This is a genomic window from Bradyrhizobium sp. Bra78 (assembly GCF_024519855.1).
Classification (GTDB): Bacteria; Pseudomonadota; Alphaproteobacteria; order Rhizobiales; family Xanthobacteraceae; genus Bradyrhizobium; species Bradyrhizobium japonicum_G.
Window position 1 is genome coordinate 111124 of the sequence record NZ_JALJRE010000012.1, and the last position, 109696, is coordinate 220819.

The following is a 109696-nucleotide window of genomic DNA, read 5'->3' on the forward strand; positions in this document are numbered from 1 at the left end:
GGCAGGCCTGCAAGCGTCACCGTGGCGATCGAGCCGTGGCTGCCATGTGCGCCGACCTTCACCTTGCAATCGATGCCGCGCTCGATGATGGGCGTCAGTACCTTTGTGAACACGCGTTGCGCGGCGTCCCATCGCAGCTGCGGCTTGAACACCTTGCCGACCCCGGTCACCGGCATCGGATCGATCGGGATGACCTGCACCGGAACGGCGGCGCGCTCCGGTGTGCGCTCGCGCACCCAGGCTTCCAGCTCGCCCGGCTCGACCGTCGCGCCCGGCTTCAGCTGCACGTATCCCACCGGCAGTTCGCCGGCATAGGCATCGGGCTGGCCGACCACCGCGGCAAAGCCGACCGCGGGATGGCGGAACATGATCTCCTCGATCGGCGCCGGATCGATGTTGTGGCCGCCGCGGATGACGAGGTCCTTGGCGCGGCCGGTGATCCAGAGATAGCCGTCGGCATCGAGCCGGCCGAGATCGCCGGAATTGACCCAGACCTCGTCGACGAAGGCCCCCTTGTTGTGCTCGTCGTTGAGATAGCCGCCGAACACGCCGGGCCCGGCCATGATGACGACGCCGATCTCGTCCGGCGCGCAGTCGCGGATCAGCCTGCCATCGGCATCGAGCTGCACGATCCGCACACGCGCATAGGGCATGGGAAGGCCGACCGAGCCGAGCCGGATCGGCCGCGACGGATAGGCCAGCGTGTGCACGCTCGAGGTCTCGGTCATGCCGTAGACCTCGACCACCGGCAGCTTGAGCTTGTCCTGGATCGCCGAACCCACGGCGACGGGAATCGCCGAGCCGCCGCCGGCGGCATATTTCAGGCTGGAGATGTCGGCATTGCCTGTTGGCACCGCGAGCGTTGCGGCAAGCACCGTCGGCACACTCGACAGCGCCTCGGGCTTGAAGCGCTCGACCAGCCCCCAGATGTTCTTGACCGAGTTGGGATTGCGCCAGCCGCTCGGAGACAGCACCACCAGCGAGCCGCCGGCCGACAGCGTCAGCAGCACCTGCGTCAGCGAGCCGCCGACGTGAAACAGCGGCATGCCGAACAGCATGTTGGCGCCCGGCCTTGACTTCAGCAGCAGGTTGAGCGCCCAGGCCTGATAGACCTGGTTGGCATGGGTGTGCCGCACCAGCTTCGGCGTGCCGGTCGTGCCGCCGGTGTGGAAATAGGCGGCGATGTCGCTGCCGGAAATCTTGCGTCCGCTGACAAGCCGGTCCGCCGGCTGCTGCTTGATCAGGTCGCTGAAGGCATAGATTCCCTTCGCCGGATCGCCGCCGCCGAACACCTGCACGATCGCCTTGAGTTGTTTCAACTGCGGCCTGATCTGCTCGACTTTCTGCCAGATGTCGGTGCCGGGCATCGGCCCGAGCGCCACCAGGATCCTTGTGTTCGCGGCCTCCAAAATCTCCGCGATCTGGTGCGGCTCCAAGAGCGGATTGACGGGATTGGCGATGCCGGCGGCCTCCGCGCCGAACAACGTCACGAAGGCATCGGGTACCAGCGGCAGCATGAAGCTGATGACGTCGCCCTTTTCGACACCGAGCGCGTGAAACATGTTGGCCGCTTGCGTGACGCGCGCGACGAAATCGCGGTACGTCACCACGACCGGCGTGTCGGCGGGATCGGCATTTTGAAGGAACTGGATCGCCGCCGCGTCGGGATTGCGCGCCGCACCCAGCCTGATCGCGTCATAGGTGCTCTCGGCCGCGACGCGCTCGGCGTAGGGGACCTGTTCGAAGGCACGAACCTCCGCGTCCGTCGCCAGATCCGGATAGTCGTCGCCAATGAAGCGATCGAGCGCGTAGATGCCCGCCATGGAATTCCGTCCTCCCTCAGATGCATTTCCCCGCCCCCTGTCTTTTGACATTTTGGTTCGGCAAGGCCTCGACCGACGGCCGGTCGAGCGCGGACAGAATGATGCATGATTTGGCGTTCGTCCATGACCTAACGGTCACGGTGGCAGCACCCGGCCTGGAGGCCTTTGAACCTCCGCGCCCGATCCGGGGACCAAGAACTGGCATCGGACTCGCTTGGCAGCGTCCTGCCGCAAGACCTGAGGTGATCATGAACACGCCCCTGCGGGATCGCGTCTCACGGCTGATTGTCGCGCTCGCCATGACATCGGGGGTCATGACGTCGATCATCGTGGCTTCGACGATTTCGCTTCCCCGCGCTGCGATCGCCGAGGACAGCCAGTTCGACAGGATGCGCGCCAAGATCGCGGCTTTCGTCGCCGACAAGATGGAGAAGCTGGGCGGCTCGCGCATCGTCTACAAGGTGGACACCGACGGCTTGCGCGAGAGCGTCGTCACGGATCTGCGCGACGACGTCTACAAGGCCCTGCGCGAGGGCAAGATCGCCTTCTCCGGTCTTGCGATCCGCGACGGTGGGGTCGAGTTGAAGATCGCCGACGCCAAGGGCCGCGAGCAACTCGCGCGCAAGTTGGCGTCAGCCGCGGAGGGACTGCCGTCGCATGCGCTGACCGTGACCGACGGCGGCAACGGACCGGTCAGGCTCGCGCCGACCGATGGCGCAGCCGCGGCGCGGCTGCACGAATTCGTCGAAGATTCCATCGCCATGATCGAGCAGCGCCTGAAGGACGCCGGCATCCAGCTCGCCAGCGTCCTGCCGGACGGGCAGGACCGAATCCGCATCTTCCTGCCTGGTATGATGGAGCCCGAGCGCGTGACCGCGGTCTTCGCCAGAAGGGTCAAGGTCAGCTTCCGTCTGATCGACCTGTCGATGCCAGCGGAGCAGGCGCAATCCGGCACGCCGCCGGCAGGCACGGAAGTCCTGTCCGGCTTCAAGGACAAGAGCCTTTATCTGGTCGCCAGGGACAGCGCGCTCGACGGCGACGACATCAGCTATGCCGCCCCGGGGTTTGCGAGCGGCACGAAGGACCCAATCGCCTCGTTCCGCTTCAACGGCCGCGGCACACGGCGCTTCGCCCACGTCACCGAAGAGAACATCGGAAGGCCCTTCGCCATCGTGCTCGACGGCAAGGTGATCTCCGCCCCCGTGATCCGCGAGCCCATCACCGGCGGTTCGGGCCAGATCTCCGGCAATTTCACCCTGGAGGAAGCCAATAGCGTCGCCATGTTGCTGCGCGCCGGTTCGCTGCCGGGACACCTCGGCCTGGTCGACCAGCAGGTCGTGCAACCCGCCGCCAAGCCCTAAAGCCGGAGATCGTCACGCCCCCGCCCCGTCGGCAGCGCCGAGGTCCATCCACGACGCCGGGACTCGCATCCGGGGCGCCGAATCGCGGCATGTTACGGCATGCAAGCAGCCAAACGGGCAATTGCCGAAATCACCGATCAGGCTAAAATTTGCCTCTTGCGGCATGACGGCCGGAGGCTTCATTCAAGCGGTCGTCATTCGATTTCGGCTATAGGTGTCGAGAAGACCGACCAGGACTGAAGGCCTTACGCGGGGATAGTACCATGCCGTCCGGCAGCGCAGACATTTCGGCGATCCTCGACCGCATTCTCGATGCGGCGACGGACAATCTCAGGATCGCGAAGATCCTGGTCCAGATGGGCCTCGATCCGAACAACGTCACCTACGACTCGATCTTCAATCGGATGCTGGAGATCTTTGTCCAGAACATCACGCTGGCCAATCTGTTCGCCGCGGTCGGCGCCGGCTTCTTCGTCGCCACCCTCTTGATGCGGACGATGGTGCCGCTGCGCGTCGCCAACATGATCGGCTGCGGGTTCTTCGCCGTTTTCGGCGCGCTCTCCGCCAACGTCTCGACGTTCCTGCTGTATCTGCTCTTGCTTCCGATCAACGCCCTGCGCCTGCGGCAGATGCTCAAGCTGGTCAAGAAGGCGCGTCATGCCGCCGAAGGCGACATGTCGATCGAATGGCTCAAGCCGTTCATGACCGAACGCAAATATCGCCGCGGGGACACACTGTTCAAACTGGGCGATCCTGCCAAAGAGATGCTCCTCACGGTCACAGGAAAATTCCTGGTCAAGGAGATCAAAGTCGAGATCGGCCCCGGAGCTCTCATGGGGGAGCTTGGTTTCCTCACGCCTGACAACCGGCGGACCGGAACGATCGAATGCATCGAAGACGGACAGGTGCTGACGATCACCTATGACCGGCTGCTCGAGATCTACTTCCAGGATCCGCAGTTCGGCTATTACTTCCTGGTGCTCACCAGCCAGCGCCTGCTGCAAAACATCGACCGCCTGCAGAAGCAGCTGGCGAGCGAGCGGGCGGCCACGACGAACCGAATCGCATGATCGCCGACGCCACTCAGCTCAGCAGCAGAGCCATGCCCGGATCGCCCTTCTCCATCGCCCGCTGGTAGGCCGGACGCGCGCCGATGCGGCCGAGATATTCGACCACGTTCGGGCAGCGCGACAGATCGTAGGGCTGGAAGTAGCGCATCGTGGTGAGCGAGAAGCCCATCATGATATCCGCGGTGGTGAAGGTGCTGCCGGCCAGATATTCGGCGTTGCGAACGCGCGCATCGACCAGATCGAAGGCGCGGTCGACGCGCCCCCTGGTCGCGACCAGCATCGGGTTGTCCTCGGCGAGCTTCAGGCGGTTCAGGATCATCAGTCGGCCCATGCCGGCCTGCAGCGTGCCGTTGGCGAAGTGAAACCAGTACAGGAACTGCGCGAAGTCAGGATCATCAGGGCCGAGCACGAGGCGCCCCTTACCGTATTTGGCCATGATCTAATCGACGATGGCGCCGGATTCGGCGAGCACAAGGTCACCGTCGGTGATGACCGGCGCCGCCCCGATCGAGTGCAGCGCCTTGTAGTCGGACGGCGCCAGCATGGTCACGGAGTCGCGGGTATAGCGCTTCAGCTCGTAAGGAAGTTCGAGCTCTTCGCAGAGCCACACGATGCGCTCGGATTGCGACTTGCCGAGATGATGGACGGTGAGCATGAGGCCTCCTGCGACGTAACGTAGGCTCGATCAGTGGTGACGCCGCATCATATCCCGTCATTGCGATGTAGAAGCAATGTCATTCCTCTCCGTCACCCTGAAGTGGCCGCTTCTTCAGCGGTCTTCGAAGGATGACGGATCGAACTGAAACGCGAGCCGCCCTACGCCGCCTCGTCTGTCACCATCCGTGCCACGACGCGGTCGCGGCGGATGAAGTGATGCCAGAGGGCCGCGATCACGTGAACCGCGATCAAGGCGAGCAGCACATAGGCAAAGAGGATGTGGCGGTCCTCATAGGCGCCCGCCGCCGCACGGTCGGGAGAGGTGAATTGCGGTACGTGAAACAGGCCGAAGAAGTCCGAGTAGTCCGGCGCGTGCGCGCCGGAATGCGCCCAGCCGAGCAGGGTCACGACGATGACGGCGAGATAGAGCGCGCCATGGCTGATATGGGCCGCAACCTTCTGCCAGCGCGAGGTATCGGCCGGCATGGCGGGCGTCGGGTTGATGAGGCGCCAGACCAGGCGCAGCATGGTCAGCAGCAGGATCACATAGCCGATATCGGCGTGGATCGAGCGGTAAAAGAAGCGGTCGGGCCGCGCCGGGATGTGGTTCATCCACCAGCCGAAGCCGATCATGCCGATGATGGTCAGCGTCAGGATCCAGTGCATCCACCGGGAAACGCTACCCCAGCCAGCATTGGTGTTTCTGATCATGTCGGCTCTCCGGAGTTTTGCGGGCCTGTCCCTGTGCGCACCGCAATACGGCTGCTGATAACGGGAACAGGCGGCAATCGTGAAATTGAATCGTTCCAAATCGGGTCCCGCCGCAAAACCGCCCAAAAACCGAATGGTAACCATGGCTCCCTTAAGGTAGCGACGTGACCAATTCCCCGACGATCCTGGTGTTCGATTCCGGCCTTGGCGGGCTCACGGTCCTGCGTGAGGTCGTGGCCGCGCGTCCGGACGCGCACTACGTCTACGTCGCGGACGACGCCTTCTTCCCCTACGGCCACCACGGCGAGGACGAGATCATCGCCCGCGTGGTCCCCCTGATGGGGGAACTGATCGGCGCGCATGATCCTGACCTCGTCGTCATCGCCTGCAACACTGCGTCCACCCTGGTCCTATCGCATCTGCGCGCCGCTTATTCCCTGCCCTTCGTCGGCACGGTACCGGCGATCAAGCCGGCCTGCGCGCAGTCGAGGAGCCGGCGGGTATCGGTGCTCGGCACCAAGGGCACCGTGAAGCGCGAATACACCAAGGCGCTGATCCGCGATTTCGCACTGGGCTGCGAGGTGACGCTGGTCGGCTCGCCCGAGCTGGCCGCGCTGGCTGAAGCCGAGCTCAGCGGCTCTTCCGTCAGCGACGACGCCATCCTCGCCGAGATCGCCCCGTGCTTCGTCGGCGATGCCGAAGAAGCAGGCGCCCGTACCGACACCGTGGTGCTGGCCTGCACGCATTATCCGCTGCTGCTCGACCGGCTGAAAAAACTCGCGCCCTGGCCGGTCGACTGGATCGATCCGGCGCCCGCGATCGCCCGCCGCGTCTCGGATCTGCTCGGCGTGCGCATCGGCGGCATCGCGCAGTCAGGCGCCGAGATGATCTTCACATCCAACCGTGCGCATGGCCTCAGCGCCACCCTGAGGCCGTTCTTCGGCGGCCGCATACCGGCCTGACTTTTCGGAGTCACGGCGGGCTGCTAGGCTTCGCCGTCGTCATTGTCCCCGCAGGCTCTTTCATGTCCGTCCCGACCACGCCGCTCAACCGCCTCCGCCAGCTCTGGCGCGAGGGCCGTCCCGCCTTCGGCGCGATCGCGACGATCCCGAGCGTGCAGACCGTGCAGATCATGGCGCGTTCGCTCGACTGGATCATCGTCGATCTCGAGCATGGTCCGATCGGGCTGACCGAGGCGCATGCGATGATCGCGGCGACGACAGGCACACCCTGCACGCCGCTGGTGCGGATCGCGGCGAACGAGCCGTGGCTTGCGAAGGCGCCAATGGACATCGGCGCCTTCGGCATCAACTTTCCGATGATCACCAATCGCAACGAGGCCGAGAAGGCGGTGCGAAGCGTGCGCTATCCGCCGCGCGGCGATCGGCTCTGGGGTCCCTTCCACGCGCCGTTCCGCTGGGGCCAGTCGATGCCGGACTACATGGCCAGCGCCGATGACGAGATGATCTGCATGATCACCATCGAGCATGTCGACGCGGTCAACCGCATCGACGAGATCATGGCGACGCCCGGCATCGACGTTGCCGTGATCGGCCCCGGCGATCTCGCCACCTCCATCAACAAGCGCGGCCAGATGGACGATCCGGAATTGCTGGAGCTGGTCGCCCGGGCCGAGGCCGGCATCCTCAGAAGCGGCGTGCCGATCGGTGGCGTCGCCCGCACGGCGGACCAGGCCAACGCCTTGGTCGACCGCGGCTACCGTGCGATCGCCCTCGGCTTCGACTGGTCGCTGTTCCAGCGCGGCATCATGGCGGCGTTCGAGGGCATCAAGCGCTGAAGCAAGCCGATTGCCACCTTGCCGGGAACGACCGCGCTGCTAGGGTCGGCGAACCGACTGGGCCCAACCGGGTTAGTTCGTGCTAGAGCAGGCGGCGAGCAGGAGGCCTGCTCGCTGCACATATTTTAATCCGCGGGAACCGGAACAACGATGCGCGGGAAACCCAAGCACATTTCACTGCCGCGCCGCCTGATTTGCGACCTCATGCGGGCTTCGATGGACGTGCCGTTCGTGTCGCTGTCCCGATCGCTGCATATCCGCCCCCTGCTGGAGGCCCGCGCGGGCACGATGACACCCGCCGGCTGGGCCGCGATGTTCGTCAAAGCCTTTGCCCTGGTCGCCAGGGACGAGCCGATCCTGCGCACCGTCTACGCCAAATGGCCCTGGCCGCAGCTCTACGAGCTGCCGAGGAGCGTGGCGCTGGTGGCCATCGCCCGGGTCGAGGACGGCGAGGAATGCGTGATGCCGCAGCGAATCGCGGCCCCTGAAACCATGGCGCTAGCCGCGGTCGACGCCGAGATCCGGCGCGCCAAGACGGCCCCGATCGACGACGTCCCCATGTTCCGCAAGATCATGCGGGCGACCCGCCTGCCGCTGCCGCTGCGGCGGCTGTCCTGGGCGATCGGACTGAATTTCGGCCGCCAGCGCGGCAACTGGTTCGGCAGCTTCGCGGTGAGCTCGGTGGCCGCCTACGGCGGCGGCGAGCTCCACCCCATCACGCCGGGCCCCTTCATCGTCAGTTACGGGGTGGTCGAGCCCGACCAGACCATCCATGTCGTGATCCGCTGGGATCACCGGGTCACCGACGCTGCCCCGATCGCGCGGGTCCTGACCCGGCTGGAACAGGTCCTGAACGCTGAAATTGCTGCCGAATTGCGCTCCGCCGGTCCGAAACCGATCCGGGCCGTCGGAACGTGATTCCGGGGCCATTCGCATTGACAGCGAACCCCAAACTCCCCTAAAAGCCGCCTGCTCGCGGGCCGATTTCGGCCCGCGAAGCGTTTCGCGACCCGTGGTCCTGCCCCCTATGCTTTGGGGATCGGACCTGTCGGTGCCGGGCCTCGCCCGTCACACAGGAGGGCGCGTTTCCTCAAACCATGGACCTGAAGAGGACGCGATGACTAAGCGCAGTGAAGCCAAGTACAAGCTCGACCGCCGTATGGGCCAGAACATCTGGGGCCGCCCGAAGAGCCCCGTCAACCGCCGCGAATACGGCCCCGGCCAGCACGGCCAGCGCCGCAAGGGCAAGCTCTCCGATTTCGGCGTGCAGCTGCGCGCCAAGCAGAAGCTGAAGGGCTACTACGCCAACATCTCCGAGCGCCAGTTCCACAGCATCTATGTCGAGGCCAGCCGCCTCAAGGGTGACACCGGCGAGAACCTGATCGGCCTGCTCGAGCGCCGTCTCGACGCGGTCGTGTACCGCGCCAAGTTCGTCTCGACGATCTTCGCCGCGCGCCAGTTCATCAACCACGGCCACGTCAAGGTGAACGGCCGCAAGGTCAACATCTCGAGCTATCAGGTCAAGATCGGCGACGTGGTCGAGGTCAAGGAAGCCTCCAAGCAGCTCGCCCACGTCCTCGAAGCCAGCCAGCTCCCCGAGCGTGACACCCCCGACTATCTCGAAGTCGACCACGGCAAGATGACCGCGAAATACGTGCGCATCCCCCACCTCTCCGACGTGCCGTTCCCGGTGCAGATGGAGCCGCATCTGGTCGTCGAATTCTATTCGCGCTGATAATCGGCAAGATCAATCGCTCAAAGGCCCCGGTTTCCGGGGCCTTTTTGTTTGAACCGGCCATTCCCATGTCTCGATCCACTTGTGCTATGATCGCACGTGGTGGAGCTTCATCATGACGCGTCTTCTGGAAGAGGCCTTTAGCAAGGTTTCCGCCCTGCCTGATTCAGAGCAGGACGAGTTGGCGCGGACCCTGCTTGAACTTGCCGGGGTCGATCAGCCTCCGATCAAGCTGACGGCGGCGGAAGAGGCAGACCTCGCCGAGGCCGAATCTGAAATCGCCCGCGGCGAATTGGCCAGCGCCGACGAAGTTCGCGCGATGTGGGCCAAGCACGGGCGGTGAATGTCCGCTACACAAAGCGGGCGCTCGCCCAGATCGACGAAATTCTGACCTATCTCCAAGCGCGCTCTCCTCAGGGAGCGGGCCACGTGCGCGATCGCATTGCCGCTCTCATCGCGCTGCTCCAGGATCATCCCTATGCAGGGCGGCAGACCACTCGCGCATACGTCCGTCGCTTGCCGGTCAATCCATATCCCTATCTGATAGACTATCGTGTGGCCGAGACGGAAATCGTTATTATGCGGTTTCGTCACGCCGCCCGGCGTCCACCCAGAACTCGCTGACCGCGAGTGAGTGCCATTCCCTTAGGGAGCAAGCTGATGCTCTACACCCCTCCCCCGATCGATCCCAAGGCGCCGCCGGTGCGCATCAATCTGCTCTCGGACACGCAGACCAGGCCGACGCCGGCGATGCGCGAGGCGATGGCGCGGGCGGAGGTAGGCGACGAGCAGGTCGGCGACGATCCGACCGTGAACGCGCTGTGCGAGCGCGTTGCCGAGCTGCTGGGCAAGGAAGCCGCCGTCTACATGCCGTCAGGCACCATGTGCAACGTCACCGCGACGCTGGTGCATTGCCGCCCCGGCGACGAGATCCTCGCCCATGAGAGCGCGCACATCATCGCACGCGAAGGCGGCGCGCATGCCGCGATTGGCGGCTTCCAGGTCACGCAGCTGAAGGGACCCGACGGCCAGTTCACGCCGGAGACCTTGCGCAAGGCGCTGCATCCGCGCACCCGCTACCAGCCGCCGCAGACCGTAGTCAGCGTCGAGCAGACCGCCAATATCGGCGGTGGCACGATCTGGAAGAAGGCCGCCCTCGACGAGATCGTCGCGATCGCCAGGCAGCACGGGCTCGTGACCCACATGGACGGCGCGCGCCTGCTCAACGCCACCGTGGCGAGCGGCATCTCTCCGCGCGACATGACGGCGGGCTGGGATTCGGCGTGGATCGACTTCTCCAAAGGCCTCGGCGCGCCGATCGGCGGCGTGCTCGCAGGCTCGCGCGCCTTCATCGAAGCGGTCTGGCAGTGGAAGCAGCGTCTCGGCGGCTCGATGCGGCAGGCCGGCATCTGCGCCGCCGCCTGCATCTACGCGCTCGATCATCACGTCGAGCGGCTCGCCGACGACCACGCCAATGCGCGCGCGCTCGCCCGCGGACTGTCGCAGATCGCAGGCATCGAGGTGCAGGAGCCGGAGACCAACCTCGTGTTCTTCAAGCCTGATGGCGCCGGCGTGCCCGGCGACAAGATGGTCGCCGCGCTGCGCCAGCGCGGCGTGACGCTCGCAATGATGGACGGCCGCATCCGCGCCTGCACCCATCTCGACGTCAATGCGAGCCAGATCGAGGAGACGATCGGATACGTGCGCGAGATCGTGCGCGGGGCGTAAGTCCGCAGCCCGATATCACCGCCCCATCGCCTGATAGATCAGCGTCTTCAGCGCCAGTTGAATCCGGCCGCGCTGAGACGGGGTCTGCACCATGAAGATTCCGAGCAGATCGTCCTCGGGATCGATGAAGAAGAACGTGCCGCCGACGCCGTCCCAGCGATATTCACCAAGGGGCCAGTCCGTTCCCGGCGGCACCGAGGTGCGCACGGCGAAGCCGAGACCGAACCCGGAAGACCCGCCCGGATAATAGTTCTGGTCGCGCGCGACCTTCGTCTCCGGTCCGATATGATCCGACGCCATCAGCGCAATGGTCTCGGGCTCGAGATAGCGCCGGCCTTCGTAGGTCCCGCCATTGAGCAGCATCTGCGCGAAGCGGGCGTAGTCGCCGACCGTACCGACCATGCCGGCGCCGCCCGACTCCCATTTCGCGGGCCGCCTGATATCGCGAACCTGCGTTGTCGCATTGATGTGACGATCGTCCGGCATCGGCTCGGCAATGCGCGGAAATTTTGCCGGATCGGCGATGTAGAACGCCGTCTCGGTCATGCCGAGCGGATCGAGCACCCGCTCCCTCCCGAACTGGAGCAACGTCTTTCCAGAGACCACCTCGACGACGCGGCCGAGCACGTCGGTGGAAAAGCCGTAGTCCCACACCGTGCCCGGCTGTTCGGCGAGCGGCAGCGTGATGAGCTTCGCGATGAAGTCGGCGTTGGAAAGATCGCTGTTGAAAAGGTTGGCCGCAGCATAGAGCTCGCGCACCGGTCCACCGCCGGAGAAGCCGTAAGGCAGCCCCGAGGTGTGGCGCAGCAGGTCCTTGATCGTGACCGGACGATCGAGCGGCTCCAGCGCCAGCGCCACCTTGCCGCCCTCGGCCTTCTTCTCGACGCCGACCTTCATGCCGGCAAAGGCCGGAATGTATTTCGAGACGGGATCGTCGAGCGCGAGCTTGCCCTCCTCGACCAGCATCATCGCCATCACGGAGGTGATCGGCTTCGACATCGAATAGAGGCGGAAGATCGTGTCCGCACTCATCGAGATCTCGGTCGCGACGTCGCGGACGCCGAAATTCTCGTAATAGACCGGCTTGCCGTGCTGCTGGAGCAGCAGGATGGCGCCGGGGATCTTGCCGGTGGCGACCTCGTTGCGGATGTAGTCGGAAACCTTCGCCAGCCCCTCGGGCGAGAGAGTGTGGACCCTGCCTCCCTCGGAACCCGCCTTCGCACCGAAGCCACCGACCAGAACGACGAGCGCCGCGATCAGCGCGCGGCGCCCGAACATGTCACTTCTCCATGGCTTCATAGACCAACTGCTTCAGTGTCCGCTGCACCCGCTGCCGCTCGGACGGGGTCTGCTCCAGCAGCACGAAGAACATGTCCTGCTTGGGGTCGATCACGAAATAGCAGCCGGAGGCGCCGTCCCACTTCAACTCGCCGAGATCGCCGGGCGGCGGCGGCTTGGCGTTGCCGGGGTCGGTACGGACCGCAAGGCCGAGGCCGAAGCCGAAGCCGTCGCCGGGGAAGTAGAAATAGTCGCGATCGACGCCGGAGCCGGGGCCGATCTGATCGGTCGCCATCAGCTTGAACGACTCGGGCTTGAGGATGGTCTTGCCATCGAGGCTACCGCCATTGAGCAGCATCTGTGTAAAGCGCGCGTAGTCCGCCATGGTCGTGACCATGCCGCCGCTGGCGAACTGGATCTTCTTGACGACGGTCGGATCGTTGATCCGGCCGACGCGGAAATCGGCGTCGTTCGGCACCGGCTGCGCCAGGAGCTTCTGCTTCTCGGGGTCGGTGACGAAGAATCCGGTGTCGACCATGCCGAGCGGATCGAGCAGCTTCTCCCGCTCGATCTCGATGAGCGGCTTGCCCGCCGCGATCTCCATGACACGCGCGAGGATGTCGGTGGAATGGCCGTATTGCCAGAGCGCGCCCGGCTGGTTGTGCAGCGGCAGCTTGGCGATGCGCTCTGCGAACTCGGCGAGGTCGAAATCGCCGGCATAGATGTTGGCGTCGCGATAGGCCTTGCGGACCAGGCTGTCGCCGTAGAAGCCATAGGTGACGCCGGAGGTATGGCGCATCAGATCGAGCACCGTCATTGGCCGCACGGGCGGCACCAGCTCGAGCGACTTGGTGCCGTCGTCGGCCTTCTTCTCGACGCCGACCTTCACATTGGCGAAGGACGGGATGTATTTCGAGACCGGATCGTCGAGCTTGATCTTGCCGTCCTCGATCAGCTGCACCGCGACGACGGACGTGATCGCCTTGCTCATCGAGAACAGGCGGAAAATCGTCTTGTCGGTGATCGGCGCCTTGCTGACCACGTCCTGCACGCCGAAGGCTTCGTGATAGACCGGCTTGCCGTGCTGCTTGATCAACACGGTCGCGCCGGCGATCTTGCCGGTGGCGACCTCGTTCTTGAAGAACTCGCTGACCTTGGCGAGCTTGTCCTGATTGAAATGCGCGCCGGCGGGAATCTCGTAAGTCCCCTCAGCGCACGCGAACGACGTCGCGCCAACCGATAGAAGCGCGCTGCAAACCAGCGCACGCAGTCCAAAACGCAAAATCATATCCCCTCCCCGGAACATGGCCGGGCGGAGTGTACTGACCGTAGCATCAGGCACAAGGGCTGCCGTACCGCGCCAAAACGTCCGTGTGGAAAGCGGCGCTCGTCTCCGAAAAGCAACAAAATATGACGTGGCCGACCAGCGGCGCAGCCGGCAGGGCTTGAATGGTCGCATGAACTGCGATCTCCGCGGCCTGGTCGGCCGGAAAGCGATACACCCCGGTCGAGATCGCGGAGAACGCCAGCGAGTTCAGCTGATTGATTTGGCAGAGCTCGAGCGCGCGACGGTAACAGGAGCGCAGCGCCTCGGCCTCACCGCGGCCACCGCCGTGCCAGACGGGGCCGACCGCGTGGATCACATGGCGCGCGGGCAGAAGGTAGCCCTTCGTGATCTTGGCATCACCGGTCGGGCATCCTCCGAGCGTCTGGCACTCGGCAAGAAGCTCGGGACCGGCAGCGTCGTGGATCGCCCCATCGACGCCACCCCCTCCAAGGAGAGACGAATTTGCGGCGTTGACGATGGCGTCAACGCTCAGCATGGTGATGTCAGCAACGATGACCTCGAGCTCCGCGCCGCCGATCCGGCGCGTCAGCTGGGTCACGTATCAGGCCGCGACCGCGACGCCCTTCTCGGAGAAGAGCTGCTGCAGCTCGCCGGCCTGGAACATCTCGCGGACGATGTCGCAGCCGCCGACGAACTCGCCCTTCACATAGAGCTGCGGGATGGTCGGCCAGTTGGAATAATCCTTGATGCCGTTGCGCAGTTCTGCGGATTCGAGAACGTTGAGGCCCTTATAGCCAACGCCGATATGGTCGAGGATCTGGACGACCTGGCCGGAGAAACCGCACTGCGGAAATTGCGGCGTGCCCTTCATGAACAGTACCACGTCGTTCGACTTCACTTCGTTGGCGATGAATTCCTCGATGCTCATATCCATGTCCTTCTGGGGCCGAGCCCACTCCAATTGCTTCGGGCCGGCTCAGCCGATCTAACCCGATACCTGCCTATATATGTAGCCCAAACCGTTGTGCATCCAAAGTAAAATGGCAGCGAACAGCCGCCGGGCGGCGGTCCGGGGGAGCTCCCTCCCCATTGCATGATGACACGAATATCATCGCCGGGGAGGACTTTCATACCGTAACGGAGCCCCTATCTAGGACGAACCCAGGTTTTGGAACCGGGCAACGCCAACAACGTTCTCTTGTCCTGTCTGGAGAAAAACGTGACGAAACAAGCCTCCGCTTCGGCCCCTGCCCCGCTTTCGTCACCGTCGGCCGATCTGGGCGGCCTCGCCCAGGGGCTGGAAGACGCGTTTCTCACCGTCCGCAACGAGACCGAGCGCCGGGCCGCGCCGCTGTCAGCGGAGGACCAGCAGATCCAGTCGATGCCGGACGCGAGCCCCACGAAATGGCACCGGGCTCATACCACCTGGTTCTGGGAGCAGTTTTTGCTCGGCGAGCACTCCCCGGGCTACCGGCCATTCCATCCCGACTTCGCCTTCCTGTTCAATTCCTATTACGTCAGCGCAGGCCCGCGCCACGCGAGAGGCCATCGCGGCGACATCACCCGGCCGAGCGCGAGCGAGGTCGGCGCGTATCGCCGATATGTCGATGCGGCGGTCGTAAAATTCTTCCGCGAGACCCGCGAGGACGAGCTTCGCGCCGTCGCGCCGCTGGTCGAGGTGGGGCTCAACCACGAGCAGCAGCATCAGGAATTGATGTTCACCGACATCCTGCATGCCTTCGCGCAGAACCCGGTCTATCCGACCTACGATCCGGACTGGCGCTTCCCTGCCTCGACACGAACGGCTGAGGATTGGCTGACGCTGAACGAGGGCATCCACACCGTCGGCCATGTCGACGACAGCTTCCATTTCGACAACGAGAAGCCCGCGCATCGCGCCCTCGTCGGCCCCGTCAAGGTCGCGCGCAATCTCGTCACCAATGGTGAATGGCTCGCCTTCATGCGCGATGGCGGGTACCGGACCGCGACGCTCTGGCTGATGGACGGCTTTGCGGAGGTCAGCAAGGAAGACTGGCAGGCCCCGGGCCATTGGCGCGAGATCGACGGCCAATGGCATGTGATGACGCTGGCCGGCCTCAAGCCGGTCGATCCGGACGCACCGGTCTGCCACGTCAGCTATTACGAGGCCGACGCCTTCGCGCGCTGGGCAGGAAAACATCTGCCGACCGAAACGGAATGGGAGGTCGCGGCCCGCGCCGGCCAGCTCAACGACGCCTTCGGCATCGTCTGGCAGTGGACGCGATCTTCGTACTCACCCTATCCCGGCTATCGCGCGATCGAAGGCGCGCTCGGCGAGTACAACGGCAAGTTCATGGTCAACCAGTTGGTGCTGCGCGGCTCCTCGCTTGCAACCCCGGAGGGGCACAGCCGTATCACCTATCGCAACTTCTTCTATCCGCACCACCGCTGGCAATTCACGGGATTGCGGCTCGCCGACTACGAATAGAAGTCTTATCCGACGACAAATGCGCGCCGGACAGCGCGTTCAGGAGAGTATCATGAATGTGCACGCCAGCGCTTTGGCCGAAGCCCATCTTCCCGACGAGCAGACCACCGCTTTTGCCCGCGAGGCCATCGTGGACCTTTCGCAGCAGCCGAAAAAGCTGTCGCCGAAATATTTCTATGATGCGGCCGGATCGGAATTGTTCGAGGCGATCACGCGCCTGCCGGAATATTATCCGACGCGCACCGAGCTTGCGATCCTGAAGGAGCGCGGCAGCGAGATCGCGAAGATCATTCCGGAGCATGCGGCACTGGTCGAGTTCGGCGCCGGCGCGACCACGAAGGTGCGCCTGCTGCTCAACCACTGCAAGTTCGCGGCCTATGTCCCCGTCGATATCTCCGGCGACTTCCTGAAGGCGCAGGCGAACGGCCTGAAGCGGGATTTCCCTTCGCTCGGCATCTACCCGGTCGCCGCGGACTTCACCACGCCGTTCGAGCTGCCCAAGGCGGTCGCGTCGATGCCCAAGGTCGGCTTTTTCCCGGGCTCGACCATCGGTAATTTCGAGCCGCACGAAGCGCAGGCCTTCCTGAAAAGCGCGCGCGCCATCCTGGGCCGGGGCGCGCAGATGATCATCGGCGCCGACCTGGAGAAAGAGGAGCGCGTGCTCCACGATGCCTATAACGATGCCGCCGGCGTCACCGCGCGCTTCAACCTCAATGTGCTGGTGCGCATCAACCGCGAGCTCGGCGGCAATTTCGACCTCTCCGCCTTCACCCATCGCGCGATCTACAACCGTGAGCGGCACCGCATCGAGATGCACCTGATCAGCAAGAAGAGCCAGACCGTGCGTCTGCTCGGCACCAGCTTCTCGTTCCGCCCCGGCGAGAGCATCCACACCGAAAACAGCTATAAATACAGCATCGAGCGTTTTGCGACCCTGGCGCAAGGCGCAGGCTGGCGGGTGCGCGAGAGCTGGACGGATGAGGCGAGGATGTTTTCGGTGCATGCGCTGGAGGTTGCGGAGTAAACGCGCCACCGCATCTGAGAGCGCTTTGCCTGCGGCGCATCCTTCGAGACGCCCGCTTTAGGCGGGCTCCTCAGGATGAGGAAGGAGTGCGCGGCAGCAAGTTCAACGGGCAGCGACGCGGATTAGCCTCATCCTGAGAGCCTGACCGAAAAAGGAGACCGCGCAGCGGTCGCCTCGAAGGACGAGGCGTGCAATCAGGCCGCTCCCGCGGCTCAATGCTCCTCGGCCTCTTTCGGCGTCGCCCCCAGCGACACCGACTCCCACACCGCGACCAAGATCATGATCAGGCTCGTCGCGACCGACAGCCAGAGCGGCGAGAGGTCGGCGGCGAACCACCACAGCGCCAGCAGCAGGATGATGCCGATGCCGTGCGAGAGCTGGAGGAAGCCGCGGATCGCGTGCTTGAACAAAATGGTGCCGACCAGGAACACCAAGGGACCACCGATCGTGCTCACGATGGTCCTGAGATCGGAATGGCCGGTTGGATGCTTCAGCACCAGCTCGTCCGACACCGCGGTCAGGATGATGCCGGCGATGATCGGCATGTGCAGATAGGTGTAGGCAAGCCGGGCCAGCCGGCCGGATTCGGCGGACTTCGAGATACGCTCGGAGCCCGCCTCGGCGCCCTTGTGGAAATAGACCCACCACATCGCGATGCTGCCGACCAGCGCCGAGACGAAGGCCAGGATGTTGTCCGCGGTCCACTCCAGCTCGGCGAAAGTGGCGCCGTTGACGACGACGGCCTCGCCGAGCGCGATGATGACGAAGAGAGAGCAGCGTTCGGCCATGTGGCCGCCTTCGACGGCCCAGGCCTCGACCGACGAGAAGCCCAGCCTGGGGACCCAGAAGCGGACCGCCGGCGAGACATATTCCCAGGTGACCGCCGCGATCCAGAGCCACAGCCGAGTCTCCCCCTCGGACAAGCCGCCCGCGATCCACAATACCGCGGAGATCGAGAGCCAGGTCAGGATGCGAATGGCATTGTGACGCACCGGAATCCGGTGGGACGGGGTTGCGAACAGCCAGAAGGCGGTGCGTCCGACCTGCATGGTCGCGTAGGACATCGCAAACCACAGGCCCCGGCCCTCGAAGGCGGTCGGGATCGTCGTCGACAGCACGAGGCCGCCCAGCATCATCAGGAAAAGCAGGATCCGGACCGGCGTCAGGTCGGGATTGAGCCAGTTGGTGACCCAGGCGGTGTACACCCACACCCACCACACCGCGAGAAACAGCACCGTGACGTGCACCGCACCGAGCGGCGTGAAGTGGTGCAGCAGCGTGTGCGAGACCTGCGTGATTGCGAAGACGAAGACGAGATCGAAGAACAGCTCGGCATTGGTGACGCGGCTGTGCTGGTTCGGCGCGATGACGCGAAACATGGCGCCGCGAGGATTGTCCGCAGCCATCGTCAGCCCCCCGTCACGCGATCAGTGAGGTGTCCGCCGGATCAGGTGCCCGGTACACCTGTCTGCAGCGCCAGCGCATGCAGCACGCCGCCCATCTGGCCGCGCAGGGACTGATAGACGATCTGGTGTTGCTGGACGCGGGATTTGCCGCGGAAGGATTCCGAGATCACGGTCGCGGCATAGTGGTCGCCGTCGCCGGCGAGGTCACGGATGGTCACCTCGGCATCGGGGATCGCCGCCTTGATCATCGCCTCGATATCGTGGGCGTCCATGGGCATTCGGGTCTTGCTCCTTGTCTCGGCTGCAGACCAGCCTCGTCGTCGAATCGCGGCCGGGGTCCGGATCTGCAAAGCCAAACTTGCCGGCAGGGCCAAACTTAGCGTGAACGGTCTTCTACGTCACGCTTTCCGGCACTATATCCCTGATCCGATCAGGATAAAGGCACGACAAAGTGCCGCGCGCGGCAGATTGATCGAAAAGGCGTGAATCATGAAGCTTCCAGGACCCGACCACCCCATCACCATCACCCCGAATCCCCGGCGCGTCCGCGTCACGGCGGGTGATGTCGTGATTGCCGAGAGCGCCAAGGCGCTGACGCTGAAGGAGGCCAGATACCCGGCGGTGCAATATCTGCCGCGCGAGGACGCCAACATGGCGCTGCTGGAGCGCACCGGCCGCGTCACCCACTGCCCCTACAAGGGGGACGCGAGCTATTACAGCGTCAAGGCCGACGGCAAGACGCTCGACAATGCGATCTGGACCTACGAGACGCCGTTCCTCGCGATGACCGAGATTTCCGGCCACCTCGCCTTCTATCCGGACAAGGTGAAGATCGAGGAAGTGGGGTAAGTCGCTGAGAGTTCGTCATGCCCGGCATGGCCGCCGCTACGCCCTGAATATCGTGAGCCCGAGTATCAGCAGCACCAGGAAGATCACGACGAAGACGTAGAACAGGAAGCGGGCGATGTCGGCGGAGGCGGCCGAGACGCCGGTGAAGCCGAGCACGCCGGCCACGATCGAGATCAGCAGGAAGATCAGCGCCCATTTCAGGATCGTCATTGCCAGCTCCAAATTGGTACGCTTTTCGCGGTCCTCAAGCCCTTTTGGCGAACGCTAACTTCCCTGCGGGGAACTGGTTCCTAGCGGTTGCCGGCCCCGCGGGACGTCCCAAACGACACTTGCTGAATCCAGTTCCTGGCGGCACAGTCCGGCCGGGATGGAAGCGCAAGCCGGGGCAACCATGATCACGATGTCACATTCCGCGACGATCGGCGCAGAGGCGCACGCCGCGCCGAAGATCAGGGCGCGCAACGTCTCGCTCGACCGCGCCCGCACCTTCCTCACGCTGGTCGTGCTGCTGCATCACGCCGTCATTCCCTATACTTATTTCGGCCACACCGATCCGGCGTCCTGGATCGGCTTCGACATCGTCGTGCTCGCCACCGACAGCTTCTTCATGGCGATGTTCTTCTTCCTGTCGGGCCTGTTCACCTGGCCCGGCATCGCGCGCAAGGAGCCATCGGTCTTCCTGCGCGACCGCCTGTTGCGGCTCGGACTGCCGTTCGCGATCGCCGCCCTCACCGTCATCCCGCTCGCCTATTACGCGATCGCACTGCGGCAGGACCCCGAGCTGAGCTTCGCGGCGTTCTGGTGGAAGACGATCAGCGTTGGCCCGTGGCCCAGCGGCCCGATCTGGTTCGTGTGGGTGCTGCTGGCGTTCGACCTCACCGCGAGCCTGCTCTACCGGGTCTCGGCGCATCTGGTCGATCCGGTCAACCGAATCTCGCTGCGCGGATTTGACCAGCCGGCCGTGTTCTGGCTGCTGCTCGCCGTCGTGAGCGTCATCGTCTACTTGCCGGCACTGCTCTATCTCGGCGCCAACAGATGGTTCGAGTTCGGGCCGTTCTCGGTGCAGGAGAGCCGCATCCTGCTCTACTTCGCCTATTTCTTCATCGGCGTCAGCGTCGGTGCGGCGAACTTCGATCGCGGCATCCTCAGCGCCGACGGCCAGTTGCCGAAACAGCGTTGGCTGTGGGCGATCGTGACGCTGATCCCGTACTGCCTGATGTGGGGCATGATCTACGTCAAGCGCGAAATCCTGGGGAATCCGGACCCGCAACCGCACTGGTACCAGGCGATCTACGGCACGTTCTTCGTGCTTTTCTCGGCTTCGATCCTGCTCGCGATCCTCGCCTTCTTCCTGCACGAGAAGTCGCCGGGGCCGAACCTGCTCGACCGCATGCAGGCGGATGCCTATGGCATGTTCCTGGTGCACTACCCGATCGCGCTGTGGATCCAGTACGCGCTGTTCGACTATGGATTACCGGCGATCGTGAAGGCCGCGATCGGATTCGTGCTCACGGTGGTCCTGAGCTGGGGCCTGACCGCGGCGTTGCGGAAGATTCCGGGGGCGTCACACGTGTTGTGAGGCTCGCTCTCTCAACACTGTCGAAGCAGCTTACGCCGCCTTCCCGCCCATATAGTCCGGCAGCCAGCGCTCGAACGAGGTCCGCAGCGTATCGATCGCGACCGGCGCCTCGCCGGCGATGGCGATCGCGTCGCCGCCGGTGGTGCCGATCCGCACGCAGGGCACCTCGCAGCCGCGCATCTTGGCGAGCACCAGGCCGGCTTCGGTTTCCGGCACGGTGACGAGATAGCGCGCCTGGTCCTCGCCGAACCAATAGGCCTGCGGCACCAGCGCGGTCGGCGCCGCCAGCAGTTTGGCGCCGATGCCGCTCGCCATCGCCATCTCGGCGAGCGCGATCAGTAGGCCGCCATCCGACAGGTCGTGCACGGCAGTTGCGGTGCCCGCATGGATCATGCCGCGCACGCAGTCGCCGTTGCGCTTCTCGGCGGCGAGATCGACCGGCGGCGGAGCGCCCTCCTCGCGGCCGCAGATGTCGCGCAAATAGACCGACTGGCCGAGCCAGCCATGGGTCTCGCCGACCAGAAGGATCGCCTCGCCCTCGGCCTTGAAGGCGAGCGAAGCCGATTTGGTGAAGTCGTCGAGCAGGCCAACGCCGCCGATCGAGGGCGTCGGCAGGATCGCGCGGCCGTTGGTCTCGTTGTAGAGCGAGACGTTGCCGGACACGACCGGGAAGTCGAGCGTGCGGCAGGCTTCCGAGATGCCCTTCAGGCAGCCCACGAACTGGCCCATGATCTCGGGCCGCTCCGGATTGCCGAAATTGAGATTGTCGGTGATCGCGAGCGGCTTGCCGCCGACCGCGGTGATGTTGCGCCAGGCTTCCGCCACCGCCTGCATGCCGCCCTGATAGGGATCGGCCTCGCAATAGCGCGGCGTGACGTCGACGGTCAGCGCTAGGCCCTTTGGCCCGTCCTCGACGCGCACCACGGCGGCATCGCCACCGGGACGCTGCATGGTGTTGCCGAGGATGACGTGGTCGTACTGCTCCCAGACCCAGCGTTTGCTGCACATGTCGGGCGTGCCGATCAGCTTCTCCAGCGCTGCACCGAGACCCATCGGCGCCGGCACCTCGCGCGCATGCACGATCGGCAGCGCGGCGGAGGGCACATGCGGGCGGTCGTAGAGCGGTGCCTCGTCGCCAAGCTCCTTGATCGGCAAATCGGCCATGACGTCACCGCCATGCTTGACCACGAAGCGCTTGCTCGGCGTGGTGTAGCCGACCACGGCGAAGTCGAGCCCCCACTTCTTGAAGATCGCTTCGGCTTCCTTTTCCTTCTCGGGCTTGAGCACCATGAGCATGCGCTCCTGGCTCTCCGAGAGCATCATCTCGTAGGCGCTCATGCCGGTCTCGCGGGTCGGCACCGCGTCGAGATCGAGATCGACGCCGAGGTCGCCCTTGGCGCCCATCTCGACCGCCGAACAGGTCAGGCCGGCCGCGCCCATGTCCTGGATCGCGATGACGCAGCCCTGCTCCATGATCTCGAGGCAGGCCTCCAGCAGCAGCTTCTCGGCGAAGGGATCGCCGACCTGCACGGTCGGGCGCTTCTCCTCGGACTTGTCGTCGAATTCGGCCGAGGCCATCGAGGCGCCGTGGATGCCGTCGCGGCCGGTCTTGGAGCCGAGATAGACGATCGGCATGTTCACGCCGGAGGCGGCGGCATAGAAGATCTTGTCGGCGTCGGCGAGGCCGACCGCCATCGCGTTGACGAGGATGTTGCCGTCATAGCGAGTGTGGAAGCGCACCTGGCCGCCGACCGTCGGCACGCCGAAGGAATTGCCATAGCCGCCGACTCCCGCGACGACGCCGGAGACGAGATGCCGCGTCCTGGCATGCTCGGGCGCACCGAAGCTCAGCGCGTTGAGGCAGGCGATCGGGCGAGCTCCCATGGTGAAGACGTCGCGCAGGATGCCGCCGACGCCAGTGGTCGCGCCCTGGTAGGGCTCGATGTAGCTCGGGTGGTTGTGGCTCTCCATCTTGAAGACCACGGCCTGGCCGTCGCCGATGTCGATCACGCCGGCATTCTCGCCCGGGCCCTGGATCACCCAGGGCGCCTTGGTCGGCAGGCCCTTCAGATGGATGCGCGAGGATTTGTACGAGCAGTGCTCGTTCCACATCGCCGAGAAGATGCCGAGCTCGGTGAAGGTCGGCTCCCGCCCGATCAGCTTCAGGATGCGCTCATACTCGTCGGGCTTTAGCCCGTGGGCGGCAACCAGTTCGGGGGTGATCTTGGGTTCATTCTTCATGGATTCGAGGCTTTCGGCGGCGGTTGGCCGTTCTTAGGAACATCGGGGGCCTACGAAAAGCCCTTTATGAAGCATTTTCCCGCTGTCCCACGTTTTGCGGCCGGGGGATGCGGGAACGGGAATTGCAAGGCGCTGACGGATCGGATTTAAGGGCTGAAGACCCGTAATTGAAGGCCCGTTTCTTTGCACGAATTGACCAAAGCGCCGCCGCCCCGCCGCCCCGACCTGCACGTCGCCACCGAGGGCGAATTCAAGGGCTGGCGGACCTGGATTCGCGACAGTTTCGAGAGCCATATCGGCCCGTTCTGGCACAGGATCGAGAACGACGGCAGCGTCCGCAGCGCCTTCCGGGTCGAGAAAAAGCACCTCAACGGCTCCGGCAACGTCCATGGCGGCTGCTTCATGGCATTTTCCGACTATTGCCTGTTCGCGATCGCCACCCACGAACTGGACGGGCCGGCAGTGACCACCAATTTCGCCTGCGATTTCCTCGACGCAGCCCGCGAAGGCGAGCTGATCGAGTGTGTGGGTGAGGTTTCCCGTGCCGGCGGCTCGCTAATCTTCCTGCGCGGCAAGCTAACATCGGGCGGACGGCCCCTGTTCACCTTCTCCGGCACGATCAAGCGGGTGAAGCGGAAGCCCGCCGTGCAGCCAAACGCATAGCTCGACGCCTTCCCTTTTCGCGTCCCCTCGCCCAGAGTTGGGTCAAGCGCTATCGCGCCGGGGAGCAAAAACAAGGGTGCCGCAGAGCACATCAAGGACGGGCCGCACAGCGGCCTCCGTCGCATCGCCATTGCCATCCATGACCGCCACCGGCGCGCGCAACTGGCGCGACTACGCGCTGCTGTTCGCGCTCGCCTGTTGCTGGAGCTCCACCTATCCACTGGCCAAGCTGGCGCTTCCCACCATCCCGCCGATCACTTTCATCTCCGCGCGCTCGCTGATCGCGGCCGCGTTCCTGTTCGCGATCCTGGGGATGCGCAGCATCAGGATCCCCACCGACGCAAAAGCCTGGAAGCTGTTCGCGACCCAGCAGCTGATCAACTCGACATTCCCGTTCCTGATCATCACCTGGTCGCAGCAATATGTACCAGCCTCGAACACGGTGGTGCTGGCCTCCACCACGCCGATTTTCGCCTTCCTGATCACCTCGCTGATCACGCGGCACGAGCCGGCAACGCTGCTCAAGCTCGCAGGCGCGATCCTCGGCCTTGCCGGCACCATCGTCATCGTCGGCCTCGACGCGCTGCGCGGGCTCAGTAGTGAGATTATCGCGGAGATCGCGATCCTGCTCGCCACCATCTCCTTTGCCTGCGCGACGATCTTCGGCCTGCGGCTCTCCGACTACGACCCGATGGTGGTGGCGGCAGGCTCCCTGCTGTTCGGGGGCCTCGTATTGCTGCCGCCCGCGCTGATCATCGACCAGCCCTGGACGCTGCATCCGACGCCGACGGCGATCGTCGCCACCATCGTGATGGGTATCGTCTCCAGCGCCTTGGGATTGATGCTGTTCTACATGTGCCTGGGCCGGCTCGGAACGCTGACGACCAACGCGCAAGGGTACTTGCGTATCCCGATCGGCGTCGGCCTGTCCGTGCTGCTGCTCGGCGAGAGCGTGCCGTCGAACCTGGCGCTGGGACTGCTGCTGGTCATGGCGGGCGTCGCCGCGATGACGGTGCCGGCCGAGCGGCTGAAGTTGCGCCTCAAACGTTGAAATTCAACCGCCAGGTCAGAACCCCATTCACGCCGCACGGTCAAGATGCTGGACCAGGCCCGCGAACAGGCCGCGGCCGTCGGTGCAACCCATGATATCTTCGACGTGGTTTTCCGGATGCGGCATCATGCCGAGCACGTTGCCCTTGTCGTTGACGAGGCCGGCGATGGAATGCGCCGCGCCGTTGATGTTGTGGCTCTCGTCAACCGCGCCGTCGGGGGAACAGTAGCGATAGAGCACCCGCCCCTCGCCTTCGATGCGCTTGATGGTCTCTTCATCCGCTTCGTAATTGCCCTCGCCATGGGCGACGGGGACGCGGATCACCTGCCCGGCATTGTAGCCGCGGGTGAACGGCGTGTCGGAGCGCTCGACGCGCAGATGCACGTCGTGGCAGATGAATTTCAGCCGCGCATTGCGCATCAGCACGCCCGGCAGCAGCCCGGATTCGCAGAGGATCTGGAAACCGTTGCAGACGCCGAGCACGAGGCCGCCCTTGGCCGCGTAGTCGCGCACCGCATCCATCACGGGCGCCCGCGCTGCGATGGCGCCACAACGAAGATAATCACCATAGGAAAAGCCGCCCGGCACCACCACGAGATCGGTTCCTGCCGGCAGCGACGTCTCGGCGTGCCAGACCATCGCGGGCTCGCGGCCCGAGATCAGCCTCAAGGCGCGCGCCATGTCGCGCTCGCGGTTGATTCCGGGAAAGACGAGAATGGCGGCTTTCATGGCAGGGGTTCCGACGGTGGCGGGATTCGGGGTGGCCAACGGGCCAAATCGTGAAGAGACATATCCATTTGACGGGGATTTTACCAGTGCTAGCCTCCGCAAGCGGCCTTGTGCACAGGCTATGGACGCATGCCGTTGGCCGACCGATTTGCCGGGATTGAAGCCATGAATGTCCCGTCGCTGCCCGCATCCCTCTCCGAGCCGGTGTCCACCGAGGGCGTCGTCGCCGCCGGCGCCTATGTCGACGGCCGGCGCGTCGCCAATATCGCCATCAGCGAGGCCTCGAGCTGGCGGGCCAAGCCCGGCCACGTGGTCTGGATCGGCCTGCACGAGCCCGACATGGCGCTTCTCGCCGCCGTGCAGAAGCAGTTCGACCTGCACGACCTCGCCATCGAGGACGCCGACCACGCTCATCAGCGGCCCAAGATCGAGCAATATGGCGAGGCGCTGTTCATCGTGGCGCGGACGGCGCAGCTGATCGAGGGCCGCATCGCGTTCGGCGAGACCCACATCTTCGTCGGCGAAGGCTATCTGGTCTCGGTGCGCCACGGCGCCTCGACGTCCTACACACCGGTGCGCGAGCGCTGCGAAAGCTGCCCGCGGGCGCTCGCGCGCGGCGAAGACTACATCCTCTACGCCATCCTCGATTTCATCGTCGACAACTACTCGCCCGTGCTCGAAAGCATTCACGACGAGGTCGAGGGCATCGAGGACGACGTGCTCTCCAAGCCGATCAGCAAGGCGCAGATCGAGCGGCTCTACATGCTGCGCCGCGACCTCTTGCGGCTCAGGAACGCGATCGGCCCGCTGGTGGAGGTCTGCCGCCGGCTGGAGCACGACGAGCTTGCGATGGTGCGCGCGACCATGCAGCCGCTGTTCCGCGACGTCACGGACCACGTTCGCAATATCCAGGAGCGTATCGATTCCATGCGCGAGGTGCTGGCGTTCGCCTTCGAGGCGAGCCTGCTGGTCGGCCAGGCCCAGGAGACGGCGGTGTCGAAGAAGCTCGCCTCCTGGCTCGCGATCATCGCCATCCCGACCGCGCTCGCCGGCATCTACGGCATGAACTTCAAGCACATGCCGGAGCTGGACTGGGAGTACGGCTACTACACGCTGCTCGGCGTGATGCTGACGTCGTGCGGCGCGCTGTACTGGCGTTTTCGTCGGGTCGGTTGGCTGTGAGCCATCCCGTTCACCCGATCAACTCGACCCGATAGTTCTCGATCACGGTGTTCGCCAGCAGCTTGTCGGCGGCGTCCTTCAACGCCGCCTCCGCCTTGGCCTTGTCCGCGCCGGCAAGCTCGATGTCGAACACCTTGCCCTGCCGGACGCTGGCGACGCCGTCGACGCCGAGCGACTTCAGCGCGCCTTCGATGGCCTTTCCCTGCGGATCGAGGATGCCCGTCTTCAAGGTAACGGTGACACGTGCCTTCACGTCCAAATCCCCTTTTAGCTCTTCACCAGCACCGGGCCGGAGCCCGCCGGACGCTCGTTCTCCATGAGGATGCCGAGACGCTTGGCGACTTCGGTATAGGCTTCGAGGAGCCCACCGAGATCCCTGCGGAAACGGTCCTTGTCGAGCTTCTCGTTCGACTTGATGTCCCACAGACGGCAGCTATCCGGCGAGATCTCGTCGGCGACGATGATCCGCATCATCTCGTTCTCGAACAGCCGGCCGCATTCCATCTTGAAGTCGACGAGGCGGATGCCGATGCCGAGGAAGAGGCCGGTGAGGAAGTCGTTGACGCGGATGGCGAGCGCCATGATGTCGTCGATCTCCTGCGGCGTCGCCCAGCCGAAGGCGGTGATGTGCTCTTCCGACACCATGGGGTCGTTGAGCTGGTCGTTCTTGTAGTAGAATTCGATGATCGAGCGCGGCAGCTGCGTGCCCTCCTCGATGCCGAGTCGCTGCGACAGCGAGCCGGCGGCAACGTTCCGCACCACCACTTCCAGCGGCACGATCTCGACTTCGCGAATCAGCTGCTCGCGCATGTTTAGGCGGCGGATGAAATGGGTCGGCACCCCGATGTCGTTGAGGTGCTGAAACAGGTACTCCGAGATCCGGTTGTTGAGGACACCCTTGCCCTCGATCACCTGATGCTTTTTCGCATTGAACGCGGTGGCGTCATCCTTGAAGTGCTGGATCAGGGTACCGGGCTCCGGGCCTTCGTAAAGAACCTTTGCCTTGCCTTCATAAATGCGACGCCGACGGCTCATGGGGATGTACCGTGTTTTGTTGAAATCCATGTATCTGGTGTGCTCCGGTTGACGAGACCTACGACCCACAGCGGAGCTGCCGTGAACGGCCCGGAACCCGCGGAAACAGAACGGGAACCCAGCCTTAGGCAACCTATCCGATTGGCTGTCCAAGCACAATCGATCCGGCCGTCCGGCATCAACTTATACCGTCTTGCCTGCGGCTTAACGGCTCGTTGTTTTGCCGATTCTTGCCTCCTATCTAGGCATGGACCGGGGCTCTCGCAACGAGGGCCGCCGGGGCCAGTCAGCAGGGAATTGGAAAAGGCATGAGCACGTTCGACAAGCGCGAGGAAGGCTTCGAGAAGAAGTTCGCCCTCGACGAGGAGCAGAAATTCAGGGCGGAAGCCCGCCGCAACCGGCTGCTCGGGCTGTGGGCGGCCGAAAAGCTCGGAATCACCGGGGAAGCCGCCACGGCCTACGCCAAGGAAGTGGTCGCGGCCGATTTCGAGGAAGCCGGCGATGCCGACGTCCTGCGCAAGGTCATGGCCGATTTCGCCGCCAAGAACGTGGCCGTCACCGAACAGGCGATTCGCGCCAAGATGAGCGAGTTGATCGCGGCGGCGGCGGCCGAGGTGAAGGCGGGAAAATAGTTAAAAAGGGAGTGGCGAATGGCGACGAAAACCCCATTCGCCGCTCGGGCTTGCAGCCAGCCCCGGGCAATGCCAAATGGGCGGTATGCCCCAAGATCGCACCAAAGATCGCACCCCGGACCATATCTCCAACGTCCTTTCCGAACGCTATGCCTCGCCCGCCATGCGCGCCATCTGGAGCGGCGAAGGCAAGGTTCGCCTCGAACGCGACTACTGGATCGCCGTGCTGAAAGCGCAGCGCGATCTCGGCATTCCCGTGCCGGATGGCGTGATCGACAGCTACGAGCGGGTGAAGGACCAGGTTGACCTCGCCTCCATCATGCGGCGCGAGCGCGTCACCCGCCACGACGTGAAGGCGCGCATCGAGGAGTTCTGCGATCTTGCCGGTCATGAGCACCTGCACAAGGGCATGACGAGCCGCGACCTCACCGAGAACGTGGAGCAGCTGCAGGTCTATCGCGGACTGCAGCTCGTCGAGACCAAGTGCATCGCCGCGCTGATCCGTTTTGCGAAGCACGCCAGGCAATTGCGAGACATCCCGTTCACGGCACGCACCCACAACGTGGCTGCGCAGGTCACGACGCTCGGCAAGCGCATCGCCATGTTCGGCGAGGAGATGCTGCTGGCGCACCAGAGCCTGGCCAATTTGCTGCAAACCTATCCCGCGCGCGGCCTGAAGGGCGCCGTCGGTACGCGGCTCGATCAGATCACCCTGTTCAACGGCGATGCCGGCAAGGCACGTGCGCTCGAGCAGCGCATCCTGGTCCATCTCGGCCTGCCCAAGAGCTTCGATGCCGTGGGCCAGGTGTATCCGCGCAGCCTCGACTTCCGCGCGGTCAGCGTCCTCGTCGATCTCGCCAGCGGTCCCGGCAGCTTCGCCAAGACGTTGCGCCTCATGGCGGGCCATGAGCTCGCCAGCGAAGGTTTTGCGAAGGGCCAGGTCGGCTCTTCCGCGATGCCGCACAAGATGAACAGCCGCTCCTGCGAGCGCATCAACGGCCTGCATGTGGTGCTGAAGGGCTATCTCGCCATGGCCGCCGGCCTCGCCGGCGATCAGTGGAACGAGGGTGATGTCTCCTGCTCCGTCGTCCGCCGCGTAATGCTGCCCGATGCCTTCCTCGCCATGGACGGCCTGCTCGAGACCCTGCTCTCGGTGCTCGACCAGATGGAAATATTCGACGCCGTCGTCGCGACCGAGCTCAACCGTTATTTGCCTTTCCTGCTGACCACCACGGTCATGATGGAAGCGGTGAAAAAGGGTGCCGGCCGTGAAGGCGCGCACGAGGCGATCAAGGAGCATGCGGTCGCGGCCATTCGCGACCTGCGCACCGGCAAGATCGTGCAGAACGACCTGCTGCAGCGTCTCGCCGCCGATCCGCGCCTCGGCATGAGCGAAGCCGAATTGCAGCGCGTGCTCGACCACGGTCGCGCCAATTCCGGCGACGCCGGCGCCCAGGTCGATTACTTCGCCGAGCAGGTCGACGCGCTCGCCAAGGCCAAGCCTGAAGCGGCGAAGTACACGCCGGGCGCGATCCTGTAACGAGGAGCGAATAGCGAGCGGCAAGAAGCCATTCGCTATTCGCAATTCCCCACTCGCCCCCGTCAGCCTTCCTTGAAGCCATACTCCGGAACGTTGCCGCTGGCGCCGTAATATTTGTACGGCAGGAATTTGCCGCTCATGGTGATCTTGACGCGGTCGCCCTTCGGATTGGGCAGGCGCTCCATCACCATGTCGAAGTCGATTGCCGACATGATGCCGTCGCCGTACTCCTCCTCGATCAGCGCCTTCCAGGCCGGGCCGTTGACCATGACCAGTTCGTAGAAGCGATAGATCAGGGGATCGGTCGGCGGCATCGGCATGCCGCGCATCGGCGTCTCGTTGAGCATCGTGGTCTCTGCCTTGGTAAGGCCGAACAGTTCGGCGGCGTTGGCGGCCTGCGGCTTCGTCAATTTCATCTGGCCGAGGATCGCGCCTGTTATCAGCACCTCCGAATAGCCACCGATCTTCTCGCAGATGTATTTCCAGCTCCAGCCCTTCTCGCGCTTGATGTCGAGCAGCTTCTCGGTGAGGTCTTCGCGTTTCATGTCAGTCTCCCTTCTAGGCAGTAAGTCCGGGACTGGTCCCGGGTATCCGTGTTTGTCGTGGTTCGTCGCTGGCCGCGATCGTCAGTCCGGGCTTGCCGATATGCACCATCGGCACGTTGCGCGGATCGTGATCGGGTGTCTCGGCGGTGAAGGTCTTGCTGCGCGTCACCAGGAAATCGATGATGTGATTGCGCAGCGCGTAATAGAGCGGATGGCGGTGCAGGTCCGTACGACCGCGATCCCTGGGCAGCGGATTTTCGACGACCTCCGCCAGCACCGCGCCGGGCCCGTTGGTCATGAGAAATATCTTGTCGGCAAGGTAGATCGCCTCGTCGACGTCGTGCGTGATCATGAATGCGGTCTGCCCGGTCTCCAGACAAATCCGGCGCACCTCGTCCTGGAGCGTGCCGCGCGTCAGCGCGTCGAGCGCGGAGAACGGCTCGTCCATCAACATCATCTTCGGCGTGATCGAGAGCGCGCGCGCGATGCCGACGCGCTGCTTCATGCCGCCCGAGAGTTCGGAAGGTCGTTTGTGCTCCGAACCCGTCAGGCCCACGAGATCGATGAAAGTCTGCGCATGCGCCTTGACCTTGGCGCGGTCCCAGCGCCGCCATTTCGAGCTCACGGCATAGGCGACATTGCCGAGCACGGTGCGCCAGGGCAAGAGCGCATGGCTCTGGAAGATCACGGCACGGTCGAGGCTGGTGCCTGATATCGCCTGTCCGTCGACGATGACCGTGCCTTCGCTCGGCGCATCGAGGCCGGCGAGGATGTTGAGCACCGTGGTCTTGCCGCAGCCGGAATGGCCGATCACGCAGCAGAACTCGCCGCGCGCCATCGAGAGCCACAGATTCTCGAAGATCGTCGTCGTGGCGCCGCTCGCGCCCGGATAGCGTTTTGCGATGCCTTCGATGGAGATGAATTTGTCGGTCACAGCCCCTACTCCGGAAATGTGACCATGCGCGTGAAGCGCGCGAGGATCTGGTCGAGCAGCATGCCGATGACCCCGATCAGCAGGATCGCGATGATGACGTTTGTGATCGAGAGGTTATTCCACTCGTTCCAGACGAAATAGCCGATGCCGGTGCCGCCGACGAGCATTTCGGCGGCGACGATCACGAGCCAGGCGATGCCGATCGAGATGCGCATGCCGGTCAGGATCGTGGGCGCGGCCGCCGGCAGGATCACGGTGAAGGCGCGCCTGATGGTGCCGACCTCCAGCGTCCGCGCGACGTTGATCCATTCCTTGCGCACGCTGGCCACGCCGAACACGGTGTTGAGCAGCATCGGCCAGATCGAGCAGATGAAGATCACGAAGATCGCTGAGATCGAGGAATCCTTGATGGTGTAGAGCGCGAGCGGCATCCACGCCAGCGGCGAAATCGGCTTCAACACCTGGATGAAGGGATCGAGCGCCTTGCTCAACAGCGGCGACATGCCGATAAGGAAGCCGAGCGGGATGGCGACGAGCACGGCCAGCAGGTAGCCGGTGCCGACGCGCGCGATGGAATAGCCGAGCTGGATGCCGAGCCCTTTGTCGTTCGGCCCATTGTCGTAGAACGGCCGCTTCAGATGCTCCCAGAGTTTTGCGCCGACGTCGATCGGACCCGGCATGGCGGATTTGCCCTGCGTCGCGGTCAGGCCCATCAGCTTGGCGTATTCCGGACTCATCGTCGCGACCGGTGCCGTCGAGCGCGTGGCCAGATGCCAGATGCCGAGGAACGCGGCGAGCAGAACGATCGAGACGAGGCCGGCGCGGAGGCGGAGGGAGGATGTCATGTCGCAAGACCTCTCCACACGTCGTCCCGGCGAAGGCCGGGACCCATACCCCCAGGGAGACGTTTGGCTAAGACTGGTCGTTCGGTACCGCTGCCGTTCGAAATCGACCGATCACGCGGTATGGGTCCCGGCCTTCGCCGGGACGACAACGGAGAGCGCGCGCGGCCCCTCACGATGCCTTCCTGATCTTGAAGCTCGCGACATAATCCTCGGGCTTCGCCGGATCGAAAGTCTTTCCCATCACCGCGAACGATTTGTAGGCGCTCGCGGGCGGCGACAGGCCCATCTCGGTCATCAGCTTCCTGGTGTCGGTGGCGAGATACACCTGCTCGGCGACCGCCTTGTAGTCGACGTCGCCCTTGATCTGGCCCCAGCGCTTCATCTGCGTCAGCATCCACACCGCAAAGGACTGCCAGGGGAACGGATCGAAATCGACGCGTTTGGCGTCCGTCTTCACGCCGCCGAGGCCGTCGGCATAGGTGCCGGTCAGGACCTGCTCCAGCACCGTGACCGGCGCGTTGATGTAATTGGCGGGCGCGATGGCTTCCGCGATCTGCTTGCGGTTCTCCGCCTTCGACGCATAGGCGGTGGCATCGACGATGGCGCGCGTCAGCGCGGCAAAGCTGTTCGGCGCCGTCGTGATGAATTCCTTGCTGGCGGCAAAGCTGCAGCAGGGATGGCCATCCCAGATTTCCTTGGACAAGAGGTGCATGAAGCCGACGCCGTCGTAGATCGCGCGCTGGCAGATGTTGTCGGGCGCGAGGAAGCCGTCGATGTTGTCGGCGCGCAGATTCGCCACCATTTCCGGCGGCGGCACCGAGCGCAGCTGCACGTCGGTATCGGGATCGAGCCCGTGCTCGGCGAGATAATACCGCAGCAGGTAATTGTGCATGGAATAGTCGAAGGGAATTGCGAACTTCATCCCCTTCCAGTCCTTCGGATCGCGCTTGTCCTTGTGCTTGGTCGCCAGCACGATGCCCTGCCCGTTGATGTTCTCGATCGCGGGCACCGTGAAGGGAATGGCATTGGCTCCCAGGCCCAGCGAAATCGCGAGCGGCATCGGGGCCAGCATGTGCGCGGCGTCGTATTCCTTGTTGATGGTCTTGTCGCGGATCACCGCCCAGCCGGCGGTCTTGACGACTTCGACATTGAGACCATGCTTGGCATAGAAGCCGAGCGGCGCTGCCATGATGATCGGTGTCGCGCAGGTGATCGGGATGAAGCCGACCTTGAGGTCCTTCTTCTCGGGCGCGCCGGTCTGCGCGAAGACTTCGGTCGCCGTCTTGATCGGGAAGAATTGCGACAGCGCGGCCAGCGCCGTGGACGCACCGACCGACTTCAGGAACGCGCGCCGCGCCGCGTCCTGCGGAAACATCGCGCGCATCACCGCAGATGCAACGACGCCCTCGTAACGCTTCTCCTCGCTCTCAGCGGGCTCGCAGCGCAGCGCCGTGGCCTGCTCATGCTCTGCCGCGGATTGGTGCTGGCCACAGGCACAGCCGGCTCGAAGGTTGCGATCGGGATCAAACGGATTGTCGAAAATGGACATCGGACCTCCTGCGCGTCATTGCGAGGGTAATTACGCAAGGAGCATGCCACCGCCTCTCCGCCCGCCAGTGCGTTGATGACGCAGAGCTTTCGGTCACACTTGGCCACTACGAAAAGTCGTGATAAACGATATTTCGTAGTTCAATTACGAGATCTCGCAATGGCAACGACGCCAATGCCCAGCCACAACGATGCGGCCGAAGCCGTCGACCCGCGTGTCGGAGCGTTCGAATCCTCGGTCGAGGCAACGCTGCTGGTCGATCCCTATGGCGACCAGATCGTCGATGCCAATCCGGCCGCCTGCGCCCTGCTCGGCTACGACCGAGCATTGTTGCGCCAGACCAAGGCCAGCACCCTTCATACCGGCCAGCTCCCGGCCCTCACCGTGTTCACCCAGGCCGTGCTTCACAAGGGCGCTTACTGGACCACGGCGCTCACCCCCCGCCACGCCACCGGGCAAAATCTAAGACTCGAATACGCCGGCTGCCTGCTGCCGCATGACGGCGGCACGCTGGTGCTGCTCACGCTGACCGATCTCGAAGCGCGCCGCCGCCGCAATGTCGATGCCGCCGCCGAAGACCACATGCGCAGCGGCATTTCGACCTGGCAGCGGGTCGAGCGGGTGTTCCAGGACATCGAGCGCGAAAACCAGCTGATCCTGCGCGCCGCCGGCGAAGGCATCTATGGCGTCAACGCAGAAGGCAAGACCACCTTCGTGAACCCCGCGGCCGAGCGCATGCTCGGCTGGACTGCCGAGGAGCTGGTCGGCAAGGAAATCCACCCGATCATGCACCACACCCACCATGACGGCCGGCACTATCACAACCACGATTGCCCGATCTATGCGGCGTTCCGCGACGGCGCCGTGCACCAGGTCGACGGCGAGGTGTTTTGGCGCAAGGACGGCTCGCCGGCCTGGGTCGAATACACCTCTACCCCGATCCGCGACCGCGGCGTGGTGGTCGGCGCCGTCGTGGTGTTTCGCGACGTCAGCCAGCGGCGCGAGGCCGACGAGAAGCTGCACGCCGCACTCACCGAGGTCGACCGCCTGCGGGAGCGGCTCGAGCTGGAAAACGCCTATCTCCAGGAGGAAATCCGCATCGAGACCAACCCCCGCGGCATCATCGGTCAAAGCGAAGCGGTCCAGCAGACGCTGCGTCAGGTCAAGCTGGTGGCGCCGACCACGGCTGCGGTGATGATCACGGGCGAGTCCGGAACCGGCAAGGAGCTGATCGCCCGCGCGATTCACGAGGCTTCCACCCGCAGCGACCGGCCTCTGATCCGCGTCAACTGCGCCGCGATCCCGCGCGAATTGTTCGAGAGCGAGTTCTTCGGCCACGTCCGCGGCGCTTTTACCGGCGCAACGCGCGACCGTATCGGCCGGTTCGAGCTCGCCGACGGCGGCACGCTGTTCCTCGACGAGGTCGGCGAGATTCCGCTCGAACTTCAGGGCAAGCTGCTGCGCGTGTTGCAGGAGGGCAATTTCGAGCGGGTCGGTCAGGAGCGCACGCGCGCGGTCGACGTCCGCGTCATCGCCGCGACCAATCGCGATTTCAAGCAGGAGGTGCAGCGCGGCCGTTTTCGCGAGGACCTCTATTTCCGCCTCAACGTGTTTCCGATCGAGACGGTACCCTTGCGCGAGCGGCGCGAGGACATTCCCCTGCTCGCCCAGCATTTCCTGACGCGCGAGAGCAAGGCGCTGAAGTCGAATCTGCGCCTGTCCGAAGGCGACGCGCGGCGGCTGACCCGGTACGATTGGCCCGGCAATGTCCGCGAATTGCAGAACGTGATCGAGCGCGGTGCGATCCTGTCGCAAAACGGCCGCTTGCGGATCGACCTGCCGGATGCATCCGGCGCGCTGGCTCAGACCGGCGCCGCCCGCCAGAAGGCGGAGGCGCGCCCGGCGGTCATGACGTCAGCGGAGATGCGCGATCACGAAAGGGCCAACATCCTGGCCGCGCTCGAGGCCTGCGCGGGAAAAGTGTTCGGCCCCGGCGGGGCAGCAGAGATGCTGGACATCAAGCCGACCACGCTGGCATCGCGGATCAAGGCGCTGGGAATTGCGCCCCGTCCGCGTGCCACGTGATGGCGAGCGCTCACGCCGCCTTGGTCGTCATTTCCGATGCGATCGGCAATCCCTGCTCGATCGGCAGCGACGGATCGCGCGACCATTCGTTCCAGGAGCCGAAATACATCCGCACGTCCTTCACGCCGGCGTTCTTAAGCGCCAGGAACGTGTTCGAGGCGCGCGCGCCCTTGAAGCAGTAGAGATAGACCGGCGTGGTCGTCGAGATGCCGACGGTGGCGCATTCCGCCAAAATCTCGTCCTTGGACTTGAAGCGCGGACCTTCGGCGGTCGGCTTCATCATGCGGTACCATTCCAGCCACACGGCGCCGGGGATGCGGCCCTTGCGCGGGCAGAAATCCTTGCCGTAGGGCGAGGAGCTGTCGCCGATCCACTCGTCGACATCGCGCACGTCGAGGATGGCGATGCCGGGCTTGCCGACCGCGGCGAGCATGGTCTTCGCATCGATCAGGATCTCGCCTGCTTCGGGCACGATCGAGAACGAGGCCTTCGCCGGCGCCGGCACATCCTTGGTCACCGGAAGACCCGCGGCGGCCCAGGCATCGAAGCCGCCATGCAGCACCTTGATCTTGGGATAGCCGAGCATGGTGAGCAGATAATAGCCGCGGCAGGACTGACCGAAGCCGGAGTTCATCGATTGCTCGTAGACCACGGCGGTTTCCTTGCCGGAGAGGCCGGCCGCGCCGAAGGCATCGGCGAATTTGGTCTTCAGCTCGGCCATGCCCTCCGGCGTCGAGGTCGCAAGGAACGTGAAAATCTCATGGACGTTCACGGCATTGGGGAGGTGCCCGGCGCCGTAGGCGTCGGGGTTGCGGGTGTCGATGACGACACAGGGCTCGGTCTTCAAGAGATCGGCAAGTTCGCTGGCAGAGATCAGAACGTCCGTCATTGGCAGCCTCTCCGTTGAGGTTAAGTGGTCTTCTGGGGTGGACTCGTGAAGCTCAGGACTCGAAACTCAGGACTTGAAACTCGAGACTTGAAACTCAGGACTCGGCGAGCATCTTGCGCAGCTGCTTGGTGGCCGGCGTGACGATCGCGACGAAATAGGCCTCGCGCAGACGCCGCTGCGCGCGGTGGCTCTTGAGATAGCCGCGGGCGCCACAATGCAGCATCGCCGCATGCGCCGCCGCGACGCTGGCCTCGCCGGCACGAAGCCTGAGCGCGATCACCTTGCGCCAGTAGGTCTCCTCCTCGTTGTACGGATCGCGCGCCAGCTCCATGGTCTCCGCCTCGAGCTCGGCGGCGAGATCGCGGAAATGCACCGGCTGCTGCGGCAGATAGCGGTTGATGTGGCCGAGCGGATTGTCGACCTCGTCCATGATGTTGATGCAGTCCTTGATGAGGCCGAGCGCCATGCCGGCCTGGAGCAGGATGAAGCCGGCGCGGATCTTCTTGACGAAAGGCGCGGCGGGGTCGGCCAGGATCAGCTCGTCCGGCACGAATGTGTCGCGGAACTGCACGCCATAGGTGCCGGTGCCGTCCATGGCGAGGAACGGCTTGCACGGCGTCAGCGTGATGGCGGGATCAGCGCAGTCAGCCAGGAACATCACGGTGCCCGGCTCGTCCTCGCGCTCGAAGATCGTGCCGAAGTAATGGTCCGGACCGAGATTGGAGACCCAGGGCAGCGCGCCGCGGACGATGTAGCCGCCGTCGACCTTTCGCCCTTTCAGTTTGAGCTTCTCGATACCGAAGAAGCTCTTCATCGGATTGGAGAGCCCGGTGCCGCCGAGCACCCGGCCGGTCGAGAACGCATCGCCGAAGCGCTTGGCGAGCTTCATGTTGGTGGAGTTGGCGGCGTACCAGACCAGCGTGTTCTGGCACCAGGCCATGAAGGCGGTGCCGCCGCAGACCTCGCCGATCGCCGCCATCGCCTGGATGGCGCAGCGCAAATCGGCAGGACCTTCGTGGGGCACGTGACTGCTCCAGGCGCCGACCTCGCCGAATTGGCGCAACACCGCGGCAGGATAGACCGTGCCGTCGTCGATGCCGGCGGCGAGCGGCGCAAGCTGCGCCCGCGCGATCCGCGCCACCTCCCCTGCAATGGACGGTGCGGGCTGATCCAAAACTTCGGCCCGTGATAAAGCCAGTGAACCCATGATCGTCTCCCGCACCTTGCCCTGTTGCCGTCAGCCTAGACGCCGACCTCGAGATTGACCGGGCGGGTGAAGGTGTTGGCGACCGGCGACCATTTCTTCACATGGGCGACCAGCGCGTTGATCTCGTCCTGCGAGATGCCCTCGCATTCCATGTCGACCTTGACGCGCACATCGGTGAAGCCGACCGGCTTGTCGGAGACGTCGCCGGTGCCCCAGACGGCCGTGATGTTGAGGTCGCCTTCGAGTTCGAGCTCGAGCTTGTTGACGATCCAGCCGCGGTGCACGGCGTTGGCATGCAGGCCGACCGCAAGGCAGGAACCGAGCGCGGCGAGCGAGGCTTCCGACGGATTTGGCGCGGTGTCGTCACCCAGAAGACCCGGGGGCTCGTCGACGATGTAGGGCGGCAGATTGCGGATGTAGTTGGCGTGGCGGAACTTGCCTTCCGCGACCGTCTTGCACTTCAAGGTCTTGACGACCTTCGGATTGGCCTTGCCGCTCGCGATCAGTTGCTCGAGGCCATTCTTGTCGATGGGCGCGAGGCAACCCGTCAGCACTGTCTTCTGAACGACGGCAGTCATCATCTTCTCCCTGGCAGAAGTGGAAATCGGCAGGATACCGAACGGTCTGTTTCCTTGCATGGAGCATGCCAGAGCCGGCCAAAAACAAAAGGCGAAGCATTGGAGCCGCTTAGCCTGCGCTGCCTGCGGATTGATCAGCCGCCGTTTGCTCAAAGGCGATGCAGATGCGCCTTCTCGTGCGAATCTTTTCGGCTCGGAACAGATGCGGCTTGCTGATGCGGCGCTGCTGCGGGTAAGTTTGGACTCATGGCCAAGCCCTCACCGAACAAGCCGTCATCGAAGAAGAATTCGCCCCACGCCGTGACGGGCGAAGACGAGTCCGCGCGCGGGCGCCTCCTGAGCGCCGCGACCCATCTGTTCTGCAAGAACGGAATCAACGCCACCGGCATCGATGCGATCATCGAGGAAGCCGGCACCGCGAAGACCACGCTCTATAAATTGTTCGGCTCCAAGACCAATCTCGTCAACGCGGTGCTGGAGAGCGAAGGCAAGCAGTGGCGCGAATGGTTCATCGGCGCCATGGAGGAAGGCGGCGGCGACGCGCAGGCCAAACTCACGCGCATCTTCCCGGCGCTGAAGAGCTGGTTTGCGGAAGAGCGCTTCTACGGCTGCCCTTTCATCAACGCGGTCGGCGAGCACGACAAGGACGCCAAGCAGTTCCGCAATATCGCGCTGAAACACAAGAAGATCGTGCTCGGCCACATCGAGAAGCTCGCCGGCGAGCTCGGATCCAGCGAACCCCTCGTGCTGGCGCATCAGCTCGGCCTGCTGATCGACGGTGCCATCGTCGCGGCGATGGTGTCGCGCGATCCGGGCGTGGCCGATACGGCGGCGCTGACGGCGGGCCCCCTGCTCAGCCAGTCCAGGGCAAGGAAGAAGCGCGCGGCGGATCAGCTCGAGGCGGTGTGATCTCTCTTACCGCCCCGCCTTCCCCTCCCGCGGCAACGCCTCCGTAAACCGCCTGATCGCCGCGAGCACCGGCTGCTGATCTCCGGCAAAGAACCAGTGATCATGGCCGTCGAGCTCGACGAACTCCGCGCCGCTGATCCGGCTCGCGATGTCGCGGCCGGCGGCGATCCGCACGGCCTGGTCGTTCCGCCGGTGCAGCACCAGCGTCGGCACGGCAATTCGCGCCAGAAGGTGCCGCACGTCGGCATCGCGAAACGCCGCGAGCACGGCCGAGATGCCGCCGGGACTGGAGGCCGCGCGCAGCAGCCCCGCCCACCAGGCGCGCGCCTGCGGATCATTGGCCAGGCTCGGCGCGAAGGCTTCGATCCCGACCGGCCCGCCCCATTGCGCGATGAGGTGGCGGCTCCAGGCGTCATACTGGCTGGCGCGCAGCGCGTGCGGATAGTCCTGTGACCAGCAGCCCTTGGCCAGCGCACCGAACAGAATGAGCCCGGCCACGCGGTGCGGGTCATCGACCGCGAACTTGATGCAGGCCGGCCCGCATTCGGATGCCCCGAACAGCACGACGCGGCGCGCATCCGCCGCCCGCAACACGGTGCCGATATCCTCGGCGGTGACGTCGATATCAGGAGCCGATCCAACCCGGTCGGACAACCCGATGCCGCGGCGATCGAACACGATCAGGCGTCCAAGCTTCATCAACGACGCCAGAAACGTCCGGCTCGCGGGATGCTCCCAGGCGCGCTCCACATGCGACACGAAGCCGGGCATGACCAGGATGTCGAGCGGGCCGCTTCCGTAGGTCTGATACGCAAGATGCACATCTGAGCCCTTCACATAGCGTGTCGCCGGAACGGAATGCGGCGCCGCCGCGGGGCTCATCAGCGCTTCGGTCTCGGCTTCCGGCGCGACGCCAAGCTCGTCGCGCAGACGCTGCGTCAGTGCCGCGTGATGCCGCTCCGCCGCGCTTCGGTCGCCGGCGAGCAGCAGGCTTCGGATCAGATGCCGGCCATAGACCTCGCTGAGCGGATCGAGCTCGACCAGACGGCCCGCATGCGCGGTCGCGGCAAAATGATCGCCGGCTGTATTCTTGTCCTGCACGAGACGTTCGAGCGCGTGCATGAGCCGTCCCCTCAGCGCCTCACGGCGAAAGAATGACCAGTCGTCGAATTCAGGAGAGTGGTCCGGAGAGAAGCCGGCGAGAAAGTCACCCCGATAAAGCTGGCAGGCCGCTTCAAACTCGCCGCGATCGCAGGCGCTCTCGAACAGCTGCGAGTCGATCTTCAGCTCGACCGCCGGTGACCAACGCACACTGGTGCGGTCGGTCTCGAAAACCGGTTGGTCAAGCGTAAGCTCGATGCGGTGAAGCAGGCGCCGCAATCGGGCGAGACCGGTCTCTCGGGGCGTTTCCGGCCAAAGCAGAGTGGCGATGACATCGCGCGCAACGGCGCCTTTGGCCTCCGCAAGATAGATCAGCAGCGCAAGGCCCTTGCGCAGGTTCAGCTTGATCGAGCGTCCGTCGGCATGAACCTCCGGGAACCCGAACGCCCCCAGCGAGAAAGCCGTCATGAAGATCCTCCCTCCCCAGCCGGCGCCCCGGGGGGACGCACAGGGGACGGTCCACCGCTAACAATCGGGGCAGATCGCACCCGCTCGCCAGCGAGCATTTCAGGCTCCTGCATGCGGCACCGTTGCCGTCGGCACAATAGGAAAAACCATGTTCGCACGCCTCGCAATCCTGCTCTACGCCCTCGTCAGCTATGCCGTATTCACGGCTTCGTTTCTCTACGCGCTCGGTTTCGTCGGCAATTATGTCGTGCCCAAGTCGATCGATATGTCGATCGATATGCCGATCGACGTTGGCGGCCCCACGAATTGGGGCGAGGCCATCGCCGTCAACCTGCTGTTGATGAGCCTGTTTGCAATCCAGCACACCGTCATGGCGCGCCCGGCCTTCAAGCGATGGTGGGCCAAATTCCTTCCGCTCGCCTGCCAGCGCAGCACCTATGTGCTGCTGTCCAGCCTGATCCTCCTTTTGCTGTTCTGGCAGTGGCGTCCGATTCCGGCACCGATCTGGCAAACCAGCGGCATGGTGGCCTGGCTGCTGATCGGCGTGCATTGGCTCGGCTGGCTGATCGCGTTTGCCTCCACCCACATGATCGATCATTTCGATCTGTTCGGCCTGCGGCAGGCTTTGGTCGCGTTCCGCGGGACCGTGATATCGGGTCAATCGTTCAGGACGCCGCTGCTCTACAAGATCGTGCGGCATCCGCTCATGCTGGGCTTTCTGCTCGCGTTCTGGGCGACGCCCGAGATGACCGCCGGCCATCTGCTGTTCGCGATCGCGAACACGGCCTACATCCTGGTCGGGCTACAGTTCGAGGAGCGAGATCTGATCGCCGAGTTCGGCGCGACCTATCAGGAGTATCGCCGGCGCGTTCCCATGCTGGTGCCGCGTCTGTTCGGTCGCCGCCGGACGGACGATCGCCGCCCTGCAGGAGCGCCGCGATGAACGCGCTGTTCTCTCTCCCCAAAATGTCCGTGGATGCCGCCACATTCGCCGATACGCTCGATGGGCTCGACGTCGGCCTGTATCTCGTTGCCGCGGACGCGCGTCTCGTTCACGCCAATACGGCCGGCCAGGCCATTCTCGATGCGCGCGACATCCTGCGTGAAATCCGCGGGCACCTCGCGGCCTGCGATCTCGCGGCCAACCAGACCTTGCAGCAGCTCTTCGCGGCGGCGGGACAGGCCGGCGAAACTTCAGTGCCGATGATCGGGACCCATGGACAGCGCTACGTCGCCCATGCCCTGCCGCTGCCATCCGGCACGCGCCGGTGTGCGGATGTGGCCTGCAGCGCCGCAGCAGCCTTGTTCGTTCGCAGGGCCGCGCTGACGATGCCGCCGCGTTCCGAAGTGATCGGCAAGGCATTCAGACTGACGCCGACGGAGTTGCGCGTGCTGCTCGCGATCGTCGAGCTCGGCGGCGTTCCGGAAGTGGCGGCCGCGCTCGGCGTCGCCGGTACGACGATCAAGACGCATGTCCGCCGCCTGTTTGAAAAGACCGGCGCCGCGCGACAGGCCGATTTCGTCAAGCTCGTCGCAGGATATGCGACGCCGTTGAGAAACCTGCCGAATGCAGACAATCCACTGGAGCGCCACGATGAAAGCAGTTCTGTGCAGCTCGTTCACCGGGCCGGGCGATTTGCGCCTCGGCGAGATCGACGAGCCGAAGCCGGCCCGTGACGAGATTCTCATTGATGTCCACGCGGCGTCCGTGAGCTTCATGGACCAGTTGCTGGTTTCTGGCCTCTACCAGATGCGGCCACCGACGCCTTTCGTGCCCGGCACTGAAGCATCCGGTGTCGTCGTCGCGGTCGGCGACGGGGTCACGACATTCGCCCCGGGCGACCGTGTGGCTTGCAGCGCCTGGACCGGCGGCTACGCCGAACGGATGATTGCCAGGGAATCGAAGAGCGTGCGGTTGCCGGATGGCATCGCGTTCGAGGCCGCGGCGACGGTCCTGCACAATTATGGCACGGCCTATTATGCGCTGGTCGAGCGAGCCCGGGCGCAGCGCGGCGAAACCCTGTTCGTCACGGGCGCCGCCGGCGGCGTTGGACTGGCCGCCGTCGACCTCGGCCGTCAACTGGGCCTGCGCGTCGTCGCCGGTATCGGTTCCGATGACAAGGCTGCCCTGGTGCGCCGTTATGGGGCCGGCGAAATCGTCAACTATCGCAGCGAGGATCTGCGCGACCGGATCAAGTCGATCACGTCAGGGGAAGGCATCGACATCGGTTTCGACAATGTCGGCGGCGCGATTTTCGAGCAGATCGCCCGGCTGATGAAATGGGCCGGACGGCTGATGCCGATCGGCTTCACCAGCGGCGAAATTCCGCAGCTCCCGATGAACCTGCCGCTGCTGAAAAACTATTCCATCCTCGGCGTCTTTGCCGGCGCCTGGGTGGAGAAATTCCCGACAGAGGCAGCGCGCGCAAATGACACGCTGATGCAATTGCTGGCCGACGGAAAAATCCGCCCGCACGTCGATCGCATCCTCCCTTTGGAGGATGCCGGGGACGCCATGCGCGCCGTGGCGAGCCGGACGGTTCAAGGACGAATTGTCCTAAAGGTCAGGTAAGGTGAGCGGGCCACGGCAGGAGAGAAACACACCGATGACACAGATCATCATCGACAACCGCTTTTGCGGTCCTCCGAACTCCGGCAACGGCGGCTATGTCTGCGGCCGGCTCGCCCGCCACATCCCCGGGGCTGCGGAGGTGACGCTGCGCGCACCGCCTCCCCTGGACAAGCCGCTCGATGCGGTTGCAACGGACGACGGCACATGGGAGCTTCGCGACGGCGCCAGGGTCGTCGCGACAGGACGGGCCGCAAATGTCGAGCTTGCGCGACTGGAAACAGCCAGCTTCGAGGAGGCCTGCGCCGCCGAGTTGCTGACGCCGCTGAAGCCGCACGAGCATCCGCTGCCGACATGCTTCGTGTGCGGTCCGGCAAGGGCGAAAGGCGACGGCCTGCGCATTTTCGCCGGCTCGCTCGGGCGTCACAATGCCGTTCTCGCAGCGAGTTGGACGCCGGATAAGAATCTCGCCGCCGAGGACGGCCTGGTCGCGCCAGAATTCCTCTGGTCGGCACTCGACTGCCCCACCGGCTTTGCCTGCAATTGCGATCAGCAGAACGGCAGCTTCGACAAGACGCCACTGCTGCTCGGACGAATGTCGGCCCGGATCGAGGCCCGCCCCCGCCCCGGCGACCGCTGCATCATCACGGCCTGGCCCACCGGTCGCGACGGCCGCAAGCGCACGGCCGAAGCCGCGGCGCATGATGAAGCCGGGAGGTTGCTGGCCGTGGCGCGGGCGACATGGATCGAGGTCCAGCGCGAGGTGCAGCTTGGGCGTCCTTCGTAGGTGGGCAAAGGCGCGCAGCGCCGTGCCTACCGTCTCTCCCCTTGCCCGATGCGCACCGGTGGGCACGCTCCGCTTTGCCCCCCTGCAAGACCTTTGCCCGACGAGACCTACGCGCTCTGCTCGATCATCTCCTGCAGCCGCACCAGCTCCGCCTCGATATCGCGTTCGACATCCGCCGCCCGAATCTCCAGCACGCGATAATCACGCGCCTCAAGCCACGTCCGCCGTCCCGCACGATCCGCCGCGATCGTCTCGCCCTCGCCCGGATTGACCAGCTCGATCGCGATCCGGTGCGGGAACGAGACGAAGTCCGGGATGTGGCGGCCGACCGGGGTCTGACGCTTGAACCCGCCTGCAAAGCGGCGGTCGCGGGTCAGGGCCTGCCAGAGCAGGCGCTCGGCGTCGGTCGGGTTGCGGCGGAGCAGGCGGGCGAGCCCGCGCACTGTCGAGCCGCCGTCGGGGACACCACCCTGCCCGTGCTCGGCCAGCAGCGCGCGCAGGCGCGTGGCCTGCTCGCCGTCGAGCACGCCGCCCTTGGCCGGGCCCTTGCGCCCTTCCGCGATCGCCATCACCACGCCGTGCAGAGTGTGCATGTCCTGCTTGGTCGGCTCCATCCGGCTGAAGATGTTGCGCAGGTTCACCAGCATGGTGTCGCGCTTCTCGGCGGGGCGCAGGAATTCGACCCGGTCGAGCTCGCGGATCAGATTGTCGAAGAAGGCCTGCATCTGGTGCTGCGAGGCGCGCTCCGAACGTTCCGGCATGCTGTGCGGCAGCTCGCCCGAGGTCGCCTGCTTGAACCATTCGTAGCCGACCAGCAGCACGGCCTGGGCGAGGTTGAGCGAGGCAAAGCCCGGATTGACCGGAAAGGTGATGATGCGGTTGGAGAGCCCGACCTCCTCGTTGGTCAGCCCCCAGCGCTCCCGGCCGAACAGGATACCGGCCTTGCCGCCGGTCGCGACGTGGCCGGAGATCTCGCTTGCTGCTGCCTCAGGCCCGACTACCGGCTTGGCCTGGTCGTGGGGGCGCGCAGTGGTGGCGAACAGCAGGTCGAGATCGGCAACGGCCTCGCCGACCGTGTCGAACAATTCGACCTTGTCCAGAATGTAGTCGGCACCGGCGGCCGCCCGCTGGGCGGCGATGTTGGGCCAGCCGTCGCGCGGGTTGACGATGCGCAAGCTGCTCAGCGCGAAGTTGCCCATGGCGCGCGCGGCCATGCCGATGTTTTCCCCGAGCTGCGGCTCGACCAGGATCACGATGGGACCGTCGAGGGAAAGGCCCGCCTTGGTCTTGTCAGTCCCCGACATCTCGCTTCGCTTTCACACTGGTTCTCAAGGCCTTGCCAAGACGCTTTCAGGACAAGGCGCTGTTAGGAATTGATTCAAAGCCGGCCGCGGGGCCGGCTCTGCCCGTTCGCCTGTCGTTTGCCTGTCCTGACGAAATTCTCAAGGGAAATAACGGGTTGGATTCCACTTTTGAATCTCGCCCGAAACCTCGACCCCGCCCCCGCGACGGCGCCGCACCCCGCCCCCCATCTGGGGAAGCTGGATCGGCTAAAAGTGCATAATCACTTGGCTTTCGCCCGCCGCGCGGCGGTGCTAAGAGGCGGCGGATATTCACGTTGGCGCCAGCGGCGCCGTTCCCAAGAGGGCTTCCCCGATCATGGCAAAAATCAAGGTATCCAATCCCGTCGTCGAACTCGATGGCGACGAGATGACCCGGATCATCTGGCAGTACATCAAGGACAAGCTGATCACTCCGTTCCTGGATGTCGACCTGATGTATTTCGACCTGGGGATGGAGTACCGCGACCACACCAACGATCAGGTCACCATCGACGCCGCCGAAGCCATCAAGAAGGTCGGCGTCGGCGTCAAGTGCGCCACCATCACCCCGGACGAGGCCCGGGTGAAGGAGTTCAATCTCAAGCAGATGTGGAAGTCGCCGAACGGCACCATCCGCAACATCCTCGGCGGCGTGATCTTCCGCGAGCCGATCATCTGCAAGAACGTGCCGCGCCTGGTTCCCGGCTGGACCAAGCCGATCATCATCGGCCGCCACGCCTATGGCGACCAGTACCGCGCCACCGATTTCAAGTTCCCGGGCAAGGGCACCCTGTCGATGAAGTTCGTCGGCGAGGACGGCACCGTGATCGAGAAGGAAGTGTTCAAGGCGCCCGGCGCCGGCGTCGCCATGGAGATGTACAATCTCGACGATTCCATCATCGACTTCGCCCGCGCCTCGCTCAACTACGGCCTGCTGCGCAACTACCCGGTCTATCTCTCGACCAAGAACACCATCCTCAAGGTCTATGACGGCCGCTTCAAGGACATCTTCCAGGATATCTACGACCGCGAGTTCAAGAAGGACTTCGAGGCCAAGGGTCTGACCTACGAGCACCGCCTGATCGACGACATGGTGGCCTCGGCGCTGAAATGGTCCGGCGGCTACGTCTGGGCCTGCAAGAATTACGACGGCGACGTGCAGTCCGACACGGTCGCGCAGGGCTACGGCTCGCTCGGCCTGATGACCTCGGTCCTGCTCACCCCCGACGGCAAGACGGTCGAAGCCGAAGCGGCCCACGGCACCGTGACCCGCCACTACCGCGAGCACCAGAAGGGCAAGGAGACCTCGACCAACTCGATCGCGTCGATCTTCGCCTGGACGCGCGGCCTCGCCCACCGCGCCAAGCTCGACAACAATGCCGAGCTCGCCAAGTTTGCGAACACGCTGGAGAAGGTCTGCGTCGACACCGTCGAGGCCGGCTACATGACCAAGGACCTCGCGCTGCTGGTCGGCGCCGACCAGCGCTGGCTCTCGACCACCGGCTTCCTCGACAAGGTCGCCGAGAACCTGACCAAGGAGCTGGCGGCGTAAGCCGTCCGCAATTTCGCCCGACTGGGCCAGACATCATCACGGGCCGCGCCTCCAGCGCGGCCCGTTCGTTTTTTGAGACCCCTTTGCGGAGATGCGACCATGTCGATCAAGCTTGCTGCCCCCAGCCTGTTGCTCGCGGCCCTGATCGGACCGGCCTTCGCCGCCGACCCGCTCCCGGACGCCATCGCCGCGCCCGGCGAGAGCGTCGTGCTCAGCGTCCATGCCGAGGGCGCGCAGGTCTATGAGTGCAAGGCAGCCGCCGACGGCAAGCTCGCCTGGGCCTTTCGCGAGCCGATCGCCACCCTGCTCGCCGAGGGCAAGACCATCGGCCGGCACTATGCCGGGCCGAGCTGGGAGCATGCCGACGGCAGCGCCGTGGTCGGCAAGGCCATCGGCAACGCGCCGGGTGCGACGGCCGCCGATATCCCCTGGCTGAAGCTGGAGGTCGCCTCTCGCCGCGGCAGCGGCGTGCTGACGCTGGTCACCACCGTCCAGCGCATCAACACCCATGGCGGCAAGCTCGAGGGCTCTTGCGAGAAGGCCGGCGAGTTCAAAAGCGCGCCCTATTCGGCCGAGTATGTTTTCCTGAAGAAGGGCTGAGACCGATGCTTTTCATGGTGATCGAGCGCTTCAAGGACCGCGATCCGATTCCGGTCTACCGGCGCGTCCGCGATGAAGGCGTCAAATTCCCGGAAGGCCTCAAATATCTCGGCAGCTGGATCGAGCCGAATTTCGACCGCTGCTTCCAGCTGATGGAATGCGACGACGCGCGCCTGTTGCAGCAATGGGTTTTGAACTGCCAGGGCTTTGGCATGACGTTCGAGATCGTGCCGGTGGTGCCCAGCAAGGAGACGCGCGAGGTCGTGGCGCCTTTCCTCGACGGCAAGTAACCGCCGGGACTATTCGTCTCAGCGGTCGGTGCCCTCGCGCTCGGCCTGCGCCAGCTCCGCCGCGGCGAGATCGCCGGTCTCCTCCAGCCGCGCCTTCGCCGTCTGGTGGACGTGCGCGGCGAGCGTCGGCATGCGCGCGATCAGGGCGTGAAAATCCTGGGCGTCGAGCACGAGCAGCCGGGTCTTGCGCGTCGCCGTCACCGTGCCGCTGCGCTTGGTTTTGTGCAGCAGCGCGATCTCGCCGAAAAACGTGCCGTCGGTGAGCCGCACATGCTGGCTCGGCAGCGCGATCTCGACCTCGCCGGCGGTGATGAAATACATCGACGAGGCGTCATCGCCCCGCCGCACCAGGATCTCGCCCTGCTCGATGGTGCGGGCGCGGAGCAGCCGCATGATGTCGGCGATCTCGGAGGCCGACAGATGCGAGAACAGCGGCACCCGCGCCAGCATGCCCCAGGTGACGACGAAATCGCGCCGCTTCACCTCTTCGGCGAAGGCCGTCGAGATGATCGCAACCGGCAGCGCGATCATGGCGAAGCCGCTGATGATCGTGAAAACGGAGATGAACTTCCCGAGCGCCGTCACCGGCACGACGTCGCCATAACCGACGGTGCCGAGCGTCACGATCGCCCACCACATCGCCTGCGGGATGGTGCCGAGCTTGTCCGGCTGCACGTCGCGCTCGATGGCGTAGAGCAGCGAGGCGAAGGTCAGGACCGCGCCGATCAGGATGACGATGCAGCCGATCAGCGCCCGCCGCTCGGCATGCACGGCGGCGAGCAGCGAACGCATCGCCGGCGAATAGCGGACCAGCTTGAAGAAAGGCAGCACGCCGAGCGCGGCCAGCGTCGCATGCCGGCCGGCGATAAGCACGATTCCCGCGGGCAGGAACGCCATGAGGTCGATGATGCCGAGCGACGAGAAGGCATAAGAGAGCCGGTCGGACAGCGCGGACGCCTTGCGCTGGGTGTGACCGGCAACCGTCCACAGCCGCGCTAGATATTCCAGCGCGAACACGATCACGGACAGGATAGTGATGCCTGTGAACAGCACGCCGAACTGCGCATCCAGCTCCGGCACCGAGGCGAGGATCATCGCGGCCACGTTGAGCACGATGACGCTGATGATCAGCTGGATGAAGCGCGACCCGGCCGAATAGGCCAGCGGATCGTGCTCCAGCAGTTCGTAGAGGCGATCCCTCAAATCGGGATCGCGCAAGCCACGTCCCCGCGGAACGAGGCCCATGGCTGTCTAAGCGCCCGTCATCGCTTTTTCGATCGCGCTCAGCGCCTCGGTCGCCTTGGCCCCGTCGGGGCCGCCGGCCTGGGCCATGTCGGGCCGCCCGCCGCCGCCCTTGCCGCCGAGCGCTTCGGAGGCGACGCGCACCAGGTTCACGGCGTTGAAGCGCGCGGTGAGATCCGCGGTGACGCCGACCACGACACCGGCCTTGCCGTCCTCGGTGACGCCGACGATGGCGACCACGCCGGAGCCGATCTGCTTCTTGCCGTCGTCGGCGAGGCTCTTGAGATCCTTCATCTCGATGCCCTCGACCGCGCGCGCCATCAGCTTGACGTCGCCGACCTCGCGCACGCCGGAGGCTGCGCCATTGCCGCTCGCCGCGCCGCCGCCCATCGCGAGCTTCTTGCGGGCGTCGGACAATTCGCGCTCGAGCTTCTTGCGCTCGTCCATCAGCGCGGCGATGCGCGCCGGGACGTCGTCGATCGAGGTGCGCAGCTCATTGGCCGCGGTCTTGGCCAGCGCCATGGTGTCGTTGGCATGCTTGCGTGCATAATTGCCGGTCAGCGCCTCGATGCGGCGCACGCCGGAGGCGACCGCGCTCTCGCCGGTCAGCGTGATCAGGCCGATGTCGCCGGTGCGCTTCACATGCGTGCCGCCGCAGAGCTCGACCGACCAGCCGAGCGCATTGGCACCGCGCTCGCGCGCGGTCCGGCCCATCGAGACGACGCGAACCTCGTCGCCATATTTCTCGCCGAACAGGGCGCGCGCGCCGGCCTCGCGGGCCTCGTCGACGCCCATGACGCGGGTCGTGACCTCGTCGTTCTCAAGCACCACGTTGTTGGCGATGTCCTCGACGCGGGCGAGCTCCTCCGCCGTGATCGGCTTCTGATGCACGAAGTCGAAACGCAGGCGATCCGGCGCAACCATCGAGCCGCGCTGGGCGATGTGGTCGCCGAGCACCTGGCGCAGCGCCTCATGAATGAGATGCGTCGCCGAGTGGTGCGCGCGGATCGACGAGCGCCTGCCGTGATCGACCTCGAGCTGCAGCGCGGTGCCGAGCTTCAGCTCGCCGCTCTCCAATGTGCCGATATGGACGAAGAGATCGCCGAGCTTCTTCTGCGTGTCGGTGACGCGGAACTTGATGCCGCCATCGCCCGTCAGCACGCCGGTGTCGCCGACCTGGCCGCCAGACTCCGCATAGAACGGCGTCTGGTTCAGCAGCAGCGCGCCGGTCTCGCCGGCCTTGAGGCTGCCCGTTTCCTTGCCGTCCTTGACCAGCGCGGAGACGACGCCTTCGGCGCTCTCGGTCTCGTAGCCGAGAAATTCGGTCGCACCCAGCCTCTCGCGTAGCGGGAACCAGATCGCCTCGGAGGCCGCCTCACCCGAGCCGGCCCAGGACGCGCGCGCCTTGGCCTTCTGACGCTCCATCGCGTCGGTGAAGGAAGCCTGGTCGACGCTGATGCCGCGCGACTTCAGCGCGTCCTGCGTCAGATCGAGCGGGAAGCCGTAGGTGTCGTACAGCGTGAAGGCGACGTCGCCGTCGAACATGTCGCCCTTCTTCAACGACGCGCTCTTCTCGTCGAGGATGGCAAGGCCGCGGGTCAGCGTCTTGCGGAAGCGGGTCTCTTCCAGCCGCAGCGTTTCCTCGATCAGGTTTTCCGCGCGCATCAGATCGGGATAGGCCTGGCCCATCTCGCGCACCAGCGCCCAGACCAGGCGATGCATCAGCGGCTCCTTGGCGCCGAGCAGCTGCGCATGGCGCATCGCCCGGCGCATGATCCGGCGCAGCACGTAGCCGCGGCCCTCGTTCGAGGGCAGCACGCCGTCGGCGACCAGGAAGGCGGAGGAGCGCAGGTGGTCGGCGATGACGCGGAACGAGGCCACGGTCTGCTCGTTCGGCCCGCTGCCGAGCGCGGACGATGTCGCGTCGATCAAATGACGGAACAGGTCGGTCTCGAACACGCTGTCGACGCCCTGCATGATGCAGGCCATGCGCTCCAGCCCCATGCCGGTGTCGATCGAGGGACGCGGCAGCGCCACGCGCTCCTCCTTCGTCACCTGCTCGTACTGCATGAACACCAGATTCCAGAATTCGAGGAAGCGGTCGCCGTCCTCCTCGGGACTGCCCGGCGGTCCGCCCCAGATGTGCTCGCCGCGATCGATGAAGATCTCCGAGCACGGGCCGCACGGCCCGGTGTCGCCCATCGCCCAGAAATTGTCCGAGGTCGGGATGCGGATGATGCGGTCGTCGGAGAAGCCGGCGATCTTCTTCCACAGGCCCGCCGCCTCGTCGTCGGTGTGGTAGACGGTGACGAGCAGCTTGTCCTTCTTGAGCCCGAACTCGGACGTGATCAGCTTCCATGCCAGCTCGATCGCGCGCTCCTTGAAATAGTCGCCGAACGAAAAATTGCCGAGCATCTCGAAGAAGGTGAGATGGCGCGCGGTGTAGCCGACATTGTCGAGGTCGTTGTGCTTGCCGCCGGCGCGCACGCATTTCTGCGACGTGGTGGCGCGCTGATAGGGCCGCTTCTCGACGCCGGTGAAGACGTTCTTGAACTGCACCATGCCGGCATTGGTGAACATCAACGTCGGATCGTTGCGCGGCACCAATGGCGAGGACGACACGATTTCGTGGCCGTTCTCGGCAAAGAAGTTCAGAAAGGTCGACCTGATCTCGTTGACGCCGCTCATGTTCATCCAATCGGGTGTGCTTGGACCCGCCATACGCCATCCAAACCGCAAGTTTGGGCTGATATCTGCGGGCCAAAGCGCTTTTAGACAAGGCCAGCTTCGCTGTCCAGAAACTGTGCAACCGGATCAGTGGGTTGCCGCAGGCGCGCAATCCCCGTTGCAATCCCGTTGCAATCCCGTTGAAAGCCGCCGATGCCGCGTTGACAGGCTTGGCCGCCCTGTGGTCTGTACCCATCTGTATCGTACGGCCACGTCGGGAGAGACCGGCTTTAGGCAGCCGGCGCCGAAGGAGCAACCGCCCCGGAAACTCTCAGGCAAAAGGACCGCGTGGCTTTGACGACATCTGGAAAGAGGCGCCGACGGGCGATGACCTTCTAAAGGTCGACCCGGACAGCGTCCGCCGACGGGATAATACTCTCAGGCACAGCGACAGATGGGGCTTCGACTGGTGTCCACGGGAAATCGTTCCCGGGGAACCGCCGAGGGCCCCGTAATGCTTGCGCGTGACGACAAAGAATCCCTGAAACGCACCCCCCTTTACGATCTTCACGTGTCGCTCGGCGGCAAGATGGTGCCGTTCGCGGGCTATGACATGCCCGTGCAGTACCCCGCGGGCGTGCTGAAGGAACACCTCCATACCCGCAGCCAAGCCGGCCTGTTCGACGTCTCCCATATGGGACAGCTCGCGCTACGGCCGAAATCCGGCAGGGTCGAGGACGCCGCCCGCGCGCTGGAACGGCTGGTGCCGCAGGACATCGTGGCGATCGCGCCGGGGCGTCAGCGCTATGCCCAGTTCACCAATGCGGACGGCGGCCTGCTGGACGATTTGATGGTCGCCAATTTCGGCGATCATCTGTTCCTGGTCGTCAACGCCGCCTGCAAGGAGCAGGACGAGGCGCATCTGCGCGCGAATCTCTCCGGCGACTGCGTCATCGAGCAGCTGGCGGACCGCGCGCTGATCGCGTTGCAGGGTCCGAAGGCGGAATCGGCACTGGCGAAATTGTGTGCAGAGGCGCCGTCCATGAAATTCATGGATGCCGGCCCGCACAAGGTCGCCGGCCTCGACTGTTTCGTCTCGCGCTCCGGCTACACCGGCGAGGACGGGTTCGAGATTTCGGTCCCCGCAGGCGACGCCGAGCGCCTCGCCAGGACGCTGCTGGACAACGCGGATGTGCTGCCGATCGGCTTGGGGGCCCGCGACAGCCTGCGTCTCGAGGCAGGCCTCTGTCTCTACGGCCACGACATCGACACCACGACCACGCCGGTCGAAGCCGCGCTGGAATGGTCGGTGCAGAAGAGCCGCCGCAGCGGCGGCGCGCGCGCCGGCGGCTTTCCCGGTGCCGACAAGATCCTCGCTCATTTCGACAACGGCGCAAGCCGCCGCCGCGTCGGGCTGCGCACCGAGGGCCGCGCGCCGGTGCGCGAGGGCGCGCTGCTGTTTGCGGATGCGGCCTCCAGCGAGCCGATCGGAAAGGTCACCTCCGGCGGCTTCGGCCCGAGCCTGAATGCACCGGTCGCGATGGGCTATGTGCCGACGAGCCTGAGCGCGCTCGATACGAAACTGTTCGCCGAGGTGCGCGGCCAGCGGCTGCCGCTCACCGTCGCCGCCATGCCTTTCGTGAAAAACACCTACAAACGCTGAGGACAAGACAATGACCACGACGCTGTACACCTCCGACCACGAATGGCTCGCGATCGACGGCGACGTCGCCACCGTCGGGATCACCGACTACGCGCAGTCGCAGCTCGGCGACGTCGTGTTCGTCGAGCTGCCCAAGATCGGCCGCACCCTGAAGAAGACCGAAGCCGCCGCCGTCGTGGAATCGGTGAAGGCCGCCTCCGACGTCTACGCGCCAATCTCGGGCGAGGTGCTCGAGACCAACGCCGAGCTCGCGGGCGAGCCGGCGCTGATCAATTCGGATGCTCAGGGCAAGGCCTGGTTCTTCAAGATCAGGATCGCCGACAAGAGCGAGCTCGGCGGCCTCATGGATGAAGCCGCCTACAAGGCACACACGGCTTAAAGAGCGATGGAGCAAGCGATGACCGCGCACCGCAAATCCAACGGCGACGCCGCCGCCACCTTCGTTCGGCGCCACATCGGCCCCTCCGCGCGCGATGTCGCCGCGATGCTGGAGACCGTCGGCGCCAGGACCCTCGACGCGCTGATGGCGGAGACGCTGCCGGCCTCGATCCGGCAGGCCGCGCCGCTCGATCTCGGCAAGCCGCTCAGCGAGACCGAGGCGATCGCGCATATGGGCGAGCTCGCAAGCCAGAACCAGGTCTTCACCTCGCTGATCGGCCAAGGCTATTCCGGCACGATCCTGCCCGCGGTGATCCAGCGCAACATCCTCGAGAACCCGGCCTGGTACACGGCCTACACGCCCTACCAGCCCGAGATCAGCCAGGGCCGGCTGGAGGCGCTGCTCAACTTCCAGACCATGATCTGCGACCTCACCGGGCTCGACGTCGCCAACGCCTCGCTGCTGGATGAGGCGACCGCAGCGGCCGAAGCCATGGCGCTGGCGGAGCGGCACTCGAAGGTCGAGGCAAAGGCCTTCTTCGTCGACAAGGACGTGCATCCGCAGACGCTGGCTGTGATGCGCACCCGCGCGGAGCCCTTGGGCTGGACCCTGGTCGTCGGCGATCCCCTCGCCGATCTCGACAAGGCCGACGTGCTCGGCGCGCTGCTGCAATATCCGGGCTCATCGGGCGCCGTGCGCGACCTCAGGCCCGCGATCGCGGCACTGAAGGCCAAGGGCGCGCTCGCGATCGTTGCCGCCGATCTGCTGGCGCTGACGCTGCTCGCCTCGCCCGGCGAGCTCGGCGCCGACATCGCGATCGGTTCGGCCCAGCGCTTCGGCGTGCCGATGGGTTATGGCGGGCCGCACGCGGCCTACATGGCGGTGCGCGATGCGCTGAAGCGCTCGCTGCCCGGCCGCATCGTCGGCCTCTCCGTCGATTCGCGCGGGATGCCCGCCTATCGCCTCGCGCTGCAGACCCGCGAGCAGCACATCCGCCGCGAGAAGGCGACCTCCAACATCTGCACCGCGCAGGTGCTGCTCGCCGTGATCGCCTCGATGTACGCGGTCTATCACGGCCCCGAGGGCCTGACCCACATTGCGCGAAACGTGCATCGCCGCGCCGCCGTGCTCGCTGCCGGCCTGCGCAAGCTCGGCTTCGCGCCGAGTTGCGACAGCTTCTTCGACACGCTCAGCGTGGATGCCGGCACGAGGCGTGCCGAGATCGTCGCGCGCGCTGCCTCAGAGAAGGTCAATCTCGGCGTCGGCGAAACCGCATTGCGGATCGCGCTCGACGAGACCACCACGCCTGCGACGGTGGAAGCGGTCTGGCGCGCGTTCGGCGGCACGCTTGCTTACGCCGAGTTAGATGCGACCACGCGCGAGGCGCTGCCGGAGGCGCTGAAGCGCACGACCTCCTTCCTCACCCATCCGGTGTTCCACGCGCATCGCTCGGAGACCGAGATGCTGCGCTACATGCGCAAGCTCAGCGACCGTGACCTCGCACTCGACCGCGCGATGATCCCGCTCGGCTCCTGCACGATGAAGCTGAACGCGACCACCGAGATGATGCCGCTGACCTGGCCGGAATTTTCCAGCCTGCACCCGTTCGCCCCGCGCGAGCAGGCACGCGGCTACCACGCGCTGTTCGCGCGGCTGGAAAAATGGCTGTGCGACATCACCGGCTATGACGCGATCTCGCTGCAGCCGAATTCGGGCGCGCAGGGCGAGTATGCCGGCCTGCTTGCCATCCGCGGCTATCACGCGGCGCGTGGGCAGAGCCATCGCAAGATCTGCCTGATCCCCTCCTCCGCCCACGGCACCAACCCGGCCTCGGCCGCGATGGTCGGCATGGACGTGGTGGTGGTCGCCTGCGAGAAGAACGGCGACGTCGACGTCAATGATCTCCGCGCCAAGGCGGAGAAGCATTCGAACGACCTCGCCGCTGTGATGATCACCTATCCCTCGACCCATGGCGTGTTCGAGGAGCACATAAGCGAGATCTGCGAGATCGTGCATGGCCACGGCGGCCAGGTGTATCTGGACGGCGCCAATCTCAACGCGCAGGTCGGCCTGAGCAGGCCCGGCGATTACGGCGCCGACGTCAGCCACCTCAACCTGCACAAGACGTTCTGCATCCCGCATGGCGGCGGCGGCCCCGGCATGGGCCCGATCGGCGTCAAGGCACACCTCGCGCCTTTCCTGCCCGGCCATCCGGCGACGCAAGCGGACGCTCCGGTCGGTCCGGTCTCGGCTGCACCGTTCGGCTCGGCTTCGATCCTGACCATCTCCTACATCTACATTCTGATGATGGGCGGCGACGGCTTGAAGCGCGCCACCGAGATCGCGATCCTCAACGCCAACTACATCGCGGCGCGCCTCGATGCGCACTTCCCGGTGCTCTACAAGAACGCCAAGGGCCGCGTCGCACATGAGTGCATCGTCGACCCGCGCGCGCTGAAGAACACGAGTGGCGTCACCGTGGACGACATCGCAAAACGCCTGATCGACTACGGCTTCCACGCGCCCACCATGAGCTTTCCGGTGCCGGGCACGCTGATGATCGAGCCGACCGAATCGGAATCGAAGGCGGAGCTGGATCGCTTCTGCGACGCGATGATCGCGATCCGGAAGGAGATCGCCGAGGTCGAGGCGGGCCGCTTCAAGATCGAGGCCTCGCCGCTGCGCCACGCGCCGCACACCGTGCACGACATCGCCGACGATGCGTGGAATCGCGCCTACACCCGCGCCGAGGGCTGCTTCCCCGCGGGCAGCTCGCGCACCGACAAATATTGGTCGCCGGTCGGCCGCGTCGACAACGTCTATGGCGACCGCAACCTGGTGTGTTCGTGCCCGCCGGTGAGCGATTACGCGGAAGCTGCGGAGTAAGGGATCGTAGGGTGGGTTAGCGCAGCGTAACCCACCACTTCAGCTTCAACGGAGACGAACAGTGGTGGATTACGCCTTCGGCTAATCCACCCTACAATCTAGCCGTCCGGCCAACGCATCAGACTTCCCGATCGTGCCGCAAGGCTCTGGCAATGGGTGCTCGCGACGGTGAGCGCCCAGGCTTGGGATTTATCGATGTTGCCCTGCAGATCAGCGAGCGCGCGCGCCTGCCAGTGTGCCCTTTCGCGTCCGAGCGGCAAGGCTTCAGTCTCCGAAACAATTCCCACAAAGGGCAAGATATCGGGATCATCTTCGAGGCGAGCCTTGAAGCTGTGCCTTGCAATTGCCCTGGCACCTTCCACCGGGGACACGCTTCCGGAAAGTATGCCTTTCGCCATCTCAATAATGATCTGGCGAGCAGCAATGACCTCGGATTGATTCCAACTCACGGCGATCCAGGGCTCACTAACTGATCCGGGTATCTCTTGTATCATAAAACGAAACGGGCCCCGAAGACGTCGGCAACTCAACGTCCTCAGCGCCCGCTCCTCGCGAAAAACTCTTCGCGTTAAAGCTTACTCGTCCGCCGGCTCGTCGCCGTCGGCGTCACGCTCGGGGGTGCCGGCCAGAATCTGCTCGGCGATCAGGCCGGAGTTCTGGCGGATCGAGGTCTCGATCTTGGCGGTGATGTCGGGGTTGGCCTTCAGGAACGCCTTGGAGTTCTCGCGGCCCTGGCCGAGACGCTGGCTGTCATAGGAGAACCAGGCGCCGGATTTCTCGACGATGCCGGCCTTGACGCCGAGATCGAGGATCTCGCCCATCTTGGAGACGCCCTCGCCGTACATGATGTCGAATTCGACCTGCTTGAACGGCGGCGCCAGCTTGTTCTTCACCACCTTGACGCGCGTGGTGTTGCCGACCACCTCGTCGCGCTCCTTGATCGCGCCGATGCGGCGGATGTCGAGGCGGACGGAGGCATAGAACTTCAGCGCGTTGCCGCCGGTCGTGGTCTCGGGCGAGCCGTACATCACACCGATCTTCATGCGGATCTGGTTGATGAAGATCACCATGGTGTTGGACTTGTTGATCGAGGCCGTCAGCTTGCGCAGCGCCTGGCTCATCAACCGCGCTTGAAGACCCGGCAGCGCATCGCCCATCTCGCCCTCGAGCTCGGCCTTCGGCACCAGCGCCGCGACCGAATCGACCACCAGAACGTCCACCGCACCCGAGCGCACCAGCGTGTCGCAGATTTCCAGCGCCTGTTCGCCCGTGTCGGGCTGCGAGATCAGAAGCTCGTCGATGTTGACCCCGAGCTTGCGGGCATAGACCGGGTCGAGCGCGTGCTCGGCGTCGATGAAGGCGCAGATGCCGCCCTTCTTCTGCGCTTCCGCCACCGTGTGCAGCGCCAGCGTGGTCTTGCCCGAGGATTCCGGCCCGTAGATTTCCACGACGCGCCCCTTCGGCAGGCCGCCGATCCCGAGCGCGATATCAAGTCCGAGCGAGCCCGAGGAGACCGCCTCGACGTCCATCGAGCGGTCGTTCTTGCCGAGCTTCATCACCGAGCCCTTGCCGAACTGCCGCTCGATCTGGGAGAGCGCGGCGGCCAGAGCTTTACTCTTGTCCATGGAGGATCCTTCGACGATACGCAGGGCAGTGGTGGACATTGGGTCGTGCTCCTTATGGCGAGGATTCGCGTGAGGGACAAAACAATTGGCGCGGCGGCTCGTCGATAAAGGCAATGTACCCCATTTGTTCTAAGTTCGCAATATGTTCTTTTGTGAATCTGGGCGCTGGCCTGTTTTAACCCCTAGTGGCCTAGGTTGATTTTCGCAGTGGCCTGTTTTGAGTTCGGCAGACCATTGAGCTAGGTCAAGGAATTTGGTCCCATAGAACAAAAGGCGCATGCCGTTGAACGCCTGTACTGTTAGACCTATAATTGCCTCAGAGGATTTGTGGGCGTCCTCATGGGTATACTCAAACAGAAGCCGGAAGACCTGAGCGCTCCGATTTGCGGGGAGTGCGGCAAGGAGATGGCGTGGATCATCTCGGTGCTGGAACCGGCAGAACGGATTATCGCGAATAGATTCACATGCCAGAACTGCGGCAGTCGAATCGAAACAAAAACGCCTGCCAAGCCAGCGCAAGAATAGGGCCGCCTCTTTCATTTCATCGCTGATACGGCCAGTCTGAAACGAAATCGTCGGAACAATACCTACACCCAAAAGTTGTAGTTACTCAGGCAACACACCTTGCCGGAGGATCAATGTATGGATTCCGAGAAAGATCGCCCCTCGTGCCGGGACCAATTTAATCGGTCCAACCCCCAGCCAAAGGGTGACGACTGGGTAGAGACGTTTATCGCCCGCCTGCGTGCGTTGTTAGATCGTATGAACGGTAAGAAGTAAGGCCGCCTCAGTGGGCGGCCTCTTTCTTATTCCAGCGCGGCATCAAGCCCGGCTTTCCCGGGCTCTTGTTGGGGCTTCTTATCGTCCTTCTTCTCGTCGTCTTTCACCTTGAAGCTTCGGCCGGGGTACCATTCTTTAAGGCCCCAAGTTCCGCGCCCAACTCGCACCACGTCGCCGACTTCAGCCATACGCCGAGTGAGGACAGAGCCGATCGTATTAGCTGGCTCTTTCGAGTTCATGTGAAGGCCGCCAGCCTTAAACAAGGCCGCCAAGTCGGGATTTTTTAGTGGGGTTCGCTTGGCTGCAAGCAAAGCCTTAGTTGCTTCCACGATGGACATGCCGAGAAGCGCCCCCGCGTGGTCCAGAGAGCCATTCCCGGGTTTAGAGGGCCCGCTAGCTGCCGCACTGGCACCGCCGCTCGGCCCGCCTCCTAGCCCACCGCCACGGAAGGCTTCAATGGCAGCAATGGCTTGCGCGATCTGATCGCGCTTCGCGTACAGATCAGCCAAGACCGTCTCGTAAGGGTCGATACCCTTTGATTCGTCAGTCATTTGTTGCTCCCAACGCACCTGTGTGCTATAGGGCTAAAAGTGCCGTTGCGAAGCGGCACGAAGCAAAGACGCCCTTGTGGGCGGGTCATAAGGGGTCACGACCCCCACTCGCTTGTTGGACCGTCATCTTCTTCGCAACCTCCTCTGCTCTTGACCGGGTGAGGACATAGGGCGCGCTAGGACCGTGAATCCTGCGCGCCCTTTTTATTGCATTTTCCAGATTCACAATCAAGCAGAAAAGTTTGGATACCCACACGCCACGCTTGGGCCCGGTGCACCGCCCCTATGCGACGCCCCTGTGTGAATCACACAAATAGAAAAACCACTCAGAAATCCAAACATTGATTGACTTGTTTGGATTCTGCACCTACAAACAAAAAGAGGCCGCACCGTTCGCGCGGTGCGGCCTCTGATTAGGTGCCCTGTAGTCTAACGTAGGACGCTCGCTGTTACACGCGGAGAGGTCCGGGTTCTAATCCCGGCAGGGCAGCCGAGAATTAGCGGGACCGACGGCGCTGGAACGCTGCCGATCCCTAGCCATCAAACCCGAGATTGCGCCCCGGGCCGGACGACCAAATCAGGATATACGCTCTGGAAGGCGTATTTTCTAGTGTCCGCCGGGGCAATCCAAAACGAGGATTGCGCCCTCATGAACGTCCTAGCCCGCGACAAGCAGATTGAAGTCATTGCCGCCCTTTGCGAAGGCGTCGGCATCCGCACGGCTTCCCGCCTTACCGGCGTCAACCGTGGCACCGTCGCCAACCTGGCCCTGCGTGTCGGAATTGGCTGCATGGAATTGCACGACCGCATCATGGTCGGCGTGCGTACCGAGCGCCTTGAGCTGGACGAACTGTGGAGCTTCGTCGGCAAGAAGCAAAAGAACGTCAAGCGTCACGAGATCAACGCCAAGGGCGATCAGTACGTTTTCATCGGCATGGCCGGGACGCAGAAGGCAATCATTAGCTGGGGCGTCGGCAAGCGGAATGCAGAAAGCACCATGGACTTCCTGCACGACCTCCGCAGCCGAGTTATCGGCCAGCCGGAGATTTCAACCGATGGCTTCCACCCCTACCGCGTAGCGATCCGCGACGCCTTCGGGCCGAACGCATCACATGGCGTGATCGTAAAGACCTACAGCGTAACGCATCTTGTAAAGGAAGCTCAGGGCCGCTACTCGCCCGCCGCCGTAGTAGCTGTAAGCCGTGACGTAGTATCGGGCGATCCCGAGCAGTACGTTTCGACCAGCTACGTTGAGCGCCAGAACCTTTCGCTGCGCATGGCGTCGCGTCGGTTCACCCGATTGACCAACGGCTTTAGCAAGAAGCTGGACAACCACGTTGCAGCCGTCGCGCTGTATGTGGCGCATTACAATCTGTGCCGCACTCACGAGGCCCTGCGCACGACGCCAGCGAAGGCGCTGGGGCTGGCGGGAAAGGCTTGGACGATTGCACAGCTTGTGGACGCCGCGCTTGCTGTGGCGCCTGCGCTGCCCACTGAGACCCCGCCGGACCGACGCCGGAAGTTCACGGTAATTCAGGGTGGAAAAAACTGAGCAAAGCGCGAATCATCCCGATTCGATTCGAAGACGCCAAAGAAATAGCGGGCAAAGGCCACAAAACCTCTTGCCCCCTATCTAGGGGAAATATGCACAACCAACTACTATCTGTAGAAATCTCTGTGCAACGACTTGTATTACAACCCTTTTGCAGGCCAATAGCTGATGCTATGGAGCCACATTCCGTAGGCCGATTTTCGCTTGTCAACAGCATTTTCATTGACACTACGGGAAAAAAACGACCAAATACCCCCGTTAAGGTCCTGTTAACCTTCCAGACTCATAACTAGCTAATTGTCAAGCGTTGACAATCGACTTTCGTTATGGGTAGCGCCAGGCTAGGAACGGGCCCCGAGCGTTCGCGTTGAGCCGCATCATATTGCTAGGAACTCTGGAGTTATTGAGGGAATAATGGCCCTGCTGTCCGCACCAGCTGAGGTGAATTTGATCTACAGGAATGTAGGGAAAACTCACGTTTTCACAGCGCTGGAACTGCCGGGCTTCCATATTGGAAGCTCGCAGCTAGCGCATGTTTTTCAACAGGCGACCACTGCTCTGAATGAGCACGTGTCTAAGCTGTGCAAGTGCGAGGCAAAATACAAGCTCGACTATTCCTATGAGGGCTTTCTGGCTCAAATCGAGAGCCATACTGGACCGGTGGTCACCGCCCGCCGCGCATCCACTGGAGAAGTCGCTTCCCACCATTGACTTTTAACAAAATGGTCATTTAGTTGACCATTAGCGCGAAGTTGGTGATTCTGATTAAGCCGTCTCGTGTTCTGCGAGACGGCTTTTTACTTGGTGTTTTTTGGTGAATTAGGATGTGATCATGTCCTTGAATGGGGACCAGCCTACCCCTTATCAGGATATCGTCTGGGGCTCCGGCAAGCCGGAGGCTCCGCTCACGGATTCGCCGGTCACCTTCAAGCGCTTTCAGCTGGTGATGAACAGCGCTAGTTTCTTTTTGTGCAAAATGGACCATGGCAGTTGTATTTGCCATTGGGAAAATACCAAGACCAGCACGATGATCACGACCCTGATGCCTGACTTCCGGGCGACTGGGTACGATGAACTCGTTTATGACATGGCCTACGTTCTGGACCTGCTTCCGAAGCTGGCCGGTCGGGGGACGCCTGACGAGGGACATAACCTCGTTGCCACGCTACGGTCTCACACCAATAAGCCCTACTAAGTCTTAGTGGCTCACTTTGAAATCCCGAGTGGCCTATTTCGGCCAGTACCTGAATCTGGGCGCTGGCCTGTTTCGACCCTCAGCGGCCTGATCTGAATTTGAGAGTGGCCTGATTTGACTGTGTGACAATTGTCACTGTGAGGCTACCCGTCAACCAGCATAGTCCGCTCACATCATACGGCGCAAAGTCGCCATGGCTCGGAGCAGGACAAATGACCAGCAATCATCGCGAGCTTACCACAGAAGAAATGGACGTCGTCACTGGCGCTGGTCTTCTCGACATGCTGCATAGAATTAGAGAAAAGTTGGGATCAGCCTCACAGCTACCGACCAGCGCTTCTTCCAGCCCCCCAAGCGGCAGCACCGCCCATAGCGCTCAGTAAGGGCCGCCTCAGTTGGCGGCCTCTTTCATTCGTGTTCGGGATCGAGGCCCTTGCCAAGCCTGGCCTGAAAGCTGAGGCTGCCTGTTTCGATCAGAGCAACTTTTAGGTGTATCGAAAAGCGGAACGGTGCTGGTTGGCGCTGTGGGTGAGCAATTTTGCTCAGACCCCAGAACAGAGTTGTGCAATTTCTACCCGCCCATGGGAACGTCCGAGGTCAAACGACCAGATCGGCCCTGCGAGATTTGCACCCGCGCCATGACCCATATCAGTACGCTGGGAGCCTCGGGATTGCGCCGCAAGGTCTCCGTCTTCCGATGCGAACATTGCCTGCGGATAGAGGTCGAGAAGGAGTAAGGCTGCCTCGGTTGGCGGTCGGCCGGTACCTGAGTTCAGGTACGAACCTGGCTCTGCCCCCAGGGGCCCTGGTTTGAAATTGGCAGTGGCTCATTTTGCAATGCGGAATTGAATCGCTTGCTGCGCGCATAGCGCGTACTGTCGCCCATCACCGCCCCACCATCGGCATCTATCGGTGACTGAGAGTATTGCGCTCCCGCCTCCTTCACGGAGAGCACCTTGACGCGCACCAAACCCCACCGACCCAAGCTTTCACTTGTGAGCCGCCTCATGCTCGAGGCGGATCGTCTCGAGGACGAGGCGCATAAGCTTCCTCACGGCCCCCTGGCGGATGCCATGATCCGGAAAGCGCGCCAGACCGAAACGGCGATGCAAGTGGATCAGTGGCTTTCATCACCGGGTCTGCAGGCTCCGAGGTAGCAACACCGACGCCCCTCCAACTCGAAGGAGCCAGTGCCCCTGCCTGGTGACCCGCCCCTGCGGATGTTCCGAATCAGGAACATTGAACCTCGGCCTTGTCCGTGTAGACTAATCTTTACCGGGGTTTTGCATCATCCCCCTCGGGGCTGGTAAGCCGCCGCCTGCGCTTCATTTAAGCAGGCGGCGTTTTAGTTTCCGATAAACGAAAAGGCCCCCGTGCGGGGCTGGCTGGGCGCTCACCTGTTTTCCGACCTCAGCGGCCTGGTTTGATTTTGGGGCGGCCTAACCTGGATTAATGACGCGCTTCCCCGGATTTGGAATCATTGCCGAACACAACGCCGAACATAACGGCTCCGTGGTCCGGCATGGGAAAAAGAGAAGCACCCAATATTGATCTCTCCCGGAAACCTCCAAGTGAGGGCGATACCCCGCGCACCGAGGAAGCCCGGCAGGTGGTCCAGGAGCAAATCGATCAGCAGCGCGCCATCCTGGAGAAGCTGCGCCGCAAGCTGAATTGAGGCCGCCTCGCTTGGCGGCCTCTTTCGTTTCACGGAGCACCTTGGAGATCTCCGCCCCTCCTGGAAGCTGACGCGCATCAAAGACGGATGGTGCGGACGCCGGCAGAATTCCGTAATCTTGTGGCACCGAACCTTTTCGCGGTCTTCCGCCTTCTCCGGAATAGGACCGCAACTCTGGGAATCTCAGTCATGACGGAAAACGCGCACCACGTCGCGAGCAGGCGCAATCCCCTCCTGGAGGCGGCGCAGGAGGAGATGATCAAGTTCGAGCGCAAGGAAAACGAGTTCCGCAAGAAGGACCGCCTGGAGCGCGCCGCCGAGCTCCGTTTGCCGCTGGACTCCATCAACGTTCATTAAGGCCGCGAACGGGCGCAGCCGACCGAGGCGCGTCGGCAGGCAGCCCCAGCATCTGCTCCACGTGGAGTGCCGTCGCAGCCGGGCTGCGCGCCATTATGGTATCCACTACCACAATTAAGCCATTGATCCCTCAATGGCATTTCGTCGGCGCCTACTGTGCATGGGGTTGTTTTCGATCTTTTGAAGAAGATGGCGTCGTCGAACGGCCTCTCACCACCGGCGTGCCGATCAGGCCGGCTCCGACGGCGCCGCCTCAGGCCATCCGTACTGAGGAAGAAGATGCGTGCATCGCTAGAGTAGCGCCAGCAGCACGATGCCGATCACCAGCACGACAAAGCCAGCCGCCGTCGCGGCGGCAAACGACCGCTCTACGTTGTCCATGATGCCACCCCGTTGCCGGCGCGCCACGTTCCCCCATGGCTGCACCGGACGGTGCGAAATCTCGCCTGCCCTTGTGTCCTGAGTTGTGCGAACGGATGTCGAAATTGGGACCGGTGCGGGGCCAGTCTGCGGCCTGGCGGCCCCGTTCTCGCGGCCATCGTCAGGCGCGCGTAAGCCTCGTCTCCTAGTCTGGGCGTGCTCGGTGGACCAACACCGGGTCTCCATGCCCAGTCGAAAACCCCGCTCCCCCCCGGGCGGGGTTTTCTATTTGCGAGACGGGCGAACACGCCGGCCCGGATTCCGTTCGTGGCCTTGTCAGGCTGTCGTAAGCTGAGCCGGCTAGGGTCGTGCGGCTATGGTGTTGCAGCCCAGCACCTCAGCCTCCAACAACCTTCTCCCCGCTTGGCTCTCCCAAGCGGGGTTTTTTCATGCCGGCCGGCCGGCTTACGAGTCCGCCTCCTCCCGCGTCAGCCACAGCGAGAAGGCACGAATTGCCGGCGCCGCGAGCAGCACGATCGGCAGCATCGCAGCCCATGCGATCAGCCACGACACCATCCAGTGCGCGAGGAAGACCAGCGCGTTCCCGCCCGGCAAGCTGGCGATGCCCGCCGCGATCAGCGAGGTCAGGCCGGACTGGATGATTCCGAAGACGAAATGAGAGTAGCGACGGGGGATGCCCAGCATGACGCGCCCATGTTGCTTGCCGTCACCCGGGGCAAGCAAGGCACATGCCGTCGCTTCCCCCGCCCCCGTAGTGACCGCCCAGGAACTCTGTTCTTGGTCGGAGAACCACGGGCACCAGATCCTGCACCAGGTCTTGCTCCATGTCGCGCCGATGGCTGTTCTTTCGAGATTCGATTTCGCTTGTTTCAAAGCGCGGACGTTTTCGAGATAGCCGTGAATTCTCCGAGGCTTACCGACCGATTTTACTTGTCTCCGGAATATTATGCCGGCCAGCATGTTTGCAGTGATGGAAGTGAATCGTGGGAGAAGGCCATGAATCACAGGGGCGTTGAATTCACCGTCGCCAAGACGGCCATTCCCGGAATCTGGCAATGGCAGTTCCGCATCGGCGAGCAGGTCAAGACCGGCAGGACCGAGACCAGGATCGACCTCCTGGCGATCCGGCGGGTGCAGCTGCGCATCGATCGGGAGCTGAAGGCGATCGGACGCAAAGACGGCTTGGTCAACACGGTCTGAATCGGCCGCACCGGGATCGACGGCGGCACGACGCGTCATAAGGGCATTCCGTAGCCGCCCGGAATTGATCTGCCGATGGTTTGGGATTGGACTGCGTCTGGTCATGGCCGTGGGGACGGAGGGCCATCACGCGCGATCGGTGTCAGCCATGCCGCTCTACTTCTTTCGAATCCGGAACGGCCGTTATTCCGGCTGCGCCGACCAGGCGTCGGAATTTGCCGATCGCGACCTGGCCTGGAAGGAGATGACCAGCGTCTGCGCCGACATGGCCGCCGGCATCGCCCGCAAGCTCCAGGAAAATTCCGAATGGCACATGGAGCTGCTGGACGAGGCCAAGGAGCCCGTGTTCCGGATCCGCATCACCGCGGAAACCTTCGATTAGGGCCACCCTAATCCGCGCTGGGCAGCCGCCGCATCGTGAATTCGATGTCGCCGCCGGGCAGCTCGCGCCAGGTCTCGACTGCGCTCATATAGCCGGCCTTGGGGTAGCGGGCGAAGAAAGCCTCGGCCCTTTCCCGCGCCGCCGGGCGCGGCAGCGTGAAGGTCTCGCGCAGATAGCCGTCGCCGGCCGCTTCGCCCGGCTTGCCGCCCAGCCTGCGCCTGCGCGCCATCCGCTCGGCGAGATCCCGCGGACGATCGGCCATGTCCTGCCCTCCTCTACGCACATAACGCTCCCGGAGGATGTAGGAAGCGAGCCGCCCAAGAGGAGTCCCCGATCGAAGGCGTCAGCCGCCTCCGATCGGACAGAGAGGTCAATTGGCAGCGGTGCCGGATTTCTTCTTCGGCGCGCTAGTTGCGGCCGACGCCTTCGCCGCCGGCTGCTTCGGCGGATCGGAGCGCATGCCACCCCAGGGATCGTTGGACGCCTTGGAGTCCGGGATCTTCTTCAGCGTTTCCTTGTAGGCCTTGTCGCGCTCGGCTTCCGCGGCCTTCTCCTCGGGGGACTTGCTCGGACCGTCCTGCATCAAATTGATATTGGGCATTTGCGCATAGGCCGGTCCCGCCAGCATCACCAGCACCGCGGCCATACGGAAAAGCTTCATCATTGACTCCTTGATCATCCATAGAGGGCGGATCGCCCGCGCCTTGTCATCGTTGTCACGGCCGGATCGCGACCGCTCGGCCCGCTAGAGCCGGTCCGATCTGCACGATTTCGGCGCGTGCAGCCAGTCGTCCCAGATCGGGCCGCACCTGGTGCACCCGTTCAGCGCCAGGCCGAGCGCGGCCAGACAAAATACCAGGACATACCGACGCAACATCATCCACCCATACCCGGTCCGTGGCATCATATCGGGCGAAGTCGGGCATTTTCAAGCCGAAGGGACCGGCGGAGGGACCGGCGGCAGACCGGGTGACTCTGCCGTGCCAATCCGCGCAAGATGGCCGAAACATCCGGCAACACGGGAGGGAACGACAGCAATGCCATCGCAGCCAGAAGCCGAGTTCGGCATCACTGAGGCCCGACGCATACTCGGCGAGGTCTTTGCACCCTGGGTCCAGGATCTCAACCTCTCGGTCGAGCGCATCGAGCACGTGCCGCCGCCGGACGTGCCGGACTGGCAGCCGGCCGCGCTTCTGCGCATGCCGTTCTCGGAGCGGCTGTGCCGCAACGGCGGCGTGGTCTGCGGCCAGGCGCTGATGGCGCTCGCCGACACTGCGATGGTGATCGCGAACCTCGCCGCCAACCGCGGCTATCGTCCGATGACGACGGTCGACCAGACAACGCATTTCATGCGCGCCGTCTCCTCCGCGGACGTGCTGGCCGACGCCCGCGTGGTGCGGCTCGGACGCACCATGAGCTTCGGCCGCGTCACCCTGCTCTCGGCCACCGACAACAAGCCGGTGGCGATGGTGTCGAGCGCGTTCGCGATGCTGCCGGGCTGAGCATCATCCGAAACGAAAAAGCCGCGGAGCGCAAGGCTGACCGCGGCTTTCGACGGTGTCATGACGCGACGGGAAACGCGATTGCGGTCGCGCTTCGCACCGCCGCGCGCGAGAAATTACTTGCCGAGCACTTCGTCGGCTGCCGTCACGATGCTGACGTTCGGGTTCTTGCCGCAATAGGTCCCGAACTGCTTGGCGTTCTCGACGAACACGTCGGTGTCGATGATCGCGTTTTCCTCGTCGCCCTTGTACCAGCCGTCCATCCAGGTCAGCACCATCTTGATGGTGTCGTCCCCGCTCTCGAGGAACTGCTTGCAGCTCATGGTCGCGAGATCGAGCTTGGTGGCCTGAGCGGGCACGGACGACAGCGAGAGCGCCGCGGCGAACAGAAGCGAAAGCGTGGTCTTCATCAATATCTCCATCGGCGCGCAGCGCCATAAAGGAAAGTTCTTGGCGAAAGTCGGAGGAGCAGTTCTCCGCTTCAACGTCGTAAACGAAATCTGAAGCGCAGTGCAAGTAGCCCCAGTATTGAGTTTAGTTCAACGTAATTTCCATGCACTATTTTCACAAAGGTCATTATGGATCAACGCGGATGATCGAGAAGCGTACAGCGCAGCGCTACCGTGTTTTCAAGGGTGGAACGATCGCCTTTGAAAACAGCGGCATCGCGTGCACGGTGCGAAACATGTCGGCAGGCGGTGCGGCGATCGACCTCGATGGCCCGGTCACATTGCCGCAATCGTTCACGCTCGCGATCACGCGCGACAATTTCGAGCGGAATTGCCGGACCGTTTGGCGCAGCGACAGGCGCGTCGGCCTCGCCTTCGTGGAATAACGCGCACGATGTGAATGATCGTTCGCATCGCATCCATATCACGTTGATGATTGCTTGATGGCGACGACGCCGGCGCAGCTCACACCGGCTTGCCGGTGCCGCAGTCGGCACAGCCGACTCGCCAATGCCCGTCTCGGTTACTTCGGCTTCCTGGCAGGTTCAGCCGGACTCGCCCCGCTCCACGGGTCGTATTTTTACTTGGACTCGGGGATGCACTCGAGTGCGGCCTTGTAGGCTTTCTCGTCGACCTTGGGCGTGTGTCCACCTTCTGGCGGCCCTCGTTGGGCTGGCGTCGGCCGCCCATCTGCGCCTGCGCCGAGGCAACCGCCAGCGCCGGCACGGCGGCCGCCAAGACCAAAATCCTCATTGACGCAATCCCCTTCGTCCGGGGTACAAGCTAGCCGGCAATCGTGGAATAGCCAATGCCGCGGGCTCCAGGTCTTCAGGAGATCTTGGCTTCAGCAAATGTTGATCGGCCGGGACTTCGCCGGATCGCATTCGTGCCTATCTGTTGGCCCGCAGGGGACCTTCACGGATGTTGCGGATCATTGCTCTTGCGGCGCTGCTCGCCGGCTCGCTCACGCTTGGTGCCTGCGGCTTCGCCGACAGCCGCGCGCCGGTGCCCGAGTTCATGCGCATGAAGGAAGCCGAGCAGCAGCCGCCCGAACCGCCCCCCGACGTCAAGCGCGTGGTGCGCGAACAGATCGAATTCGTCTTCCTCAACACGTCCTATCCGCGCGAGGTGCATGTCGCCTCGCCCCATCGTGAGGTGCGGGGACCGGGCTGGACCGCCTGCGTTCGCGCGCAGCTCACCTCCGCGACCGGCTCGTCGCTCGGCGCCCAGACCTACGTCGTGACAATCACCGGCGGAAAGGTGGTTGATCGCCGGCGCGCGGAAGCTGACGACATCTGCGGGTCGGAAAGCTACGAGCCGATCTAGCAACAATCCAGGCTGACAGCGACCGGGTTCCGGGAAAAACCTGCAATTCGGCCGGAACGATCGCCGCCTCGCCTTCTTGTCCCGCCGAGGGCAGTTTCGAGGAGGACATGATGAGGACATTCACGATTGCATTGCTGGCTGGCGTCGGGGCTTTGGCCACGGCGAGCGGCGCGAAGGCCGCCGACATCTACACGAGCAGCGAATACACCAGCCCCGATCTCGTCCAGCAAGTGCGGCTGGTCTGCGACGATGCCGGCAACTGCTATCGCACCCGGGGCGGTGCGCGCGTGATCGTGCGCGACTCCTATGCCACCATGCCGCGCGATCACTACTATGAGCGCCGCACCTATCGCGACTGGGATGATGGTCCGCGTGCCGGCATCGGCATCCGGGCGCCCGGCGTCAGCGTTGGCGTCGGTGTCGGCGATCGCTGGTAGTCGATGAAGCCATGACAGGCGGGACCGGACGAGACCACTCGTCCGGTCCCGTTATCATGTTGGATGGGATCACCGCCGTCAGGCGGCGACCGATTGCTGCTGAAACTGCTCGTAGGCCGCGATCGCATCGGCGGCGTACATCAGCGACGGTCCGCCGCCCATATAGACGGCCATGCCGAGCGCCTCCTCGACCTCCTGGCGCGTCGCGCCGAGCTTGACGAGTGCTTCGGTGTGAAAGCCGATACATCCGTCGCAATGCGCGGCGACACCGAGCGCCAGCGCGATCAACTCCTTGGTCTTCTTGTCCAGCGCGCCGTCGTGCGTGGCGGCATGGGCGAGCGCGGAAAATCCCTTCATGGTGTTGGGAATGTCGCTCCGCAGCTTGCGCAGATTGGCGGAAATATTCCTGGTGATATCGACGTAGTTCTTGTCCATCGAACCCTCGCTAACTGGATTTGGTCGTCGTGGAAGTCGCCTCGTGCGGCGCGCGCAGGGCGACGTAGATCGCAGGGATGACGAGCACGGTGAGCAGCGTCGAGGACGCAAGCCCGAAGAGAAGCGAAATCGCCAGTCCCTGGAAGATCGGATCGAGCAGGATGGTCGCCGCGCCGATCATAGCGGCGAGTGCGGTCAGCAAGATGGGCTTGAAACGAACGGCGCCGGCTTCAAGCACGACCTCACGGAGCGACTTGCCGTCCCCGCCGCTGTGACGGATGAAATCGACAAGCAGGATCGAGTTACGCACGATGATGCCGGCAAGCGCGATGAAGCCGATCATCGAGGTGGCCGTGAACGGCGCGCCCAGCAGCCAATGTCCCAGCAGGATGCCGATTAGCGTCAACGGAATGGGCGTAAGGATCACGAGCGGCAGGCGGAAGCTCTTGAACTGAGCGACAACCAGCACGTAGATGCCGAGAATGGCTGCGCCGAAGGCGGCACCCATGTCGCGGAACGTCACCCATGTGATCTCCCATTCGCCGTCCCACAGCAGCGTGGGACGGGATTCATCGGTCGGCTGACCGTGCAGGCTGATCGCAGGCTTCGGCAGCTTGCCCCAATCATGGGCATCCACGCGATCCGCAACAGCCAGCATGCCGTATAGTGGCGCTTCGAATCGCCCGGCAAGTTCGGCCATCACCATGTCCGCGAAGCGGCCGTCACGACGGAAGATCGTCGGCGAACCCTCTTCCACGGTCGCCTTAACGACCTGCCCGAGTTCGACCACCGTCTTGCTGCCAGGCACCGTGTTGGCGGGCACGGGCGTGGAGGCCAGCGCCTCGTCCCAGACGAGGTCGCGCTTGCCGAGATGCACCGCGATCTCGATCGGGTTGCGATCCTCGCCGCGATGCGAATAACCGATCGAGATGCCGCCGAACAACGCCTGTATCGTGTCATAGACGTCGCGCTGCTCGACGCCGAAGAATTCGAGCCGGTCCTGATCGATCGACAGCCGCAGCCGTGGCCGCTTCTCGCCGATGGAATCGTCGACATCGACGATGAAAGGGACCTCGGCAAAGACCTTCTTCAGCTCGGCCGTCACAGCGCGGCGCGTCGCAGCATCCGGACCGTAGACTTCGGCAAGCAGCGTCGCCAGCACCGGCGGCCCGGGCGGCACTTCGACCACCTTGATGCTGGTGCCCTTTGGGATATCGAGCGCTTTCAGCCTTTGCCGCAGCTCCAGCGCGATATCATGGCTCGCCCGATTGCGTTCGCCGCGCGCGGCCAGGTTGACCTGCAGCTCGCCCATTTCGGGCTTTTCGCGCAGATAATAGTGCCGCACCAGGCCGTTGAAATTGAACGGCGCCGGCGTGCCGGCATAGGATTGTAGCGAGATGGCCTCCGGCAATTGCCGCGCGATCTCCGCCGCGCCGAACAGCGTGCGCTCGGTCGCCTCCAGGCTCGCCCCTTCCGGGAGGTCGACAACGACGGCGATTTCCGACTTGTTGTCGAACGGCAGCAGCTTGACCGTCACCGACTTGGTCGCGAATAGCGTCATTGACAGCAGTGTCGCGACACCGACGCCGAGCAGGAACATCCAGGCTGCGCGCTTACTCCGGACGATGGGAGTGGCAAGGCGCCGGTAAAGCCGCCCGAGCCGTCCTTCCTGGTGCGCGGCATGGGTCCCTGCGACCTCAGCTTTCGGCGCCAGCTTGAGCATGAGCCAGGGCGCAACGACCATCGCGACAAAGAAGGAGAACAGCATCGCCGCCGAGGCATTCGCCGGGATCGGCGCCATGTAGGGGCCCATCAATCCGGACACGAACAGCATCGGCAACAGCGCGGCAACCACCGTAAGCGTGGCGACGATGGTCGGGTTGCCGACCTCCGCCACCGCTTCGATCGTCGCCTGCAATCTCGACCGGCCGTCACGCATGCCCCAATGCCGCGCGATATTCTCGACCACGACGATGGCGTCGTCGACCAGGATGCCGATCGAGAAGATCAGCGCGAACAGGCTGACCCGGTTGATGGTGTAGCCCATCAGATTGGCCGCGAACATCGTGAGCAGGATCGTCGTCGGAATGACGACGAAAGTCACGACGGCCTCGCGCCATCCGATCGCGATCGCAATCAGCACCACGATCGAGATCGTGGCGAGCCCAAGGTGGAACAGGAGCTCGTTGGCCTTCTCGTTGGCGGTCTCGCCATAGTCGCGCGTCACCGTCACCTGAACGTCGTCGGGAATGAGGCGCCCCTTCAGTCCCTCGAGACGTCGGGCAATGTCGGCGGAGACCACGACCGCATTGGCGCCGGCGCGCTTGGCGAGCGCCAGACTGACCGCGGGCACACGCGACCACTGCCCCTTCTCGTCGCGCGCGTCGTTCCAGACCCGATGCTCGGTCGTGTTTGGTCCGATGATGACTGAGGCCACGTCCTTGACATAGACCGGCCGTCCGTCGCGCGTCGAGATCAAGAGCAACCCAATGTCGGGAATACCCGCGAGCGTCTGGCCGGCCGCGACGTTACGCACGACGCCGGCATCGCGGACCTGGCCGGCCAGGAACGAACGATTGGCGTCCTTCACCTTGGCCACGAGGTGTTGCAGCGTGACGCCGAACAGCGACAATTTCTCCGGATCCGGCTCGACCCTGATCTGCTGCGCCGCGCCGCCAGAGATGTAGGTCAGTCCGATGCTGTCGATCTTTATGAGCTCCGAGCGCAGCTTGTCGGCGAGCTCGAATAGGTCCTTGTCCGTCCAGCGTCCGGCCGCCTCCGGCTTCGGCGCCAGTGTCAATACTGTCACCGCGACATCATTGATGCCACGACCGACGATCAGCGGTTCGGGGATGCCGACCGGGATGCGATCGAGATTGGCGCGGATCTTCTCATGGACGCGGAGGATCGCATCCTCCGACTTCGTTCCGACCAGGAACCGCGCGGTGACCATCACGCGGTCGTCCTCGGTCTGGCTATAGACATGCTCGATGCCGTCGATGCCCTTGACGATCGCTTCCAGCGGCTTGGTGACGAGTTCGACTGCGTCGGGCCCGCGCAAGCCGTCGGCATTGACGCGGATATCGACCATTGGCACGCTGATCTGCGGCTCTTCCTCCCGCGGGATCACGACGACGGCGATGAGGCCGACCACGAGCGACGCGAGCAGGAACAATGGCGTCAACGGCGAGGCGATCGTCGCCTTGGTGAGCCGACCTGAGAGTCCGAGATTCACGGCCGCACCAATTGGTCGCCGGCACGGATGCCGGACAGGATCTCAAGCCCATCGTGGAGCGCGGGCGTCGGCAGTTCGCGTCCGCGCTGCACCGGCACGTCGATAACCCCGCTGGCCTGCTGAAGCCGCACGTAGTCGATGCCGAACCGGGTCGTCACGTAGCCTGCCGGAATGACGAATGCCGGCCGCGTGCCGCCGGAGATCCACACCCGCAGCCGATCCCCGACGAAGTATTCGCCGAGACCTTCGACGCTGGCGTCTGCAATGACGCGGCCCTCCTCGATCTGCGGATAGACGAGATCGATCACGCCCCATTTGGACGCCTCCTCGCCAAACTCGGCGCCGTCGACTCGAATCCTGTCGCCGGCTTTGAGCAGCCGTGCGTGCCGCTCCGGCACCCTCAACCGCAACTTGAAATGCTGCTGCGCGACGGTGACGATCGCGTCTCCGGACATCACCACAGAGCCGACAGTGACGAGCTTTTTCAACACCCGGCCACCGGAAGGCGCCAGCACCTGACCCTCGCTGAGCTGCTGCGCGATCACGCTGCGGTCGGCGGTCTTCGCGCGCAGCCCGTTATCGGCCACGTTCAGCGCGGTCCGGGCCTCGTCAAGCTTGACGCGCGGGAGCGTGCCGCGCTCGACCAGACCCTCAATGCGCGTGAAATCGATCTGCGCCTGATTGGCCTGAGCCTGGAGCGCCTCGATCTGCGCATCCAGGGCCTTCATCTGAAGGGCCAGCTTCTCGTCACCAATGGTCGCGATCGCCTGGCCGGCGGTCACAGGATCCCCCTCCCTGACATTAAGCTGGACCACAATTCCGCCGATGCGTCCACGAGCGGGCACAACGCTGACACTCTCCACCGTTGCAAACACGGCCTTTTCGTCGGCGACGGAGTGCTGCGCCACGGTGAGCGTTTCCGCCGCGGCGAGACCGCTCTGCAGGGCGGTGGCTGCGAGAACCGCCAACAATCCTAGGAGTCGCATGGGGCGTGTCCGTGTCATCATGGAACCGTTACACCGCGGCGCGGTGTCCTCTGTCATATCGTCAGCTTTATCGGGTGGGGCGTTGATCTTGCTCAACGCGCCGCAACTTGGGTGCTCGTAGACTTCATTTCGACCTTGCGGACTTGCTTGCGGACTTGGGTGCACAAAACACCTGATAGAGCGTCTTCAGGATCTCGCGGGCCGGCTCGCTCGCGATCGAATAGAAGATCGTCTGCGCGTCGCGACGCGAGGACACCAGGCCATCCTTGCGGAGGAGCGCAAGATGCTGAGAGACCGTGGAGTCCCGCAGGTTCAGGAACTCGGCAAGTTCGCCGACCGAACGCTCGCCATCGATGAGCTGGCAGATGATGAGGAGCCGGTGCCGGTTGGACAGCGCCTTCAAGAGGTCGCTCGCATGGTCCGCCGCCCGCGCCATGGTTTCGCTATCTATTTTCATACTTGCGTATATACGAATATATGAATATATAGTCAAGCATCGCGGCGGAACGGCCAGGGCGCAACTGGCGGAGCCGCTCACCAGTGGAGGTAACCTATGGCGGAAGTTGTCGTAATTGGAGCCGGTCTTAGCGGGACGCTGATGGCCTATGAGTTGCTGCCCCAGCTCGGAAAGGACGACCGCGTGAGCGTGATCTCGCAGGGCGCGGTCTATCACTTCGTCCCATCGAACCCTTGGGTGGCAGTCGGCTGGCGAAAGCGCAGCGAGATCGAGATCGATCTCGTTGACATCATGAAGCGCAAGGGCGTGCGCCTGCTGACGCAGGGCGCCAAGCGCGTGCACCCGACCGAGAATCGCGTCGAGCTCGGCGATGGCATGTCGATCAACTACGACTATCTTGTCGTCGCGACGGGGCCTGAGCTTGCCTTCGACGAGATTCCCGGCCTGGGCCCGCAAGGCCACACGCAATCAATCTGCCACGTAGACCACGCCTCGCACGCGAAGGACGCATTCGAAAAGCTTGCAGCCAACCCCGGCCCGGTCGTGATAGGCGCGGTCCAGGGCGCGTCCTGCTTCGGCCCGGCGTACGAATTCCTGTTCATACTGGAAACCGAGTTGCGCCGGCGCAAGCTACGCGACCAGGTCCCCATGACGTTCGTCACCTCGGAGCCCTATGTCGGCCACCTCGGCCTTGACGGCGTCGGCGATACCAAGGGCCTTCTCGAAAGCGAGATGCGTGAGAAGCACGTCAAGTGGATTACCAACGCGCGCGTCAAGGGCGTCGAAGCGGGCAAGATGGTCGTCGAGGAGCTCGGTGACGACGGCGCGGTGCGCAAGACACACGAGCTGCCCTTTGCCTATTCGATGATGCTGCCGGCGTTCCGCGGCGTCGAGGCGGTTCGCGGCATCGACAAGCTGACCAACCCGCGCGGCTTCGTCGTCGTCGACAAGCACCAGCGCAACCCCGCCTTCCCCAACGTCTTCGCGGTCGGGGTGTGCGTTGCGATCGCTCCGGTCGGGGCGACCCCGGTGCCGGTCGGCGTGCCGAAAACGGGCTTCATGATCGAATCCATGGTGACCGCGACCGCGCTGAATATCGGCGCCCTGCTCCGGGGCAAGGAGCCGAGCGCGCAGCCGACCTGGAATGCGATCTGCCTTGCCGATTTCGGCGATTCCGGCGTCGCCTTCCTGGCGCAGCCGCAGATCCCGCCGCGCAATGTCAACTGGTCGTCCAAGGGCGAGTGGGTGCACTACGCCAAGGTCGCCTTCGAGAAGTATTTCCTCCGCAAGATGCGACGCGGCGAGAGCGAGCCGTTCTATGAGCGCTTCCTGCTCGACAAGCTGAACATCGCCAAGATCAAGGAGGTCCGGACGGGCACATGAGCGAGACACGCCAGATCGTCTGCGGGCATTGCGGGCGGACCAACCGCCTTCCAGTCGAGCGTACGCCGGAAGGCGCGCGCTGCGGCGCCTGCCACCAGCCGATGTTCACCGGCCACCCCATCGAGGTGGACGAGGAAGCCTTTGGTCGCCATGTCGACAACAGCGACATTCCCGTTCTGGTCGACGTCTGGGCGCCCTGGTGCGGGCCATGCCGCGCCATGGCGCCGATGTTCGAGCGCGCCGCGCAGCAACTGGAGCCGCAGATCCGGCTGTTGAAGCTCAATTCGGACAACGCTCCTGCATTGTCGTCGCGCCTCAACATCAGCGGCATCCCGACGCTGTTGCTGATGCGCGGCGGCCGCGAGATCGCCCGCCACGCCGGCGCGATGGATGCACGCAGCATCGTGGCTTGGACCCAGGCCAGCCTGACCCATTCGTAATGCCAACAGACTCAAACAGGAGCATGCCATGAATCTCGATAAAGCCGTTCTCGCCTTCGCAGGTTTCGTCGTCCTGCTCGGACTCGCGCTGGGCACCTACGTGAATGCGTACTGGTACCTGCTGACAGCGTTCGCCGGGCTGAACTTGTTGCAGGCCTCGTTCACGGGCTTCTGCCCCGCTGCGATCGTGTTCAAGAAGCTTGGCCTGAGCAGCGGCTGCGCGTTCTCGTGAGCGCAGCGGAGAAATCAGTGCAATTCGACGGAGACAGTCCATGACCTATCACTTCTCGAAAACGGTCGACCTGCCGTTCGACGCAGCGGTTGCGGCCACGACCGCAGCGCTGAAGAACCATGGCTTCGGCGTGCTCACCCAGATCGACGTGAAGGATACCCTGAACAAGAAACTCGGGGCCGAGTTTCGGCCATATCTCATCCTCGGAGCATGCAATCCCAAGCTTGCCTATGAGGCGCTGACCCTCGAGGACAAGATCGGCACGATGCTCCCCTGCAACGTCGTAGTTCAGCAGCGCGAGGGCGGCAAGGTCGAGATTTCGGCTGTAGATCCCGTCGCCTCGATGGCGGCGATCGAGAACCCGAAGCTCGGCGCCGTCGCCGGACAGGTTCGCGAATTGCTGAAGCAAGTCGTCGCCGAGATTGCGTGAGACCATTCGGACAGATTGCAGAGGCCGACCATGACCGACGACACTTTCATCGAGGGACCTCTCTACGAGAAGCGGAGAAAGGTCTATCCGCAATCCGTCCACGGCCCTTTCCGTCGCATCAAATGGGCGATCCTCTGCGTCACGCTCGGGACCTATTATCTCCTGCCCTTCCTACGCTGGAATCGCGGGCCCGGCCTGCCGGACCAGGCCGTGCTGGTCGATCTTCCGCACCGCCGCTTCTACTTCTTCTTCATCGAGCTTTGGCCGCAGGAGGTCTACTATTTCACCGGTCTGCTGATCATCGCGGCGATGACGCTGTTCCTGATGAATGCGGTCGCGGGACGGGTTTGGTGCGGCTACATGTGCCCGCAGACCGTGTGGACCGACCTGTTCTACGCCGTCGAGCGCTGGGTCGAGGGCGACCGGCGCGAGCGCATGCAGGGCGACAAGCGCTACTGGACGTTCGATCACGTCCGGAAGGTCGCACTGAAGCACTTTCTCTGGATCATGATCGCCTGGTGGACCGGCGGCGCATGGGTGCTCTATTTCGCCGATGCACCGACGCTTGTGAAGGAGCTCGCCACCTTCCAGGCCCCGTTCATCGCCTATCTCTGGATCGGCATCCTCACCGCCACGACCTATGTCTTCGCGGGTCACGCCCGCGAGCAGATGTGCATCTACATGTGCCCGTGGCCGCGCATCCAGGCGGCGCTGACGGACGAATGGGCGCTCAACGTCACCTATCGGCGCGACCGCGGCGAGCCGCGCATGTCGGTGAAGAAGGCGGACGCAGCCCGCGCGCATGGCGATTTCGCCGGCGACTGCGTCGATTGCCATCAGTGCATCAATGTCTGCCCGACCGGGGTCGACATCCGCCACGGCATCCAGCTCGGCTGCATCCAGTGCGGCCTGTGCATCGACGCCTGCGACAACGTGATGCGCGAGATCGGCCGGCCCGCCGGCCTGATCGGCTACGATACCGACATCAATATGCAGCGCCGGCGCGAGGGCAAGGCACCGCTCTACCGAATCATCCGTCCGCGCACGCTGGTCTATGTCGCGGCCATCGCCATCGTCGGCAGCATCATGATCTATGCGCTCGCCACCCGCGCGACGATGGACGTCAACGTGCTGCATGAGCGCAATCCCCTCTTCGTCCAGCTCTCGGACGGCGGGGTGCGCAACGACTACACCGTCCGCATCCTGAACAAGGGCGCGCAGCGATCGTTTGCGATCGAGGTCTCCGGTCTGCCCGGCGCAACCATTCGCGTCGCCGGCATCGAAGCCAGCTCCGACGGAAAGCCCGTCATCGAGGTCGGGCAGGATCAGACCCGCGAGGTCAGGCTGTCGGTGCAGATCGGCCCCGGCGACCTGCCGAAGACCTCCCGCGACGTCGACATCGCCATCATCGAGACCGCCGGCGGCGGACGCGCAAGCGCCCGCGATCATTTCGTGCCGGGCGAGCAGTAGCTCCGAGATTCCATGGCGCATCCGGCGGCTGCCGCCGGATGCTTGATGAGACGTTAATGTTACCGCTCGAATTGAAGCGGCGTCCCAACGGTATTTTCCAATCTTTGCGCTAAGCATGGCCTCCTGAACGGGGACGACGGGACGTGGTCGATATCGCGCACCAGGCTGCGATCAATCCGGCATCGGCAAAGCATGCCGAGGCTGTGCGCGCGCTCGTCCCGCTCACGGCGATCGAAGCCAGCCAGTGGCGCGCGCTGGCGCAGCGCACGATCGAGCCGAACGGATATTACCTGCCGGGCTGGGAGCTCGCCGTCAGCGCATCCGCGCGCGGCCGCACGGATGCCGAAGCGCTTCCCGCTTTCGACGGATCGCGGCTGATCGGGCTGATGCCCGTGATCTCGCTCTGGCGTGCCTGGAGGATTCCCCTGCCCGCTCTGGTGAGCGCGCATCCCTACGGCACGCTGTGCAGCCCGCTGATCGACCGCGAGGCTCCGATCGAGGCGGCGACACGGCTGCTGCAGCAGGCTCGCGATGCCGGTGCGCATGCGCTGGTGCTGAACGATATTGCGCTCGACGGCGCGGCGATGAATTCGGTCAGGCAAGTTCTCGATCGCGACGGCCTGAAGCCGCGTATCCTCTCTTCCTACATCCGCGCCAGTCTCGACGCGACGCAGGACGGTGAATCACTGCTCCGTGACGCGCTCGGCGCCAGGAAGCTCAAGGAACTGCGCCGCCAGCGTCATCGTCTCGAAGAACACGGCGCCGTCGTGTTCGACGTCGCGCGCAGACCCGACGAGATCGGAGCTGCGCTCGAAACATTCCTGCAGCTCGAAGCCAGTGGCTGGAAAGGCAAGCGCGGCACCGCGCTGGTCCAGCATGCAGGCGATGCCGCCTTCATCCGCCGCGCGGTTCTCGCGCTGGCAGAGACCGCGCAGTGCGAGGTCATCACGCTTCGCGCCGGCGCGATTCCGGTCGCCGCCGGCATCGTGCTGCGGCATCGGGACCGCGCCTTTTTCTTCAAGCTCGGCATCGACGAGCGCTTTGCAAGATATTCGCCGGGGGTGCAGCTCACGCTCGAGCTCACCCGCCACCTCTGTGCCGACCCCGCCATCGCCAGCGCGGATTCCACGGCGAGCGCCGACCACCCCATGATCAACCCGATCTGGCGGGGACGCTTCGCAATCGGGGACGTGCTGATCCCGCTGCGGCGGAACGATCCGGTCGTGGCGCTCATTCACGGGGCGCTCGCGGCGCACGGCATCGCATACGCAGCGGCGCGCCGCGCAGTCCGCCTGGTTCGCAAATAGGATAGCTCCTACTCCGCCGCCTGCGCGTTGATCTCCGCCGAGACCTCGCGGATGGCGCGCGCGAGCATGTTCGGATCCTGCGCGCCGGAGACCGCGTATTTCTGCGCGAACACGAAGGTCGGCACGCCGGAGATGCCCTTCTCGGCGGCCTCCTGTGCGTCGCCCGATACGCGCGCGACGTCCTCGTCGGTCGCAAGGCGCTTGCGCACGTCGCCGGCATCGAGGCCGACATCGGCAGCCGCCTGCACCAGCACGTTCACGTCGGTGAGGTCGCCGCCGTCGCGGAAGTAGAGCTCCATCAGGCGCTGCTTCATCTCGGGCGCCTTGCCGATCGCCTCGGCCCAGAGGATCAGGCGGTGGCAGTCGGTCGTGTTGGGCTGGCGCGCGACGAGCTCGGGCCGGTAGAGGAGGCCCTCTTCGCTTGCGGCTGCAACGACACGCCCCGCAATGCCCTTATAGGCCTCGACCGAGCCGAACTTCTTGGTGAGATAGTCCTCGCGGCTGATGCCCTCGCGCGGCACCCAGGGATTGAGGAAGAAGGGACGGAAATTGAGCTTGACCGGAACGTCCGGAACGAGCGCCAGCGCGCTCTCGATCCGGTGCTTGCCGATGTAGCACCAGGGGCACACCACGTCGGAGACGACGTCGATCTGAAGCGGTTTCAGCGTGCTCATGTCGGGCGCCTCCTTCGGACGGTAAAGGTTCGCCCAAAGATAAGCAGAACCCGTTCCGAGGCAAGGGCGCTAGCTCATGGCTGCTGCCATTTGTCGGAGCCGCTCGGCCGTGCGCTCGTCCGCCGGGAAGAAGGTTTCCAGAGCCAACTCCGACAGCGTGATGTCGACGGGCGTGCCGAATACCATGGTGGTGGAGAAGAAACTTAGTATCTCCCCATCGTGGCGCAGCTTGAAGGGGATCGCGACATTTTCGCTCGACAGCGGTGCCGCGCGCGCCGGGATCGGATAGCTCTTCAGGTCATTGTAGAGCTTGATCAGCTCGGGATCGGCCGTCGCCTCGCATTGCCGGTGCAGCCGCTCCAGAAGATGCCCGCACCATTCCGCAAGATTGACCGTGCGCGGCGCAAGCGCTTCGGGATGAAAGGCGAGCCGCAACACGTTGAAGGGCTGGCCCAGCAGCCGCTGCGGGATGCCGGCGAGCAGCGGCGCCAGCATGCGGTTGGCGGAGACCAGATTCCAGTGCCGGTCATAGGCCAGCGCCGGATTTGGCTCGTGCGCCCTGAGGACGAGGTCGATCGCCTGGCGGGCTGATTTCAAGGCGGGATCCTCCAGCGGGCGCTGCGGAAAGGCCGGGGCATAGCCGGCCGCGACCAGCAGCACGTTGCGTTCGCGCAAGGGCACGTCGAGGCGCTCGGCGAGCCTGAGCACCATGTCGCGCGAGGGCGCGGCACGGCCGGTCTCGACGAAGCTCAAATGCCGCGCCGAGATCTCGGCCTCGCCTGCGAGATCGAGCTGGCTCATGCGGCGGCGCTGCCGCCATTCACGCAAATGGTCGCCGATATGGATGGGCTGGCTGCGCTCGGTGTGTGCCGTCGATGCATGTGCGTTCATGGTCGGAAACCTAGCATGCGAATTTCCGCCCTTCCATTACGTCGGAGGTAATCGAATTGGTCCTCGGACCGGCGCATCTTCGGTCGCAACAGGAGATGACCATGATCGCATTGCTGCTCTACCGGACCGTCGCAGACCACCTCGCCCCCTGGGCCATGGCGTTCGCAACCCGGATGCTGGCACGCAGCCTCAACGTGCCCGAGCCGCTGGTGCATTCGACCGGAGACTATGTCGTCGCGCAGGTCACGGCTTTCGAGCACGGCATCGGCAGGAGCCTCTGCCCGTTCCGCCTGGCCCGCCTGCTACGCGCCTGGTGGCGCGGATTGCGCTGAGTTTTTTCCCGAGCCCAACCCAACCATGGAGACCACGATGATCGACGCATCCACCTTCCTGCGCCGCGCACTGCTCGCCGACGCGATCTTCAGCGGTGTCGCCGCCCTCGGCTTCACCTTCGGCGCCAGCTCGTTCGCGGCGATGTTCAACCTGCCCGAAGCGCTGCTGCGCGAGACCGGCCTGTTCCTGATCGCCTATACCGTACTGGTCGGCTGGCTTGCCTCGCGCACAGTGGTGCCGAAGCCGCTCGTGCTGCTGGTCGTGGTCGGCAATGCGGCCTGGACGGTCGGCAGCATCGCGCTGCTGCTCTCGGGCACGGTGTCGCCGAACCTCGCCGGCGAGCTCATGGTCGTGGCGCAGGCGATCGCGACCGGCGTGTTTGCCGAGCTGCAATATGTGGGTTTGCGCCGGAGCGGGAGTGTGGCGGCGGCGTGAGGCTCGGACTGAGCGGCTCACCACTCGCGATCGTCGCCCGGCTTGACCGGGCGACCAGTATTCCAGAGGCGATCGACAGATGCGCCGGTCAGCCGGGGCATGCCGCAGCGCTACGCCCGCGCACGGCCGTTCGCCCCGACAACGGCATGGCCGTTCAGCTTCTTCTTTTTCGCAGCCTTGTTCTTGAAGCCCTTGCTCTTGGTGTCCTTGTTCGCAAGGTCCTTGGCCCCCGCCTTCTCGGCCTTGCGCTCCGCGCGCGCCTTCACCTTGGCGCGTTCGGCCCGTGCCTCGGCGCGCAGCTTCTTGCGCTTCTTCTCGCACGACTCGCACTTGCAGCCGATCGGCTTCAGATAGGCTTTGAAATAGTCGGTGCCGTAATCGTAGTTGATCTCGTCGCCCGGCTCGATGTTCTTGATGGCGCGGATGAAGACCTTGCGCTCGCGCGGCCGGACGTCGGATTCGGCGTTGGGCCGGCACGAATGGTTGATGTAGCGCGCGAGATTTTTGCGCACCGAGCCGTCGATGGTCCAGCGGCCGTTGAGCTCGAACAGGTACTTGTTCTCGATGTCGTCGTGTTCCGGGATCCGCGAGTCCAGGATCGGTCCGTAATAACGGATGATCCGGGTGCCCTTCTTGATCGGCTTGGTGGCGAAGAGGCCGAGTCCGGTTTTGGAGCGGCCGACGCGATATGGTTTTTGCGAGGAGATGGCTGGCATGATCAAGGGAACGAGGACGCGAACGAGGCCGGATCGGCCCAAGCGAAGCCGCTCTTCTAGAACGATTCCGCGCCGCTGTCAGGTGCCTGTCGGCCTTGTTTGAACCTTGCCCACAATCAAGACGTCTGATGGTACGGAGTTCCCGCTCGATCAAAGGCGTCATCATGATCCGCATCACCACCGCAGGCCTGGCCGTGTTGCTGATGTGCACCGGTCTCGACCGCGCCGACGCCCAATTCGTGGGCAGCACTTATACCTCGACGGCGCCGAAGGATTGCCGCCAGATCGGCAAGCCCAGCGAGCTCGACGGCAGCACCACGCGGGTCTGCAAGGGCAAGGATGGTCTCGTGGTCCTGATTGCCGAGGACGATCTTCGCGAAATCGTCTCCGTCGGCCGCAATCGCAAGGCCGCGGCCGAGGAACCGGCGGCAAAAGTCTGGTTCGCGCCGTTCAATTCGTCGGAGACCACCGTCGAATGGCGCACAGCGGGCACCAAGCCGTTTGCGATGATCCAGCGCTGGCACATCGCCGACGGATCCGATCCCGACAAGCAGGGTCGGCCGAACACCAAGGCCATGCTCGTGGTGACCCGGCTGCCGCCGGGGCCGGTCTGTCACGTCGCCTATGTCGATGCCATCGCCAATCCGAACGGCAACGAGCTCGCACGCAAGGCGGCCGACGATTTCGCCCGCGGCTTCATTTGCGGCAAGGACGAGGTGAAGATCGTCGGCGCAAGCGGCCGCGCCGTCGAGCGGGCAACGATGCGCTGAGCTCTCGGCGCTAAGCCCTCGCCGTGGCCCGCCGATAGCGCGCCAGAAGCCGCTCGCCCTTCGCGGCGATCCGCCGCGCCGCCGCCACCGTCGTCGGAACGGGCTCGCCCCAGGCATGCGCCGACAACGCGTGCCGGGTCGGCCGTCCGCTTGCGTCCACGAGCGGCGGCAATTTCGCGCGGCCATAGAAGCGCACCGCCCAGCTTCCCTTCCGCCGCATCTCCTGCGGTGTCATCTCGGACTGTTTCTTGGTGACGCCCGGTCGCAGGCGGGCACCCTGATTGCGCGCAAAGGCCTTGCGGCCTGCCGCTGTCAGACCTCCGCGCGGATCCTTTTCGCGCGCCGAGGTGCTACGCTTGCGCGCGCTCTTCGCTGTCTTCTTCGCGGTGCGCCTGCGAGCCTTTTTCGCCGATGTCTTCTTGGCTGATGTCTTGGCTGATGTCTTCTTGGCTGACTTCTTCGCCTTCGAGGTCTTCTTCGCTGCCATGCGCATGTTGTCCACGAGGTTGGGATAGCGGCGCCCGGCGCGGCGCACGCCTGCCTTCGCGGCCGATTTCTGCGCGGGGCTGAGATGCCTGGATGCCTTGCCGGCGCGCTTGCGCGGGTTCTGGCGTTTCCAGGGGGCACGGGGTGATCTTGCCATGCAGCCTCAACGCCCGACGATGGCGGGAGTTGCGTTCGGCCGGATGGATCAGGGACCGGGCAGCTTTCCCGTGATCGGCGCCATCAGCATCGCCTCGAGCAGCCGTTCGGGCGTCGTGCCCTCGGGCAGGCGCCCCAGAATATCCTCCAGCCGCCCGTCGAGCAGCAGCATGGTGAAACCGTGCACCATCGACCAGGCGCGCGCGATGGCGGCGCCCTGGTTCAGCGTCAGCGCATCGCCACTGATCTGCTCCTGCCGCATCATGCCGATGGCATTGGCGAGCCCGGCGAAGGAGGCTTCGGCCGCCTCGTGCAGCGACGGCCTGGAATAGTCGAGGCGCTCGGTGCGGAACATGATGCCGTACATGCCGGGGTGGGCTTGCGCATAGGCGACATAGGCTTTCGGCCGCGCCAGCGCGCGCGCGAGCGGCGTGGTGGCAGCATCGCAGGACGACGCCATCGCCGCGTTGAACTGGCGAAACCCGACGGCCGCAAGCTCGCTGAGCAGACCGGTGAGATCACCGAAATGATGGGTCGGCGCTGCATGCGAAACGCCCGCCTCACGCGCCACCGCGCGCAATGTCAGGCCGGAAAGCCCGTCTCGCTCCAGCACCCTTTCGGCGGCCTGGAGCAGCGCCTCGCGCAGGGCGCCGTGATGGTAGGGCGTCTCGGTCTTCGCACTCGTCGCGCGAGGCGCCGGACGCGATGCCGCGGTCGAAGTCGTTTTTCTGGGTGCACGCGAGCTTCGCGCCGTTTCGCCCTTGGTGTCGGTCTTGGCCATTTGCAAGCTATATGACGCAATATTGACAGTGTAAAGATTTCACTTGACGCTCGCAGCGATCGGCCCTAATTCATCTTTACGATGTAAAGATAAGGGAGGGAATGCGCCGTGCACCAGGACGCCGTCACTGAGCGCCGCAACAACATCGCGCCGATTCCCTTCGAGGCCGACGCGCCCTTCCTGAAGATCGTCGGCGAATTGCCGCGCGACCTGAACGGCACGCTCTACCGCAACGGCCCCAATCCGCAGTTCGAGGCGCCGGGCGCGCACTGGTTCGTCGGCGACGGCATGCTGCACGCCTTCCAGCTCGAGAACGGCCGCGCCAGCTATCGCAACCGCTGGGTCCGCACGCCGAAATGGCTGGCCGAGCACGATGCCGGCCGCGCCCTGTTCGGCGGCTTCGGCCGCAAGCTGCCGGATGCGCCCGCAAACCTCACCGACGGCGGCGTCGCCAACACCAACATCATCTTCCACGCCGGCAAGCTGCTGGCACTCGAAGAAGCGCATCTGCCGACCGAGATCGAGCCGAGCACGCTGGCAACGCGCGGCTATCACAATTACCAGGGCCGCGTCGCCGGCAGTTTCACCGCGCATCCGAAGCTCGATCCCGTCAGCGGCGAGCTGGTGTTCTTCGGCTACAACGCCGCAGGTCCGCTGACCTCCGCCCTCTCCTACGGGTCGATCGATGCCTCCGGCAAGGCGACGCGCTTCGAACGCTTCGAGGCACCCTATGCCAGCATGGTGCACGACTTCATCGTCACCAAGAACCATGTGCTGTTTCCGATCCTGCCCATCACGGGCAGCATGGAGCGCGCGATGAACGGACGGCCGCCCTATGCCTGGGAGCCGGACAAGGGCGCGTATGTCGGCGTGATGAAGCGCAACGGCACTGCAAAGGACATGGTCTGGTTTCGATCTGATGCCTGCTACGTCTTCCACGTCATGAACGCGTGGGAGGACGGCAACCGCATCATCGCCGATGTCATGCAGTTCGAGGAAGCGCCGCTGTTTCCGCATCCCGACGGACGACCGACGGATCCGGAGAAGTCGCGCGCCCGCCACTGCCGCTGGACGTTCGATCTCTCAGGCAATTCCGACCGCTTCCAGCAGACTTATCTGGACGATCTCACCGGCGAATTCCCACGCATCGACGATCGCCGCGCCGGGCTGAAAAACCGACACGGCTGGTACGCCTGTGCCAATCCGCGGCTGCCGATGTTCGATGCGCTCTCAGGCATCGTCCATGTCGACGGCACGGGAAAGCGGCTCGGCCATTATCTGCTGCCGGCCGGCGACACCATTTCCGAGCCGGTGTTCGTCGAGCGATCGAGCGATGCAGCCGAAGGCGATGGCTGGCTGCTCGCGGTGGTCTGGCGTGCGCGGGAGAACCGCAGCGATCTCGCCGTGTTCAACGCCACCGACATCGAGGCCGGTCCCGTCGCGCTGGTGCAGCTCGGCCACCGTGTGCCGGACGGCTTTCACGGCAATTGGGTCGGGGCACAGTAGTTCTCGTCATTCCGGGCCGCAACGAAGTCGCGTCGCTCCGGAATGACCTCTTGGACACAGGGAGGTCTCGCATGCACATGCCCTCGATCATCACCGGCTGCCTCGCCGTCCTCGCCTGCGCCGTGCTCGCCGCCCAGATGACCCGGCTGCGGCGGAACAGCCATGCCATCTTCAACGGCGGCATCTTGCTCTTCATCGGCCTCCTGATCGCTTCCGCGATGCCGATCCTGTCGCGCCTGCCCTGGGCCGAATTCGCCGACGAGACAGCCGATCAAGCCATTGCGGCACTTCATCTTTTGGAGATCACTTACGTCATTTTGACACTGTAAAGATTTTGCTTGACCCGAGATCGTCGCTGCACTACTTATCTTTACATCGTAAAGATCGGCCTGACCGAGGCGCCCATGACGATTTTCCTGATCCTTGCGCCCTACGGCGCTTACACGCTCCTGATGCTGGTGACATCGGCCACGATGAGCGTGTTCGTGGCCTCGGCGATCTGTCTCGCCACCGTCGCGCTCGACGTCGTGCGCGGCCGCTCGGTGAAGACCCTGGCCGCGGGCTCGGCGATCGTGTTCGCCGCAATCGGCCTCTACCTCGCGCTGCGCGATCCGGCGCTCGGCCCGCTCGGCGTCAAGCTGTCGGTCGACATCGGCATCTTCGTCATCTCGCTCGGCTCGATGCTGGTCCGCCGTCCTTTCACGCTGCAATATGCGGTTGAATCGGTGCCGCCCGAGACCGCGGCGATGCCCGGCTTTCTCCATGCCAATTACGTCATCACTGGCGCATGGACCGCGGCCGCGCTGTTGATGGCGGCCGCCAATCTCGTGCTGCTCTATGTTCCCGGCCTGCCGCTCTGGTCGAGCCTTGCGGTCGCCTTCGCCGTCCGCAACAGCGCCATCTACTTCACAAAATGGTATCCCGAGTATCGGCAGATCAAGTACGGTGCGCCGGCCAGCGCAATGCCCAACGCCCGCTGAACAGGATCGACGATGAAAGACGTGTTCGCCCGCCTCGCCTCCGACTTCCTCTCCGCCATCGTCTTCCTGGTCGTCTACCTCATTACCGACAGCGTCGTCCTGGCAACGTCGGTCGCGATTGCCGGCGCGATCGCGCAGGTGATCTACGCGCAGGTCAAGGGGCAGCAGCTCAATTACATGACCTATGCGAGCCTCGCGCTCGTCGTCGTACTGGGCACGGTCACGCTGCTGACCAATGATCCTCGCTTCATGCTGGCAAAGCCCTCGATCGCGCATTTCGCGATCGGCGCCATCATGCTCAAGCGCGGCTGGATGCTGCGCTACATGCCGCCGATCGTCGTCGAGACCGTTCCGGAATATGTGACGGCTGCGGGCTATGCCTGGGCTGCGCTGATGTTCGTGATCGGCGCCGGCATGATCGCCGTCGCCTCCACGGGCGATCTGAAACTGTGGGCATTCTATATTACGGTGGTCGCGGGCGGCGCCAAGATCATCGCCTTTGCCGTGCAGTACGTCGTGCTTCGCCTCATCGTCACCAGCCGCCGGCGCGCCGCCGCCCGCGCCTAAATGCCTCCAAGGCAGCGTTAGGCAGGCGCGCCGAGTTGCGCTATAGGCTCGGCCCGGGACTGGCCGCGGATTGTCGCGGTCCGCCGGCATTTTTGGGAGACGCGAATGGCCGTCGACGGCAACTGGACTCTGACCCTGACGACGCCCATGGGCGAACGCAAGGCCACGCTGAGCCTGACCGCCGCAGGCGGCACGCTCACGGGCACGCAGGGTGCGGAAGGCGATACTGCCGAGATCTTCGACGGCGCCATCAGCGGTGACGCCGTCAACTGGAAAGTCTCGATCGACAAGCCAATGCCGTTGACGCTCGAGTTCATCGGAAAGGTCTCCGGCGACAGCATGAGCGGCGAAATGGGCATCGGCCCGATGGGCAGCTTCCCGTTCACGGGCACGCGAGCGTAAGGCCGCGCTGCACCCATGCGCGCGCTCCGTCTCATCGCGGCAACGATCCTGTGTGTCGCGACACAAGCGGCGCGCGCCGACGACACCGAACCGGCGTGGCGCGCAAGCGCGCTTGCCATGGTGCCGGCGGGCTATGTCGCCGGCACAGCCTACCGCACCGAAGCCGTGAGGGGATATCTCGCCGTCTATCCGGCGGCCTCGAACGATCCGAAGACACCGGCAAGCGTGTTCGCTGCGCGTCAGGTCCTCGTCGTCGCACTGACGGCGGATGCAGCGCGCGCGGTCTCAGCCGAATTGAAGCCGCGCACCGGACCGGATCCCGACAACGACGACACCGACTTCGCAAAGCTGCACGCCGATCTGGCCGCCAGGCGCGCGGCGCTCCCTGCGGGCACCGAGCCCTGCGATCTCGGTGCGTGGTCGATCGACAAGGACCCTGAGGGCCTCAACGTGCGCGCCGAGCCATCGGTGAAGGCGCGCGTGCTCGGCACATTGCCACCACCCTACCGACTGAAGCTCGGCGGCGCCCAGAACACACCGGACGGCGGCTGGCTCACCGAATTCCGCATCATCGGCTTCAAGGACGGCTGGTTTCTGATCGAGGGCGCCAAGCCGCCGGGCAAGGATTACGAGGACGAGAAACGATATCCGCGCAGCGCGCCAAAACCCTATGCGGGGCGCGGCTGGGTCGCGTCCAACAAGATCGGCGCGGCCTATGCCAATGGCGGCACGCGCATGGGCGGACTGTTCCAGGCCCCCTTCGTCGATGCCAAATGGATGCCGGCCCAGCGCGAGCTAGGCGGCGCGATCGACACCGACGGCGGCCCCAAGCGCCTGCTCGCTTGCAGCGGTCTCTGGGGCCTCGTCGAGAGCCATGACGGCGTTCGCGGCTGGTGGCGCGGACTGTGTTCCAACCAAATCACGAATTGTAGTTAGCCTGCGGCCCATCATTCGAGACGCCCGCCTTTGGCGGGCCCTCAGGATGAGGTCGTGTTTCGCGGCGAGATATCAGACCCTCATGGTGAGGAGCCCGCCAAAGCGGGCGTCTCGAACCATGCAGGCCAGTTTTTCGGAACTCCAGGCGAGGTGAAGAGCTAGCCCAGATTCAACTCCTTGAAGAAGTCATTGCCCTTGTCGTCGATGATGATGAAGGCCGGGAAGTCGACGACTTCGATGCGCCAGATCGCTTCCATCCCGAGCTCGGGATATTCGAGCACCTCGACCTTCTTGATGCAGTGCTCGGCGAGGTTCGCCGCAGCACCGCCGATCGAGCCGAGATAGAAACCGCCGTACTTCTTGCAGGCCTCGCGCACCGCAGGCGCGCGGTTGCCCTTGGCGACCATCACCATCGAGCCGCCGGCGGCCTGGAACTGGTCGACGAAGGAATCCATGCGGCCCGCCGTGGTCGGGCCGAACGCGCCGGAGGCATAGCCTTCGGGGGTCTTGGCCGGGCCGGCATAATAGACCGGGTGGTTCTTGAAATAGTCCGGCAGCGGCTCGCCCTTCTCCAGCCGCTCGCGCAGCTTGGCATGCGCGGAGTCCCGCGCCACGATCATGGTGCCGGTCATCGAAACCCGCGTCTTGGTCGGGTATTTCGAGAACGTCGCCAGAATGTCCTTCATCGGCTGGTTGAGGTCGATCTTGACGACCTCGCCGCCGAGCGACTGCTCGACCTGCGGCAGGTACTGCGCCGGATTGTGCTCGAGCTCCTCGAGATAGACGCCGTCCTTGGTGATCTTGCCGAGCACCTGGCGGTCGGCCGAGCACGACACGCCGAGCCCGATCGGCAGCGAAGCGCCGTGACGCGGCATGCGGATCACGCGCACGTCGTGGCAGAAATATTTGCCGCCGAACTGCGCGCCCACTCCCAAGCTTTGCGTCATCTTGTGGATTTCCTGCTCCATCTCGATGTCGCGGAAGGCGTTGCCGTCTGGCGAACCGTGGGTCGGGAGCGCATCGAGATAACGCGCGGAGGCGAGCTTCACTGTCTTCATGCAGAGCTCGGCCGAGGTGCCGCCGATCACGATGGCGAGGTGATAGGGCGGGCACGCCGCGGTGCCGAGCGTGAGGATTTTTTCCTTGAGGAAAGCGAGCAGCCGGTCCTTGGTCAGCACCGAGGGCGTGGCCTGGAACAGAAAGCTCTTGTTGGCGGAACCGCCACCCTTCGCCATGAACATGAACTTGTAGGCGTCATCACCCTCGGCGTAGATCTCGCACTGCGCCGGCATGTTGTTGGCGGTGTTCTTCTCCTCGTACATCGAGAGCGGGGCGACCTGCGAGTAGCGCAGATTGCGGCGCAGGTAAGCATCGCGCGCGCCTTCCGACAACGCAGCCTCGTCGTCACCGTCGGTGATGACGTTGCAGCCCTTCTTGCCCATGATGATCGCGGTGCCGGTGTCCTGGCACATCGGCAGCACGCCGCCGGCCGCGATGTTGGCGTTCTTCAAAAAGTCGAGCGCGACGAACTTGTCGTTGGGGCTCGCCTCGCCGTCCTCCAGGATCGCGCGGAGCTGCTTCAGATGGCCGGGCCGCAGATAGTGGTTGATGTCGCCGAAAGCCGCCTCCGACAGCGCCCGAAGCGCCGCACGCGACACCACCAGCATGTCCTTGCCCAAAACCTTCTCGACCCGGACGCCCTCCGACGAAATCTTCTTGTAGGGCGTCTCGTCCTTGCCCAGCGGGAACAGCGGGGTGTGCTTGTACGGCGGAACGGGTTTTGCGGGGTCGGGGAAGGCGGTGGGAGCGTTCATGGGCGGATCTCGGGGTTTTGCAGCCCTGCCGGGCCTCTCAGCATGGAAGCGTTCTAAGCTTTTTTGCCACAAAGGGAAGGGAGCGAATCGCCCGGCACTGGTGCCGGCTGCGCATAAGGGACGCCTCGATCGGCGGGACCTAAGCGTCCCGTTCCTGTGCGCCGTGAAAGACCGCGGCTATCACAACCCGACGGTGCAATTCATCGACTAGGTGGACCACGATATAAGGCAATCGCGGCACGACCCACTCATAGGTGCCAACGCTATGGCCCACATGCCCCATGAATGGAAAGGAAGTCAGTAACTGGATGCTCTCGAATAATCGATCCGTGACTTTCCTTGCGGCAGCGGGACTATCCTTCGCGATCCAATTGAAAATGCCTTCGAGATCAGCGATAGCCTGAACATCGAAGACAAGTTCCACGGGCGTTCACGAACCAAAGCCGTCGACGCGAGCCCGTGCCTCGTCGAGGGAGAGCAGCTTACGATTAGGATCAGCGATCCGGCGGCGCACTTCGGCAATCTGCTCATCCGTCAACCGGATCTTATGCATGTGCTCGACGTAGTCGAGTAACGCCCCGGCCGCGGCGTCCTGCTCGCCTTCGGGAAGCTGCTCGACCCGGCGAATGGCCTCTTCTAGGAGCTTTGTCATGAGCGGCAGCATAGCACGCCGAACGGGATGGGACAGCCGCCCTACTCGTGGAAATGCCGCCACCCACCCTTGCGCTTCGCCTCCACCGACGCTTGAATGCGCCATCCAAGGGGCTTTTCATCATGATTTTCAAACTGCACGTCCGCGACGCGATTCTGGTCGCCGCCGCCATCACCGGCCTTGTGACCCTCACCTCGCCCGCGCGCGCAGACCGCTGCGACGACAGCGCCAAGGAGCTGGCGAACCAGGTCGATCGCCTCAAGGTGAATTTCCGGGCCGCCAACGTCGTCTACCTGACGCACCCTGCGGCCAAGGAGCTGTCCGTGGCTTGCCGCGGCGACAAATATTCCATCGAGCTCTATGCCAAGGGCGATCGCAAGCCGACGCCGGAGTTCTTTGCGCTGGTCGGGTCGATGGCGGCGATCGTCTTCACCGTGACGAAGGACGACACCACGACGGGCGCGACACGCTGCCTGAAGCGGATGGGACTTCTGCGCGGCGACAAGATCAGCATGCGCTACCGACGCCTCAACATGGAATGCACCCGCACCAAGACGGACGCCTCCATCGCGATCACGCGCGGCAAGGACGAATAGGCAGCGCCCGCGCGATGTGCGTCTGTCAGCACACCGCCCACCACACACTCCGTCATTGCGAGGAGATGTCTGTCCGCTTGCGGAAACAGCGCTTGTGGCGGCACGAAGGAGGCCTCCCTTACCGCACCGGATCCCTCGCATTTTAACGATTGCCTTGAAGGAAATTTCGCTCCTCGCGGCGCAGGGTCAATTGTTTCCATGTGTGAGGATTTGTGGATGAGCGTTTCTACCGTTGCGCCGCCGCCAATCGCGATCGTGGTGCCGAGCTACGACACGACCAGGCAGCAGGACGACCAGACCAAGACCAAGGACAACGACCCGACCTACAAGCCGCCGCCGCCCGCGCCGCTGCCGCCGGGTCAGGGCACGCGGATCGATCAGCTCGCCTGATCCGCCGCGTCGAAGATGAAATGCCCGATCCGGTCGATCGGGCTTTTCGCGTGTCCGGCCTCATCTTCGCCGGATAGCGAGACCAACATCGTGCGCAACTGCTCCGGAACCTGCGCATGATCGTCAAGCTGCTGCTGCAGAACACGATCACCACCGTCGCGATGGGCGCGCTGCTGTTCGCCTGCGCCGGGACCTTGCACTGGCCTTCGGCCTGGGTCTTCCTCGCCACCTGCGCCCTGCTCGGCCCGCTCTGCGGCTGGTGGCTCTATCGGGTGGATCCCGCACTGCTCGCCGAACGTCTGCGGCCGGTCCTGCAAAAGAACCAGCCCACCGCCGACAAGGTCTTCATGACCGTGTTCATCGCCGCGATGCTGGCCTGGCTTGGCGCGATGGGGATCGACCGGCGCATGCTCTCGTCCAACATGCCCGTTGCAATCCAGCTCCTGGGCCTCGTGCTGTACCTCGCTTCGACGCTGTTCATCCTCTGGGTATTCCGCGAGAACTCGTTCGCCGCGCCCGTGGTGAAGCTGCAGGCCGAGCGCGCGCAGCGCGTCATCTCGACCGGGCCTTACGCCCATGTGCGCCATCCCATGTATAGCGGCATGATCCTGTTCTTCGCCAGCGTGCCGCTGCTGCTGGGCTCGTGGTGGGGGCTTGGGATGGTGCCGGTCATCCTCGCATTGCTTGCGATCCGCATCGGCATCGAGGAGCGCACGCTGCGCGAGGGCCTGCCTGGCTATTCAGATTATGCGACGCGCGTGCGTTATCGGCTGCTGCCCGGTGTGTGGTGAGGGCGCATCACTCTGCTGTGCACGGAAAAACGTTTCCTCTCCTCCGATCGACTGACGTCGCGGGAAGCGAACCTCGCTAGAGGAAACCGCACCCGCGGGAGACGCGCACGATGTTCTGCAAGCCCCCCTGCCCCGACGAGCATGACCTGTCTCCGGCATCCGAGTCTGAAGACGATCGACTGGCCTCGAAGTCTGCACGAGCACTCGGAAGTCACGACGATTTCGGGCGATTGATCGTGCCCGAAACGGCCGGTCCGGAGCGGGGGCTGCCGCCAGCCGCCGTCCGGACCGGCTAATAATCAAGTTCCTTGTAGCGGCGAAAGATACCCTGCTCGTTGAAGGGAATGCGGCGCTCGCTCGCCAGGTAAGCCTTGATGTTCGGCCGCCCGGCAATTCGGTCGTGCAGGCCGACGAGGCCCGGGATATTTTTCTCGAATGCCTTCATCCGCCTGGGGAAGGCATAGCGGAGCCCCGCGACGATCTGGAACAGCGACAGATCGACATAGGTCAGCCTGCGGCCGGTGACGTAGCTGCCGCCATTGCCGGCGAGAAGCCCTTCGAAATAGCCGAGATATTTCGGCACGCGCTCGTCCCAGAAGTCGGCGGTGCGCTTCTTCGCCGGCGACTTCTGGTCCTCGTAATAGAGCGAGGGCCCGAGCGGATGATGGGTGTCGTGGATCTCGATCACGAGGTCGGTGACGGTGAGCTGAAGCTGGTGCACCGAGAGCTTGCCGGCTTCCGTCTTCGGCGCGAGGCCGTGGCGGGCGCCGAGATAGAGCAGGATGTTCGCGGTCTGGCCGATGACGAGTTTGCCGGCTTTGAGGAACGGCGGCGCAAAGGGCGGCGTGCCCTGATGCGCGCCCATCATCTTCATCATCGCAGCGGTGCCGCGCGGGCCACGTGCGACGTCGGCGTAAGTCGCGCCCGCCTCCTCCAGCGCCAGCCGCACATATTCGCCGCGACCCTGGATCTCGGGCCAATAGTAGAGCTCGTATTTCATGGGAGGGGTCCGTGCGCATTGAGGCGACGGGATAAATGTAGCACGCCGGCCAAGGTTCCGTCAGTGAAGGGAAGACGCCTCAGCAGACTCCGTCGTTGCAAGCGCAGCGAAGCGATGACGCGGGGAGAGGGCGGCGCACCAAACGAAAAGGGCGCCGTGCAAGAAGCACGACGCCCTCTTCTTCAGATCAGTTCGCGATCAGTTGGTCTGCTGGATCGCCGACAATTCCCAACTGCCGTTCGGACGGCGGGCGAAGGTCCAGACTTCGGTGGCCTCACCCGGCTGTTCGCTGCCGGCGACAACCGCGCCGGTAGTGCGGTCGAGCGTCTTGTCGGTGAGCGCAAAGCGCAGCGCCACCGTGGCGTAGTCGGTCTCGCCTTCACGCCAGGCTTCCGCGAGGTCGCCCTGCAGCAGCTTCACGTCGGTGACCTTGTTGACGACGTTGCGCGCGCGGTTCTGGCCGAGATCCTGTTCGAAATAGGAGACCATCTCCGGCGTCGCCAGCGTGTGCAGCTTGGCCACGTCCTCGTTCGACCAGGCGGCCTGGACATCGCCGAGCAGACGCTCGAACGCCTCATAGTCGCCGGGCTTGATCTCGAGCGGCGCGTTGTTGGCGGCGCCGAAGCCGAAGCCACCAAGTCCGCCGCCACCGAGGCCGCTGCGATAGTTCGGCTGCGGTCCCGGACCGGTACCGGCATCAGCGTTGGCATAGGCCGCCTGCGGCGTGTGGCGGCGCTGCCACCACGACATCGCCAGCCGCACCACGACCACCACCAGCACGATCTGGATGATCAGGCCGAGGATCGACGACAGGCCACCGAGACCGCCGAACAGGCCGCCACCGAACAGCATGCCGAGCAGGCCTGCACCGAGGAAGCCGGCCGCAAGGCCGCCCAGGAAACCGCCGCCGCGGCCAAACAGGCCGCCGCGTGCGGGCGCGGTCGCAGCCGAGTTCATGCCTGCACCCGGCTGGGTGTAGGTGCGGTTGAACTGCGAGGTCGAGCCCGGCGCGGTCGTGGTCGACGGGGGCGCCGAATAGGTGCGCGAGCCGCGCGAACCCGACGACATGCCGCCACCGACGCGCGCGTCAGCAGACGAGATCGCCAGCGCAGTCGGCAGCGCAAGCGCCAGCACGACGGCAATCGTCTTGAAGAGACTGCGGGAGCGTTGCGAGAAATTCATGTTCGTTTCCCAAATCCCCGGCATGGGGACGTGTCCTTAACATGGGCAGACTTCCCGAAAAAGGAAGACGGTTTCGGAACCTATGGCTGCGGCCCTCAGTCGCGGGGATGTGGCAAAAGCCCATATTTGACGGGGGGTTGGCCGGGTGTCTCGGGGAACCACGGTCGCGGGGTACCGGCGGGTTTTGGGGCCGATTTTCCGCGTTTTGCTCGTCGCTGCGAGGAGCCATTGCAATGACGGAGAACGTGGAGAGCACGCGCCCTCACCCCACCTTCGCCATCGTCTCCTTCACCGCCGCCACGAGCTGGCTCAGCGTGAACGGTTTTGGCAGGAAGTCGAACTGCTGGCCTTCGGGCAGGCTCTTCTCGAACGCGTCCTCGGCGTAGCCGGAGACGAAGATGAACTTGATGTCGGGATTCTTCTCGCGCATCGCCTTGAGCAGCGTCGGGCCGTCCATCTCCGGCATCACGACGTCGGAGACGACGAGATCGATTCCGCCGCTCTGCTCTTCCAGCATCTCCATGGCCTCGACGCCGTTCTCGGCCTCGACCACGGTGTAGCCACGCGAGCGCAGGCCGCGTGCGTTGAGGGCGCGAAGACCCTCTTCGTCCTCGACCAGCAGGATGGTGCCCTGTCCGGTGAGATCGGTGCGGGGCTTGGCTTCCGCAGGCGCGGTTTCCTTCGCGGCACCATTGCCGGCACCGGCGACAGCGGCGGGCTGCTCGACCTGCACGTCAGGCTCGGCGTGATGGCGCGGCAGGAAGATGTGGAACGAGGTGCCCTGCCCGGGCTCTGAATCGACGTAGATGAAGCCGCCGGTCTGCTTGACGATGCCGTAGACGGTCGAGAGCCCGAGGCCGGTGCCCTTGCCGACTTCCTTGGTCGAGAAGAACGGCTCGAATATCTTGTCGCGGATGTCGGCGGGGATGCCGGTGCCGGTGTCGGCGACCTCGATCCGCACGTAGTCGGCGGCCGGCATGCCCTTGTAGGCGAGCCTGGCGGCTTCTTCGGCGGTGACGTTGGCGGTGCGGATGATCAGCTTGCCGCCGTCGGGCATGGCGTCGCGCGCGTTGACCGCGAGGTTGACGATCACCTGCTCGAACTGGGAGACGTCGACCTTCACCGGCCAGAGATCGCGGCCATGGATGGTCTCGTGCTTGACTTTCTCGCCGATCAGCCGGCGCAGCAGCATGGCGAGATCGGACAGCGCGTCGCCGAGGTCGAGCACCTGCGGCCGCAGCGTCTGCCGCCGCGAGAACGCGAGCAGCTGCCGCACCAGCGTGGCGGCGCGCGTCGCGTTCTGCTTGATCTGCATGATGTCCTGGAAGGACGGATCGGTCGGCTTGTGCGCGTTCAGCAGGAAGTCGTTCGCCATCATGATGGCGGAGAGCACGTTGTTGAAGTCGTGAGCGATGCCGCCGGCGAGCTGACCGACCGTCTCCATCTTCTGCGACTGGTTGATCTGGTTCTCCAGCGCGCGCCGCTCGGTGGTCTCGAGCATGTGCACGATGGCGGCTTCCGCCTCGTTCTCGGCCGCATCGACCGGCGTGACGAAGAACTGGCCCCAGCGCTCCTTGGCCCCTTCGAGCGCCACTTCGACCGGCGCGACGTCAGCCTGGCCCTCGGCGGCCTGGTTGATCGCCGCGATCAAGAGATGCCGGTCGCGCGAACTGACCGCGCGGAAGATGGACTTGCCGGCGCTGTCGAGGCCCAGCGCCTGTCCGAGCTTGGCGTAGCGCGCATTGGCGCGCACGACATTGCCGCCGCGGTCGACGGTCGCGATCGCCATCGGCGTGTGGTCGAAGAAGCGCATGAAGCGCACTTCGGCAGCGCGGTCCGGATCGCTGCGCTCGTCGCGGGCACGGCTGATGACGAGCGTGCGCGACGGCCCCGGCGCGCCGTCGGCGCCGAAGGCGAGCTTGTGATAGAGCCGCACCGGCATGGTCTTGCCGGTGCGCATGCGCAAGTCGATGTCGAAGACCTCGGTCTTTACCTCGCCCGGCACCGCCACGATCGAGGTGAGCAGCGAGGCGCCGTCGCCGGAGACGATGTCGGTGAGCTTGAGCCCGCCCGAGCCGATCTCGGCGAGGTCGTAGTCGAGCCAGTTCGCCAGCGTCGCGTTGACATAGGCGAGCTCCCCGGCCGGATTGACTGAGAAGAAACCGCAAGGCGCGTGATCGAGATATTCGATCGCGTGCTGGAGCTCCTGGAACACGTCCTCCTGGCGCTCGCGGTCGCGGGTGATGTCGGCGATCGACCACACCGCGTATTTCGCCTCGCGCTTGCCGGTGCCGAGCGGGCGCACGCGCATGCGCAGCCAGCGGCCCTGGCTGCCGTCCTGGCCTGAGATGCGCACCTCTTCCTGCTGCCGCTTGCCTTCGCGCGCAGCTTTCAGCAGGCGAAACACCGCTTCGGAGACGTCGGGATTGCCGATGAAGACGCGCTCCACGGGGCGCACGTCCTGCGGGCCCGTGGCGCCGGTCAGCGTCAGATAGGCCGCATTGGAATAGACCACATGGCCGCGCGGATCGGTCACGGCCAGGCCGTCGAAGGCGTGGTCGGCGATGCGCCCCATCACGGGATCGTCGAGATTGCGGTCGACGAAGCGGATGATGCCGGCGGCGAAGGCGAACAGGTTGAACAGGCCGACCATCGCGAGCACGGCGAGGATGCCCAGGATGTAGGGCTGCGCCTGCGCGCGCCCGAGCGTCATCAGCCCGACGGCGACGGCGACGAGGCCGGCGGCCACCAGCAGCACCAGCGCAATGCTGCCCGAGCGCGGCGACGGCTCGTGCGCCGCAACGGGGTCTCGCGTGAGGTCGTGGTCGGTCTCGGCAGTCATCTCAAGCTGGCGCAGCCTGTCGGCAGAGAATCAACGCGCTACGGCGCGCGCAGGGTCCTCCCTGCCTCAATCGGACCCGCAGGCGCAAGGGCAGCAGGGGCGAAACGTACGCTGATTCCCAGATTACGGCCATTTCCGGTATTTTTCGTGGGTTTTATTGTCGGCCAGCCCCGAATCCGCGCTTCAGACGCATGACGTAGCCGATGACTTCGGCAACCGCATGGTAGTGCTCGGTCGGAATTTCCTGGTCGATCTCGACGGTGGCGTAGAGCGCGCGGGCCAGCGGCACGTTCTCGACGATGGGGATGTCGTGCGCGCGCGCGATCTCCCGGATCTTGAAGGCGAGATTGTCGACGCCCTTGGCGACGCAGATCGGCGCCGACATGCCGCGCTCGTAGGACAGCGCAATCGAATAGTGGGTCGGGTTGGTGATGATCACGGCGGCCTTGGGAACCGCCGCCATCATGCGCTTCTTGGAGCGCTGCTGGCGGAGTTGCCTGAGCTTGCCCTTGATGTGGGGGTCGCCTTCGGACTGCTTGAACTCTTCCTTGATCTCCTGGAGCGACATCTTCTGCCGCTGGAACCAGCTGCGATACTGGAAGAAATAGTCGCCAATGGCGATGATCGCGAGCGCCGCGACCACGGCGCCGAGCAGGTGGATGGTCAAGCTGGTGCTGGCGCCGAGCATGGCGGCCGGATCGAGCCTGACCATCGCCTCCATGCGATGCCGCTCCGGCCACAGGATCGTGGTCATGACCGCGCCGAGCACGATCAGCTTGCCGAGACCCTTGAGGAAGTTCGCCGCCGCCTGCTTGCCGAAGATGCGCTTGAGGCCTTCGGCTGGCGACAGCTTGCTGAACTTGGGCTTCAGGGATTCGGCCGACCAGACCAGGCGGTGCTGGAGCAAGTTGCCGGCAATGGCCGCCAGCACCAGCATCAAGAGGGGCACGCCGACCGCCGCGAGCACGGCGACTTCGATCTGCTGCATCAGCGCGAGCAGGGCCCGGCCGTCGGTCTTGATCATCCAGGAATTGGCAAGCAGGTTGCGCATCGGCGTCACCAGCCCGCTGCCGACCGATCCCGAGAAGCTCGAGACCACGAGCGTGCCGCCGGCGATCATGAACCAGGTGTTGATCTCCTGGCTCTTGGCGACGTCACCGCGTTCGAGCGCGTCTTCGAGACGTTTTTGCGTCGGGTCTTCTGTTTGACTCTCGGGATCGTTGTCTTCCGCCATCGATCACCTTGTCACTTGAGCGGCATCATCTGGTGCATGACACCGATGAAATAGTCGAGATACGTGCCCATCATCGCCGTGAGCACCACCGCGAGCACCACGAAGCCCACGAAGATCGACAGCGGCACGCCGACGAAATAGACCTGCATTTGCGGCATCAGCCGCGCCAGCACGCCGAGCCCGATGTTGAAGACGAGACCGAACACCAGGAACGGTCCGGACAGCTGCAAGCCCAGGCTGAAGGCGGCGGCGAAGGCGCGCGTCGCAAGCGAAGCGACGTCGGCGCTCGAGACGGTCTCGCCCGGCGAGAAGATCGCATAGCTGTCGTTCAGCGCCGCGATCACCAGATGATGGCTGTCGGTGGCGAACAGCAGCGTCACCCCCAGCATGGTCAGGAAGTTGCCGACCAGCACGCCCTGCTGTCCCTGCGTCGGATCGACCGAGGTGACGAAGCCGAGCCCCATCTGCTGCGCGATCACGGCACCGGCAACCTGGAGCGCCGAGAGCGTCACGCGCGCGGTCGCCCCCAGCACGATGCCGATCACGATCTCGTGCAGCATCATGACCAGCAGCGCCGCGATCGAGCCCATGTCGACATGATAGGCATTGCGATGCAGCGGTAGGATGATCAGCGTGAGCATCAGCGCGATCGACAGCTTGACCCGCGTCGGGATGTTGGTTTCGCCCAGGCCCGGCAGCAGCATCACCATCGCGCCGACCCGGGCGAAGGCGAGCATGAAGGAGGCGGCGAGCGCCGGAAGCAGCGAGACGTCGATGCGCATGGTGAGCGCATAGTGCCTCAGCCGCCGATGATTCGCGACGATATCCGCAGCATGTGGGCGTGGAGCGCATCGGCCATGAACGGCAAGGCCAACAGCATCGTGGCAAAGATGGCCAGAATCTTCGGCACGTAGATCAGCGTCTGCTCCTGGATCTGCGTCAGCGCCTGGAACAGCGACACGATCACGCCGACCACGAGGCCGACCACCATCAGGGGCGACGACACGATCACAATGGTCCAGATCGCATCGCGCGCGACGTCGAGGGTTTCAGGTCCGGTCATCTGCAGAATTCCTTATTCAACTTTCGTCCCCGCCACCTCGACGAGGGACAAACGCTTGCTGCCCCGTCATTGCGAGCGTAGCGAAGCAATCCAGACCGGCGCGTGCGAAAAGACTCTGGATTGCTTCGCTGCGCTCGCAATGACGATCGGGGCGAGCGCGAAAAATCAGATCGGCATCTTCATGATGTCTTCATAGGCGGCGATCACGCGGTCGCGGACCGAGACCAGCGTGGACACCGCGACGTCGGTGTCCGCGACCGCGGTCACCACGTCCATCACGTTGGCCTTGCCGGCGGCCATCGCCACCGTCTGCGCATCGGATTTGCGGCCGGACTCCATGACGCTGCCGACGGCGTCCTTCAGGAGCGAGGCGAAGGACTGCCCGTTCGGCTCGCTGCCCTTGCCGGCGCCGCTGTTCTCCAGCACGCGGGCGAGATTGGCATAGGCATTGGCGGCAATTGACGGTGATGCCATGGCTTAATTGTCCTGTTCAGCTCTTGAGGATGTCGAGGGTGCGCTGGATCATCCGGCGCGTCGCGCTGATGATGTTGAGATTGGCCTCGTAGGACCGTTGCGCGTCGCGCATGTCGGTCATCTCGACCACCGAGTTCACGTTCGGATATTTGACGTTGCCGGTCGCATCCGCGGCCGGATTGTTCGGCTCGTACTTGATTCGGAAACTGGACTGGTCGGGCTTGATCCTGCCGAGCGTGACGACCTGGGCGTCGAGCGTGCGGTCGAGCGCGGAAGAGAAGGTCGGCACCTTGCGGCGGTAGGGATCGCCGCCGGCGGTCTGCGACGTCGAATCCGCGTTCGCGATGTTCTCCGAGATCACCCGCATGCGCCCGGCCTGCGCCCGCAGACCGGAGGTCGCGATCGCCATCGAGCGGGCAAAGTCGCTGCTGTCATTCGCCATGATCTATCTCCAGCTCTAGCCCTTGCCGATCGCGGTCTTGAGCAGATGCAGGCTCTTCGAATAGAGCGAGGTCGCCGCCGCGTAGTCCATCTGGTTGCTCGCGGCCTTCATCATCTCCTCTTCGAGATTGACGGCGTTGCCCGCGGGGCGGGTTTCGAAGCCCGCATTCTTGTTCTGGTCGAATCCGGAGGCCGCGCCGGACGGTGTCATGTGGGAACCGCTGGTGAGGGTCAGCGCCAGGGGACCCATCGAACCCGTGACGGCGCCGGCCTTGTCCAGCTTCGGCTCGACGAGGTCGCGGGGCCGGAATTTGGGCGTGTCGGAATTGGAGACGTTCTCGGACAGGACGCGCTGGCGCTCCTGGTGCCACTGCATCTTGGTGCGTAGCGCGGACATCACCGGAAGGTCGTTGATGGACATCGTTGCGGCTCCTTCGCCCTCTCGGACCATGTCCGAAGCTAGGCAGAATTTGCCGCGTGTATGGTTAACAGCTGGTTAAGGATGCTACAGGCACATGTCCCCCGCCGGGACAAGAATGCGCGCCCCGTGATTCTACGCCTTCAAAAGTGGCATTAACCCAACCGCTTGGGGGCACGTGCACAGGCCAAGAAGTCGTTTTGGATCGAGCGATTCATGGGTTATTAAGAGTTGGGGACGGCAAAACTTGCCGTGGGACGTTAAGAGATCGCAGTTTTGGGGCATCGTATGCCGGTGGTTGGGACGCCCGACCATAGGCACGAGAAAAGCGCCATTTGTCGGGGACAAGTATGCAAGGCAGCCCTATCACCTTCATCGTCGCATTCATCGTCGTTCTGGCGTTGATCGGCGTCGCTGCATGGCTGGTTCGCCGATTCGCCACCAGCCGGCTCGGCGCCAACACCCAGCGCGGCAGGATGCCCCGGCTCGCCGTGATCGATGCCGCCGCGGTCGACGGCCGGCGCCGCCTGGTGCTGGTCCGGCGTGACAATGTCGAGCATCTCCTGATGATCGGCGGCCCCACCGACATCGTCGTCGAGCCGAACATCGTGCGCGCAGCGCCCGGCCGCGACCAGCTCCCGCAGCGTTCCAATGCCGCCGAACCGCCGCGCCTCGCCCCCATGCCCGACGCCGGCGGTTGGGCCGACGAAGCGCCGCGTCCCGAGCTGCTCGATCATCCCGAGCCGCAAATGCCGGAGCCGCCCCAACGGCCCGCGCGCCCGTCGTTCGCCGAAGAAGTGCGCCGGCCCGCTCCCGCTTTGGCCGAACGTCGCAGCGAGCCGCCATTCGCCGGCTTTCCGCCCGATCCGATCGCACCGCGCCCCGAGCGCGAGCTGCGTCCCGAACCAATTCCGCCGCGCGTCGCCCGCAGCGAGCCGCCGCTGATGCCGCGCCCGCCACGCCAGAGCGAGCCGGTGAAAGTACCGCCGGTGCGCGCCGAGCGCGCAGCCGCGCCACCTCCTCCGCCGCCCGTGCCACAGGCTCCGCCCGTTCCGCCCCCGGCGCCCGCTCAGGCACCGTCGAACGCCGAGCAGAATCTCGCCGAGATGGCGCAGCGGCTCGAAGCTGCGCTGCGCCGCCCCGCCAGCGAGACGGTTGCCCCTCCGGTCGCGCCGGAGCCGCCAGCCGGCCCTCCGCGCGTGGCCCGCAGCGAGCCGCCGGCACCGCCGGCGCCGCCCGCAAAGCCGGCCGCGGAAAAGACCAGCTTTGAAAATCTCGAAGACGAGATGGCCTCGCTGCTCGGCCGTCCGAAGCCGTCTTCGTGAGGCTGCCGGCCCTCCCGCGTAGAGTACTTTTTCTTTCTGTCCTGATCGGCGCGGCTTCGCTCGCGATGCCGGCGCATGCGCAGGACATCAGCATCAATCTCGGCGGTCAGGGCGGCGGCGGCGTCACCGAGCGCGCGATCCAGCTGATCGCGCTGCTCACGGTGCTGTCGATCGCGCCGTCGATCCTGATCATGATGACGTCGTTCACGCGCATCGTGGTCGTGCTGTCGCTGCTGCGCACCGCGATGGGCACGGCGACCGCCCCGCCGAATTCGGTGATCATCGCGCTGGCGATGTTCCTCACCTTCTTCGTGATGGGACCGGTCCTGCAAAAATCCTACGACGAAGGCATCCGTCCGCTCGTCGCCAACCAGCTTGGCGTCGAAGACGCGCTCCAGCGCGCTTCCGTCCCCTTGCGCGGCTTCATGCAGAAGAACGTGCGCGAGAAGGACCTCAAGCTGTTCCTGGATCTGTCCGGCGACCCGCCTCCCGCGACCCCGGACGAGCTCGCACTTCGCATCCTCGTTCCCGCCTTCATGATCTCCGAACTGAAACGCGCCTTCGAGATCGGCTTTCTCCTGTTCCTCCCCTTCCTCATCATCGACCTCGTCGTCGCTTCGGTGCTGATGTCGATGGGCATGATGATGCTGCCACCGGCAACGATCTCGCTGCCGTTCAAGCTGATTTTCTTCGTGCTGGTCGACGGCTGGTCGCTGGTGGCGGGGAGTCTGGTGCAGAGTTACGGGGGGTAGCACTCTCCCCATCATTGCGAGGCGCTGGCGACGAAGCACTCCAGACTGCCGCCGCCGAAGCACTCTGGGGGGCCCAGAGGCAGCAGGATTCCTATCGAGTCATCTTGATCTGCCGCACGGCGGGGATCGTGGGCAGCGAGCCGGTGTGGTCGGCTTCGTCCTTGGCCTGCGGCGAGGCCGGCGCGCGGGCGCTGGCGTCGGGGAAACGCTGCTTCATCTCGCGCAGGAAGCCGTCGAGCGTGTCGACGCTGGCAGCCAGCTTGGCGATATCGGCGAATTCGGCGCTGGAGGCTCCGGTCGGCTTGCTCGCGATGTCGAAGGCGAGCCGATCGGCGCTCTCGCTCATCAGCGGCGCGTATTTCTCGCGGAAGCGCGACAGGCCGATCGAGTCGTCGGCCAGCGCATAGCCGACGGCGGCGCGGATGATGTCGCTCTTCTCCACCGCGTTGAGCGGCTTGAAGTCGCGGAAACGGTCGCCGTAATAGAGCTCGATCTGCTCGGCGGATTCGCGCCAGCGCCGCGCCGCCCAGAAGATGTCGGAACGCAGGCGCAGCACCTCGCGCCCCGAGACGTTGGAGACGATGTCGAGCGCCAGATCGTGGCGGCCGACGTCGCTCTGCGCGCGGGCTTCCAGAAGCAGGCGCTGCTGCCTGAGCTCGCCGGAGAGGTCGCTGATGCGGCTCGCGCGCAGCGCCGTGATCGCCATGTCGGGTCTGCGGTTGGCGAGATAGATCATGGAGAGGCGCGCAGCCACCTGCGCCCGCGCTGCGCCTTCGAGGCGGTGGTCAACCTGATACTGCAGGAGCTCGGCGGCCTGGTCGAGCAGGTCGATCGAGGCGAGACGGTCGGCGAGACGGCGGATCAGCTCGTCGCCGCGGCGGCCGATCGGCGTCAACTCGCGAAACTCGTAGAACATGCCGAGCGCTTCGACCGGCGGCAGCTCGTCGCCCTTGGGCCCCAGGAATATCTGGGCGAACAGGTCGGAGGCGAGGTCCTGTGCCTGGCGCGAGGCCTCGGCGTTCGGCTGCAGCCTTGTCGCGGTACGCGCCGCGGCGAGCGCGTCGCGGTAGCGCCCGTTCTCGGCATACATCTGCGACAGCATCTGGAGCGTCTTGACCTCGATCGAGTCGCCGCGCCAGGTCATCGACAGCGTCTCGAGCTCGCGCAGCGCGTCTTCCTTGCTGATTTCGTCGCGCTTCTGCCGCAGTGCGACCTCCAGCTGCTTGGCCTCGGCCGCAGCCGGCCGGTCGCTCGAGGCGACCGCGAACTTGTAGTCGTCGAGCGCGTCCTTGTCGTGGCCGAGCGCCTCGGCAAGCCTGCCACGCAGCACGGCGAAGCCGGGCCCGGCCTCGGGCGAGACGCCGACCACCTCGAGCTCGCTGCGGCGCTTGGAGGCGCCGGCGTAGTCCTTCACCTCGAGCGAAGCGCGCATCGCCTCCATCGTCACGATGCGCTGGATATCGAGCGGCAGCGAGGCGATGGCGAATTCGACGTTCTTGAACTTCTCGCGCGCGTCCGCCCATTTGCCCTGGCGCGCATAGGCGAGTGCCTTCCAGAGCTGGGAATCGTGGCTGTTGCCGATCACGGGATTGGCGAGGTCCTTCAGGCCCTGCGCCGGCCGGCCGACCAGGATGCTCGCGATCGCATGCATGATCAGCGCACTGCTCTCCTCCTTGTTGAGGGGATCGCTCAGCATCAGTTCGGTCACGGCCTTGGCCTCGTGATACATGGCGCGCGACATGTAGAATTGCGCAAGGTCGAGCCGCGGCAGCGAACGCAGCCCCGGCTCGACGTTGGAAATTGCCGTGATCAGCTCGCTCTGGCGCGCGATGAAGTTTTCCGACTGGCCCTTGCGCCAGCCTTCGGGGCTGAAGATCGGCCGCACTGCGGTCGGGGCGCGCTCGGCCGAGATGTCGACCGGCGACAGCGTCAGCCCGCCCTTCTTGCCCAGGATTACCTTGTCGGCACCGACCTCGACACCGATTTCGTCGGAGTTCGGCCGGATCGCGATGCCATGCGCGGATTCCAGCAGCGCGAGATCGACGAGGTCCTGCCGCTTGATGAAGCCGCGGACCGGCCGCTGCCCTGTGACGACATAGAGCGTGTCGCCGGCGTCGGGATCGGTGAGCTTGTGCAGAAGGCCCGGATTGGCGAAGGGGATCGCGATGTTGGCGAGCGCGGGGTCGGTGATGTTGCGCGACATCATCAGCGGCAGCGGCGTCGCCTGGATCTTGTCGGCGAGCGTGAGGAGCCAGTTGGTCTCCTTGCCAACCTCCTCGCTCGTCAGCGAGTAGACCAGCGGCCGGGTAAGACGGATGCGCACCGCCTGTCCCTTGTCCAGCGGGATGCGGCCGACCTCGCCGATCATTGCCCCGCCCTTGGTGCGGATCGCCTCGACGTCGATCGGCTTCGGCGAGTCGAACACCAGCCAGATGGTGTCGCCGCGGCGGAACGCCGCCGCAGGGGTTGAGACCTGAAGCGGGAACGTCACGCGCAGGCCGTCGCTGTCGCGGCGCGCATCGACGCTGGCCACGATCGGCTTCGGCCTGGCCGGAGCCTCGGCTGGCGCCTTGGTGGCTTCCTTGGTGGCCTCCTTGGCGGCTTCCCTGACCGGTTCCGGCGTGGCTTCCTTCGCGGCCTCTTTGGGCGCTTCGACCACGGCAGGATTCATCGGCTTGACGGGAGCCATCGGCGCGGCGGCCTCTGCAGGCTTCGCGGCTTCCTTTAGGACTTCCTTGGGCGCTTCCGCAGCGGGCGCGGCCTCGGCCGCCGGAGCGGGCGCCGGCTTCGGCGCTTCAACGGACGGCATCGCAGCGGGCGCTTCCGGCTTTATCTCGGGCTTCGCTTCGACCTTGGCTTCACGCGCGATCGTCTCCGACGTCGGCGGCACGATCTCGCTATGGGCGTCCTTCGGCTTCTCGGCCGCCGGCTTTTCAGGCGCAGGCGCCGGTCCGTGAGCGGCAGGCTTGGCCTGCGCGATCACCGCCTCGGGCGTCGCGGCCATTTTGCCCTTGTCCGGCTGGAAGGCGACGTCGACGACGTAGTTCTTCTCGTCGCGGAAGGAGTGCACGTCGGAATCGCCGATCAGCGCGATCTCGACACTCGTCTGGTCGATGTCCGCCTTCTGCTTGATCGAGGCGACATTCGGCGGCGCCGCGACGACGGCGTCGGCCAGGTCGAAATTGAGATTGGCGTTGAAGGCGAGCGTGAGCTTCTGCTCGTTGAGCACGGAGGAGACGCCGACGCCGTCGGGCATCTCGAACACGAAGCGGACGAAGGTCGGCTGCACCGAGGCGCGCACGCGGATCTGCGGACGTTTCTTGCTCTCGGCCGCGGCGCGCTGGGCGCGCAGCGCGCGTTCGGCGACACGCGCGCGCTCGGCAAGTTCCTTGACCACGTCCATGGGCAGGCTCGGCGGCGACCCCTTCCAGCCCTCCGGCAAGAGGTCGATGAAGGTGCGCTCGCCGGCATTCATGGTGTTGACGGTGACGCGCCGCGCCAGCGACAGGCGGATGGCGCCCCCGTCGGGATCGCGGCGGGCGGAGTTGACGTAATCGGGCGCACCTTCCGGAACGCGGTCGACGGGAACATCGACCGGCCGGTCGAAGCGGATGATGAGGATGGAGCCGGCCGTCGTCACCTCGGAAGGCACATCCTCGCCGAGCTTGATCACCAGCCGGGCAAAGCCGCCGCTGGCCGAGAAACTCGCCTCACCCCGGATGGAATCGGCTGCCCGGGCAGGCGCACCGAAGCCGATCAGCAGGCAGGCCGCAAGCAGCGGCGCGCTCCGGACATGACGCGACAGCCCCCGCGCCAGGGCGCGGGCTCGCGACACAAATCCAGCGGCAGCCTCTTGCGCCATTGGCGGCATTTCTTCCGGTTCGACGGTCCATGCCGGCACTGACGCCGGCCCGTGCCGTCGATTGTAGGTTTTGCCAATTAAGGGCTTCTTAAGTATGAGCCCTCAATTCGGCTTTTGGGTCGGCTTGCCGTCGATCTTGGGCAGGTCGCTGGCCGAGGCGGACTGGTCGCCGCCATTGGCCCGGCGGGCCATTTCGACCGTCAGCCGCTCGGCAGCCTCCGGCGACATCAGCCCCATGATGTCCGACATCTTTCGCGGCGCGATCTGCGAGGCGATCTCGATCAGCACGCCCATCTCCAGACGGTCGAACACCCGCGCGGCATCCTTGGGCTTCATGCCCTCATACATGGTCACGAGGCCCTTCATGCGCTGGGCCTCGGCGGCCTTCTGCTCGGCCTGGGTCGCGGAGATGCGGGTTTCCACCGCCTTCATCTCCTCGACCTTGTTTTCGATGCGCTTCTCGGCGGATTTCAACAGGCTCTCGCGGATGTCGATCTCGCGCTGGCGGGCCTCGATCTCCTGGCGG

Annotated in this window: 115 protein-coding genes, 1 tRNA gene, 1 pseudogene and 1 riboswitch (2 of these 118 running past the window's edge); of the genes and pseudogenes, 62 read left to right on the plus strand and 55 right to left on the minus strand. The window is 64.5% G+C overall.

The features are described from left to right. Window positions 1–1823, minus strand: partial view of an acyl-CoA synthetase gene (locus OC450_RS25210; RefSeq protein WP_262048862.1) — the 5' portion only. Its footprint begins 85 nt before the window's first position; only the first 1823 of its 1908 coding nucleotides appear in the window; it begins with the start codon at window positions 1821–1823; the stop codon falls past the left edge of the window. Window positions 1824–2071: 248 nt separating this feature from the next. On the opposite strand from OC450_RS25210, the gene OC450_RS25215 reads away from it, so the two are divergent. Both OC450_RS25215 and OC450_RS25220 read left to right on the plus strand, forming a co-directional pair. Continuing rightward, window positions 2072–3184 (plus strand): SecDF P1 head subdomain-containing protein, encoded by a 1113-nt coding sequence (locus OC450_RS25215; protein ID WP_262048863.1) that lies wholly within the window; start codon window positions 2072–2074, stop codon window positions 3182–3184. Window positions 3185–3447: 263 nt separating this feature from the next. Beyond that, window positions 3448–4254 carry a Crp/Fnr family transcriptional regulator gene (locus tag OC450_RS25220; protein ID WP_211385223.1) on the plus strand — a complete coding sequence of 269 codons (807 nt, stop codon included), beginning with the start codon at window positions 3448–3450 and terminating at the stop codon, window positions 4252–4254. 13 nt (window positions 4255–4267) lie between these two features. Here OC450_RS25220 and OC450_RS25225 read toward each other — a convergent pair. Next, window positions 4268–4909: pseudogene (locus tag OC450_RS25225) on the minus strand (glutathione S-transferase family protein). A 161-nt stretch (window positions 4910–5070) separates the two neighbouring features. After that, window positions 5071–5622 carry a cytochrome b gene (locus tag OC450_RS25230; protein ID WP_262048864.1) on the minus strand — a complete coding sequence of 184 codons (552 nt, stop codon included), beginning with the start codon at window positions 5620–5622 and terminating at the stop codon, window positions 5071–5073. Window positions 5623–5786: 164 nt separating this feature from the next. Here OC450_RS25230 and murI point away from each other — a divergent pair, with 164 nt between their 5' ends. The 7 genes from murI to OC450_RS25265 all read left to right on the plus strand — a co-directional run bounded on the left by murI (window position 5787) and on the right by OC450_RS25265 (window position 10883). Continuing rightward, complete coding sequence (gene murI / locus OC450_RS25235; RefSeq protein WP_211385226.1) at window positions 5787–6584, plus strand: glutamate racemase; 798 nt, start codon at window positions 5787–5789, stop codon at window positions 6582–6584. A gap of 62 nt (window positions 6585–6646) precedes the next feature. Next, on the plus strand, window positions 6647–7420 hold the full coding sequence (locus OC450_RS25240; protein WP_211385227.1) for an HpcH/HpaI aldolase family protein: 774 nt from the start codon (window positions 6647–6649) through the stop codon (window positions 7418–7420). Between the two features lie 150 nt (window positions 7421–7570). Further along, window positions 7571–8338 carry an acyltransferase gene (locus tag OC450_RS25245; protein WP_211385228.1) on the plus strand — a complete coding sequence of 256 codons (768 nt, stop codon included), beginning with the start codon at window positions 7571–7573 and terminating at the stop codon, window positions 8336–8338. A 199-nt stretch (window positions 8339–8537) separates the two neighbouring features. Beyond that, window positions 8538–9155: a 30S ribosomal protein S4 gene (gene rpsD, locus OC450_RS25250; RefSeq protein ID WP_129268552.1), complete on the plus strand. Its 618-nt coding sequence runs from the start codon at window positions 8538–8540 to the stop codon at window positions 9153–9155. A gap of 115 nt (window positions 9156–9270) precedes the next feature. Beyond that, window positions 9271–9498, plus strand: a complete 228-nt coding sequence (locus OC450_RS25255; RefSeq protein WP_262048865.1) for a hypothetical protein — start codon at window positions 9271–9273, stop codon at window positions 9496–9498. After that, the gene (locus tag OC450_RS25260) at window positions 9495–9779 is read left to right on the plus strand and encodes a type II toxin-antitoxin system RelE/ParE family toxin (protein ID WP_315986400.1); all 285 of its coding nucleotides are present in this window, start codon (window positions 9495–9497) and stop codon (window positions 9777–9779) included. The genes OC450_RS25255 and OC450_RS25260 overlap by 4 nt, the downstream gene beginning before the upstream one ends. Window positions 9780–9815: 36 nt before the next feature. After that, window positions 9816–10883: a threonine aldolase family protein gene (locus OC450_RS25265; RefSeq protein WP_211385231.1), complete on the plus strand. Its 1068-nt coding sequence runs from the start codon at window positions 9816–9818 to the stop codon at window positions 10881–10883. A gap of 15 nt (window positions 10884–10898) precedes the next feature. On the opposite strand, the gene OC450_RS25270 is transcribed toward OC450_RS25265, so the two are convergent. Genes OC450_RS25270 through grxD form a run of 4 tightly spaced genes read right to left on the minus strand, consistent with a single transcriptional unit; the run spans window position 10899 to window position 14377 of the window. Then, window positions 10899–12161 carry a serine hydrolase domain-containing protein gene (locus OC450_RS25270; protein WP_256808219.1) on the minus strand — a complete coding sequence of 421 codons (1263 nt, stop codon included), beginning with the start codon at window positions 12159–12161 and terminating at the stop codon, window positions 10899–10901. A gap of 1 nt (window position 12162) precedes the next feature. Continuing rightward, the gene (locus OC450_RS25275; RefSeq protein WP_211385233.1) at window positions 12163–13449 is read right to left on the minus strand and encodes a serine hydrolase domain-containing protein; all 1287 of its coding nucleotides are present in this window, start codon (window positions 13447–13449) and stop codon (window positions 12163–12165) included. Between the two features lie 46 nt (window positions 13450–13495). Next, window positions 13496–14047: an O-acetyl-ADP-ribose deacetylase gene (locus OC450_RS25280; RefSeq protein WP_211385234.1), complete on the minus strand. Its 552-nt coding sequence runs from the start codon at window positions 14045–14047 to the stop codon at window positions 13496–13498. A gap of 3 nt (window positions 14048–14050) precedes the next feature. After that, window positions 14051–14377, minus strand: a complete 327-nt coding sequence (gene grxD, locus OC450_RS25285; protein WP_007602294.1) for a Grx4 family monothiol glutaredoxin — start codon at window positions 14375–14377, stop codon at window positions 14051–14053. Between the two features lie 240 nt (window positions 14378–14617). Here grxD and egtB point away from each other — a divergent pair, with 240 nt between their 5' ends. Together egtB and egtD are read left to right on the plus strand one after the other, a co-directional pair. Further along, window positions 14618–15916, plus strand: coding sequence for an ergothioneine biosynthesis protein EgtB (egtB, locus tag OC450_RS25290; RefSeq protein WP_211385235.1), 1299 nt, complete (start codon window positions 14618–14620; stop codon window positions 15914–15916). Between the two features lie 52 nt (window positions 15917–15968). After that, window positions 15969–16940: an L-histidine N(alpha)-methyltransferase gene (egtD, locus tag OC450_RS25295; RefSeq protein ID WP_211385236.1), complete on the plus strand. Its 972-nt coding sequence runs from the start codon at window positions 15969–15971 to the stop codon at window positions 16938–16940. A gap of 212 nt (window positions 16941–17152) precedes the next feature. Here egtD and OC450_RS25300 read toward each other — a convergent pair whose 3' ends face one another. Continuing rightward, entirely contained in the window at window positions 17153–18346 is a 1194-nt protein-coding gene (locus OC450_RS25300; protein ID WP_256808214.1) for a low temperature requirement protein A, read from the minus strand. Window positions 18347–18387: 41 nt separating this feature from the next. Beyond that, the gene (locus OC450_RS25305) at window positions 18388–18624 is read right to left on the minus strand and encodes a BolA family protein (protein WP_011088461.1); all 237 of its coding nucleotides are present in this window, start codon (window positions 18622–18624) and stop codon (window positions 18388–18390) included. Window positions 18625–18835: 211 nt separating this feature from the next. Here OC450_RS25305 and OC450_RS25310 point away from each other — a divergent pair, with 211 nt between their 5' ends. Continuing rightward, window positions 18836–19195, plus strand: a complete 360-nt coding sequence (locus OC450_RS25310) for a DUF427 domain-containing protein (protein ID WP_262048866.1) — start codon at window positions 18836–18838, stop codon at window positions 19193–19195. 36 nt (window positions 19196–19231) lie between these two features. Here OC450_RS25310 and OC450_RS25315 read toward each other — a convergent pair whose 3' ends face one another. Beyond that, on the minus strand, window positions 19232–19405 hold the full coding sequence (locus OC450_RS25315) for a DUF1328 domain-containing protein (protein WP_008564193.1): 174 nt from the start codon (window positions 19403–19405) through the stop codon (window positions 19232–19234). A 181-nt stretch (window positions 19406–19586) separates the two neighbouring features. On the opposite strand from OC450_RS25315, the gene OC450_RS25320 reads away from it, so the two are divergent. Next, on the plus strand, window positions 19587–20774 hold the full coding sequence (locus OC450_RS25320) for an acyltransferase family protein (protein ID WP_262048867.1): 1188 nt from the start codon (window positions 19587–19589) through the stop codon (window positions 20772–20774). 30 nt (window positions 20775–20804) lie between these two features. Here OC450_RS25320 and purL read toward each other — a convergent pair whose 3' ends face one another. Beyond that, a complete protein-coding gene (gene purL, locus OC450_RS25325) occupies window positions 20805–23015 on the minus strand; it encodes a phosphoribosylformylglycinamidine synthase subunit PurL (protein WP_211385240.1) in 2211 nt (736 codons plus the stop codon). Window positions 23016–23198: 183 nt separating this feature from the next. Between purL and OC450_RS25330 the strand changes: the two genes are divergently transcribed. Further along, window positions 23199–23678 (plus strand): PaaI family thioesterase, encoded by a 480-nt coding sequence (locus tag OC450_RS25330; RefSeq protein WP_211385241.1) that lies wholly within the window; start codon window positions 23199–23201, stop codon window positions 23676–23678. 76 nt (window positions 23679–23754) lie between these two features. Further along, entirely contained in the window at window positions 23755–24729 is a 975-nt protein-coding gene (locus OC450_RS25335; RefSeq protein ID WP_211385242.1) for a DMT family transporter, read from the plus strand. 27 nt (window positions 24730–24756) lie between these two features. Here the strand turns inward: OC450_RS25335 and purQ are convergent, their stop codons facing one another. Further along, window positions 24757–25458 (minus strand): phosphoribosylformylglycinamidine synthase subunit PurQ, encoded by a 702-nt coding sequence (purQ, locus tag OC450_RS25340; RefSeq protein WP_211385243.1) that lies wholly within the window; start codon window positions 25456–25458, stop codon window positions 24757–24759. A gap of 165 nt (window positions 25459–25623) precedes the next feature. Here purQ and OC450_RS25345 point away from each other — a divergent pair, with 165 nt between their 5' ends. Beyond that, the gene (locus OC450_RS25345; protein ID WP_211385244.1) at window positions 25624–26640 is read left to right on the plus strand and encodes a magnesium and cobalt transport protein CorA; all 1017 of its coding nucleotides are present in this window, start codon (window positions 25624–25626) and stop codon (window positions 26638–26640) included. A gap of 10 nt (window positions 26641–26650) precedes the next feature. On the opposite strand, the gene purS is transcribed toward OC450_RS25345, so the two are convergent. Both purS and purC read right to left on the minus strand, forming a co-directional pair. Then, window positions 26651–26893, minus strand: coding sequence for a phosphoribosylformylglycinamidine synthase subunit PurS (gene purS / locus OC450_RS25350; RefSeq protein WP_007602264.1), 243 nt, complete (start codon window positions 26891–26893; stop codon window positions 26651–26653). 14 nt (window positions 26894–26907) lie between these two features. Then, window positions 26908–27675: a phosphoribosylaminoimidazolesuccinocarboxamide synthase gene (purC, locus tag OC450_RS25355; protein WP_008974302.1), complete on the minus strand. Its 768-nt coding sequence runs from the start codon at window positions 27673–27675 to the stop codon at window positions 26908–26910. 308 nt (window positions 27676–27983) lie between these two features. Here purC and OC450_RS25360 point away from each other — a divergent pair, with 308 nt between their 5' ends. Together OC450_RS25360 and purB are read left to right on the plus strand one after the other, a co-directional pair. Next, window positions 27984–28307, plus strand: coding sequence for a DUF1476 domain-containing protein (locus OC450_RS25360; protein WP_211385245.1), 324 nt, complete (start codon window positions 27984–27986; stop codon window positions 28305–28307). Window positions 28308–28392: 85 nt separating this feature from the next. Beyond that, complete coding sequence (purB, locus tag OC450_RS25365; RefSeq protein WP_256808202.1) at window positions 28393–29847, plus strand: adenylosuccinate lyase; 1455 nt, start codon at window positions 28393–28395, stop codon at window positions 29845–29847. Between the two features lie 62 nt (window positions 29848–29909). Here purB and cynS read toward each other — a convergent pair whose 3' ends face one another. From cynS to OC450_RS25385, 4 genes are all read right to left on the minus strand, one after another. Next, window positions 29910–30392, minus strand: a complete 483-nt coding sequence (gene cynS, locus OC450_RS25370) for a cyanase (RefSeq protein ID WP_211385247.1) — start codon at window positions 30390–30392, stop codon at window positions 29910–29912. A gap of 13 nt (window positions 30393–30405) precedes the next feature. After that, entirely contained in the window at window positions 30406–31326 is a 921-nt protein-coding gene (locus tag OC450_RS25375) for an ABC transporter ATP-binding protein (RefSeq protein WP_256808200.1), read from the minus strand. A 5-nt stretch (window positions 31327–31331) separates the two neighbouring features. Next, window positions 31332–32171, minus strand: a complete 840-nt coding sequence (gene ntrB, locus OC450_RS25380; protein ID WP_256808197.1) for a nitrate ABC transporter permease — start codon at window positions 32169–32171, stop codon at window positions 31332–31334. Between the two features lie 169 nt (window positions 32172–32340). Then, entirely contained in the window at window positions 32341–33720 is a 1380-nt protein-coding gene (locus OC450_RS25385) for a CmpA/NrtA family ABC transporter substrate-binding protein (protein ID WP_211385250.1), read from the minus strand. Between the two features lie 159 nt (window positions 33721–33879). On the opposite strand from OC450_RS25385, the gene OC450_RS25390 reads away from it, so the two are divergent. Next, a complete protein-coding gene (locus OC450_RS25390) occupies window positions 33880–35805 on the plus strand; it encodes a sigma 54-interacting transcriptional regulator (RefSeq protein WP_211385251.1) in 1926 nt (641 codons plus the stop codon). Between the two features lie 10 nt (window positions 35806–35815). On the opposite strand, the gene OC450_RS25395 is transcribed toward OC450_RS25390, so the two are convergent. From OC450_RS25395 to OC450_RS25405, 3 genes are all read right to left on the minus strand, one after another. Further along, complete coding sequence (locus OC450_RS25395) at window positions 35816–36694, minus strand: sulfurtransferase (protein ID WP_211385252.1); 879 nt, start codon at window positions 36692–36694, stop codon at window positions 35816–35818. Between the two features lie 94 nt (window positions 36695–36788). Continuing rightward, window positions 36789–37901 carry an acyl-CoA dehydrogenase family protein gene (locus OC450_RS25400; RefSeq protein ID WP_211385253.1) on the minus strand — a complete coding sequence of 371 codons (1113 nt, stop codon included), beginning with the start codon at window positions 37899–37901 and terminating at the stop codon, window positions 36789–36791. Window positions 37902–37936: 35 nt separating this feature from the next. Then, entirely contained in the window at window positions 37937–38479 is a 543-nt protein-coding gene (locus OC450_RS25405; protein WP_211385254.1) for an OsmC family protein, read from the minus strand. A 246-nt stretch (window positions 38480–38725) separates the two neighbouring features. Here OC450_RS25405 and OC450_RS25410 point away from each other — a divergent pair, with 246 nt between their 5' ends. Further along, window positions 38726–39388: a TetR/AcrR family transcriptional regulator gene (locus OC450_RS25410; RefSeq protein WP_211385255.1), complete on the plus strand. Its 663-nt coding sequence runs from the start codon at window positions 38726–38728 to the stop codon at window positions 39386–39388. A gap of 6 nt (window positions 39389–39394) precedes the next feature. Here the strand turns inward: OC450_RS25410 and OC450_RS25415 are convergent, their stop codons facing one another. Then, window positions 39395–40957, minus strand: coding sequence for an alpha/beta fold hydrolase (locus tag OC450_RS25415; protein WP_211385256.1), 1563 nt, complete (start codon window positions 40955–40957; stop codon window positions 39395–39397). 148 nt (window positions 40958–41105) lie between these two features. Between OC450_RS25415 and mddA the strand changes: the two genes are divergently transcribed. The 4 genes from mddA to OC450_RS25435 are packed head-to-tail and all read left to right on the plus strand — an operon-like array spanning window position 41106 to window position 44313. Further along, on the plus strand, window positions 41106–41900 hold the full coding sequence (gene mddA, locus OC450_RS25420) for a methanethiol S-methyltransferase (protein ID WP_262048868.1): 795 nt from the start codon (window positions 41106–41108) through the stop codon (window positions 41898–41900). Further along, window positions 41897–42634 (plus strand): helix-turn-helix transcriptional regulator, encoded by a 738-nt coding sequence (locus tag OC450_RS25425; protein ID WP_262048869.1) that lies wholly within the window; start codon window positions 41897–41899, stop codon window positions 42632–42634. Before mddA ends, OC450_RS25425 begins: the two co-directional genes overlap by 4 nt. After that, on the plus strand, window positions 42552–43529 hold the full coding sequence (locus tag OC450_RS25430; RefSeq protein ID WP_315986401.1) for an NADPH:quinone oxidoreductase family protein: 978 nt from the start codon (window positions 42552–42554) through the stop codon (window positions 43527–43529). The genes OC450_RS25425 and OC450_RS25430 overlap by 83 nt, the downstream gene beginning before the upstream one ends. A 34-nt stretch (window positions 43530–43563) precedes the next feature. Continuing rightward, entirely contained in the window at window positions 43564–44313 is a 750-nt protein-coding gene (locus tag OC450_RS25435; RefSeq protein ID WP_262048871.1) for a PaaI family thioesterase, read from the plus strand. Window positions 44314–44420: 107 nt separating this feature from the next. Here the strand turns inward: OC450_RS25435 and OC450_RS25440 are convergent, their stop codons facing one another. Continuing rightward, window positions 44421–45617 (minus strand): TrmJ/YjtD family RNA methyltransferase, encoded by a 1197-nt coding sequence (locus OC450_RS25440; protein ID WP_262048872.1) that lies wholly within the window; start codon window positions 45615–45617, stop codon window positions 44421–44423. Window positions 45618–45972: 355 nt separating this feature from the next. Here OC450_RS25440 and OC450_RS25445 point away from each other — a divergent pair, with 355 nt between their 5' ends. The 3 genes from OC450_RS25445 (at window position 45973) to OC450_RS25455 (ending at window position 48077) form a co-directional block, all read left to right on the plus strand. After that, window positions 45973–47187 (plus strand): NADP-dependent isocitrate dehydrogenase, encoded by a 1215-nt coding sequence (locus OC450_RS25445; RefSeq protein WP_211385261.1) that lies wholly within the window; start codon window positions 45973–45975, stop codon window positions 47185–47187. Between the two features lie 99 nt (window positions 47188–47286). Beyond that, entirely contained in the window at window positions 47287–47787 is a 501-nt protein-coding gene (locus OC450_RS25450; protein WP_262048873.1) for a DUF3455 domain-containing protein, read from the plus strand. 5 nt (window positions 47788–47792) lie between these two features. Continuing rightward, window positions 47793–48077: a DUF3303 domain-containing protein gene (locus OC450_RS25455; RefSeq protein WP_262048874.1), complete on the plus strand. Its 285-nt coding sequence runs from the start codon at window positions 47793–47795 to the stop codon at window positions 48075–48077. 18 nt (window positions 48078–48095) lie between these two features. On the opposite strand, the gene OC450_RS25460 is transcribed toward OC450_RS25455, so the two are convergent. Beyond that, a complete protein-coding gene (locus OC450_RS25460) occupies window positions 48096–49322 on the minus strand; it encodes a cyclic nucleotide-gated ion channel (RefSeq protein ID WP_262048875.1) in 1227 nt (408 codons plus the stop codon). 6 nt (window positions 49323–49328) lie between these two features. Beyond that, window positions 49329–52007 (minus strand): alanine--tRNA ligase, encoded by a 2679-nt coding sequence (gene alaS / locus OC450_RS25465; RefSeq protein WP_211385265.1) that lies wholly within the window; start codon window positions 52005–52007, stop codon window positions 49329–49331. 244 nt (window positions 52008–52251) lie between these two features. Beyond that, window positions 52252–52342: riboswitch (glycine riboswitch) on the plus strand. Between the two features lie 158 nt (window positions 52343–52500). On the opposite strand from alaS, the gene gcvT reads away from it, so the two are divergent. Genes gcvT through gcvP form a run of 3 tightly spaced genes read left to right on the plus strand, consistent with a single transcriptional unit; the run spans window position 52501 to window position 56914 of the window. Further along, window positions 52501–53649 carry a glycine cleavage system aminomethyltransferase GcvT gene (gene gcvT / locus OC450_RS25470; protein WP_262048876.1) on the plus strand — a complete coding sequence of 383 codons (1149 nt, stop codon included), beginning with the start codon at window positions 52501–52503 and terminating at the stop codon, window positions 53647–53649. 10 nt (window positions 53650–53659) lie between these two features. Then, window positions 53660–54028 (plus strand): glycine cleavage system protein GcvH, encoded by a 369-nt coding sequence (gcvH, locus tag OC450_RS25475; protein ID WP_211385267.1) that lies wholly within the window; start codon window positions 53660–53662, stop codon window positions 54026–54028. A gap of 18 nt (window positions 54029–54046) precedes the next feature. Beyond that, the gene (gcvP, locus tag OC450_RS25480; protein WP_262048877.1) at window positions 54047–56914 is read left to right on the plus strand and encodes an aminomethyl-transferring glycine dehydrogenase; all 2868 of its coding nucleotides are present in this window, start codon (window positions 54047–54049) and stop codon (window positions 56912–56914) included. A gap of 98 nt (window positions 56915–57012) precedes the next feature. Here the strand turns inward: gcvP and OC450_RS25485 are convergent, their stop codons facing one another. From OC450_RS25485 to OC450_RS25495, 3 genes are all read right to left on the minus strand, one after another. Then, window positions 57013–57363, minus strand: coding sequence for a hypothetical protein (locus OC450_RS25485; RefSeq protein ID WP_262048878.1), 351 nt, complete (start codon window positions 57361–57363; stop codon window positions 57013–57015). 126 nt (window positions 57364–57489) lie between these two features. Next, window positions 57490–58578 (minus strand): recombinase RecA, encoded by a 1089-nt coding sequence (gene recA / locus OC450_RS25490; protein WP_211385270.1) that lies wholly within the window; start codon window positions 58576–58578, stop codon window positions 57490–57492. 767 nt (window positions 58579–59345) lie between these two features. Then, window positions 59346–59870 (minus strand): winged helix-turn-helix domain-containing protein, encoded by a 525-nt coding sequence (locus OC450_RS25495; RefSeq protein ID WP_262048879.1) that lies wholly within the window; start codon window positions 59868–59870, stop codon window positions 59346–59348. A gap of 418 nt (window positions 59871–60288) precedes the next feature. Here OC450_RS25495 and OC450_RS25500 point away from each other — a divergent pair. From OC450_RS25500 to OC450_RS25525, 6 genes are all read left to right on the plus strand, one after another. Further along, a tRNA-OTHER gene (locus OC450_RS25500) sits at window positions 60289–60360 on the plus strand. 159 nt (window positions 60361–60519) lie between these two features. After that, the gene (locus OC450_RS25505; RefSeq protein ID WP_262048880.1) at window positions 60520–61422 is read left to right on the plus strand and encodes a transposase; all 903 of its coding nucleotides are present in this window, start codon (window positions 60520–60522) and stop codon (window positions 61420–61422) included. Between the two features lie 414 nt (window positions 61423–61836). Then, complete coding sequence (locus OC450_RS25510; RefSeq protein WP_262048881.1) at window positions 61837–62133, plus strand: hypothetical protein; 297 nt, start codon at window positions 61837–61839, stop codon at window positions 62131–62133. 121 nt (window positions 62134–62254) lie between these two features. Continuing rightward, window positions 62255–62617 (plus strand): hypothetical protein, encoded by a 363-nt coding sequence (locus OC450_RS25515; protein ID WP_262048882.1) that lies wholly within the window; start codon window positions 62255–62257, stop codon window positions 62615–62617. A gap of 1480 nt (window positions 62618–64097) precedes the next feature. Then, the gene (locus OC450_RS25520) at window positions 64098–64292 is read left to right on the plus strand and encodes a hypothetical protein (RefSeq protein ID WP_211385277.1); all 195 of its coding nucleotides are present in this window, start codon (window positions 64098–64100) and stop codon (window positions 64290–64292) included. A gap of 189 nt (window positions 64293–64481) precedes the next feature. Further along, window positions 64482–64649 (plus strand): hypothetical protein, encoded by a 168-nt coding sequence (locus OC450_RS25525; RefSeq protein WP_211385278.1) that lies wholly within the window; start codon window positions 64482–64484, stop codon window positions 64647–64649. An 825-nt stretch (window positions 64650–65474) separates the two neighbouring features. Here the strand turns inward: OC450_RS25525 and OC450_RS25530 are convergent. Next, window positions 65475–65714, minus strand: coding sequence for a DUF2798 domain-containing protein (locus OC450_RS25530; protein WP_262048883.1), 240 nt, complete (start codon window positions 65712–65714; stop codon window positions 65475–65477). A gap of 312 nt (window positions 65715–66026) precedes the next feature. Between OC450_RS25530 and OC450_RS25535 the strand changes: the two genes are divergently transcribed. Continuing rightward, on the plus strand, window positions 66027–66230 hold the full coding sequence (locus OC450_RS25535) for a hypothetical protein (RefSeq protein ID WP_211385280.1): 204 nt from the start codon (window positions 66027–66029) through the stop codon (window positions 66228–66230). 148 nt (window positions 66231–66378) lie between these two features. Continuing rightward, on the plus strand, window positions 66379–66612 hold the full coding sequence (locus OC450_RS25540) for a DUF6894 family protein (protein WP_211385281.1): 234 nt from the start codon (window positions 66379–66381) through the stop codon (window positions 66610–66612). 7 nt (window positions 66613–66619) lie between these two features. Here the strand turns inward: OC450_RS25540 and OC450_RS25545 are convergent, their stop codons facing one another. Further along, entirely contained in the window at window positions 66620–66874 is a 255-nt protein-coding gene (locus OC450_RS25545; protein WP_262048884.1) for a hypothetical protein, read from the minus strand. 108 nt (window positions 66875–66982) lie between these two features. Further along, complete coding sequence (locus tag OC450_RS25550) at window positions 66983–67273, minus strand: hypothetical protein (protein ID WP_262048885.1); 291 nt, start codon at window positions 67271–67273, stop codon at window positions 66983–66985. A gap of 376 nt (window positions 67274–67649) precedes the next feature. Between OC450_RS25550 and OC450_RS25555 the strand changes: the two genes are divergently transcribed. Next, complete coding sequence (locus OC450_RS25555) at window positions 67650–68114, plus strand: PaaI family thioesterase (RefSeq protein WP_211385284.1); 465 nt, start codon at window positions 67650–67652, stop codon at window positions 68112–68114. Between the two features lie 116 nt (window positions 68115–68230). Here OC450_RS25555 and OC450_RS25560 read toward each other — a convergent pair whose 3' ends face one another. Then, window positions 68231–68524 carry an HdeA/HdeB family chaperone gene (locus tag OC450_RS25560; protein WP_211385285.1) on the minus strand — a complete coding sequence of 98 codons (294 nt, stop codon included), beginning with the start codon at window positions 68522–68524 and terminating at the stop codon, window positions 68231–68233. A 182-nt stretch (window positions 68525–68706) separates the two neighbouring features. Between OC450_RS25560 and OC450_RS25565 the strand changes: the two genes are divergently transcribed. The 3 genes from OC450_RS25565 (at window position 68707) to OC450_RS25575 (ending at window position 70326) form a co-directional block, all read left to right on the plus strand. Then, window positions 68707–68949, plus strand: a complete 243-nt coding sequence (locus tag OC450_RS25565) for a PilZ domain-containing protein (protein ID WP_211385286.1) — start codon at window positions 68707–68709, stop codon at window positions 68947–68949. A gap of 535 nt (window positions 68950–69484) precedes the next feature. Further along, a complete protein-coding gene (locus OC450_RS25570; RefSeq protein ID WP_211385288.1) occupies window positions 69485–69889 on the plus strand; it encodes a hypothetical protein in 405 nt (134 codons plus the stop codon). A 107-nt stretch (window positions 69890–69996) separates the two neighbouring features. After that, window positions 69997–70326 (plus strand): hypothetical protein, encoded by a 330-nt coding sequence (locus tag OC450_RS25575; RefSeq protein WP_211385289.1) that lies wholly within the window; start codon window positions 69997–69999, stop codon window positions 70324–70326. Window positions 70327–70404: 78 nt separating this feature from the next. On the opposite strand, the gene OC450_RS25580 is transcribed toward OC450_RS25575, so the two are convergent. From OC450_RS25580 to OC450_RS25595, 4 genes are all read right to left on the minus strand, one after another. Further along, entirely contained in the window at window positions 70405–70761 is a 357-nt protein-coding gene (locus tag OC450_RS25580) for a carboxymuconolactone decarboxylase family protein (RefSeq protein WP_211385290.1), read from the minus strand. A 10-nt stretch (window positions 70762–70771) separates the two neighbouring features. Continuing rightward, window positions 70772–73996 carry an efflux RND transporter permease subunit gene (locus tag OC450_RS25585; RefSeq protein ID WP_211385291.1) on the minus strand — a complete coding sequence of 1075 codons (3225 nt, stop codon included), beginning with the start codon at window positions 73994–73996 and terminating at the stop codon, window positions 70772–70774. Beyond that, window positions 73993–74982, minus strand: coding sequence for an efflux RND transporter periplasmic adaptor subunit (locus OC450_RS25590; protein ID WP_262048886.1), 990 nt, complete (start codon window positions 74980–74982; stop codon window positions 73993–73995). The genes OC450_RS25585 and OC450_RS25590 overlap by 4 nt, the downstream gene beginning before the upstream one ends. Before the next feature lie 124 nt (window positions 74983–75106). Further along, entirely contained in the window at window positions 75107–75418 is a 312-nt protein-coding gene (locus OC450_RS25595) for an ArsR/SmtB family transcription factor (RefSeq protein WP_249129227.1), read from the minus strand. Window positions 75419–75535: 117 nt separating this feature from the next. Between OC450_RS25595 and OC450_RS25600 the strand changes: the two genes are divergently transcribed. The 6 genes from OC450_RS25600 (at window position 75536) to OC450_RS25625 (ending at window position 80701) form a co-directional block, all read left to right on the plus strand. Then, on the plus strand, window positions 75536–76822 hold the full coding sequence (locus tag OC450_RS25600; protein WP_211385294.1) for an NAD(P)/FAD-dependent oxidoreductase: 1287 nt from the start codon (window positions 75536–75538) through the stop codon (window positions 76820–76822). Beyond that, entirely contained in the window at window positions 76819–77262 is a 444-nt protein-coding gene (gene trxC, locus OC450_RS25605) for a thioredoxin TrxC (protein WP_211385295.1), read from the plus strand. Before OC450_RS25600 ends, trxC begins: the two co-directional genes overlap by 4 nt. Before the next feature lie 28 nt (window positions 77263–77290). Then, the gene (locus tag OC450_RS25610; RefSeq protein ID WP_211385296.1) at window positions 77291–77494 is read left to right on the plus strand and encodes a DUF2892 domain-containing protein; all 204 of its coding nucleotides are present in this window, start codon (window positions 77291–77293) and stop codon (window positions 77492–77494) included. A gap of 40 nt (window positions 77495–77534) precedes the next feature. Next, window positions 77535–77924, plus strand: a complete 390-nt coding sequence (locus OC450_RS25615) for a DUF302 domain-containing protein (RefSeq protein WP_211385297.1) — start codon at window positions 77535–77537, stop codon at window positions 77922–77924. Window positions 77925–77954: 30 nt separating this feature from the next. After that, entirely contained in the window at window positions 77955–79394 is a 1440-nt protein-coding gene (ccoG, locus tag OC450_RS25620) for a cytochrome c oxidase accessory protein CcoG (protein WP_211385298.1), read from the plus strand. A 143-nt stretch (window positions 79395–79537) separates the two neighbouring features. Continuing rightward, window positions 79538–80701 (plus strand): GNAT family N-acetyltransferase, encoded by a 1164-nt coding sequence (locus OC450_RS25625; protein WP_256808180.1) that lies wholly within the window; start codon window positions 79538–79540, stop codon window positions 80699–80701. Between the two features lie 8 nt (window positions 80702–80709). Here the strand turns inward: OC450_RS25625 and OC450_RS25630 are convergent, their stop codons facing one another. Both OC450_RS25630 and OC450_RS25635 read right to left on the minus strand, forming a co-directional pair. Further along, window positions 80710–81375: a DsbA family oxidoreductase gene (locus OC450_RS25630; protein ID WP_211385300.1), complete on the minus strand. Its 666-nt coding sequence runs from the start codon at window positions 81373–81375 to the stop codon at window positions 80710–80712. A 69-nt stretch (window positions 81376–81444) separates the two neighbouring features. After that, the gene (locus tag OC450_RS25635; protein ID WP_211385301.1) at window positions 81445–82266 is read right to left on the minus strand and encodes a helix-turn-helix domain-containing protein; all 822 of its coding nucleotides are present in this window, start codon (window positions 82264–82266) and stop codon (window positions 81445–81447) included. A 101-nt stretch (window positions 82267–82367) separates the two neighbouring features. On the opposite strand from OC450_RS25635, the gene OC450_RS25640 reads away from it, so the two are divergent. Together OC450_RS25640 and OC450_RS25645 are read left to right on the plus strand one after the other, a co-directional pair. After that, a complete protein-coding gene (locus OC450_RS25640) occupies window positions 82368–82598 on the plus strand; it encodes a hypothetical protein (protein ID WP_262048887.1) in 231 nt (76 codons plus the stop codon). A gap of 37 nt (window positions 82599–82635) precedes the next feature. After that, window positions 82636–83034: a hypothetical protein gene (locus OC450_RS25645; RefSeq protein ID WP_262048888.1), complete on the plus strand. Its 399-nt coding sequence runs from the start codon at window positions 82636–82638 to the stop codon at window positions 83032–83034. 110 nt (window positions 83035–83144) lie between these two features. On the opposite strand, the gene OC450_RS25650 is transcribed toward OC450_RS25645, so the two are convergent. After that, window positions 83145–83750 (minus strand): SET domain-containing protein, encoded by a 606-nt coding sequence (locus OC450_RS25650; protein ID WP_262048889.1) that lies wholly within the window; start codon window positions 83748–83750, stop codon window positions 83145–83147. A 164-nt stretch (window positions 83751–83914) separates the two neighbouring features. Between OC450_RS25650 and OC450_RS25655 the strand changes: the two genes are divergently transcribed. Next, on the plus strand, window positions 83915–84520 hold the full coding sequence (locus tag OC450_RS25655) for a hypothetical protein (RefSeq protein ID WP_262048908.1): 606 nt from the start codon (window positions 83915–83917) through the stop codon (window positions 84518–84520). A gap of 10 nt (window positions 84521–84530) precedes the next feature. Here the strand turns inward: OC450_RS25655 and OC450_RS25660 are convergent, their stop codons facing one another. Further along, window positions 84531–85163: a DUF6321 domain-containing protein gene (locus tag OC450_RS25660; protein ID WP_262048890.1), complete on the minus strand. Its 633-nt coding sequence runs from the start codon at window positions 85161–85163 to the stop codon at window positions 84531–84533. A 48-nt stretch (window positions 85164–85211) separates the two neighbouring features. After that, entirely contained in the window at window positions 85212–85943 is a 732-nt protein-coding gene (locus tag OC450_RS25665; protein ID WP_256808174.1) for a TetR/AcrR family transcriptional regulator, read from the minus strand. Between the two features lie 108 nt (window positions 85944–86051). On the opposite strand from OC450_RS25665, the gene OC450_RS25670 reads away from it, so the two are divergent. From OC450_RS25670 to OC450_RS25695, 6 genes are all read left to right on the plus strand, one after another. Further along, window positions 86052–87449, plus strand: a complete 1398-nt coding sequence (locus OC450_RS25670; protein WP_262048891.1) for a carotenoid oxygenase family protein — start codon at window positions 86052–86054, stop codon at window positions 87447–87449. A gap of 71 nt (window positions 87450–87520) precedes the next feature. Further along, window positions 87521–87778, plus strand: coding sequence for a hypothetical protein (locus OC450_RS25675; protein WP_256808172.1), 258 nt, complete (start codon window positions 87521–87523; stop codon window positions 87776–87778). Window positions 87779–87853: 75 nt separating this feature from the next. Further along, on the plus strand, window positions 87854–88429 hold the full coding sequence (locus OC450_RS25680) for a hypothetical protein (RefSeq protein ID WP_262048892.1): 576 nt from the start codon (window positions 87854–87856) through the stop codon (window positions 88427–88429). A 12-nt stretch (window positions 88430–88441) separates the two neighbouring features. After that, window positions 88442–88996 (plus strand): inner membrane-spanning protein YciB, encoded by a 555-nt coding sequence (locus OC450_RS25685; RefSeq protein ID WP_256808171.1) that lies wholly within the window; start codon window positions 88442–88444, stop codon window positions 88994–88996. A 105-nt stretch (window positions 88997–89101) separates the two neighbouring features. Beyond that, complete coding sequence (locus OC450_RS25690; RefSeq protein ID WP_211385311.1) at window positions 89102–89398, plus strand: hypothetical protein; 297 nt, start codon at window positions 89102–89104, stop codon at window positions 89396–89398. Between the two features lie 15 nt (window positions 89399–89413). Next, window positions 89414–90334, plus strand: coding sequence for an SH3 domain-containing protein (locus tag OC450_RS25695; RefSeq protein ID WP_262048893.1), 921 nt, complete (start codon window positions 89414–89416; stop codon window positions 90332–90334). A 158-nt stretch (window positions 90335–90492) separates the two neighbouring features. Here OC450_RS25695 and OC450_RS25700 read toward each other — a convergent pair whose 3' ends face one another. From OC450_RS25700 to OC450_RS25710, 3 genes are all read right to left on the minus strand, one after another. After that, on the minus strand, window positions 90493–92148 hold the full coding sequence (locus OC450_RS25700; protein ID WP_211385313.1) for a fumarate hydratase: 1656 nt from the start codon (window positions 92146–92148) through the stop codon (window positions 90493–90495). A gap of 139 nt (window positions 92149–92287) precedes the next feature. Beyond that, window positions 92288–92572 (minus strand): type II toxin-antitoxin system RelE/ParE family toxin, encoded by a 285-nt coding sequence (locus OC450_RS25705; RefSeq protein WP_211385314.1) that lies wholly within the window; start codon window positions 92570–92572, stop codon window positions 92288–92290. A 6-nt stretch (window positions 92573–92578) separates the two neighbouring features. Continuing rightward, window positions 92579–92800 carry a hypothetical protein gene (locus OC450_RS25710; protein WP_211385315.1) on the minus strand — a complete coding sequence of 74 codons (222 nt, stop codon included), beginning with the start codon at window positions 92798–92800 and terminating at the stop codon, window positions 92579–92581. 122 nt (window positions 92801–92922) lie between these two features. On the opposite strand from OC450_RS25710, the gene OC450_RS25715 reads away from it, so the two are divergent. The 3 genes from OC450_RS25715 (at window position 92923) to OC450_RS25725 (ending at window position 94577) form a co-directional block, all read left to right on the plus strand. Further along, window positions 92923–93396: a hypothetical protein gene (locus tag OC450_RS25715; protein ID WP_211385316.1), complete on the plus strand. Its 474-nt coding sequence runs from the start codon at window positions 92923–92925 to the stop codon at window positions 93394–93396. Between the two features lie 216 nt (window positions 93397–93612). After that, the gene (locus tag OC450_RS25720; protein WP_211385317.1) at window positions 93613–93786 is read left to right on the plus strand and encodes a hypothetical protein; all 174 of its coding nucleotides are present in this window, start codon (window positions 93613–93615) and stop codon (window positions 93784–93786) included. Between the two features lie 116 nt (window positions 93787–93902). Then, window positions 93903–94577 (plus strand): methyltransferase family protein, encoded by a 675-nt coding sequence (locus OC450_RS25725; protein WP_262048894.1) that lies wholly within the window; start codon window positions 93903–93905, stop codon window positions 94575–94577. Window positions 94578–94869: 292 nt separating this feature from the next. Here OC450_RS25725 and OC450_RS25730 read toward each other — a convergent pair whose 3' ends face one another. The 9 genes from OC450_RS25730 to flgB all read right to left on the minus strand — a co-directional run bounded on the left by OC450_RS25730 (window position 94870) and on the right by flgB (window position 103234). Next, window positions 94870–95577 (minus strand): glutathione S-transferase, encoded by a 708-nt coding sequence (locus OC450_RS25730; RefSeq protein ID WP_262048895.1) that lies wholly within the window; start codon window positions 95575–95577, stop codon window positions 94870–94872. A 198-nt stretch (window positions 95578–95775) separates the two neighbouring features. Continuing rightward, on the minus strand, window positions 95776–96783 hold the full coding sequence (locus OC450_RS25735; protein WP_262048896.1) for a Tim44 domain-containing protein: 1008 nt from the start codon (window positions 96781–96783) through the stop codon (window positions 95776–95778). Window positions 96784–97021: 238 nt separating this feature from the next. Beyond that, complete coding sequence (gene cckA / locus OC450_RS25740) at window positions 97022–99601, minus strand: cell cycle histidine kinase CckA (RefSeq protein WP_262048897.1); 2580 nt, start codon at window positions 99599–99601, stop codon at window positions 97022–97024. 154 nt (window positions 99602–99755) lie between these two features. Continuing rightward, window positions 99756–100835, minus strand: a complete 1080-nt coding sequence (gene flhB / locus OC450_RS25745) for a flagellar biosynthesis protein FlhB (RefSeq protein ID WP_262048898.1) — start codon at window positions 100833–100835, stop codon at window positions 99756–99758. 11 nt (window positions 100836–100846) lie between these two features. Beyond that, a complete protein-coding gene (gene fliR, locus OC450_RS25750) occupies window positions 100847–101617 on the minus strand; it encodes a flagellar biosynthetic protein FliR (protein ID WP_211385323.1) in 771 nt (256 codons plus the stop codon). A 17-nt stretch (window positions 101618–101634) separates the two neighbouring features. Continuing rightward, on the minus strand, window positions 101635–101898 hold the full coding sequence (fliQ, locus tag OC450_RS25755) for a flagellar biosynthesis protein FliQ (RefSeq protein ID WP_018321865.1): 264 nt from the start codon (window positions 101896–101898) through the stop codon (window positions 101635–101637). Window positions 101899–102063: 165 nt separating this feature from the next. Then, on the minus strand, window positions 102064–102372 hold the full coding sequence (gene fliE, locus OC450_RS25760) for a flagellar hook-basal body complex protein FliE (RefSeq protein ID WP_211385324.1): 309 nt from the start codon (window positions 102370–102372) through the stop codon (window positions 102064–102066). A 16-nt stretch (window positions 102373–102388) separates the two neighbouring features. Further along, window positions 102389–102814 (minus strand): flagellar basal body rod protein FlgC, encoded by a 426-nt coding sequence (gene flgC / locus OC450_RS25765; protein WP_211385325.1) that lies wholly within the window; start codon window positions 102812–102814, stop codon window positions 102389–102391. Between the two features lie 15 nt (window positions 102815–102829). Continuing rightward, complete coding sequence (gene flgB / locus OC450_RS25770; protein ID WP_262048899.1) at window positions 102830–103234, minus strand: flagellar basal body rod protein FlgB; 405 nt, start codon at window positions 103232–103234, stop codon at window positions 102830–102832. A gap of 347 nt (window positions 103235–103581) precedes the next feature. On the opposite strand from flgB, the gene OC450_RS25775 reads away from it, so the two are divergent. Further along, the gene (locus OC450_RS25775; RefSeq protein WP_262048900.1) at window positions 103582–104556 is read left to right on the plus strand and encodes a flagellar biosynthetic protein FliO; all 975 of its coding nucleotides are present in this window, start codon (window positions 103582–103584) and stop codon (window positions 104554–104556) included. Further along, window positions 104553–105308, plus strand: a complete 756-nt coding sequence (gene fliP, locus OC450_RS25780; RefSeq protein ID WP_211385328.1) for a flagellar type III secretion system pore protein FliP — start codon at window positions 104553–104555, stop codon at window positions 105306–105308. The genes OC450_RS25775 and fliP overlap by 4 nt, the downstream gene beginning before the upstream one ends. Window positions 105309–105399: 91 nt before the next feature. Here the strand turns inward: fliP and OC450_RS25785 are convergent, their stop codons facing one another. Both OC450_RS25785 and OC450_RS25790 read right to left on the minus strand, forming a co-directional pair. Beyond that, window positions 105400–109170, minus strand: coding sequence for a tetratricopeptide repeat protein (locus OC450_RS25785; RefSeq protein ID WP_262048901.1), 3771 nt, complete (start codon window positions 109168–109170; stop codon window positions 105400–105402). A gap of 102 nt (window positions 109171–109272) precedes the next feature. After that, window positions 109273–109696: the 3' portion of a MotE family protein gene (locus tag OC450_RS25790; protein WP_211385330.1), read on the minus strand. It continues 335 nt past the right edge of the window; the window shows 424 of its 759 coding nt (coding positions 336–759); the start codon falls outside the window, past its right edge — the gene reads right to left on this strand; the stop codon is at window positions 109273–109275.

Excerpts from the sequence above, each read along its gene's own strand:
- OC450_RS25215 (WP_262048863.1), top strand. The coding sequence starts at position 2,072 with ATGAACACGCCCCTGCGGGATCGCGTCTCACGGCTGATTGTCGCGCTC.
- OC450_RS25220 (WP_211385223.1), top strand. The coding sequence starts at position 3,448 with ATGCCGTCCGGCAGCGCAGACATTTCGGCGATCCTCGACCGCATTCTC.
- OC450_RS25230 (WP_262048864.1), bottom strand. The coding sequence starts at position 5,622 with ATGATCAGAAACACCAATGCTGGCTGGGGTAGCGTTTCCCGGTGGATG.
- OC450_RS25240 (WP_211385227.1), top strand. The coding sequence starts at position 6,647 with ATGTCCGTCCCGACCACGCCGCTCAACCGCCTCCGCCAGCTCTGGCGC.
- OC450_RS25245 (WP_211385228.1), top strand. The coding sequence starts at position 7,571 with ATGCGCGGGAAACCCAAGCACATTTCACTGCCGCGCCGCCTGATTTGC.
- rpsD (WP_129268552.1), top strand. The coding sequence starts at position 8,538 with ATGACTAAGCGCAGTGAAGCCAAGTACAAGCTCGACCGCCGTATGGGC.
- OC450_RS25255 (WP_262048865.1), top strand. The coding sequence starts at position 9,271 with ATGACGCGTCTTCTGGAAGAGGCCTTTAGCAAGGTTTCCGCCCTGCCT.
- OC450_RS25265 (WP_211385231.1), top strand. The coding sequence starts at position 9,816 with ATGCTCTACACCCCTCCCCCGATCGATCCCAAGGCGCCGCCGGTGCGC.
- OC450_RS25270 (WP_256808219.1), bottom strand. The coding sequence starts at position 12,161 with ATGTTCGGGCGCCGCGCGCTGATCGCGGCGCTCGTCGTTCTGGTCGGT.
- OC450_RS25275 (WP_211385233.1), bottom strand. The coding sequence starts at position 13,449 with ATGATTTTGCGTTTTGGACTGCGTGCGCTGGTTTGCAGCGCGCTTCTA.
- grxD (WP_007602294.1), bottom strand. The coding sequence starts at position 14,377 with ATGAGCATCGAGGAATTCATCGCCAACGAAGTGAAGTCGAACGACGTG.
- egtD (WP_211385236.1), top strand. The coding sequence starts at position 15,969 with ATGAATGTGCACGCCAGCGCTTTGGCCGAAGCCCATCTTCCCGACGAG.
- OC450_RS25300 (WP_256808214.1), bottom strand. The coding sequence starts at position 18,346 with ATGGCTGCGGACAATCCTCGCGGCGCCATGTTTCGCGTCATCGCGCCG.
- OC450_RS25305 (WP_011088461.1), bottom strand. The coding sequence starts at position 18,624 with ATGCCCATGGACGCCCACGATATCGAGGCGATGATCAAGGCGGCGATC.
- OC450_RS25310 (WP_262048866.1), top strand. The coding sequence starts at position 18,836 with ATGAAGCTTCCAGGACCCGACCACCCCATCACCATCACCCCGAATCCC.
- OC450_RS25315 (WP_008564193.1), bottom strand. The coding sequence starts at position 19,405 with ATGACGATCCTGAAATGGGCGCTGATCTTCCTGCTGATCTCGATCGTG.
- OC450_RS25320 (WP_262048867.1), top strand. The coding sequence starts at position 19,587 with ATGATCACGATGTCACATTCCGCGACGATCGGCGCAGAGGCGCACGCC.
- purL (WP_211385240.1), bottom strand. The coding sequence starts at position 23,015 with ATGAAGAATGAACCCAAGATCACCCCCGAACTGGTTGCCGCCCACGGG.
- purQ (WP_211385243.1), bottom strand. The coding sequence starts at position 25,458 with ATGAAAGCCGCCATTCTCGTCTTTCCCGGAATCAACCGCGAGCGCGAC.
- OC450_RS25345 (WP_211385244.1), top strand. The coding sequence starts at position 25,624 with ATGAATGTCCCGTCGCTGCCCGCATCCCTCTCCGAGCCGGTGTCCACC.
- purC (WP_008974302.1), bottom strand. The coding sequence starts at position 27,675 with ATGAGCCGTCGGCGTCGCATTTATGAAGGCAAGGCAAAGGTTCTTTAC.
- OC450_RS25360 (WP_211385245.1), top strand. The coding sequence starts at position 27,984 with ATGAGCACGTTCGACAAGCGCGAGGAAGGCTTCGAGAAGAAGTTCGCC.
- purB (WP_256808202.1), top strand. The coding sequence starts at position 28,393 with ATGCCCCAAGATCGCACCAAAGATCGCACCCCGGACCATATCTCCAAC.
- cynS (WP_211385247.1), bottom strand. The coding sequence starts at position 30,392 with ATGAAACGCGAAGACCTCACCGAGAAGCTGCTCGACATCAAGCGCGAG.
- ntrB (WP_256808197.1), bottom strand. The coding sequence starts at position 32,171 with ATGACATCCTCCCTCCGCCTCCGCGCCGGCCTCGTCTCGATCGTTCTG.
- OC450_RS25385 (WP_211385250.1), bottom strand. The coding sequence starts at position 33,720 with ATGTCCATTTTCGACAATCCGTTTGATCCCGATCGCAACCTTCGAGCC.
- OC450_RS25390 (WP_211385251.1), top strand. The coding sequence starts at position 33,880 with ATGGCAACGACGCCAATGCCCAGCCACAACGATGCGGCCGAAGCCGTC.
- OC450_RS25395 (WP_211385252.1), bottom strand. The coding sequence starts at position 36,694 with ATGACGGACGTTCTGATCTCTGCCAGCGAACTTGCCGATCTCTTGAAG.
- OC450_RS25400 (WP_211385253.1), bottom strand. The coding sequence starts at position 37,901 with ATGGGTTCACTGGCTTTATCACGGGCCGAAGTTTTGGATCAGCCCGCA.
- OC450_RS25405 (WP_211385254.1), bottom strand. The coding sequence starts at position 38,479 with ATGACTGCCGTCGTTCAGAAGACAGTGCTGACGGGTTGCCTCGCGCCC.
- OC450_RS25410 (WP_211385255.1), top strand. The coding sequence starts at position 38,726 with ATGGCCAAGCCCTCACCGAACAAGCCGTCATCGAAGAAGAATTCGCCC.
- OC450_RS25415 (WP_211385256.1), bottom strand. The coding sequence starts at position 40,957 with ATGACGGCTTTCTCGCTGGGGGCGTTCGGGTTCCCGGAGGTTCATGCC.
- mddA (WP_262048868.1), top strand. The coding sequence starts at position 41,106 with ATGTTCGCACGCCTCGCAATCCTGCTCTACGCCCTCGTCAGCTATGCC.
- OC450_RS25425 (WP_262048869.1), top strand. The coding sequence starts at position 41,897 with ATGAACGCGCTGTTCTCTCTCCCCAAAATGTCCGTGGATGCCGCCACA.
- OC450_RS25430 (WP_315986401.1), top strand. The coding sequence starts at position 42,552 with ATGAAAGCAGTTCTGTGCAGCTCGTTCACCGGGCCGGGCGATTTGCGC.
- OC450_RS25435 (WP_262048871.1), top strand. The coding sequence starts at position 43,564 with ATGACACAGATCATCATCGACAACCGCTTTTGCGGTCCTCCGAACTCC.
- OC450_RS25440 (WP_262048872.1), bottom strand. The coding sequence starts at position 45,617 with ATGTCGGGGACTGACAAGACCAAGGCGGGCCTTTCCCTCGACGGTCCC.
- OC450_RS25445 (WP_211385261.1), top strand. The coding sequence starts at position 45,973 with ATGGCAAAAATCAAGGTATCCAATCCCGTCGTCGAACTCGATGGCGAC.
- OC450_RS25450 (WP_262048873.1), top strand. The coding sequence starts at position 47,287 with ATGTCGATCAAGCTTGCTGCCCCCAGCCTGTTGCTCGCGGCCCTGATC.
- OC450_RS25455 (WP_262048874.1), top strand. The coding sequence starts at position 47,793 with ATGCTTTTCATGGTGATCGAGCGCTTCAAGGACCGCGATCCGATTCCG.
- OC450_RS25460 (WP_262048875.1), bottom strand. The coding sequence starts at position 49,322 with ATGGGCCTCGTTCCGCGGGGACGTGGCTTGCGCGATCCCGATTTGAGG.
- alaS (WP_211385265.1), bottom strand. The coding sequence starts at position 52,007 with ATGAGCGGCGTCAACGAGATCAGGTCGACCTTTCTGAACTTCTTTGCC.
- gcvT (WP_262048876.1), top strand. The coding sequence starts at position 52,501 with ATGCTTGCGCGTGACGACAAAGAATCCCTGAAACGCACCCCCCTTTAC.
- gcvH (WP_211385267.1), top strand. The coding sequence starts at position 53,660 with ATGACCACGACGCTGTACACCTCCGACCACGAATGGCTCGCGATCGAC.
- gcvP (WP_262048877.1), top strand. The coding sequence starts at position 54,047 with ATGACCGCGCACCGCAAATCCAACGGCGACGCCGCCGCCACCTTCGTT.
- recA (WP_211385270.1), bottom strand. The coding sequence starts at position 58,578 with ATGTCCACCACTGCCCTGCGTATCGTCGAAGGATCCTCCATGGACAAG.
- OC450_RS25495 (WP_262048879.1), bottom strand. The coding sequence starts at position 59,870 with ATGACTGACGAATCAAAGGGTATCGACCCTTACGAGACGGTCTTGGCT.
- OC450_RS25505 (WP_262048880.1), top strand. The coding sequence starts at position 60,520 with ATGAACGTCCTAGCCCGCGACAAGCAGATTGAAGTCATTGCCGCCCTT.
- OC450_RS25510 (WP_262048881.1), top strand. The coding sequence starts at position 61,837 with ATGGCCCTGCTGTCCGCACCAGCTGAGGTGAATTTGATCTACAGGAAT.
- OC450_RS25515 (WP_262048882.1), top strand. The coding sequence starts at position 62,255 with ATGTCCTTGAATGGGGACCAGCCTACCCCTTATCAGGATATCGTCTGG.
- OC450_RS25525 (WP_211385278.1), top strand. The coding sequence starts at position 64,482 with ATGACGGAAAACGCGCACCACGTCGCGAGCAGGCGCAATCCCCTCCTG.
- OC450_RS25530 (WP_262048883.1), bottom strand. The coding sequence starts at position 65,714 with ATGCTGGGCATCCCCCGTCGCTACTCTCATTTCGTCTTCGGAATCATC.
- OC450_RS25535 (WP_211385280.1), top strand. The coding sequence starts at position 66,027 with ATGAATCACAGGGGCGTTGAATTCACCGTCGCCAAGACGGCCATTCCC.
- OC450_RS25540 (WP_211385281.1), top strand. The coding sequence starts at position 66,379 with ATGCCGCTCTACTTCTTTCGAATCCGGAACGGCCGTTATTCCGGCTGC.
- OC450_RS25545 (WP_262048884.1), bottom strand. The coding sequence starts at position 66,874 with ATGGCCGATCGTCCGCGGGATCTCGCCGAGCGGATGGCGCGCAGGCGC.
- OC450_RS25550 (WP_262048885.1), bottom strand. The coding sequence starts at position 67,273 with ATGAAGCTTTTCCGTATGGCCGCGGTGCTGGTGATGCTGGCGGGACCG.
- OC450_RS25555 (WP_211385284.1), top strand. The coding sequence starts at position 67,650 with ATGCCATCGCAGCCAGAAGCCGAGTTCGGCATCACTGAGGCCCGACGC.
- OC450_RS25560 (WP_211385285.1), bottom strand. The coding sequence starts at position 68,524 with ATGAAGACCACGCTTTCGCTTCTGTTCGCCGCGGCGCTCTCGCTGTCG.
- OC450_RS25565 (WP_211385286.1), top strand. The coding sequence starts at position 68,707 with ATGATCGAGAAGCGTACAGCGCAGCGCTACCGTGTTTTCAAGGGTGGA.
- OC450_RS25570 (WP_211385288.1), top strand. The coding sequence starts at position 69,485 with ATGTTGCGGATCATTGCTCTTGCGGCGCTGCTCGCCGGCTCGCTCACG.
- OC450_RS25575 (WP_211385289.1), top strand. The coding sequence starts at position 69,997 with ATGATGAGGACATTCACGATTGCATTGCTGGCTGGCGTCGGGGCTTTG.
- OC450_RS25580 (WP_211385290.1), bottom strand. The coding sequence starts at position 70,761 with ATGGACAAGAACTACGTCGATATCACCAGGAATATTTCCGCCAATCTG.
- OC450_RS25590 (WP_262048886.1), bottom strand. The coding sequence starts at position 74,982 with ATGCGACTCCTAGGATTGTTGGCGGTTCTCGCAGCCACCGCCCTGCAG.
- OC450_RS25595 (WP_249129227.1), bottom strand. The coding sequence starts at position 75,418 with ATGGCGCGGGCGGCGGACCATGCGAGCGACCTCTTGAAGGCGCTGTCC.
- OC450_RS25600 (WP_211385294.1), top strand. The coding sequence starts at position 75,536 with ATGGCGGAAGTTGTCGTAATTGGAGCCGGTCTTAGCGGGACGCTGATG.
- trxC (WP_211385295.1), top strand. The coding sequence starts at position 76,819 with ATGAGCGAGACACGCCAGATCGTCTGCGGGCATTGCGGGCGGACCAAC.
- OC450_RS25610 (WP_211385296.1), top strand. The coding sequence starts at position 77,291 with ATGAATCTCGATAAAGCCGTTCTCGCCTTCGCAGGTTTCGTCGTCCTG.
- OC450_RS25615 (WP_211385297.1), top strand. The coding sequence starts at position 77,535 with ATGACCTATCACTTCTCGAAAACGGTCGACCTGCCGTTCGACGCAGCG.
- ccoG (WP_211385298.1), top strand. The coding sequence starts at position 77,955 with ATGACCGACGACACTTTCATCGAGGGACCTCTCTACGAGAAGCGGAGA.
- OC450_RS25630 (WP_211385300.1), bottom strand. The coding sequence starts at position 81,375 with ATGAGCACGCTGAAACCGCTTCAGATCGACGTCGTCTCCGACGTGGTG.
- OC450_RS25635 (WP_211385301.1), bottom strand. The coding sequence starts at position 82,266 with ATGAACGCACATGCATCGACGGCACACACCGAGCGCAGCCAGCCCATC.
- OC450_RS25640 (WP_262048887.1), top strand. The coding sequence starts at position 82,368 with ATGATCGCATTGCTGCTCTACCGGACCGTCGCAGACCACCTCGCCCCC.
- OC450_RS25645 (WP_262048888.1), top strand. The coding sequence starts at position 82,636 with ATGATCGACGCATCCACCTTCCTGCGCCGCGCACTGCTCGCCGACGCG.
- OC450_RS25650 (WP_262048889.1), bottom strand. The coding sequence starts at position 83,750 with ATGCCAGCCATCTCCTCGCAAAAACCATATCGCGTCGGCCGCTCCAAA.
- OC450_RS25655 (WP_262048908.1), top strand. The coding sequence starts at position 83,915 with ATGATCCGCATCACCACCGCAGGCCTGGCCGTGTTGCTGATGTGCACC.
- OC450_RS25660 (WP_262048890.1), bottom strand. The coding sequence starts at position 85,163 with ATGGCAAGATCACCCCGTGCCCCCTGGAAACGCCAGAACCCGCGCAAG.
- OC450_RS25665 (WP_256808174.1), bottom strand. The coding sequence starts at position 85,943 with ATGGCCAAGACCGACACCAAGGGCGAAACGGCGCGAAGCTCGCGTGCA.
- OC450_RS25675 (WP_256808172.1), top strand. The coding sequence starts at position 87,521 with ATGCACATGCCCTCGATCATCACCGGCTGCCTCGCCGTCCTCGCCTGC.
- OC450_RS25680 (WP_262048892.1), top strand. The coding sequence starts at position 87,854 with ATGACGATTTTCCTGATCCTTGCGCCCTACGGCGCTTACACGCTCCTG.
- OC450_RS25685 (WP_256808171.1), top strand. The coding sequence starts at position 88,442 with ATGAAAGACGTGTTCGCCCGCCTCGCCTCCGACTTCCTCTCCGCCATC.
- OC450_RS25690 (WP_211385311.1), top strand. The coding sequence starts at position 89,102 with ATGGCCGTCGACGGCAACTGGACTCTGACCCTGACGACGCCCATGGGC.
- OC450_RS25695 (WP_262048893.1), top strand. The coding sequence starts at position 89,414 with ATGCGCGCGCTCCGTCTCATCGCGGCAACGATCCTGTGTGTCGCGACA.
- OC450_RS25700 (WP_211385313.1), bottom strand. The coding sequence starts at position 92,148 with ATGAACGCTCCCACCGCCTTCCCCGACCCCGCAAAACCCGTTCCGCCG.
- OC450_RS25710 (WP_211385315.1), bottom strand. The coding sequence starts at position 92,800 with ATGACAAAGCTCCTAGAAGAGGCCATTCGCCGGGTCGAGCAGCTTCCC.
- OC450_RS25715 (WP_211385316.1), top strand. The coding sequence starts at position 92,923 with ATGATTTTCAAACTGCACGTCCGCGACGCGATTCTGGTCGCCGCCGCC.
- OC450_RS25720 (WP_211385317.1), top strand. The coding sequence starts at position 93,613 with ATGAGCGTTTCTACCGTTGCGCCGCCGCCAATCGCGATCGTGGTGCCG.
- OC450_RS25725 (WP_262048894.1), top strand. The coding sequence starts at position 93,903 with ATGATCGTCAAGCTGCTGCTGCAGAACACGATCACCACCGTCGCGATG.
- OC450_RS25730 (WP_262048895.1), bottom strand. The coding sequence starts at position 95,577 with ATGAAATACGAGCTCTACTATTGGCCCGAGATCCAGGGTCGCGGCGAA.
- OC450_RS25735 (WP_262048896.1), bottom strand. The coding sequence starts at position 96,783 with ATGCCGGGGATTTGGGAAACGAACATGAATTTCTCGCAACGCTCCCGC.
- cckA (WP_262048897.1), bottom strand. The coding sequence starts at position 99,601 with ATGACTGCCGAGACCGACCACGACCTCACGCGAGACCCCGTTGCGGCG.
- flhB (WP_262048898.1), bottom strand. The coding sequence starts at position 100,835 with ATGGCGGAAGACAACGATCCCGAGAGTCAAACAGAAGACCCGACGCAA.
- fliR (WP_211385323.1), bottom strand. The coding sequence starts at position 101,617 with ATGCGCATCGACGTCTCGCTGCTTCCGGCGCTCGCCGCCTCCTTCATG.
- fliQ (WP_018321865.1), bottom strand. The coding sequence starts at position 101,898 with ATGACCGGACCTGAAACCCTCGACGTCGCGCGCGATGCGATCTGGACC.
- fliE (WP_211385324.1), bottom strand. The coding sequence starts at position 102,372 with ATGGCATCACCGTCAATTGCCGCCAATGCCTATGCCAATCTCGCCCGC.
- flgC (WP_211385325.1), bottom strand. The coding sequence starts at position 102,814 with ATGGCGAATGACAGCAGCGACTTTGCCCGCTCGATGGCGATCGCGACC.
- flgB (WP_262048899.1), bottom strand. The coding sequence starts at position 103,234 with ATGTCCATCAACGACCTTCCGGTGATGTCCGCGCTACGCACCAAGATG.
- OC450_RS25775 (WP_262048900.1), top strand. The coding sequence starts at position 103,582 with ATGCAAGGCAGCCCTATCACCTTCATCGTCGCATTCATCGTCGTTCTG.
- OC450_RS25785 (WP_262048901.1), bottom strand. The coding sequence starts at position 109,170 with ATGGCGCAAGAGGCTGCCGCTGGATTTGTGTCGCGAGCCCGCGCCCTG.